The sequence below is a fragment of the Streptomyces spinosus genome, from assembly GCF_020400655.1.
GTDB classification, from domain to species: Bacteria; Actinomycetota; Actinomycetes; order Streptomycetales; family Streptomycetaceae; genus Streptomyces; species Streptomyces argyrophylli.
In genome coordinates this window covers 57,672-170,022 of sequence record NZ_JAINRC010000012.1, presented here as the reverse complement: position 1 = coordinate 170,022, position 112,351 = coordinate 57,672, and the positions used below count along the sequence as shown (strand labels likewise).

The 112,351-nt window shown below is 73.1% G+C and carries 100 protein-coding genes, 1 tRNA gene and 2 pseudogenes (1 of these 103 running past the window's edge); 49 read left to right on the top strand and 54 right to left on the bottom strand.

The window, feature by feature from the left end:
• Positions 1 to 64: 64 nt before the first annotated feature.
• On the bottom strand, positions 65 to 1,930 hold the full coding sequence (locus LG395_RS23295) for a site-2 protease family protein (RefSeq protein ID WP_225811091.1): 1,866 nt from the start codon (positions 1,928 to 1,930) through the stop codon (positions 65 to 67).
• A gap of 177 nt (positions 1,931 to 2,107) precedes the next feature.
• Here LG395_RS23295 and LG395_RS23290 point away from each other — a divergent pair, with 177 nt between their 5' ends.
• On the top strand, positions 2,108 to 3,112 hold the full coding sequence (locus tag LG395_RS23290) for a RecB family exonuclease (RefSeq protein ID WP_225811090.1): 1,005 nt from the start codon (positions 2,108 to 2,110) through the stop codon (positions 3,110 to 3,112).
• A 53-nt stretch (positions 3,113 to 3,165) separates the two neighbouring features.
• Positions 3,166 to 3,837: a response regulator gene (locus LG395_RS23285; protein ID WP_014671700.1), complete on the top strand. Its 672-nt coding sequence runs from the start codon at positions 3,166 to 3,168 to the stop codon at positions 3,835 to 3,837.
• A gap of 88 nt (positions 3,838 to 3,925) precedes the next feature.
• Here the strand turns inward: LG395_RS23285 and LG395_RS23280 are convergent, their stop codons facing one another.
• The 3 genes from LG395_RS23280 to metH form a co-directional block, all read right to left on the bottom strand.
• Complete coding sequence (locus LG395_RS23280) at positions 3,926 to 5,530, bottom strand: ABC transporter substrate-binding protein (protein ID WP_171157911.1); 1,605 nt, start codon at positions 5,528 to 5,530, stop codon at positions 3,926 to 3,928.
• Between the two features lie 433 nt (positions 5,531 to 5,963).
• A complete protein-coding gene (locus LG395_RS23275) occupies positions 5,964 to 6,665 on the bottom strand; it encodes an HAD family hydrolase (RefSeq protein ID WP_171157909.1) in 702 nt (233 codons plus the stop codon).
• Between the two features lie 112 nt (positions 6,666 to 6,777).
• Positions 6,778 to 10,290, bottom strand: coding sequence for a methionine synthase (gene metH / locus LG395_RS23270; protein ID WP_225811089.1), 3,513 nt, complete (start codon positions 10,288 to 10,290; stop codon positions 6,778 to 6,780).
• Positions 10,291 to 10,575: 285 nt separating this feature from the next.
• Here metH and LG395_RS23265 point away from each other — a divergent pair, with 285 nt between their 5' ends.
• The 6 genes from LG395_RS23265 (at position 10,576) to LG395_RS23240 (ending at position 17,698) form a co-directional block, all read left to right on the top strand.
• A complete protein-coding gene (locus LG395_RS23265) occupies positions 10,576 to 11,340 on the top strand; it encodes an IclR family transcriptional regulator (protein WP_171157905.1) in 765 nt (254 codons plus the stop codon).
• Positions 11,341 to 11,700: 360 nt separating this feature from the next.
• On the top strand, positions 11,701 to 12,495 hold the full coding sequence (locus tag LG395_RS23260; protein ID WP_171157904.1) for an MIP/aquaporin family protein: 795 nt from the start codon (positions 11,701 to 11,703) through the stop codon (positions 12,493 to 12,495).
• Between the two features lie 92 nt (positions 12,496 to 12,587).
• Positions 12,588 to 14,126 (top strand): glycerol kinase GlpK, encoded by a 1,539-nt coding sequence (gene glpK, locus LG395_RS23255; RefSeq protein WP_171157902.1) that lies wholly within the window; start codon positions 12,588 to 12,590, stop codon positions 14,124 to 14,126.
• Positions 14,127 to 14,174: 48 nt separating this feature from the next.
• A complete protein-coding gene (locus LG395_RS23250) occupies positions 14,175 to 15,791 on the top strand; it encodes a glycerol-3-phosphate dehydrogenase/oxidase (RefSeq protein ID WP_225811088.1) in 1,617 nt (538 codons plus the stop codon).
• A 150-nt stretch (positions 15,792 to 15,941) separates the two neighbouring features.
• The gene (locus tag LG395_RS23245) at positions 15,942 to 16,613 is read left to right on the top strand and encodes a FadR/GntR family transcriptional regulator (RefSeq protein WP_171157898.1); all 672 of its coding nucleotides are present in this window, start codon (positions 15,942 to 15,944) and stop codon (positions 16,611 to 16,613) included.
• 164 nt (positions 16,614 to 16,777) lie between these two features.
• Complete coding sequence (locus tag LG395_RS23240) at positions 16,778 to 17,698, top strand: PAC2 family protein (RefSeq protein ID WP_171157896.1); 921 nt, start codon at positions 16,778 to 16,780, stop codon at positions 17,696 to 17,698.
• Positions 17,699 to 17,756: 58 nt separating this feature from the next.
• Here LG395_RS23240 and mshC read toward each other — a convergent pair whose 3' ends face one another.
• The 4 genes from mshC to LG395_RS23220 all read right to left on the bottom strand — a co-directional run bounded on the left by mshC (position 17,757) and on the right by LG395_RS23220 (position 21,244).
• Entirely contained in the window at positions 17,757 to 18,986 is a 1,230-nt protein-coding gene (gene mshC / locus LG395_RS23235) for a cysteine--1-D-myo-inosityl 2-amino-2-deoxy-alpha-D-glucopyranoside ligase (RefSeq protein WP_171157894.1), read from the bottom strand.
• Between the two features lie 93 nt (positions 18,987 to 19,079).
• Entirely contained in the window at positions 19,080 to 19,904 is an 825-nt protein-coding gene (locus LG395_RS23230) for an SCO1664 family protein (protein WP_225811087.1), read from the bottom strand.
• Positions 19,868 to 20,458 (bottom strand): DUF3090 domain-containing protein, encoded by a 591-nt coding sequence (locus LG395_RS23225; RefSeq protein WP_225811086.1) that lies wholly within the window; start codon positions 20,456 to 20,458, stop codon positions 19,868 to 19,870. The genes LG395_RS23230 and LG395_RS23225 overlap by 37 nt, the downstream gene beginning before the upstream one ends.
• A gap of 99 nt (positions 20,459 to 20,557) precedes the next feature.
• The gene (locus tag LG395_RS23220) at positions 20,558 to 21,244 is read right to left on the bottom strand and encodes a histidine phosphatase family protein (protein ID WP_225811085.1); all 687 of its coding nucleotides are present in this window, start codon (positions 21,242 to 21,244) and stop codon (positions 20,558 to 20,560) included.
• A gap of 62 nt (positions 21,245 to 21,306) precedes the next feature.
• Between LG395_RS23220 and corA the strand changes: the two genes are divergently transcribed.
• Positions 21,307 to 22,302, top strand: coding sequence for a magnesium/cobalt transporter CorA (gene corA / locus LG395_RS23215; RefSeq protein ID WP_225811084.1), 996 nt, complete (start codon positions 21,307 to 21,309; stop codon positions 22,300 to 22,302).
• Between the two features lie 7 nt (positions 22,303 to 22,309).
• Here corA and LG395_RS23210 read toward each other — a convergent pair whose 3' ends face one another.
• Positions 22,310 to 23,098, bottom strand: coding sequence for a ferritin-like domain-containing protein (locus tag LG395_RS23210; RefSeq protein ID WP_225811083.1), 789 nt, complete (start codon positions 23,096 to 23,098; stop codon positions 22,310 to 22,312).
• 507 nt (positions 23,099 to 23,605) lie between these two features.
• Entirely contained in the window at positions 23,606 to 24,661 is a 1,056-nt protein-coding gene (locus LG395_RS23205; RefSeq protein WP_225811082.1) for an LLM class F420-dependent oxidoreductase, read from the bottom strand.
• Positions 24,662 to 24,915: 254 nt separating this feature from the next.
• Here LG395_RS23205 and LG395_RS23200 point away from each other — a divergent pair, with 254 nt between their 5' ends.
• Positions 24,916 to 25,899, top strand: coding sequence for an aldo/keto reductase (locus LG395_RS23200; protein ID WP_171157880.1), 984 nt, complete (start codon positions 24,916 to 24,918; stop codon positions 25,897 to 25,899).
• Positions 25,896 to 28,181, top strand: a complete 2,286-nt coding sequence (locus tag LG395_RS23195; RefSeq protein WP_225811081.1) for an ATP-dependent DNA helicase — start codon at positions 25,896 to 25,898, stop codon at positions 28,179 to 28,181. The genes LG395_RS23200 and LG395_RS23195 overlap by 4 nt, the downstream gene beginning before the upstream one ends.
• 114 nt (positions 28,182 to 28,295) lie before the next feature.
• Here the strand turns inward: LG395_RS23195 and LG395_RS23190 are convergent, their stop codons facing one another.
• Positions 28,296 to 29,009, bottom strand: a complete 714-nt coding sequence (locus tag LG395_RS23190; RefSeq protein ID WP_225811080.1) for a hypothetical protein — start codon at positions 29,007 to 29,009, stop codon at positions 28,296 to 28,298.
• Between the two features lie 47 nt (positions 29,010 to 29,056).
• Here LG395_RS23190 and LG395_RS23185 point away from each other — a divergent pair, with 47 nt between their 5' ends.
• Positions 29,057 to 29,245 (top strand): DUF5703 family protein, encoded by a 189-nt coding sequence (locus tag LG395_RS23185; RefSeq protein WP_014671721.1) that lies wholly within the window; start codon positions 29,057 to 29,059, stop codon positions 29,243 to 29,245.
• 76 nt (positions 29,246 to 29,321) lie between these two features.
• Here LG395_RS23185 and LG395_RS41465 read toward each other — a convergent pair whose 3' ends face one another.
• The 3 genes from LG395_RS41465 to LG395_RS23170 form a co-directional block, all read right to left on the bottom strand.
• Complete coding sequence (locus LG395_RS41465; protein ID WP_225811079.1) at positions 29,322 to 30,179, bottom strand: chaplin family protein; 858 nt, start codon at positions 30,177 to 30,179, stop codon at positions 29,322 to 29,324.
• A gap of 117 nt (positions 30,180 to 30,296) precedes the next feature.
• Positions 30,297 to 30,530 (bottom strand): chaplin ChpH, encoded by a 234-nt coding sequence (gene chpH, locus LG395_RS23175; RefSeq protein ID WP_014671723.1) that lies wholly within the window; start codon positions 30,528 to 30,530, stop codon positions 30,297 to 30,299.
• A gap of 161 nt (positions 30,531 to 30,691) precedes the next feature.
• The gene (locus tag LG395_RS23170; RefSeq protein ID WP_225811078.1) at positions 30,692 to 32,017 is read right to left on the bottom strand and encodes a M20/M25/M40 family metallo-hydrolase; all 1,326 of its coding nucleotides are present in this window, start codon (positions 32,015 to 32,017) and stop codon (positions 30,692 to 30,694) included.
• 211 nt (positions 32,018 to 32,228) lie between these two features.
• On the opposite strand from LG395_RS23170, the gene LG395_RS23165 reads away from it, so the two are divergent.
• Positions 32,229 to 32,316 (top strand) — tRNA-Leu (locus tag LG395_RS23165).
• Between the two features lie 62 nt (positions 32,317 to 32,378).
• On the top strand, positions 32,379 to 34,106 hold the full coding sequence (polX, locus tag LG395_RS23160) for a DNA polymerase/3'-5' exonuclease PolX (protein WP_225811077.1): 1,728 nt from the start codon (positions 32,379 to 32,381) through the stop codon (positions 34,104 to 34,106).
• Positions 34,107 to 34,109: 3 nt separating this feature from the next.
• Here polX and LG395_RS23155 read toward each other — a convergent pair whose 3' ends face one another.
• Genes LG395_RS23155 through LG395_RS23145 form a run of 3 tightly spaced genes read right to left on the bottom strand, consistent with a single transcriptional unit; the run spans position 34,110 to position 36,862 of the window.
• Positions 34,110 to 35,228 (bottom strand): CapA family protein, encoded by a 1,119-nt coding sequence (locus LG395_RS23155; RefSeq protein ID WP_225811076.1) that lies wholly within the window; start codon positions 35,226 to 35,228, stop codon positions 34,110 to 34,112.
• Between the two features lie 9 nt (positions 35,229 to 35,237).
• A complete protein-coding gene (locus tag LG395_RS23150) occupies positions 35,238 to 36,542 on the bottom strand; it encodes a phosphoribosyltransferase family protein (RefSeq protein WP_225811075.1) in 1,305 nt (434 codons plus the stop codon).
• A gap of 11 nt (positions 36,543 to 36,553) precedes the next feature.
• A complete protein-coding gene (locus LG395_RS23145) occupies positions 36,554 to 36,862 on the bottom strand; it encodes a dsRBD fold-containing protein (protein WP_171157866.1) in 309 nt (102 codons plus the stop codon).
• A 172-nt stretch (positions 36,863 to 37,034) separates the two neighbouring features.
• Between LG395_RS23145 and LG395_RS23140 the strand changes: the two genes are divergently transcribed.
• Positions 37,035 to 37,412 carry a YchJ family protein gene (locus LG395_RS23140; protein WP_225811074.1) on the top strand — a complete coding sequence of 126 codons (378 nt, stop codon included), beginning with the start codon at positions 37,035 to 37,037 and terminating at the stop codon, positions 37,410 to 37,412.
• 22 nt (positions 37,413 to 37,434) lie between these two features.
• Here LG395_RS23140 and LG395_RS23135 read toward each other — a convergent pair whose 3' ends face one another.
• The gene (locus tag LG395_RS23135; RefSeq protein WP_225811073.1) at positions 37,435 to 38,136 is read right to left on the bottom strand and encodes a FadR/GntR family transcriptional regulator; all 702 of its coding nucleotides are present in this window, start codon (positions 38,134 to 38,136) and stop codon (positions 37,435 to 37,437) included.
• Positions 38,137 to 38,275: 139 nt separating this feature from the next.
• Here LG395_RS23135 and LG395_RS23130 point away from each other — a divergent pair, with 139 nt between their 5' ends.
• Genes LG395_RS23130 through LG395_RS23115 form a run of 4 tightly spaced genes read left to right on the top strand, consistent with a single transcriptional unit; the run spans position 38,276 to position 42,046 of the window.
• Positions 38,276 to 38,803, top strand: a complete 528-nt coding sequence (locus LG395_RS23130; RefSeq protein ID WP_086696628.1) for a gluconokinase — start codon at positions 38,276 to 38,278, stop codon at positions 38,801 to 38,803.
• A gap of 39 nt (positions 38,804 to 38,842) precedes the next feature.
• Positions 38,843 to 40,240 carry a GntP family permease gene (locus LG395_RS23125; RefSeq protein ID WP_171157860.1) on the top strand — a complete coding sequence of 466 codons (1,398 nt, stop codon included), beginning with the start codon at positions 38,843 to 38,845 and terminating at the stop codon, positions 40,238 to 40,240.
• 10 nt (positions 40,241 to 40,250) lie between these two features.
• Positions 40,251 to 41,012, top strand: a complete 762-nt coding sequence (locus LG395_RS23120; protein ID WP_225811072.1) for an SDR family oxidoreductase — start codon at positions 40,251 to 40,253, stop codon at positions 41,010 to 41,012.
• Between the two features lie 14 nt (positions 41,013 to 41,026).
• Positions 41,027 to 42,046, top strand: a complete 1,020-nt coding sequence (locus LG395_RS23115; RefSeq protein WP_225811071.1) for an L-idonate 5-dehydrogenase — start codon at positions 41,027 to 41,029, stop codon at positions 42,044 to 42,046.
• A 36-nt stretch (positions 42,047 to 42,082) separates the two neighbouring features.
• On the opposite strand, the gene LG395_RS23110 is transcribed toward LG395_RS23115, so the two are convergent.
• From LG395_RS23110 to LG395_RS23100, 3 genes are all read right to left on the bottom strand, one after another.
• The gene (locus tag LG395_RS23110; RefSeq protein WP_171157855.1) at positions 42,083 to 42,709 is read right to left on the bottom strand and encodes a cytochrome b/b6 domain-containing protein; all 627 of its coding nucleotides are present in this window, start codon (positions 42,707 to 42,709) and stop codon (positions 42,083 to 42,085) included.
• A complete protein-coding gene (locus LG395_RS23105) occupies positions 42,693 to 43,433 on the bottom strand; it encodes a molybdopterin-dependent oxidoreductase (RefSeq protein ID WP_225811070.1) in 741 nt (246 codons plus the stop codon). Before LG395_RS23105 ends, LG395_RS23110 begins: the two co-directional genes overlap by 17 nt.
• Positions 43,434 to 43,592: 159 nt before the next feature.
• Positions 43,593 to 44,567 (bottom strand): amino acid adenylation domain-containing protein, encoded by a 975-nt coding sequence (locus tag LG395_RS23100; protein ID WP_171157851.1) that lies wholly within the window; start codon positions 44,565 to 44,567, stop codon positions 43,593 to 43,595.
• 396 nt (positions 44,568 to 44,963) lie between these two features.
• On the opposite strand from LG395_RS23100, the gene LG395_RS23095 reads away from it, so the two are divergent.
• The 7 genes from LG395_RS23095 (at position 44,964) to LG395_RS23065 (ending at position 50,327) form a co-directional block, all read left to right on the top strand.
• Positions 44,964 to 45,860: a DMT family transporter gene (locus tag LG395_RS23095; protein ID WP_171157850.1), complete on the top strand. Its 897-nt coding sequence runs from the start codon at positions 44,964 to 44,966 to the stop codon at positions 45,858 to 45,860.
• Between the two features lie 260 nt (positions 45,861 to 46,120).
• Positions 46,121 to 46,636, top strand: a complete 516-nt coding sequence (locus tag LG395_RS23090; protein ID WP_171157848.1) for an NUDIX domain-containing protein — start codon at positions 46,121 to 46,123, stop codon at positions 46,634 to 46,636.
• 21 nt (positions 46,637 to 46,657) lie between these two features.
• The gene (locus tag LG395_RS23085) at positions 46,658 to 47,050 is read left to right on the top strand and encodes a YidH family protein (RefSeq protein WP_171157846.1); all 393 of its coding nucleotides are present in this window, start codon (positions 46,658 to 46,660) and stop codon (positions 47,048 to 47,050) included.
• Positions 47,047 to 47,373, top strand: coding sequence for a DUF202 domain-containing protein (locus LG395_RS23080; RefSeq protein WP_225811069.1), 327 nt, complete (start codon positions 47,047 to 47,049; stop codon positions 47,371 to 47,373). The genes LG395_RS23085 and LG395_RS23080 overlap by 4 nt, the downstream gene beginning before the upstream one ends.
• Before the next feature lie 243 nt (positions 47,374 to 47,616).
• Positions 47,617 to 47,916 (top strand): hypothetical protein, encoded by a 300-nt coding sequence (locus LG395_RS23075; protein WP_225811068.1) that lies wholly within the window; start codon positions 47,617 to 47,619, stop codon positions 47,914 to 47,916.
• 168 nt (positions 47,917 to 48,084) lie between these two features.
• Entirely contained in the window at positions 48,085 to 49,107 is a 1,023-nt protein-coding gene (locus tag LG395_RS23070; protein WP_225811067.1) for a phosphotransferase family protein, read from the top strand.
• 5 nt (positions 49,108 to 49,112) lie between these two features.
• Entirely contained in the window at positions 49,113 to 50,327 is a 1,215-nt protein-coding gene (locus LG395_RS23065) for an acyl-CoA dehydrogenase family protein (protein ID WP_171157839.1), read from the top strand.
• An 80-nt stretch (positions 50,328 to 50,407) separates the two neighbouring features.
• On the opposite strand, the gene LG395_RS23060 is transcribed toward LG395_RS23065, so the two are convergent.
• The 3 genes from LG395_RS23060 to LG395_RS23050 are packed head-to-tail and all read right to left on the bottom strand — an operon-like array spanning position 50,408 to position 53,459.
• Positions 50,408 to 51,001, bottom strand: a complete 594-nt coding sequence (locus LG395_RS23060; RefSeq protein ID WP_171157838.1) for a TetR/AcrR family transcriptional regulator — start codon at positions 50,999 to 51,001, stop codon at positions 50,408 to 50,410.
• A gap of 35 nt (positions 51,002 to 51,036) precedes the next feature.
• Positions 51,037 to 52,689 (bottom strand): class I adenylate-forming enzyme family protein, encoded by a 1,653-nt coding sequence (locus LG395_RS23055; protein WP_225811066.1) that lies wholly within the window; start codon positions 52,687 to 52,689, stop codon positions 51,037 to 51,039.
• The gene (locus tag LG395_RS23050; RefSeq protein WP_225811065.1) at positions 52,686 to 53,459 is read right to left on the bottom strand and encodes an SDR family oxidoreductase; all 774 of its coding nucleotides are present in this window, start codon (positions 53,457 to 53,459) and stop codon (positions 52,686 to 52,688) included. Before LG395_RS23050 ends, LG395_RS23055 begins: the two co-directional genes overlap by 4 nt.
• 181 nt (positions 53,460 to 53,640) lie before the next feature.
• Here LG395_RS23050 and LG395_RS23045 point away from each other — a divergent pair, with 181 nt between their 5' ends.
• Both LG395_RS23045 and LG395_RS23040 read left to right on the top strand, forming a co-directional pair.
• A complete protein-coding gene (locus LG395_RS23045) occupies positions 53,641 to 54,864 on the top strand; it encodes an exo-beta-N-acetylmuramidase NamZ family protein (RefSeq protein ID WP_225811064.1) in 1,224 nt (407 codons plus the stop codon).
• Positions 54,865 to 54,895: 31 nt separating this feature from the next.
• Positions 54,896 to 56,197, top strand: a complete 1,302-nt coding sequence (locus LG395_RS23040; RefSeq protein ID WP_225811063.1) for a serine-threonine protein kinase — start codon at positions 54,896 to 54,898, stop codon at positions 56,195 to 56,197.
• An 18-nt stretch (positions 56,198 to 56,215) separates the two neighbouring features.
• Here LG395_RS23040 and LG395_RS23035 read toward each other — a convergent pair whose 3' ends face one another.
• Positions 56,216 to 59,005 carry a penicillin acylase family protein gene (locus tag LG395_RS23035; protein WP_225811062.1) on the bottom strand — a complete coding sequence of 930 codons (2,790 nt, stop codon included), beginning with the start codon at positions 59,003 to 59,005 and terminating at the stop codon, positions 56,216 to 56,218.
• Between the two features lie 207 nt (positions 59,006 to 59,212).
• On the opposite strand from LG395_RS23035, the gene LG395_RS23030 reads away from it, so the two are divergent.
• On the top strand, positions 59,213 to 59,815 hold the full coding sequence (locus tag LG395_RS23030) for a hypothetical protein (protein WP_171157826.1): 603 nt from the start codon (positions 59,213 to 59,215) through the stop codon (positions 59,813 to 59,815).
• 86 nt (positions 59,816 to 59,901) lie between these two features.
• Complete coding sequence (locus tag LG395_RS23025; RefSeq protein ID WP_225811061.1) at positions 59,902 to 60,672, top strand: 3-keto-5-aminohexanoate cleavage protein; 771 nt, start codon at positions 59,902 to 59,904, stop codon at positions 60,670 to 60,672.
• A gap of 30 nt (positions 60,673 to 60,702) precedes the next feature.
• Here the strand turns inward: LG395_RS23025 and LG395_RS23020 are convergent.
• Positions 60,703 to 60,936 (bottom strand): annotated as a pseudogene (locus LG395_RS23020) (ArsR family transcriptional regulator); the annotation flags it as partial.
• A gap of 128 nt (positions 60,937 to 61,064) precedes the next feature.
• On the opposite strand from LG395_RS23020, the gene LG395_RS23015 reads away from it, so the two are divergent.
• On the top strand, positions 61,065 to 61,751 hold the full coding sequence (locus LG395_RS23015; protein WP_225811060.1) for an alpha/beta fold hydrolase: 687 nt from the start codon (positions 61,065 to 61,067) through the stop codon (positions 61,749 to 61,751).
• A gap of 46 nt (positions 61,752 to 61,797) precedes the next feature.
• On the opposite strand, the gene soxR is transcribed toward LG395_RS23015, so the two are convergent.
• Positions 61,798 to 62,256 (bottom strand): redox-sensitive transcriptional activator SoxR, encoded by a 459-nt coding sequence (soxR, locus tag LG395_RS23010; RefSeq protein ID WP_171157821.1) that lies wholly within the window; start codon positions 62,254 to 62,256, stop codon positions 61,798 to 61,800.
• Positions 62,257 to 62,360: 104 nt separating this feature from the next.
• On the opposite strand from soxR, the gene LG395_RS23005 reads away from it, so the two are divergent.
• Positions 62,361 to 62,822 (top strand): MaoC family dehydratase, encoded by a 462-nt coding sequence (locus LG395_RS23005; protein ID WP_225811059.1) that lies wholly within the window; start codon positions 62,361 to 62,363, stop codon positions 62,820 to 62,822.
• Positions 62,823 to 62,832: 10 nt separating this feature from the next.
• Here the strand turns inward: LG395_RS23005 and LG395_RS23000 are convergent, their stop codons facing one another.
• From LG395_RS23000 to LG395_RS22990, 3 genes are all read right to left on the bottom strand, one after another.
• Positions 62,833 to 63,456 carry a TetR/AcrR family transcriptional regulator gene (locus LG395_RS23000; protein WP_171157817.1) on the bottom strand — a complete coding sequence of 208 codons (624 nt, stop codon included), beginning with the start codon at positions 63,454 to 63,456 and terminating at the stop codon, positions 62,833 to 62,835.
• A 73-nt stretch (positions 63,457 to 63,529) separates the two neighbouring features.
• Complete coding sequence (locus tag LG395_RS22995) at positions 63,530 to 63,817, bottom strand: YiaA/YiaB family inner membrane protein (protein WP_171157815.1); 288 nt, start codon at positions 63,815 to 63,817, stop codon at positions 63,530 to 63,532.
• Positions 63,818 to 63,888: 71 nt separating this feature from the next.
• Entirely contained in the window at positions 63,889 to 65,040 is a 1,152-nt protein-coding gene (locus LG395_RS22990; RefSeq protein WP_171160128.1) for an acyl-CoA dehydrogenase family protein, read from the bottom strand.
• Between the two features lie 91 nt (positions 65,041 to 65,131).
• Between LG395_RS22990 and LG395_RS22985 the strand changes: the two genes are divergently transcribed.
• Together LG395_RS22985 and LG395_RS22980 are read left to right on the top strand one after the other, a co-directional pair.
• Positions 65,132 to 65,767, top strand: coding sequence for a TetR/AcrR family transcriptional regulator (locus LG395_RS22985; RefSeq protein WP_171157813.1), 636 nt, complete (start codon positions 65,132 to 65,134; stop codon positions 65,765 to 65,767).
• Positions 65,768 to 65,827: 60 nt separating this feature from the next.
• Positions 65,828 to 66,550, top strand: a complete 723-nt coding sequence (locus LG395_RS22980) for an ArsR/SmtB family transcription factor (RefSeq protein WP_225811058.1) — start codon at positions 65,828 to 65,830, stop codon at positions 66,548 to 66,550.
• A gap of 84 nt (positions 66,551 to 66,634) precedes the next feature.
• Here LG395_RS22980 and LG395_RS22975 read toward each other — a convergent pair whose 3' ends face one another.
• From LG395_RS22975 to LG395_RS22935, 9 genes are all read right to left on the bottom strand, one after another.
• Positions 66,635 to 67,717 (bottom strand): Zn-dependent alcohol dehydrogenase, encoded by a 1,083-nt coding sequence (locus LG395_RS22975; protein WP_225811057.1) that lies wholly within the window; start codon positions 67,715 to 67,717, stop codon positions 66,635 to 66,637.
• 15 nt (positions 67,718 to 67,732) lie between these two features.
• Positions 67,733 to 69,121: an aldehyde dehydrogenase family protein gene (locus LG395_RS22970; protein ID WP_171157807.1), complete on the bottom strand. Its 1,389-nt coding sequence runs from the start codon at positions 69,119 to 69,121 to the stop codon at positions 67,733 to 67,735.
• 159 nt (positions 69,122 to 69,280) lie between these two features.
• Positions 69,281 to 69,952 carry a class F sortase gene (locus LG395_RS22965; RefSeq protein WP_225811056.1) on the bottom strand — a complete coding sequence of 224 codons (672 nt, stop codon included), beginning with the start codon at positions 69,950 to 69,952 and terminating at the stop codon, positions 69,281 to 69,283.
• Complete coding sequence (locus LG395_RS22960; protein WP_171157803.1) at positions 69,939 to 70,637, bottom strand: hypothetical protein; 699 nt, start codon at positions 70,635 to 70,637, stop codon at positions 69,939 to 69,941. The genes LG395_RS22965 and LG395_RS22960 overlap by 14 nt, the downstream gene beginning before the upstream one ends.
• A gap of 102 nt (positions 70,638 to 70,739) precedes the next feature.
• The gene (locus LG395_RS22955) at positions 70,740 to 71,978 is read right to left on the bottom strand and encodes an MFS transporter (protein WP_225811055.1); all 1,239 of its coding nucleotides are present in this window, start codon (positions 71,976 to 71,978) and stop codon (positions 70,740 to 70,742) included.
• Positions 71,979 to 71,994: 16 nt separating this feature from the next.
• Complete coding sequence (locus LG395_RS22950) at positions 71,995 to 73,446, bottom strand: CitMHS family transporter (RefSeq protein WP_225811054.1); 1,452 nt, start codon at positions 73,444 to 73,446, stop codon at positions 71,995 to 71,997.
• 124 nt (positions 73,447 to 73,570) lie between these two features.
• The gene (locus LG395_RS22945; protein ID WP_225811053.1) at positions 73,571 to 75,802 is read right to left on the bottom strand and encodes a molybdopterin oxidoreductase family protein; all 2,232 of its coding nucleotides are present in this window, start codon (positions 75,800 to 75,802) and stop codon (positions 73,571 to 73,573) included.
• A gap of 449 nt (positions 75,803 to 76,251) precedes the next feature.
• Positions 76,252 to 76,869 (bottom strand): TetR/AcrR family transcriptional regulator, encoded by a 618-nt coding sequence (locus tag LG395_RS22940; RefSeq protein ID WP_171157795.1) that lies wholly within the window; start codon positions 76,867 to 76,869, stop codon positions 76,252 to 76,254.
• Positions 76,870 to 77,110: 241 nt separating this feature from the next.
• The gene (locus LG395_RS22935; protein WP_171157793.1) at positions 77,111 to 77,632 is read right to left on the bottom strand and encodes a hypothetical protein; all 522 of its coding nucleotides are present in this window, start codon (positions 77,630 to 77,632) and stop codon (positions 77,111 to 77,113) included.
• 150 nt (positions 77,633 to 77,782) lie between these two features.
• Here LG395_RS22935 and hmgA point away from each other — a divergent pair, with 150 nt between their 5' ends.
• From hmgA to LG395_RS22910, 5 genes and pseudogenes are all read left to right on the top strand, one after another.
• Positions 77,783 to 79,129: a homogentisate 1,2-dioxygenase gene (gene hmgA, locus LG395_RS22930; RefSeq protein WP_171157791.1), complete on the top strand. Its 1,347-nt coding sequence runs from the start codon at positions 77,783 to 77,785 to the stop codon at positions 79,127 to 79,129.
• A gap of 46 nt (positions 79,130 to 79,175) precedes the next feature.
• Positions 79,176 to 79,922 carry a GntR family transcriptional regulator gene (locus LG395_RS22925; RefSeq protein ID WP_171157789.1) on the top strand — a complete coding sequence of 249 codons (747 nt, stop codon included), beginning with the start codon at positions 79,176 to 79,178 and terminating at the stop codon, positions 79,920 to 79,922.
• 108 nt (positions 79,923 to 80,030) lie between these two features.
• Positions 80,031 to 81,185, top strand: coding sequence for a type ISP restriction/modification enzyme (locus LG395_RS22920; RefSeq protein WP_225811052.1), 1,155 nt, complete (start codon positions 80,031 to 80,033; stop codon positions 81,183 to 81,185).
• 111 nt (positions 81,186 to 81,296) lie between these two features.
• Positions 81,297 to 81,689: pseudogene (locus LG395_RS22915) on the top strand (ABC transporter permease); the annotation flags it as partial.
• A 47-nt stretch (positions 81,690 to 81,736) separates the two neighbouring features.
• Positions 81,737 to 82,933 carry a CaiB/BaiF CoA transferase family protein gene (locus tag LG395_RS22910; protein ID WP_171157785.1) on the top strand — a complete coding sequence of 399 codons (1,197 nt, stop codon included), beginning with the start codon at positions 81,737 to 81,739 and terminating at the stop codon, positions 82,931 to 82,933.
• 41 nt (positions 82,934 to 82,974) lie between these two features.
• Here the strand turns inward: LG395_RS22910 and LG395_RS22905 are convergent, their stop codons facing one another.
• The 3 genes from LG395_RS22905 to LG395_RS22895 form a co-directional block, all read right to left on the bottom strand.
• The gene (locus LG395_RS22905) at positions 82,975 to 83,244 is read right to left on the bottom strand and encodes a hypothetical protein (protein ID WP_132786386.1); all 270 of its coding nucleotides are present in this window, start codon (positions 83,242 to 83,244) and stop codon (positions 82,975 to 82,977) included.
• A 126-nt stretch (positions 83,245 to 83,370) separates the two neighbouring features.
• On the bottom strand, positions 83,371 to 84,216 hold the full coding sequence (locus LG395_RS22900) for an anti-sigma factor (RefSeq protein WP_225811051.1): 846 nt from the start codon (positions 84,214 to 84,216) through the stop codon (positions 83,371 to 83,373).
• Positions 84,213 to 84,806 (bottom strand): sigma-70 family RNA polymerase sigma factor, encoded by a 594-nt coding sequence (locus LG395_RS22895; protein WP_171160126.1) that lies wholly within the window; start codon positions 84,804 to 84,806, stop codon positions 84,213 to 84,215. The genes LG395_RS22900 and LG395_RS22895 overlap by 4 nt, the downstream gene beginning before the upstream one ends.
• A gap of 158 nt (positions 84,807 to 84,964) precedes the next feature.
• On the opposite strand from LG395_RS22895, the gene LG395_RS22890 reads away from it, so the two are divergent.
• The 3 genes from LG395_RS22890 to LG395_RS22880 all read left to right on the top strand — a co-directional run bounded on the left by LG395_RS22890 (position 84,965) and on the right by LG395_RS22880 (position 89,848).
• A complete protein-coding gene (locus LG395_RS22890) occupies positions 84,965 to 86,533 on the top strand; it encodes a DUF4331 domain-containing protein (RefSeq protein WP_225811050.1) in 1,569 nt (522 codons plus the stop codon).
• A gap of 85 nt (positions 86,534 to 86,618) precedes the next feature.
• The gene (locus LG395_RS22885) at positions 86,619 to 88,226 is read left to right on the top strand and encodes a tetratricopeptide repeat protein (RefSeq protein ID WP_225811049.1); all 1,608 of its coding nucleotides are present in this window, start codon (positions 86,619 to 86,621) and stop codon (positions 88,224 to 88,226) included.
• A 38-nt stretch (positions 88,227 to 88,264) separates the two neighbouring features.
• Positions 88,265 to 89,848: a HoxN/HupN/NixA family nickel/cobalt transporter gene (locus LG395_RS22880; RefSeq protein WP_225811163.1), complete on the top strand. Its 1,584-nt coding sequence runs from the start codon at positions 88,265 to 88,267 to the stop codon at positions 89,846 to 89,848.
• A gap of 165 nt (positions 89,849 to 90,013) precedes the next feature.
• Here LG395_RS22880 and LG395_RS22875 read toward each other — a convergent pair whose 3' ends face one another.
• Positions 90,014 to 90,820, bottom strand: a complete 807-nt coding sequence (locus tag LG395_RS22875; RefSeq protein WP_171157779.1) for an SGNH/GDSL hydrolase family protein — start codon at positions 90,818 to 90,820, stop codon at positions 90,014 to 90,016.
• Positions 90,821 to 91,045: 225 nt separating this feature from the next.
• Here LG395_RS22875 and LG395_RS22870 point away from each other — a divergent pair, with 225 nt between their 5' ends.
• Positions 91,046 to 92,140, top strand: a complete 1,095-nt coding sequence (locus tag LG395_RS22870) for a DUF5925 domain-containing protein (protein ID WP_171157777.1) — start codon at positions 91,046 to 91,048, stop codon at positions 92,138 to 92,140.
• Positions 92,141 to 92,155: 15 nt separating this feature from the next.
• Positions 92,156 to 92,926, top strand: coding sequence for a DUF72 domain-containing protein (locus LG395_RS22865; RefSeq protein ID WP_225811048.1), 771 nt, complete (start codon positions 92,156 to 92,158; stop codon positions 92,924 to 92,926).
• Between the two features lie 63 nt (positions 92,927 to 92,989).
• On the opposite strand, the gene LG395_RS22860 is transcribed toward LG395_RS22865, so the two are convergent.
• Positions 92,990 to 93,361, bottom strand: a complete 372-nt coding sequence (locus LG395_RS22860; protein ID WP_171157774.1) for a GntR family transcriptional regulator — start codon at positions 93,359 to 93,361, stop codon at positions 92,990 to 92,992.
• A 72-nt stretch (positions 93,362 to 93,433) separates the two neighbouring features.
• On the opposite strand from LG395_RS22860, the gene LG395_RS22855 reads away from it, so the two are divergent.
• Both LG395_RS22855 and LG395_RS22850 read left to right on the top strand, forming a co-directional pair.
• Positions 93,434 to 94,363, top strand: a complete 930-nt coding sequence (locus tag LG395_RS22855) for a GNAT family N-acetyltransferase (RefSeq protein ID WP_225811047.1) — start codon at positions 93,434 to 93,436, stop codon at positions 94,361 to 94,363.
• Positions 94,344 to 94,844 (top strand): ribonuclease FAU-1 family protein, encoded by a 501-nt coding sequence (locus LG395_RS22850; RefSeq protein WP_225811046.1) that lies wholly within the window; start codon positions 94,344 to 94,346, stop codon positions 94,842 to 94,844. Before LG395_RS22855 ends, LG395_RS22850 begins: the two co-directional genes overlap by 20 nt.
• 22 nt (positions 94,845 to 94,866) lie before the next feature.
• Here LG395_RS22850 and LG395_RS22845 read toward each other — a convergent pair whose 3' ends face one another.
• Entirely contained in the window at positions 94,867 to 95,487 is a 621-nt protein-coding gene (locus LG395_RS22845; RefSeq protein ID WP_225811045.1) for a class I SAM-dependent methyltransferase, read from the bottom strand.
• Positions 95,488 to 95,625: 138 nt separating this feature from the next.
• Between LG395_RS22845 and LG395_RS41225 the strand changes: the two genes are divergently transcribed.
• Positions 95,626 to 95,760, top strand: a complete 135-nt coding sequence (locus LG395_RS41225) for a hypothetical protein (RefSeq protein ID WP_263982901.1) — start codon at positions 95,626 to 95,628, stop codon at positions 95,758 to 95,760.
• 290 nt (positions 95,761 to 96,050) lie between these two features.
• Here LG395_RS41225 and LG395_RS22840 read toward each other — a convergent pair whose 3' ends face one another.
• The 8 genes from LG395_RS22840 to LG395_RS22805 form a co-directional block, all read right to left on the bottom strand.
• A complete protein-coding gene (locus LG395_RS22840) occupies positions 96,051 to 96,911 on the bottom strand; it encodes an esterase/lipase family protein (protein ID WP_171157768.1) in 861 nt (286 codons plus the stop codon).
• 300 nt (positions 96,912 to 97,211) lie between these two features.
• On the bottom strand, positions 97,212 to 98,210 hold the full coding sequence (locus tag LG395_RS22835; protein WP_225811044.1) for a DNA polymerase Y family protein: 999 nt from the start codon (positions 98,208 to 98,210) through the stop codon (positions 97,212 to 97,214).
• Positions 98,207 to 101,728, bottom strand: coding sequence for a DNA polymerase III subunit alpha (locus LG395_RS22830; RefSeq protein WP_225811043.1), 3,522 nt, complete (start codon positions 101,726 to 101,728; stop codon positions 98,207 to 98,209). Before LG395_RS22830 ends, LG395_RS22835 begins: the two co-directional genes overlap by 4 nt.
• 201 nt (positions 101,729 to 101,929) lie before the next feature.
• Positions 101,930 to 102,832 (bottom strand): S1 family peptidase, encoded by a 903-nt coding sequence (locus tag LG395_RS22825; protein ID WP_171157762.1) that lies wholly within the window; start codon positions 102,830 to 102,832, stop codon positions 101,930 to 101,932.
• Between the two features lie 192 nt (positions 102,833 to 103,024).
• Complete coding sequence (locus LG395_RS22820; RefSeq protein ID WP_225811042.1) at positions 103,025 to 103,822, bottom strand: DUF1684 domain-containing protein; 798 nt, start codon at positions 103,820 to 103,822, stop codon at positions 103,025 to 103,027.
• 315 nt (positions 103,823 to 104,137) lie between these two features.
• Positions 104,138 to 104,899 carry an amino acid ABC transporter ATP-binding protein gene (locus tag LG395_RS22815; RefSeq protein ID WP_308071303.1) on the bottom strand — a complete coding sequence of 254 codons (762 nt, stop codon included), beginning with the start codon at positions 104,897 to 104,899 and terminating at the stop codon, positions 104,138 to 104,140.
• Positions 104,896 to 106,656 carry an FAD/NAD(P)-binding protein gene (locus LG395_RS22810; RefSeq protein ID WP_225811041.1) on the bottom strand — a complete coding sequence of 587 codons (1,761 nt, stop codon included), beginning with the start codon at positions 106,654 to 106,656 and terminating at the stop codon, positions 104,896 to 104,898. The genes LG395_RS22815 and LG395_RS22810 overlap by 4 nt, the downstream gene beginning before the upstream one ends.
• Positions 106,653 to 107,510 (bottom strand): amino acid ABC transporter permease, encoded by an 858-nt coding sequence (locus LG395_RS22805; protein WP_171157757.1) that lies wholly within the window; start codon positions 107,508 to 107,510, stop codon positions 106,653 to 106,655. The genes LG395_RS22810 and LG395_RS22805 overlap by 4 nt, the downstream gene beginning before the upstream one ends.
• Positions 107,511 to 107,971: 461 nt before the next feature.
• Here LG395_RS22805 and LG395_RS22800 point away from each other — a divergent pair, with 461 nt between their 5' ends.
• On the top strand, positions 107,972 to 108,892 hold the full coding sequence (locus LG395_RS22800) for an ABC transporter substrate-binding protein (RefSeq protein WP_225811040.1): 921 nt from the start codon (positions 107,972 to 107,974) through the stop codon (positions 108,890 to 108,892).
• A gap of 19 nt (positions 108,893 to 108,911) precedes the next feature.
• Here LG395_RS22800 and LG395_RS22795 read toward each other — a convergent pair whose 3' ends face one another.
• Positions 108,912 to 109,979 carry a phage baseplate protein gene (locus tag LG395_RS22795; protein ID WP_225811039.1) on the bottom strand — a complete coding sequence of 356 codons (1,068 nt, stop codon included), beginning with the start codon at positions 109,977 to 109,979 and terminating at the stop codon, positions 108,912 to 108,914.
• Between the two features lie 413 nt (positions 109,980 to 110,392).
• Between LG395_RS22795 and LG395_RS22790 the strand changes: the two genes are divergently transcribed.
• On the top strand, positions 110,393 to 112,351 hold the beginning of the coding sequence (locus LG395_RS22790) for a polymorphic toxin-type HINT domain-containing protein (protein WP_225811038.1). Its footprint extends 4,866 nt past the window's final position; the window shows 1,959 of its 6,825 coding nt (coding positions 1-1,959); it begins with the start codon at positions 110,393 to 110,395; the stop codon falls past the right edge of the window.

Genomic DNA, 112,351 nt, shown 5'->3' with positions numbered 1-112,351 from the left:
TTCCCTGCCGGGGGCTTGACCGGCGGAGGGGGTGGGGGGCGCGTGGGCGGGGACGGCGGCGGCGTCAGGCCGGCCGCGCCATGGCCCGCACGAAGGCCCGCTCGACGTCGGCGGCGGACAGGACTCCGTAGATCTCGCCGGTCTCCTCGATCACCAGGTACTCGGTGGCCGGGGTGGCGCGCAGCACGTCCAGCAGTTCCTCGCCGGCCAGCTCGGCGGAGACCCGCATGCCGTCGGTCAGCTCCTGGGCGAGACCGCTGACGGAGACCCAGGGTCGGCGGTGCTCGGGCACGCCGACGATGGCGGCCTCGCGGACCAGCGAGAGCGGGTTGCCGTCGGCGTCGACCACGACCAGGGCGCGGGCCCCGGCGGCGTTGGCGCGGCGCAGCGCCTCGGAGAGGGGGGTGTCGTTCTCCACCGGGACGGCCCGCCGGGTGAGGGTGCGGGCGCGCAGCTCGGGGAGGTGCTCGCGCAGCCGGGCCATGCGCAGGCTGTTGCCGGCGCCGGTCCAGATGATCGCGGCGAGGATGGCGGCGAGCAGGGCGTCGGTGACGGTGTCCATGCCGCCCACGTCCTCGCCGCCACCGCCGAAGGCGCCGGACTGGTTGAGCAGGGGCAGGCCGATCAGGACGGAGACGGCGAGGGCGCGGCCGACCCAGGCGGCGGCGACCGTGCCGGTCATCGGCCTGCCGCTGATCTTCCAGACGACGGCGCGGAGCATGCGGCCGCCGTCGAGCGGGAGGCCGGGGAGGAGGTTGAAGATCGCAACGATCAGGTTGGAGACCATGAGCCCGGCCAGCAGGACGCCGGGCACGGTGCCGGGCTCCACGGGCTTCATGGCGAGGTAGAACAGGCCGGCCAGGGCCAGGGAGAGCAGCGGGCCGACGAAGGCCAGCACGAACTCCCGGCCCGGGGTCTCGGCCTCCTTCTCGATCTCCGAGACGCCCCCGAAGAACTGGAGCTGGATGCGGCGGACGGGGAGCCTGAAGCGGATCGCGGCGACCGTGTGGGCCAGCTCGTGGACCAGGACGGAGGCGTAGAAGGCGACGGCGAAGAAGAGGGAGACCAGGTAGCGGGCGGCGCCGAGCTCGGGCAGCACCCGGTCGAGCTGTCCGCCGAAGACCCAGGTGATCAGCGCGGCGACGAGGAACCAGCTCGGCGCGACGTAGACCGGGACGCCGAAGGGGCGCCCCATGAGAATGCCGCCGCCGGGCTCCTTCGGCCGCGGCTCGGGCGGCTCGCCCTTGGCGATGCCGGAGTGGGCGAGGGAACGGTGCTCGGGGGCGGTGGAGTGATGCGCGGGGGCGGGGTCCTGCCGGGGGGGCTCGGCGGGGGTTCGGTGCTCCGGGGCGCGGTGGTCCGGCTCGGCGGGAGCGGGGCCCTGCCGGGAAGGCTCGGCCGGGGCCTGGTGGTCCGCCGGGGCCTGGTGGTCCGCCGGGGCCTGGTGGTCCGCCGGGGCCTGGTGGTCCGCCGGGGCCTGGTGGTCCGCCGGGGTCTGGTGGTCCGGCTCGGCGGTGGCGGGGCCCTGTCGGGGGGTCCCGGCCGGGGCCCGGTCGTCCGGCTCGGCGGGGGCGGGGCCCTGACGGGGAGTCTCGGCCGGGGCGGCGCCGGGGGCGCCGGCCGGGTCGGGTGTGCCGGCCGGGTCGGGTGTGCCGGCCGGGTCGGGCTCGGGGGCGCCGGCCGGGTCGGTGGTGCCGCCGCTCGTCCGGGGCTTCGCGCCGTCTTCGCCGCCCGTTCCGGTCCCGTCGGCCGTGGCCTTGCCCGCCGGATCCTCGGGGCCGCTCTCGGCCCGGTCGGCGGGGCGCGGGGGTCCGGGCTCCGGGCCTGGGTGGCCGGTGGGTCCGGTCGCCGGGGCCGTAGGGTCAGCGGAGTGCTCGGCCGGCTCGTCGTTGCCGGACCGCGGCTTGCCGCTCCCGCCGCTCACGTCCACGGTGTCCCCTCGTTCGAAGCGTCCTTCCGCACCTGCCGGACGGAAGGGTCTGAAGTCGATGGTATGCGGCAGTGGTGGCACGTTTCGCCCCGGCACCCTGTGTTCGTCCCGGCGACGCACGGCCGGCGCGGGCGGCGGCTGGGTCACTGTCAGTGGTGGGCCGTAAGGTCTGTGGACATGGACAGCAGCATCGACGAGGCGGCGGCCCAGCCGGGCGGCGCCGGACGGACACCCCCGGCCACCCCGCTCCCGACGCCGGACCCCGCGATGCCTGCGGCCACGGAACCGGCAGGGAAAGCGGCGCCGGGGACGGTCCCGGCCCCGGCCACAGGCGACGCGGGCGAGGAGCGGAGCGCCGTCGCGCCGACCTCCTTGTCGCCCTCCCGCGCCAGTGACTTCATGCAGTGCCCGTTGCTGTACCGGTTCCGGGTGATCGACCGGCTGCCGGAGAAGCCGAGCGAGGCGGCGACGCGCGGCACGCTGGTGCACGCGGTGCTGGAGCGGCTGTTCGACGCGCCCGCCGGGGAGCGGACGGCGCCGCGCGCCAAGGCGCTGATCCCGGGCCAGTGGGACCGGCTGCGCGAGAGCCGTCCCGAGGTGACCGAGCTGTTCGCCGACGACCCCGAGGGTGAGCGGCTGGCCGGATGGCTGGCCGAGGCCGAGCGGCTCGTGGAGCGCTGGTTCTCGCTGGAGGACCCCACGCGGCTGGAGCCGGCCGAGCGTGAGCTGTTCGTGGAGGCCGAGCTGGAGTCGGGGCTGCGGCTGCGCGGCATCATCGACCGGGTGGACGTGGCGCCGACGGGCGAGGTCCGGATCGTCGACTACAAGACGGGCAAGGCCCCCCGGCCCGAGTACGCCGAGGGCGCGCTGTTCCAGATGAAGTTCTACGCCCTGGTGGTGTGGCGGCTGAAGCGGGTCGTCCCGCGCCGGCTCCAGCTCGTCTACCTGGGCAGCGGGGACGTGCTGACGTACGACCCCGTCCTCGCCGACCTGGAGCGGGTGGAGCGCAAGCTGCACGCGCTGTGGGAGGCCATCGAGCAGGCCACCCGGAGCGGCGACTGGCGGCCCCGGCCCACCAAGTTGTGCGGCTGGTGCGACCACCAGGCGCACTGCCCGGAGTTCGGCGGCACTCCCCCGCCCTACCCGCTGCCGGTCACGGCGCCGGGGGCCGGGACCGTGTGAACCCGCGAAGGCCGGCAGGGCAGAATGGGCCCGGACTAGCGAAGGAGTGTCACGTGGCCATCCGCGTCCTACTGGTCGACGACCAGCCCCTGCTGCGCACCGGTTTCCGGATGATCCTGGAGGCCGAGCAGGACATCGCGGTCGTCGGCGAGGCCGGTGACGGCCTGCAGGCCCTCGACCAGGTGCGCGCGCTGCAGCCGGATGTCGTGCTGATGGACATCCGGATGCCGCGGATGGACGGTGTGGAGGCCACCCGGCAGATCACCGGGCCCGGCCGGGACGGTCCGGCCAAGGTGCTGGTGCTGACCACGTTCGACCTGGACGAGTACGTGGTGGAGGCGCTGCGTGCCGGGGCCAGCGGCTTCCTGCTCAAGGACGCGCCCGCCAACGAGCTGGTGCAGGCGATCCGGGTGGTCGCGGCCGGCGAGGCCATGCTCGCGCCGAGCATCACCCGGCGGCTGCTCGACAAGTACGCCACGCACCTGCCGTCCGGCGAGGAGCCGGTGCCGGACACCCTGCACACCCTCACCGACCGCGAGGTGGAGGTGCTGAAGCTGGTGGCGCGCGGGCTGTCCAACGCCGAGATCGCGGCCGACCTGTTCGTCAGCGAGACGACCGTGAAGACGCATGTGGGCCATGTGCTCACCAAGCTGGGGCTCAGGGACCGGGTGCAGGCCGCGGTGTACGCCTACGAGAGCGGCCTGGTGCGTCCCGGCGCGCAGTAGGGCCGGAAGGAACAGCGGTACGACGACGCGAGGCGCCCTCCCCCGGTGGGGAAGGGCGCCTCTGCCGTAGTGGGTGTCAGCCCTCGCGTCAGCCGCTCACACCGCGGCTGAGCTCCCAGAGCTGGAGCGTCGAGGAGGAGTTGAGGGCGTAGGCCACGCCCGTGACGTCGTCCCGCGCGGCGACGTACTGCTTGCCCTGCCACAGCGGCAGCACCGGGACGTCGTCGGCGACGATGTCCTGGATCTCGTTCAGGCTCTTGGAGGCGCTGAGCCGGTCGGCCTCGCGGCGGGACTGCGGGATCAGCGTGCGCTGGATGGTGCTGTTGTTGTACGGCGAGCCGAGGGTGTTGTCCTTGTCGAGGAAGGGCGCGATGAAGCTGTCGGCGTCCGGGAAGTCGGGGAACCAGCCCATGCCGTAGACGTCGTAGCGGCCCTTCTGCTCGGCGGGCCGGAAGATCTTCCAGGGGTGGCCCTGGATGGAGGCGTCGAACAGGCCGCTGTCGTTGAGCTGCTTCTGCAGCACCTCGAACTCCTGCTTGGTGGCCGAGCCGTAGTGGTCGGTGGTGTAGTGCAGGGTCAGCTTCACCGGGGTGGTGATGCCGGCCTTGGTGAGCAGCGACTTGGCCTTGTCGACGCTGGGGTTGCCGTACTTGTTGAAGAACGAGTTGGAGTGGCCGGTGACGGTGGCCGGGACGAGCGAGTACAGCGGCTCGGCCTGGGTGCCGTAGACCTTGGAGACCAGCTCGCCGCGGTTGATGAGCTGGGCCATGGCCTGGCGCACGGCCTTGGACTTGACGCTGTCGGCGTCGGTGTTGAAGGCCAGGTAGCGGATCTCCAGGCCCGGCATGTCGACCAGGTCGACGTTCTCGTCGGTGCCGGCGTCCAGCTTCTGGATCTGGGCGGGCGACATGGTGCGGGTCATGACGTCGATGTCACCCTTGTCGATCGCGGCGCCCATGGCGTCGGCGTCGGTGAAGGAGCGCAGCTCGACCTTGTCGTTGTTGACCGTCACGCCGCCCTTGTAGTTGGGGTTCTTGGTGAAGGTCGCGTCGACGATCGCGTTGTCCTTGACGTCGGCCTTGAAGGTGTACGGGCCGGAGCCGTCGATCTCGAAGCCGTCCCGCAGCTTGTCCTTCGCGTACTCCTTGGGGTTGACGATGCCCGCGACCGGAGTGGACAGCTTGTACGGGAAGGTGGCGTCGGCCGTCTTGAGGTGGAAGATGACCTCGCGCTCGCCCTGCGTCTCGACGGTGTCGATGGTGTTCAGCAGGGCGGCCGGGCCGCCGGCCACGTTGATGCGCAGCGCACGCTCGATGGAGTACTTGACGTCCGCGGCGGTCACCGGGTCGCCGTTCGCGAACTTCAGGCCCTCCCGCAGCTTGCAGGCGTAGCGCTCGCTGCCGCTGTCGGTGAAGGAGCAGCTCTCGGCGGCGTCCGGGACGGGGTCGCCCTCGCCCTTGGGCTGGGCCATCAGGGTCTGCACGGACTGGCGCAGGATGTTCCAGGTGCCGACGTCGTAGGCGAAGGCCGGGTCGAGCGGCGCCGGGGCTTCCTTGGTGGCCGTGAACTGGTCCGTGGTACCGACGACGATGGCGTCACCGCTCTTGCTCCCGCTGTCGGATCCGCCGCACGCGGCGAGAACCGGGGTGAGCAGGCCGGCCAGCGCCGGCAGCACCAAAGTCTTGCGGTTCATGCGGGAGTTTCTCCAGAGCTGTTCGGGTCCGTGTATCCGGCATGCAGGGGTGACGCGGCGGATCACGGGGGTTCTCGGCGATGTTCTCGCGATGAGATTAGTCCGCGCCCGCAGCCGGGTTCGCAGCCGCGTGAGTTGACCCCCCATCACGCAGTGGAACCGGTCGCGGACACACCGAAAACCCGACAGCGGCAGGATTAGTGCAGCTTCCCATCAATCGGGACACAAGGTCGCGCGGAAACACCCCCGATGGGCCCGATCAGCACACTTGGGCAGCGTTGTCGAGCCCCGCGGACGTGGGGAACGTCACACGGTCAACTGTGCGGCCGGTCAGCGGAATTCGGCCGCCCCGCTCCCGGCGAATTCCCCTCGGGTGTACTTCCCCGGAAATGTGTCCACAGTCGCCAACGGACTTAACACGCTGGGTGAACGGCTAGCGCATTTCCGTCATCAGGCCCCGCAGAAATGCCAGGTCGACCTCTTCCAGGGAGGAGACGACGGTGCGTCCCTCGGCCGGGCCGATGGGGGCCACGGAGGGGACGGCGACCACCCGGCAGCCCGCGGCCTCGGCGGCGGCGACGCCGGTGGCGGTGTCCTCGACCACCGCGCATCTGGCCGGATCGGCACCGAGTCCGGCGGCGGCGAGCAGATACGGGTCCGGGAAGGGCTTGGTGCGGGAGACCTCGTCGCCGGCGATGGAGAGGGCGAAGTGGTGCGGTCCGAGCACGGTGAGCACCCGGTCGATGATGCGCCGGTGGGAGGCGGAGACCAGGGCCGTGGGGATGCCGTGCAGGTGCAGTTCGGCGAGCAGCCGGGAGGCGCCCGGCATGAGCGGCAGCGTGCGGCCGATGCGGTCCTCGAAGCCCTCGTTGAGCAGCACGCTGAGTTCCGCGAGGGTGATGTCGGCGCCGGTCGCCTCGATGAGGAAGCCGGCGCTGCGGGTCATGGGGCCGCCGACCACGACGTGCCGCCAGGACTCGTCCAGCGGGTGGCCGAGGGCGGCGAAGACCTCCACCTCGACGTCCCACCAGAAGCCCTCTGTGTCCACCAGGGTGCCGTCCATGTCGAGCAGCACCGCCTCCAGGGCGGAGCCTTCGGCTGTACGGGTTCCGAGCGCGGGGACCGTACTGGTCATCCGGGCGCACCTCCTTGAGGGACGACCAGGCCGGTTCCCGGGCGGGGAACCGGCCTGCAGTGGACCGACCAGTTTACGACGTGTCCGAACAGTCTGCTGGGTGAGACACGCCTCACCGTGCGTTGAAGTACTTCGCCTCCGGGTGGTGGATCACGATCGCGTCCGTGGACTGCTCGGGGTGGAGCTGGAACTCCTCGGACAGGTGGACGCCGATCCGCTCCGGCCGGAGCAGCTCCGCGATCTTGGCGCGGTCCTCCAGGTCGGGGCAGGCGCCGTAACCGAGGGAGAAGCGGGCGCCTCGGTACTTCAGGTCGAACATGTCCTCGATGGCGGCCGGGTCCTCGCCGCCGAAGCCGAGTTCGGCGCGCACGCGGGCGTGCCAGTACTCGGCGAGGGCCTCGGCCAGCTGGACGGACAGTCCGTGCAGTTCCAGGTAGTCGCGGTAGGCGTTGGCCTCGAAGAGCTTGGCCGTCTCCGCGCCGATGCGCGAGCCCACGGTGACGACCTGGAGGCCGACGACGTCCGTCTCGCCGGACTCCTCCGGGCGGAAGAAGTCGGCCAGGCACAGGCGCCGGCCGCGCCGCTGGCGCGGGAAGGTGAAGCGGGTGCGCTCGTTGCCCTCCTCGTCCAGGATGATCAGGTCGTCGTCCTTGGACACGCAGGGGAAGTAGCCGTGGACGACGGCCGCCTCCAGGAGGTTCTCGGTCTGGAGGCGGTCGAGCAGGCCGCGCAGCCGGGGCCGGCCCTCGGTCTCGACCAGTTCCTCGTACGTCGGCCCCTCGCCGGTGCGGGCCTGCTTCAGACCCCACTGGCCCTTGAACAGCGCACCCTCGTCCAGCCAGCTCGCGTACTCCTTGAGCTGGATTCCCTTGACGACCCGGGTGCCCCAGAAGGGCGGCTCGGGGACCGGGTTGTCGGTGGCGACGTCGGAGCGTACGTGGCCCTCCTGCGGGCGCTCCTCGATCTCCACGGCGGCGGCCCGCACCCGGCGCTGCCTGAGTTCGGGCAGCTTCGCCCCGGGCACGCCCCGCTTGACGCCGATGAGGGCGTCCATCAGGCGCAGGCCCTCGAAGGCGTCGCGGGCGTAGCGGACCTCGCCCTCGTAGATCTCGTGCAGGTCCTGTTCGACGTAGGCCCGGGTGAGGGCGGCGCCGCCGAGGATGACCGGGAAGCGGGCGGCGAGGCCGCGCTGGTTCAGCTCCTCCAGGTTCTCCTTCATGATCACCGTGGACTTCACCAGGAGCCCGGACATGCCGATCACGTCGGCCCGGTGTTCCTCGGCCGCCTCCAGGATCGCGGAGACCGGCTGCTTGATGCCGAGGTTGACGACGTTGTAGCCGTTGTTGGACAGGATGATGTCGACGAGGTTCTTGCCGATGTCGTGCACGTCGCCGCGCACGGTCGCGAGCACGATCGTGCCCTTGCCCTCGGCGTCCGACTTCTCCATGTGCGGTTCGAGGTAGGCGACGGCGGCCTTCATGACCTCGGCGGACTGCAGGACGAAGGGCAGCTGCATCTGGCCGGAGCCGAACAGCTCGCCGACGACCTTCATGCCGTCCAGCAGGGTCTCGTTGACGATGTCGAGCGCCGGGCGGTCCTGGAGCGCCTGGTCGAGGTCGGCTTCCAGGCCGTTGCGCTCGCCGTCGATGATGCGGCGCTTGAGCCGCTCCTCCAGGGGCAGCGCGGCCAGTTCCTCGGCCTTGCCGGCCTTCAGGGACTTCGCCGTGGCGCCCTCGAAGAGCCGCATGAGCTTCTGGAGGGGGTCGTAGCCCTCGGCGCGGCGGTCGTAGATCAGGTCGAGGGCGGTCCGGACCTCTTCCTCGCTGAACCGGGCGATCGGCAGGATCTTGGAGGCGTGCACGATCGCCGAGTCCAGCCCGGCCTTGACGCACTCGTCCAGGAAGACGGAGTTCAGCAGGATGCGGGCGGCCGGGTTGAGGCCGAAGGAGATGTTCGACAGGCCCAGTGTGGTCTGCACCGCCGGGTGGCGCCGCTTCAGCTCGCGGATGGCCTCGATGGTGGCGATGCCGTCCTTGCGGGACTCCTCCTGACCGGTGCAGATGGTGAAGGTCAGGGTGTCGATGAGGATGTCCTCCTCGCGGATGCCCCAGTTCCCGGTCAGGTCGTCGATCAGCCGCTCGGCGATCTCCACCTTCTTCTCGGGGGTACGGGCCTGGCCCTCCTCGTCGATGGTGAGCGCGATCAGCGCGGCGCCGTGCTCCCGCGCCAGCCGCGTGACCCTGGCGAACCGGGAGTCGGGGCCGTCGCCGTCCTCGTAGTTCACGGAGTTGATCACCGCACGGCCGCCGAGCTTCTCCAGGCCGGCCTCGATGACGTCGACCTCGGTGGAGTCCAGGACGATCGGCAGGGTCGAGGCGGTGGCGAAGCGGCCGGCCAGTTCCTCCATGTCGGCCACGCCGTCCCGGCCGACGTAGTCCACGCACAGGTCGAGCATGTGGGCGCCCTCGCGGATCTGCTCCCGGGCCATCTCCACGCAGTCGTCCCAGCGGCCCTCCAGCATGGCCTCGCGGAACTTCCTGGAGCCGTTGGCGTTGGTGCGTTCGCCGATGGCCAGGTAGGAGGTGTCCTGCCGGAACGGCACCGACTGGTAGAGGGAGGCGGCGCCCGGCTCGGGGTGCGGCGCGCGCTCGGGCGGGGTGAGGTCCCGCACCCGCTCCACGACCTGGCGCAGGTGCTCGGGGGTGGTGCCGCAGCAGCCGCCGATGAGGGAGAGGCCGTAGTCGCGTACGAAGTTCTCCTGGGCGTCCGCCAGGCCCTCGGCGTCGAGGGGGAAGTGGGCACCGTCCTTGGTGAGGATGGGCAGGCCGGCGTTGGGCATGCACAGCAGCGGGATGCGGGAGTGCCGGGTGAGGTAGCGCAGGTGCTCGCTCATCTCGGCCGGGCCGGTCGAGCAGTTCAGGCCGATCATGTCGATGCCGAGCGGCTCCAGCGCGGTGAGCGCGGCGCCGATCTCGGAGCCGAGCAGCATGGTGCCGGTCGTCTCGAAGGCCATCGAGCAGAGCAGGGGGACCTCGGTACCGAGGCGCTCCATGGCGCGCCGGGCGCCCAGGACGGACGCCTTGGTCTGGAGCAGGTCCTGGGTGGTCTCGACGATCAGGGCGTCCGCGCCGCCGGTGAGCAGGCCCTCGGCGTTGGCCTGGAAGCCGTCCCGGAGGGTGGTGAACCCGACGTGGCCGAGGGTGGGCAGCTTGGTGCCGGGGCCGATGGAACCGAGGACCCAGCGGGTGCGGCCGTCGCGGGCGGAGAACTCCTCCGCGGTCTCCCGGGCGATGCGGGCGCCCGCCTCGGACAGTTCGTGGACCCGGTCGGCGATGTCGTACTCCGCCATGGCCGCGTGGTTGGCCCCGAAGGTGTTGGTCTCGACGCAGTCGACGCCCACGGCGAAGTACGCCTCGTGGACGGAGCGGACGATGTCGGGGCGGGTGAGGTTGAGGATCTCGTTGCAGCCTTCGAGGTTCTGGAAGTCCTCGAGGGTGGGCTCCTGGGCCTGGAGCATCGTGCCCATGGCTCCGTCGGCGACCACCACTCGGGTGGCGAGCGCCTCGCGGAGCGCGGACACACGGGTCCGGCTGTCGGCGGAAGGGGACGTTGGCGACGAGGCCATGTAAGGGCTCCCTGGAGTGCGACGGCTGTCGGCTATGCGGCTGGCCCGGACCGGCCGGGTTGCCGCACGGCGCCAGAGTAGCCGGGAGTCGGCTTGGATGGGCAGCGGCGTCCACGAGGCGGACGCGGGTGGCCCGCGTGCCACGCGCGGATCACGTGTGATGTAACAGGTGCCGTCCGACCGTTAGCGGGAGGTCGGCATGGACCGGTAGTGTTCGACATTGCCGAACGGTGATTTTCACATGGGCACCGCGGCGAGGTCGAAGGGGACGGAGGCAGGACGGCGATGGCACGGAACATCCAGTCGCTCGAACGGGCGGCGGCGATGCTGCGGCTGCTCGCGGGCGGCGAGCGGCGGCTCGGCCTCTCGGACATCGCCTCGTCGCTGGGCCTCGCCAAGGGCACCGCCCACGGCATCCTGCGCACCCTCCAGCAGGAGGGGTTCGTGGAGCAGGACGACGCCTCCGGTCGCTACCAGCTGGGCGCGGAGCTGCTGCGCCTCGGCACCACCTATCTCGACGTGCACGAACTGCGCGCGCGGGCGCTGGTGTGGACGGACGACCTGGCCAGGTCCAGCGGGGAGAGCGTGTACCTGGGCGTCCTGCACCAGCAGGGCGTCCTGATCGTGCACCACGTCTTCAGGCCCGACGACAGCCGGCAGGTGCTGGAGATCGGGGCGATGCAGCCGCTGCACTCCACGGCCCTCGGCAAGGTGCTCTCCGCGTACGACCCGGTCGCGCACAGCGAGGCGCTGGACACCGAGCGGAAGGCCTTCACGGACCGCACGGTGTGCGACCCGGGCGCTTTCGAGCACCTGTTGGACGTCACGCGCGCGCGTGGGTACGCGGCCGACGTGGAGGAGACCTGGGAGGGCGTGGCGTCGATCGCCGCGCCCATCCACGACCGGCGCCGGATGCCCGTGGGCGCGGTCGGCATCACCGGCGCCGTGGAGCGGCTGTGCCGGGAGGGCGAGCTGCGCCCGGAGCTGATCGCGGCGGTGCGCGACTGCGCCCGCGCGGTCTCCCGGGATCTGGGCGCCGGGCGGTTCTGACCGCGGGCGCGGGCGGGGAACGGACGGAAGAACCGGTACGACCGGGACGTCAGGCGGCGTCCCGGTCGTCGATCTACCCTGAAATCGGCAAAAACGGCTAGATCGTATGTCCGGGCACGAACGTTGATAACGCGTAGCGATCAATAACGATCCTGTTTTCGATAACAGAACCCTTGACTCACGTGTAACGCCGAAGCGAGACTCCCGTCCATCGGTCGGCATTGTCGAACACCTTCCGGCAATACGCGCTAGAGTGTGACAACGCCAAGGGCCGGCATCGCTCTCACCCCCGAGGGCGCCAGAACCCCCGCTGGGACCGGGGTTCGGCTTACCCCTGGACGAAGGACAAAGGAGTCGCGGGTGTCCAGCTCCGACATCTTCATCGGCGAGACCATCGGTACCGCCATACTCATCCTGCTCGGCGGCGGTGTCTGCGCCGCCGTGACGCTGAAGGCCTCAAAGGCCCGTAACGCCGGTTGGCTCGCCATCGCCTTCGGGTGGGGCTTCGCCGTCATGACGGCCGTGTACATCTCCGGACCGCTGTCCGGCGCCCACCTCAACCCGGCCGTCACCGTCGCCCTCGCCATCAAGGACGGCGACTGGGGCAACGTTCCGACCTACTTCGCCGGCCAGCTGCTCGGCGCGATGATCGGCGCGGCTCTGGTGTGGGTCGCCTACTACGGGCAGTTCTACGCCCACCTGACCGACAAGGAGATCGTCGGCGGTCCGGGCGCGCAGGCCACGGCGGCCAAGGCGGTCGAGGCCGAGGAGCAGGCCGCCGGCCCCGTCCTCGGCATCTTCTCCACCGGTCCGGAGATCCGGAACGCGGTGCAGAACCTCGCCACGGAGATCATCGGCACCGTGGTGCTGATCCTCGCGGTCCTCACCCAGGGTCTGAACGACAAGGGCAACGGCCTGGGCATCCTCGGCGGTCTGATCACCGCGCTCGTGGTGGTGTCGATCGGTCTGTCGCTCGGCGGCCCGACGGGCTACGCGATCAACCCGGCCCGCGACCTGGGCCCGCGCATCGTGCACGCGCTGCTGCCGCTGCCCAACAAGGGCGGTTCCGACTGGAGCTACGCCTGGATCCCGGTGGTCGGTCCGCTGATCGGCGGCGCCATCGCCGCAGGCATCTACAACGTCGCCTTCGCCTGAGAAGCCTCTCGAGAAGCCTGACCGAGTACCGAGGCTTCGAGCACGCGCCGTACGCACAGCCCCCCTCACCACGGACCTTCCAGGAGCACACAGTGACCGACGCCCACACCGCAGGCCCCTTCATCGCGGCGATCGACCAGGGCACGACCTCCTCGCGCTGCATCGTCTTCGACCGGGACGGCCGCATCGTCTCCGTCGACCAGAAGGAGCACGAGCAGATCTTCCCGAAGCCGGGCTGGGTCGAGCACAACGCCAACGAGATCTGGACCAACGTCCAGGAGGTCGTCGCCGGCGCCGTCGCCAAGGCCGGCATCACCCGGGACGACATCAAGGCCATCGGCATCACCAACCAGCGCGAGACCACCGTGCTGTGGGACAAGAACACCGGCGAGCCCGTCCACAACGCCATCGTCTGGCAGGACACCCGCACCGACGCGCTCTGCAAGGAGCTGGCCCGCAACGTCGGCCAGGACCGCTTCCGCCGCGAGACCGGCCTGCCGCTTGCCTCCTACTTCGCCGGGCCCAAGGCCCGCTGGCTGCTCGACCACGTCGACGGCCTCCAGGAGCGCGCCGAGGCCGGCGACATCCTCTTCGGCACCATGGACAGCTGGGTCATCTGGAACCTGACCGGCGGTGTCAACGGCGGCAAGCACGTCACCGACGTCACCAACGCCTCCCGCACCCTCCTGATGAACCTGCACACGATGCAGTGGGACGAGAGGATCTGCGAGTCCATCGGCGTGCCGATGCAGATCCTGCCCGAGATCCGCTCCTCCGCCGAGGTCTACGGCGAGATCACGGGCGGCAAGCTCGGCGAGCTGCTCGGCGGCATCCCGGTCGCCTCCGCGCTCGGCGACCAGCAGGCGGCCCTGTTCGGCCAGACCTGCTTCTCCGAGGGCGAGACCAAGTCGACCTACGGCACCGGCACCTTCATGGTGATGAACACCGGCAGCAAGATCATCAACTCCTACGCCGGTCTGCTGACCACCGTCGGCTACAAGATCGGCGACGAGCCGACGGTCTACGCCCTGGAGGGCTCGATCGCCGTCACCGGCTCGCTGGTGCAGTGGATGCGCGACCAGATGGGCCTGATCTCCACCGCGGCCGAGATCGAGACGCTCGCGCTCTCGGTCGAGGACAACGGCGGCGCCTACTTCGTGCCGGCCTTCTCCGGCCTGTTCGCCCCGCACTGGCGCTCCGACGCCCGCGGTGTGATCGCCGGCCTGACCCGGTACGTCACCAAGGCGCACCTCGCGCGCGCCGTCCTGGAGGCCACCGCCTGGCAGACCCGGGAGATCGCCGACGCCATGGTCAAGGACTCCGGCGACGAGCTGGTGACCCTGAAGGTCGACGGCGGCATGACCGCCAACAACCTGCTGATGCAGACCCTCGCCGACGTACTCGACGCACCGGTGGTGCGCCCGATGGTCGCCGAGACCACCTGCCTCGGCGCCGCCTACGCCGCCGGTCTCGCCGTCGGCTTCTGGAACAGCACCGACGACCTGCGCGCCAACTGGCGCCGGGCCGCCGAGTGGACCCCCCGCATGGACGCGGAGACCCGCGACCGTGAGTACAAGAACTGGCTCAAGGCCGTCGACCGGACCATGGGCTGGCTCGAAGACGAGAGCTGAGCGGCCCTTCCCGGCTCAGCCATCTCTGACGAGGAGTAAGTACCCGACATGACCAGTCAGTCCACCCTGCAGACCGTGCCCGCCCTGGGGACGCACCCGGCCTCCGGCTCCAACCCGAGCCGGGCCGAGACCAGGGAGCAGCTCGCCAAGGCGTCGTACGACCTTCTTGTGATCGGCGGCGGCATCCTGGGCATCTCCACCGCCTGGCACGCCGCGCAGTCCGGGCTCAGGGTGGCGCTGGTCGACGCCGGCGACTTCGCCGGTGCCACCTCCTCCGCCTCCTCCAAGCTGCTCCACGGCGGTCTGCGCTACCTGCAGACCGGCGCGGTGAAGCTGGTGGCGGAGAACCACTTCGAGCGCCGTGCGGTCTCCCGCCAGGTGGCCCCCCACCTGGCGAACCCGCTCACCTTCTACCTCCCCGTGTACAAGGGCGGGCCGCACGGCGCGGCGAAGCTCGGCGCGGGCGTCTTCGCCTACTCCGCGCTCTCCGCGTTCGGCGACGGCGTCGGCCACCTGCTCTCCCCCGCCAAGGCGGCGCAGGACGTGCCCGAACTGCGCACCGAGAACCTCAAGGCCGTGGCCGTCTACGGCGACGACCAGATGAACGACGCCCGCATGGCGCTGATGACGGTCCGCGCGGCCGTCGAGGCGGGGGCGGTCGTCCTCAACCACGCCGAGGTCACCGGGCTGCGCTTCACCAGGGGCCGGGTCACCGGCGCCGACCTCAGGGACCGGCTGTCCGGTGAGGAGTTCGGCGTCAACGCCCGCCTGGTGCTGAACGCGACCGGCCCCTGGGTCGACCACCTGCGCCGGATGGAGGACCCGCACGCGGCCCCGTCCATCCGGCTGTCCAAGGGCGCGCACCTGGTGCTGAAGCGGACGTCTCCGTGGAAGGCCGCGCTCGCGACCCCCATCGACAAGTACCGCATCACCTTCGCCCTCCCCTGGGAGGACATGCTGCTGCTCGGCACCACCGACGAGGAGTACGAGGGCGACCCCGCGGACGTCGCGGTCAACGACAAGGACATAACCCAGATCCTGGACGAGGCCGCGTTCTCCGTCCGGGACCAGCAGCTGCGGCGCGACCTCATCACCTACGCGTTCGCCGGTCTGCGGGTGCTGCCCGGCGGCCCCGGCGACACCGCCAAGGCCAAGCGCGAGACCGTGGTGACCGAGGGCAAGGGCGGCATGCTGTCCGTCGCGGGCGGCAAGTGGACGACGTTCCGCCACATCGGCCGGACGATCATGAAGAAGCTGGAGGCGCTGCCGGGTCACCCGCTCGGCGACGACTTCGAGCCGATCTCCTCGCTGCCGAAGAAGCTGCCGCTGCCCGGTGTCGCCAACCCGCGCGCGGTCGCCCACCGGCTGCTGGTCGACGGCCCGGCCCCGGGTCCCCGCATGGCCGCCGACACCGCAAGGCACCTGGCCACCCACTACGGCTCCCTGGCCTTCGACATCGCCCGCCTGGCGAACGAGAGTCCGGAACTGGCCGAGCGCGTCCACCCCGACGCCCCGGAGATCTGGGCACAGGTCGTCTGGGCCCGTGACCACGAGTGGGCCGAGACGCCGGACGACGTGCTGCGCCGCCGCACCACGCTGACCATCCGGGGCCTGGCCACGGACGAGGTCCGCGCCAAGGTCCAGGACCTGCTGGACGAGAAGTAGCGGACGGACGCGCACGACGCCCGAGGGGCGGCCCCCTGCCGACGGGGCCGCCCCTTCCGCTTCCCCGCGCCCCGGAACGCGCTCCACGGCCCGGCGGCACCGCCGCATAATGTGCTGACATCCGATGTCTGGGGCGACAGGAGGCCGGCCGTGGCAGTCACCGACGAGGCGATCGAGAAGATCAAGGGCATGATCGTCTCCGGTGCGCTGCGCCCGGGCGACCGGCTGCCGAAGGAGAGCGAGCTCGCCGCCGAGCTGGGCCTGTCCCGCAACTCCCTGCGGGAGGCCGTACGCGCGCTGTCGCTGATCCGGATCCTCGACGTACGGCAGGGCGACGGCACCTACGTCACCAGCCTCGACCCCCAGCTCCTGCTGGAGGCGATGAGCTTCGTCGTGGACTTCCACCGCGACGACACGGTGCTGGAGTTCCTGGCGGTGCGCCGCATCCTGGAGCCGGCCGCGACCGCGCTGGCGGCCCCCCGGATCGACCCGGGGCGACTGGACGCGCTGGAGGCCCAGTTGGACGCGCTGGGCGCGGAGCCGTCGGTGGAGCAGCTGGTCGCGGCCGACCTGGAGTTCCACCGGAGCATCGTGCAGGGCGCCGGGAACTCGGTGCTGTGCTCGCTGCTGGACGGGCTGTCGGGGCCCACCACGCGCGCCCGGATCTGGCGGGGGCTCACCCAGGAGGACGCCGTCGGCCGCACCCTGCGCGAGCACCGGGCGATCCTGGGCGCGCTGCGCGACCGGGACGCGGAGGCGGCGCGCTCCTGGGCGACCGTGCACATCGCGAGCGTGGAGCAGTGGCTGCGGTCCACGCTGTGAGTCTCCCGGCGGCCGGCCCCGTGAGTTGGCTGCTCGCGCGTGTCCCGCGGTGGCGAACGGGGCAGTGATCCGTTCACTCCCCCACGCAAGGGGGCTGCGGGCGCCCCCGCCGGACGCCGTAAGGTTGGTGGGTCAAGCGAGGGCACGTCGGAAGGAGGCACTGGGTGATCGAGCTGGAGGGGGTTCCCGAGCTGATCGACCCAGTCATGGTGGCCGCGTTCGAGGGCTGGAACGATGCCGGCGACGCCGCCTCCACGGCGGTCGCGCATCTGGAACGCGAATGGAAGGGCGAGGTGTTCGCGGCGCTGGACGCCGAGGACTACTACGACTTCCAGGTGAACCGCCCCACGGTGTTCATGGACGGCGGTGTGCGCAAGATCACGTGGCCGACGACGAGGTTGTCGGTGGTCCGCGTCGGCGGTGACAAGCCGCGCGACCTGGTGCTGGTCCGGGGCATCGAACCGTCCATGCGCTGGCGTTCGTTCTGCAACGAGCTGCTGGGCTTCGCGCACGAGCTGGGCGTGGAGCTGGTGGTCATCCTGGGCGCCCTGCTCGGGGACACCCCGCACACGCGTCCGGTGCCGGTCAGCGGGGTCACGTCCGACCCGGACCTGGCCCGCCGGATGGACCTGGAGGAGACCAAGTACGAGGGGCCGACGGGCATCGTCGGCGTGCTGCAGGAGGCGTGCACGCACGCGGGCGTCCCGGCGGTGTCGCTGTGGGCGGCCGTACCGCACTACGTCTCCCAGCCGCCCAACCCCAAGGCGACGCTGGCGCTGCTCAACCGCCTGGAGGACCTGCTCGACCTGCGCATCCCGCAGGGCGAGCTGCCCGAGGACGCGCGGGCCTGGCAGGTGGGCGTGGACCAGCTCGCCGCCGAGGACAGCGAGGTCGCGGAGTACGTGCAGACGCTGGAGGAGGCCCGGGACACCGCGGAGCTGCCGGAGGCGTCCGGTGAGGCGATCGCCCGCGAGTTCGAGCGGTACCTGCGCCGCCGGGACGTGGGCCCTCCGGGCGGCAAGCCGAGACCCCCGGCGGCCGGGGGCCTGCCCAAGGACGAGGACGAGGACAACCCGGACGACTGAGGGCACGGCGAAGGGGCGCTTCCCGCGGGAAGCGCCCCTTCGCCGTGCCCGGGGGTTCTTAGAGGGCCACTCCGAGCAGCGCGTCCACCGTGCGCGTCACCAGGCCGGGGGCGCCGGTGTCGGCGCCGCCCTCCTGCTCCTGGCGGGCCGCCCAGCGGTCGACGGCGGCAAGGGCGGCGGGGGCGTCCAGGTCGTTCGCCAGGGCCTCGCGGACCTCTTCCACCAGCGCGTCGGCGGAGGGGCCGTCGGGGCGGGAGACGGCCGCACGCCAGCGGCCGAGGCGGGCGACGGCGTCCTGGAGGACCTGGTCGGTCCACTCCCAGTCGGCGCGGTAGTGGTGGGAGAGCAGCGCCAGGCGGATCGCGGCGGGGTCGACACCGTCACGGCGCAGCGCCGAGACGAAGACCAGGTTGCCCCTGGACTTGGACATCTTCTCGCCGTCCAGGGCGACCATGCCGGCGTGCACGTACGCCTTGGCCATCGGGAACTCGCCGGTGAGCACCTGGGCGTGCGAGGCGCCCATCTCGTGGTGCGGGAAGGCGAGGTCGGAGCCGCCGCCCTGGACGTCGAAGCCCATGCCGAGGTGGTCGAGGGCGATGGCGACGCACTCGATGTGCCAGCCGGGCCGGCCCCGGCCGAGGGAGCCGCCGTCCCAGCTGGGCTCGTCCGGCCGGGCCGCCATCCACAGCAGCGGGTCGAGCGGGTTCTTCTTGCCCGGGCGGTCCGGGTCGCCGCCGCGCTCGGCGGACAGCAGCCGCATGGCGGCGGCGTCCAGGTTCGAGACCTTGCCGAAGTTCGGGTCGGACTCGACGGAGAAGTAGACGTCACCCTCCAGCTCGTAGGCCGCGCCGAGGTCGCGCAGCCGCTCCACGAGCGGGACGATGCCGGGTATCGCCTCGACGGCGCCCGTGTAGTGCCGCGGCGGGAGCATCCGCAGGGCGGTCATGTCCTCGCGGAAGAGGGCGGTCTCCTTCTCGGCGAGGGCGACCCAGTCGACGCCGTCCCGGTCCGCCCGCTCCAGCAGCGGATCGTCGACGTCGGTGACGTTCTGGACGTAGTGGACCTGCCGCTTGGTGTCGAGCCACACGCGCTGAACCAGGTCGAACGCGTTGTAGGTCGCCGCGTGACCCATGTGGGTCGCGTCGTACGGCGTGATGCCGCAGACGTAGATGCGGGCGACGGGACCGGGGGCGAGGGTGACCAGGCCGCCGGTCGCGGTGTCGTGGATCCTCAGGTCGCGGCCCTGACCAGGCAGGGCGGGGACCTCGGAAGCGGGCCAGGCATGCATGTACATGAGCCTAACCGGCGCCGAGCTGCGGATACGAACGGGATCCGGCTGGATGGCCGGTTCCGCGGTCTTGTGCCTCGGCGCCGGATGTGCTCACACAGGCGGCCAGGGGATGGCGGGCCACTCCCCGCTCGGCTCCGGATGCACGCCCGAGGTGAGCAGCGCGTCGACACGCGCGCGCGTGGCGTCGATCTCGGCCGCCGTGATGAGTGCGGCCAGCCGGCGGCCCAGCTCACCCTCCAGGCCGTCCCGCAGCCCCTTGAGGACGTCGACGGCCTCCGGGGTGAGGGGCTCGCCGGCCCATCCCCACAGCAGGGTGCGCAGCTTGTTCTCGACGTTGAAGGTGACCCCGTGGTCGATGCCGTAGAGGTCGCCCCCGGCGGTGGGCAGCAGATGGCCGCCCTTGCGGTCGGCGTTGTTGATCACCGCGTCCAGGACGGCGAGCCGGCGCAGCCGCTCGTCGTCGGCGTGCACCAGCAGGGCGGTGCGCCCCTCGCCGACCTCGGCGAACCCGATCGCCTTCCAGCCCGGCTCCGGCTCCTCGCCGTCGACCAGGGCGAGCAGCTCGGCCTCGGGCCGGACGTCGATCCACAGCTGGCACATGCCCTCGCCGTACGGCCCGTCGCGCAGCACGGTCGGCGGTACGAGTCCCCAGCCGGTGGCCTCGGAGACCTCGTAGGCGGCCACCTCGCGGCCCGCGAGGGTGCCGTCGGGGAAGTCCCACAGGGGGCGCTCGCCGGCCACCGGCTTGTACACGCAGGAGGCTTCGCGGCCGTCCAGGGCGACCGTGCAGAACAGCGCCGCGTTGGACGCCTCGCGGATCCGGCCGCGCACGGTCAGCTCACCCCGCGCGAGCAGGTCGGCGGGGTTCGGATCGGCCGTCACGCTCCGCGGCGGTATCCGTTCTGGCGCGGACATACGTGTCCTTCCGGATCGAGCGGGAGGCTGCACAGCGGGCACGGTGGCCGCCCGGCGTTGACGATGTCGAGGGCGCGCTTGGCGAAGGCCCGGGCCTGCGCGCCGGTCAGCCGGACCCGCAGCATCGGGGGCCCGTTCTCCTCGTCCTGGAGCAGTCGCTCCTCGGCCTCGGCCAGGTCCTCCTCGGTGTCGGCCTCGAGCTCCACGAGGGCCTGTGCCTCGACGATCATGCGCTGGTCCTCGCCGTCCCAGGCCAGGGCCATGGTGCCGACGCGGAACTCCTCCTCGACGGGGGTCTGAAGCGGCGCCGTGTCGGCGATCTCGGAGGGGGCCACGGCGGGGACCGCGGCGCTGCCGCCACTACGGCGTACGACCTCGTCGAGCAGTTCGTCCATGCGCTCGGCGAGCGCGGCGACCTGGGTCTTCTCCAGGACCACGCTGGTCACCCGGGGGCCTGCGGTGGCCTGGAGGAAGAAGGTACGGCGCCCGGGCAGTCCGACCGTGCCGGCCACGAAGCGGTCCGGCTGGTCGTAGAGGAACACCTGACGGGACACGTCCTGTCTCCATTGATGTCGTGGTTTCGAGCGGTTCAGCGGTGCGGGCCGTGCGGACACGCGGCGGGGTGGATCGCTTCACCCTACTGCGGCCGACGATCACGGTGCGCCCGCACCACCCCCGACCGGTGCGTCGCCCTCTCCGGGTTCCTCGCGCGGGGCGAGCGAAGCGAAGTCCCCGGTGTCGCCGAGGCGGACGAGGAAGGGCCGCAGGCGGGTGTAGCGGATGGCGGTGACGGAACAGGGCTCCACGGAGATCCGCTGGAAGAGGTCCAGGTGAAGACCGAGGGCGTCGGCGACGAGCGACTTGATGATGTCGCCGTGGGAGCACATCAGGTAGACGGCGTCGGCGCCGTGCTCGCGCTCCACGCGCGCGTTCCACTCGCGTACGGCCTCGGCGGCCCGGGTCTGCATGGCCCGCATGGACTCCCCGCCGGGGAAGGCGGCGGCGGTCGGGTGGGCCTGGACGACCTCCATCAGCGGCTCGTCCTTCAGCTCGGCGAGCTTGCGGCCCGACCAGTCGCCGTAGTCGCACTCCCCGATCCGCTCCTCGGTGTGGACGGGCAGGCCGGGGCGGGCCTCCAGCAGGGGCTGTACGGTCTCCTGGCAGCGCTGGAGCGGGCTGGTGACGACCTCGGTGAGCGGCAGGCCTGCGAGGCGTGCGGGCAGCGCGGCCGCCTGTGCGGCGCCGCGCTCGTCCAGGGCGACGCCGGGCGTCCGCCCGGCGAGCACACCCGAGGTGTTGGCTGTGGAACGTCCGTGCCTGACGAGGATCAGCGTGGGCATGCGGACCAGGGTAGGCGCACGGAGGTGTGCGCCGGCGGCTGGGCGAAGGGAGAATGTGCGGCGTGATCGTTGACTGCGCCATCTACCGGCACGGGCACCGGACCGAGGGGCCGGAGGACCTGTCCGACGCGCTCGCCGAGGCGCGCGCCGCCGGCGGTTTCGTGTGGATCGGGCTGCACGAGCCCTCCGAGCGGGAGTTCGACCTGGTCACCCGGGAGTTCGGGCTGCACCCGCTGGCCGTGGAGGACGCTCTCAAGGCACATCAGCGGCCCAAGCTGGAGGTGTACGACGACTCGCTGTTCATGGTGCTGAAGCCGGTCGTGTACGAGCCCGAGAGCGACGCGGTCTCCGCCGGCGAGGTGATGGTGTTCATCGGCGACTGCTTCGTGGTGACCGTCCGGCACGGCGAGTGCTCGCCGCTGGCGGCGGTGCGGCACCGGCTGGAGGAGGAGCCGGAGATGCTCGACAAGGGCCCCACCGCCGTGCTGTACGCCATCGCGGACGCCACCGTCGACCACTACCTGGAGGTGGCGACGGAGCTGCAGACCGACCTGGACGAGCTGGAGGCGGAGGTGTTCCAGCCGGAGACCGGCGGTTCCCGCACCACCGCGTCCCGGATCTACACCTTCAAGCGGCAGGTCCTGGAGTTCCGCCGGGCCACCGGGCCGCTGACGCTGCCGCTGGCCCGACTGGCCGGCAACGGGCCGATGGGCGGCACGGTGCCCTTCGTGCACGACAAGGCGCGGCCGTTCTTCCGGGACGTCGGCGACCACCTCATGCGCGTGAACGAGTCCGTGGAGGCCCTGGACCGGCTGGTGTCGGACATCCTCTCCGCCCATCTGGCGCAGATGAGCGTGCGGCAGAACGACGACATGCGGAAGATCTCCGCGTGGGCGGCGATGGCCGCGGTCCCGACGATGATCGCGGGCATCTACGGCATGAACTTCGACCACATGCCCGAGCTGCACTGGCTGTGGTCGTATCCGGCCGTGATCCTGGTGATGGCGCTGCTGGAGGTGCTGCTGTACCGCCAGTTCAAGCGGCGCGGCTGGCTGTGAGCACCGCTCAGGCGAACTCGGGGGCGGGTGCCGCCGGCCCGCCGAGGGCGTCACGGCGCTCGGGCGCGGCGAGGGTGACCATGCGGTGCCAGCCGACGAGGCGTTCGTAGGCGTAGACGGCGTGGATGGAGGCCGCGAGCAGCGCGGACCTGGCCCTCGGCCAGCGCAGTATGCGGCCCATGCGGGCCATGACGGCGAGGCTGACGTCCCGGTGGACGCGGATCTCGGCGAGCGCGCACGCGCGCAGGGTGCGCTGGATCAGCCGGCCGTGTCCGGCGGCGGCCAGGCGCAGCAGCTCCTCGTGGGTGTAGGCGAGGTGGTTGACCTCGTCGTCGGAGATGATGCGGACGGCCTTGCCGATCTCCGGGTGGCCGGCGAAGTGCCTCCGGAGCAGTCCCAGCTGTTCGGCGGCGCGCTGTTCGGTGACCCGGCTGTGCGCGAGGTAGACGACGACGTCCCGCACGGTCAGCGGCTCGTCCCTGCGGAGCCTGTCGTGGGCGAGGCCGATGCCCTGCCGCTCCAGGAGCATGGTGTAGTCGGTCTCGGGCGGGACGGGGACGGGGGCGAGGCCGCGCTTGTTCAGCAGGGCGGCGAAGATGCGCCCGTGCTTGTCCTCGTCGGCGCCGTGCCGGGCGATCTTCGGGGCCAGCGCGCGTTCGGCGTCCGGCACGAGCGCGGCGATCCGCCCGTTCTCCCAGCCGCCCTGGGCCTCCCCGCCGGCGGCGATGGAGCAGAAGAGCCGGAAGGACTCGTCGTTGTCGAGGATCTCCTGGAACAGGCTCTTGGCCGACAGCATGGCAGGCCCCTCTCCGCAGCTCCGCCGGACTCCGCGGGAAACGGACCCCGCGGACAACGAGTCAAATGCGGCGGGAAGGGGGCCGCAACAGGGCTGGGGGACACACTGACCCGAACGAAGGACGGGGCCCGCCGGTGGGCGCCGGGGGGCGGACTGCGAGATGCCGGGGGCGGGGCGGGGTGAGGGCCGGCCGGCCCGGGTGGGGCGGCTCGTTCGTGCGGGGCGGCCGGGGCGCGGCGGGGCGTCCGGCGCAGGTCGCGGGGCCGCACCGGCGGAGGCCGGCGTCACCGGGGGTGCGTGCCGGTGGAGGTGTGACGGCATTGCGCTGCCGGCGCGTGTTTCCGGGGGCCGCAGGCACCTGCGCGCGGGCTCCTGACGGGACGAGTGCCGCGGGGAGGCGGGGAAGTGCGGGGCTCGGTCGTAACCGGGCGGCGCCGGGCGCGTTGTTCTCGGTGACGGCCGTGGCGGGGAAGACCCCCGAGCCCCCACCACGGCCGCTGACACCCCCTACGCGAGCCCGGCGCGCTCCAGGGCCTCGCTGCCGGCCCGCAGGGAGGCGATCCGCTCCTCCAGCGTGAAGCCGGCCGGGGCCAGGCTGAGGGTGGTGACCCCGGCGGCGGCGTAGGCCTTCATCCGGTCGGCGATGCGGTCGACCGAGCCGAGCAGCGTGGTCTGGTCGATGAGGTCGTGCGGGATCGCCGCCGCGGCGCCCTGCTTGTCCCCGGACAGGTACTTCCGCTGGATCTCGGCGGCCTCCTTCTCGTACCCCATGCGCTGCGCGAGCTTGTTGTAGAAGTTCTGCTTGGCGCTGCCCATGCCGCCGACGTACAGCGCGGTGTACGGCCGGAAGGTGTCCGCGAGCCGGGCCACGTCCTTGTCGTCGCCGACCGCGAGCGGCAGGGTCGGGCACACGTCGAAGCCGTCGAGGGTCAGGCCCGCCTTCTCGCGGCCGGCGCGCAGGTGGGTGATCGTGGTCTCCTCCAGGTGCTCGGCGGAGGGGAAGATCAGCAGCGCGCCGTCGGCGATCTCGCCGGTCTGCTCCAGGTTCTTCGGGCCGATCGCGGCGATGTAGAGCGGGATGTGCTCGCGCTGCGGGTGCACGGTCAGCTTGATCGGCTTGCCCGGGCCGCCCGGCAGCGGCAGCGTCCAGTGCTCGCCCTCGTACGTCAGCCGCTCCCGGCTCATCGCCCTGCGGACGATCTCCACGTACTCCCGCGTGCGGGCGAGCGGCTTGTCGAACTTGACGCCGTACCAGCCCTCGGAGACCTGCGGGCCGGAGACGCCTAGGCCGAGCCGGAACCGGCCGCCGGAGAGCGAGTCGAGCGTGGCCGCGGTCATCGCGGTCATCGCGGGCTGCCGGGCCGGGATCTGGAAGATCGCGGAGCCGACGTCGATGCGCTCGGTCTGGGCGGCGACCCAGCTGAGCACGGTCGCGGCGTCGGAGCCGTAGGCCTCGGCGGCCCAGCACACCGCGTAGCCCAGCCGGTCGGCCTCCTGCGCCACGGCCAGGTTGTCGCCGTCCATTCCGGCACCCCAGTAGCCGAGGTTGATCCCGAGCTGCATGGCCGAATCCCCTTACCCATGAGTAACGTCCCTGTGCGGCAGACCTTAGCGCGGGGGCGGGTGCCGGGGGCAGGGTGCCCGGCTCCGGCGATTCCCGGGTCATGCGCCGGTGGTTCCCCGGCGGGCTCCTCTCCGGCGTGTGCGCCGCGGGCCGGTGGGGGCCGGTCGTGCGGGTTCCCGGGCCCCTCGGAGCACTCCGAACGGGTTGTCCACAGGAACCCACCGCACCGGTTCTGGCCAGTAATCTCGCGGTCATGGAGCAGAGGCATCTCGGCCGGACCGGCCTGCGCGTGTCCCGGATCGGACTCGGCACCCTCACCTGGGGCCGGGACACCGACGAGCACGACGCCGCGGACATGCTGAAGGCGTTCTGGGAGGCCGGCGGCACCCTGGTCGACACCGCGGACGTGTACGGCGACGGGGCGGCGGAGTACCTGCTGGGCCGGCTCATGGACGGTCTGGTGCCGCGCCGTGACCTGGTCGTCTCCACCAAGGCGGGCAGCGTGCCCGACCCCGACCGCCGCTTCGACGGCTCCCGCGGCCATCTGCTCGCCGCGCTCGACGCCTCCCTGGCCCGCCTGGGCACCGACTACGTCGACGTGTGGCACATCCACGCCTACGACCCCGACACCCCGCTGGAGGAGACGCTCCACGCGCTCGACCTCGCGGTCGGCAGCGGCCGGGCCCGGTACGCGGGAGTGTCCAATTTCTGCGGCTGGCAGCTGGCCAAGGCGGCCACCTGGCAGCTCGCCGCGCCGGGCGTCCGGACCCGGCTGGCCAGCACGCAGATGGAGTACTCGCTGCTCCAGCGGGGCGTGGAGCGGGAGGTGCTGCCCGCCGCGCTCGACCTCGGGGTGGGCCTGCTGCCCTCCTCACCGCTCGGCCGGGGCGTGCTGACCGGCAAGTACCGGCACACCACTCCCCCGGACTCGCGCGGCGCCTCCGAGCATCTGGCGCCGTTCGTGGAGCCGTACCTGGACGACACGGCGACCCGCATCGTGGACGCGGTGACGACGGCGGCCGACGGGCTCGCGGTCACCCCGCTCCAGGTGGCCCTCGCCTGGGTGCGCGACCGGCCCGGAGTGGCCGCGCCGATCGTCGGCGCGCGCAACGCACAGCAGCTCACGGCGGCGTTGTCAGTGGAGGCCCTTAGTCTTCCTGACGAGATCTGCCGGGCGCTGGACGATGTGTCGGCGCCCGTGCACCGCTATCCCGATCACGACTGGAGCACGCTGTGAGCACGGAGCCGGAGACCACGGAGGAAGCCGGGCCGGGGACGCCGGACACACCGGGGACCACGGAGCACGGCACCGACGGGGCCGTCACGGCCGGGGGCGCGACCGGCACGGGTGCCGCCGGCGACCCGGGCGGGGCGGACGCGGCCGGCGCGCCGGACGCGGAGGATGCCGGCGACGGTGCTCAGGGGGCGCGCGGGGCCCAGGGGGCAGACGGTATCGAGGGTGCCGGCGGTGGCGCCGAGGGTGTCGAGGGTGGTGCCGCCGCTGCCGGGGTGTCCGAGGCGGAGGCCGAGTTGGCCGCGCAGCGGGTCGAGCGGGAGCGGATCGAGCGGCGCAAGGCCGAGAAGAGCGCCCCGATCGACAGCGGCGCCAAACTCAGCGGCAAGGCCGCCGACCTGCTCGCGGCGGTCCGGGCCGTGGAGAGCGGCGAGAAGCCGGCGGCCACGGTGTTCGCGGAGCCCGCACCGGCACCGCGCCGCCCCGCCCCGGAACCGGTGCGCAGGCCCCAGCCGGCCCCCGCCCCGGTCGCGCCCGGCGGCCCCGCTCCGGAGACCGTCGACGCCGTGCGCCGCGTGCTGACCGAGGGCGGCGCGCCCGACACGCTGGCCCCCCAGGTCGCCGCGGCCCTCGGCGACGGCGCCGGCACCGCGCTGCGCGAGGACCCCTGGCAGCTGCTCCGGGTCGCCGGCGTGCGCCCCGACCAGGCCGACGGTTTCGCCCGGGCGCTGCTCGGCGCGGCCTGCGGCCCGGACGACGAGCGGCGCGGCCGCGCGCTGACCGTCTGGCTGCTGGAGCAGGCGGCCGTGGCCGGGCACACCGCCCTGGAGCTGGCCACGCTCGTCGCGGCGCTCGGCAAGCAGGGCGTGCCTGACCCGGACGCGGCGGTGCAGGGCGCGCTCGCCGAGGGCGAGGCGCTGGTGTTCCAGGACGCCTTGGAGGAGCCCGGCGCCGCCGCGCCCCAGGCAGGCGACGAGGACACCGACGAGGAGCGGGAGCGGCCGGTCCGGGTCCTCGTCGGCCTGGAGCGGTACGCGCTGGCCGAGGAGAGCCTCGCGGACGGCCTGGCCCGGCTGGTCAACTCCCTGGCGAAGGAGCCGGGGCAGGCCTGGGAGGCCACCGCGGCCGGGTTGTCCGGCGGTGCGGCCGAGCTGGCCCGCGCGGTCGCCGGGCACGGCCTGGTGCTGCACACCGGCGGGGAGGCGGCCCGCGCCGAACCGGCCGCGCTGCTCGGTGCCGCCCGCGCGGCGGGCCTGCGGGCCTTCGCCGCCTGCCACACCCCGGACGGGCGCCGGCGCCTGGCCGAGCGGCTGGGCGGGGAGGCGGCGGAGCACGGCGTGGGCACGGTCGCGGGGCTGCTGTCCGGTGCCGAGGGTCCGGGCCGCGACGCGGACGGCGCCCTGGAACTCGATCTGCTGATCGTGCCGGACGGGCCCCAGCTCGACGTGGAGAGCGCCGCGATGCTGGTGGAGTCGCTGCCCGACGGGGCGCGGCTGCTGCTCGGCGGTGACCCCGGGGTGCTGTGGTCGGCCGGTCCGGGCCGGGTCTTCGCCGATCTGCTCGCGGCCCGTGCCTGCCCGCAGATCGCGTCCCGCGTGCCCGACCCCGGCCCGCTCGGCGAACTGGTCTCCGGCATCGGCGTCGGTGAGCTGAACCAGGTCGCCGCGCCGGGCAAGGAGATCGTCATCGTGCCGGTGCGGGACGCGGGCGAGGCCGTGCACCGGACGGTGCAGCTGGTCGCGGACTCGGTGCCGCGGGCGATCGGGGTCCCGGCCGACGAGACCGTGGTGATCACCCCGGGCCACGGCGGCGCCGCGGGCACCCGCGCCCTGAACTCGGTCCTGAAGGAGCGCCTCAACCCCGGCCCCGGCCGGTTCGGTGGCTTCGACCCCGGCGACCGGATCGCCTACGCCCCCGCGCCGGGACGCACGGTGCCGGGTGTGGTGACGGGGGCCGACGCCGACGGGCTGCACCTGTCGTGCGCCGGCGCCCCCGTCGTCGTGCCGCGCGAGCGGGTGGAGGGCAGTGTCCGGCACGGCTGGGCGCTGACCGCGCACCAGGCGGTGGGCACCCGCTGGCCGGCGGTGGTGGCCGTCCTGCCCGGGGACGCCGCGCAGGCCCTCAGCCGCCCGTGGGTGTACACGGCGTTCGGCCGGGCGGAACGGCACCTGTCCGTCGTGCACGGCGTGGAACAGGCCCTGCCGAAGGCGGTGGCGGAGGTTCCGCCCAAGCCGCGCACGACCCGCCTTCAGACGCTGCTGCGCACGCAGGTCCCGGCGACCTGAGTCCTCGCCCGCGCGCCTTCCTCAGCGGGCCCGCCGTTCACAGGTCCTCTCACTGCGGCGGTGCCGTACCGGCCCCAGGCCCACGGCACCGCCGCCCCGGTCACGTCCGCCCTGTCACTTCTCGGCGTTGATCGGCTCCAGCTCCCCGTCCCCGTCCTCTTCTTCCTCGTCCTCGTCCTCGTCCTCGTCGACGAAGTCGATGTCGTCCTCCTCGTCGGAGACCTCGTCGTCGAACACCGCGCTCACGTCGAAGCGGCACACCACCTGCTGCGGATCGATGTGTTCGAACGGCGTCTCCAGCCACTCCCCGGCCTCGGGCGGCTCCTCCGCGGCGGTGACCCAGAGGGTGGAGTCGCCCTCCTCCAGGCCGAACTCCTTGTGCCGGGAGGCGATCTCGTCCGGTTCGAACTCGCCGAAGAGGACGCCCAGCGCCCCCGGGACCGTCCCGGCGGCATCGTCTTCGTCCACGGCGTCGTACTCCGCCGCCTCGACCCGCTGGGCCTGCGCCAGCAGCCGCTGGGGTTCCGCCACGGTGTAGTCGCGGCGGATCAGCACACTGATCGCGTTCGGCTCCTCCGGGCCGGCATACGGCGGCAGCGCTTCGTCCGCGCTGGGGATCTCGAAGGGGGTGACCTCGTCGTAGCGGTCGTAGAGCAGTTCGTCGTACGCCTCGGCGGCAGCGGCCAGCTGGTTGAACGCCTCGGACACGGCCGGGTCGTCCTCCCCCGACCTGCGTTCGACCGCGGCGAGATGACGGTCGAGCGCGGTCTTGACGGCCTCGGCGGCGGCGCGTACCTCGGCAGCGGTGGGCTGCGCAGCATCAGACATAGTGCAGACGCTATCCGTACCGGGCCCCAGCCCGCACAATAGATGCGATGCCGGAATACGAATTTGTCGACGTGTACGTGCCTCGCGGGGTCTCCCGCAAGGAGGCCACGCGTCTGCTGACGGACCATGCCGAGTACGGACACTGGGAGTTGGACCGACTGAGCCTGTTGCGCGACGGCAGCCGCAGAGTGCGGTTGCGCCGGCGGATCATCCGCCAGGTGCGCGCGACATGGTGAGCGTGATCACAGGATGAGGGTGGACGGGTGAACGGAGCGGACCCCGCCGGCACGGCAGGGCCCGCTCCGTTGCGCGTCACGCCCCGGCGCGCGCCCTGCGGTAGAGCACCGCGCCCGCGAGCAGCGCGCCCGCGCCGGCCGGCAGGGCGATGCCGAGCGGCACGTCACTGCCCGTGTGGGCGAGCTGGGCGGTGCCCAGGGGCCGGCCGGAGCGGCCCACCTGGGTCGTGACCTGGGACGTACCGTGCGCCCCGGAGCCGCCCGCGCCGTTCTGGGTGCCGGTGCCGGGGTGACCCGGCCGCCCCGGATGGCCGGGCTTACCGGGGTGACCCGGCTCACCGGGCTTTCCCGGATGACCCGGCTTCCCCGGATGGCCGGGCTGCCCGGGGTGACCCGGCTCACCGGGCTGCCCCGGATGACCTGGCTGCCCCGGATGACCCGGCTGGCCAGGGTGCCCCGGGTGGCCGGGGTGACCCGGCTTCCCGGGCGGATTGCCGTGTCCGCCGTCGTCGGCGCAGTCGTTCCCCACCGCGGCGTTCCCCGCCCCGATGACGTCGACGCTGTTGCCGCACACGTTCACCGGGACGTCGATCGGCACCTGCACGGTGTTGCCCGAACCGACTCCCGGCGAGCCGCCGGTGTGACCGCCCGCGTGGGAGCCGCCGGAGCCGCTGTGGTGACTCCCCGGCGCGCCGTGGTCGGCGCACCTGTTGCCCACCGACGGGTTCAGGAGCCCGACGACGTTCACCGTGTTGCCGCAGATGTTCACCGGCGCGTGCACGGGCGCCTGCACCGTGTTGCCGGACAGTACGCCGGGTGAGCCACCGGCGGAGCCCGCCGCGCCCGAGTCGGCGTGTGCGTAGCCGCCCGCGGCGGCGATGACACCGGTCGCGGCGGCCATGGTCATCAGGCTCTTGCGCGTGCCCTGTCGCATGCTGGATTCCCCCCTGCCTTCCCTGTCTTCGATCCTCAAAGACCGGTCGGCCCCGGAGCGCATGGCGCGCGCTCCGAGGCCGACGGCTCGTAAAAGACGCCCCTCAGGGAGCCGGCGTCACTTGTTGACGCAGGCGTTGCCGAAGGCGGGGTTCAGGAGCCCGATCACGTTGATCGTGTTGCCGCACACGTTCACCGGGACGTGCACGGGCACCTGGATGACGTTGCCGGAGACGACGCCCGGGGAGTGCACGGCGGCACCCTGGGCACCGGAGTCGGCGACGGCCAGGCCCGCGCCCGCGAGAACCAGCCCACCGGTGGCAGCCGCAGCAGCGACGACCTTCTTGATCATTGTTCCTCCTAGTTGGCAATGCGACCCCAAGGCGCGAGGTCACATCAGATGCAACGAGGAGGGGCAGATGAAGCTACGAGCCTATCGTCGCATTCACCCTTCTCAGTCGATCTCGTACGGCTGCCCGATTCCCGCCGTACGTGCCCCGGGCGGGGTGCGGCTCAGGACGCGTCGATGAACCGGTCGAGCACGCGCACGCCGAACCGCAGGCCGTCCACCGGCACCCGCTCGTCCACGCCGTGGAACATGCCGGCGAAGTCGAGCTCCGGGGGCAGCTTAAGCGGTGCGAAGCCGAAGCCGCGGATGCCGAGGTCGTCGAAGGACTTGGCGTCGGTGCCGCCGGAGAGCATGTACGGGATCGCCTTGGCGGTCGGGTCCTCGGCGAGCAGCGCGGCCTGCATGGCCTCGACCAGGGCGCCGTCGAAGGTGGTCTCGACGGCCTTGTCCGCGTGCACGTCCTCCCGGCGGACCCTCGGGCCGAGCAGCCGGTCGAGGTCGGCGAGGAACTCCTCCTCGTGGCCGGGCAGGAACCGTCCGTCGATGTGCGCGGTGGCCTCGCCCGGGATGACGTTGACCTTGTAGCCGGCGGTCAGCTGGGTGGGGTTGGCCGTGTTGCTCAGGGTCGCGCCGATGAGCTTGGCGATGCCGCCGAGCTTGGCGAGCGTGGACTCCATGTCCTCGGGGTCCAGCTCGGTGCCGAGCGCGTCGCCCAGCTCGTCGAGGAAGGCCCGGGTGGTCTTGGTGACCCGCACCGGGAACTTGTGCCGGCCGACCCGGGCGACGGCCTCGGACAGTTCGGTGATGGCGTTGTCGCGGTGGATCATCGAGCCGTGCCCGGCGGTACCGGCCACGGTCAGCTTCATCCAGTGCATGCCCTTCTCGGCCGTCTGGATCAGGTAGAGCCGACGCTGGTCGTCGACGGTGAAGGAGAAGCCGCCGACCTCGCTGATCGCCTCGGTCACGCCCTCGAACAGCTCGGGGTGGTGGTCGACCAGGTACCGGGCGCCGTAGGTGCCGCCGGCCTCCTCGTCGGCGAGGAACGCCACGACGACGTCCCGCGGGGGCCGGCGCCCGCTGCGCAGCCGGTCGCGGACGACCGCCAGCGTCATGGCGTCCATGTCCTTCATGTCGACGGCCCCGCGTCCCCACACGCAGCCGTCGGCGATCTCGCCGGAGAACGGGTGGTGCGTCCAGTCGGCCGCGTTGGCCGGTACGACGTCCAGGTGGCCGTGGATGAGCAGCGCGGGCCGGGACGGGTCCTCGCCCTCGATGCGGGCCACCGTCGAGGCGCGGCCGGGGTGTGACTCGTAGATCTTCGGCTCCAGCCCGACCTCGGCGAGCTTCTCGGCGACCCACTCGGCGGCCTCGCGCTCGCCGGGGCCGGAGTGGTCGCCGTAGTTGCTGGTGTCGAACCGGATCAGCTCGCGGCAGAGGTCCACGACCTCGTCCTCGCCGGTGACGGTCCTGGTCGTGTCCGTCTCGCTCACGCTGCTTCCTCCCACTGTCACTGCTGGTGGTCCCTGTCATCCTCTCTCCGGTGCCGCCCCGGGCCCAAGACCGGTCCCGGCCCGTCACACGCCGTTCACGCGCGACCGGCCCCGGAACCGGGGGTGATCAGGCACCCGGGAAAGCCTGGTAATGTTTCCTTCGTCGCCGCGAGGAGGACCCCACCGGGGAGCCTCGCACGACAGACACCTTGTCCGGGTGGCGGAATGGCAGACGCGCTAGCTTGAGGTGCTAGTGCCCTTTATCGGGCGTGGGGGTTCAAGTCCCCCCTCGGACACCAGTGAGGCCCCTGCTCGTCAGGGGCCTTTCGCGTGCCCCGGCGCCGCTTCCTAGACTTGAGGGGTGGCCCGCCGCAACGACGAGGTCGAGGCCCTCCTCCAGGAGTACGCCGATCTCATCGCGATCACCGGAGGCGACGCGTTCAAGGCGCGTGCCTACGAGAAGGCGGCGCGGGCGATCGGCGGGTATCCGGTGGACGTCTCGACGCTGGACGCGGACGGGCTGCGGGAGATCCCGAACGTGGGCCGGTCGATCGCCGAGAAGGTGGCCGAGTACCTGCGCACGGGCGCGATGGCCGTGGTGGAGGAGCGCCGGGCGAGGATCCCGGCGGGGGTGCGGGAGCTGATCACGATCCCGACCCTGGGGCCGAAGAAGGCGCTGCGGCTCTACGAGGACCTGCACATCTCCTCGGTGAGCGAGCTGGCCGCGGCCATCGAGGCGGACGCGCTGGCCGGTCTGAAGGGCTTCGGCGAGAAGACGCAGGAGAACATCCGGCACGGGATCGAGCTGCTCCGGCGGGCGGGCGGTCGGGTGCCGCTTTCGCCGGCGCTGGACACCGCCGAGCGGATCGTCGCCGAGCTGTCCGCCGTGACGGGCTGCGAGCGCTGCGGGTACGCCGGTTCGCTGCGCCGGATGCGGGAGACCGTCGGCGACCTGGACGTGCTGGTCTCGGCGCGGCGGTCGGCGCCGTTCATGGACGCGCTGTGCGAGCTGCCGGTCACCGCGGAGGTGATCGCGCGGGGCGCCAAGAAGACGTCGGTGCGCACCGGCAACGGACTGCAGCTGGATCTTCGGGTGGTGCCGCCGGAGTCGTGGGGCGCCGCGCTGCAGTACTTCACCGGGTCCAAGGCGCACAACATCCGCACCCGGACCATCGCCGTGCACCAGGGGCTGAAGCTCTCCGAGTACGGCGTGTTCGACACCGGGAGCGGGGAGTCGGTGGCGTCGCGCACGGAGGAGGAGGTGTACGCGCGGCTCGGCCTGCCGTGGATCCCGCCGACGCTGCGCGAGGACCGCGGGGAGATCGAGGCGGCGCTGGGCGACGGCCTGCCCGAGGTGGTGACCGAGCGGGACATCCGCGGCGACCTGCACACGCACACCGACCTCACGGACGGCCTGGCCCCGCTGGAGGCGATGGTGGAGGCCGCCGCCGAGCGCGGTCACGCGTACTACGCGGTCACCGACCACGCGCCCCGCCTGTACATGCAGCGCATGACGGACGAGAAGATCCTCGCCCAGCGGGAGCGGGTGCGGGAGCTGGACGGCACCCGGCGCCGCATGCGGCTGCTGCACGGCACCGAGCTGAACATCGGTCCGGACGGGGAGGTGGACTGGCCGGAGGAGTTCCTGGCCGGTTTCGATCTGTGCGTGGCCTCGCTGCACTCCCACTTCGACCTGGACCGGGCGGCGATGACGCGGCGGCTGGTGCGGGCCTGCGAGCATCCGTACGTCAACATCATCGGGCATCCCACGACCCGTCTGATCGGCAGGCGGCCGGGTGTCGACGCCGACTGGGACGAGGTGTTCGCGGCCTGCGCGCGCACCGGCACCGCGCTGGAGGTCAACGCCCAGCCGGACCGGCTGGACCTGCGGGACGAGGACATCCTGCGGGCCAGGGGGCACGGGGTCAGGTTCGCCGTGAACACCGACGCGCACTCCGTCCCGCACCTCGGTCAGCTGCGCTACGGGGTGGCGACCGCGCAGCGCGGCTGGCTCACCAAGGAGGACGTGATCAACACCTGGACGCTGGCCCGGCTGCGGAGGTTCCTGCGCAAGGGCGGGCGTGCCTGAGGCTCACCGCGACGCCCGTACCGTGAGCGTGCCGTCCTCGCCGTGCTCGACGCGGGTGCCGAGGGCGCGGGCGTGGTCGTCGAGGACCGTGCGCAGCCAGGCGGTGTCCTCGGCGCGGGCGTGCGCCAGACGCAGCCGGCGTGCCTGGAAGGGCACCATGCGCAGACCGGTGAGCCGGCCGGTACCGGGCTCGACCGAGACGAGGTGCAGCAGGCGCAGGTCGTCGCGGTAGCGCTCGTTGCCGCCGATGCCCTCGTAGTCGTCGACGAGGTCGCCGCAGCCGTACAGGACGAGCCGGTCCCGGTAGACCTCCGGTGGGCGCGGGTGGTGGGAGGAGTGTCCGTGGACGACGTCGACGCCGGCGTCGATCAGCGCGTGGGCGAAGCGGACCTCGTCGCGGGAGGCGCGGTAGCCCCAGTTGGGGCCCCAGTGGACGGAGGCGACGACGAGGTCGCCGGGGCGCCGGCCGGTGCGCCGCAGGCGGTCGGCGAAGTCCCTCGCGGCGGCGGGGGCCGGCGCGGTGACGAGGGCCACGCCGGGGCGTTCGGCGGTGGCGGCCCAGCTGTGCGGAATGCCGCTGGACGGCATGCCGAAGGCGAAGACCAGGACGCGTCCGCCCGGCCGCAGCGGGACGGTCGCCGGGCGCCAGGCGGCGTCCGCGTCCGGGCCCGCCCCGGCGGTGCGCAGTCCGGCGGCGGCGAGGGAGCGGAGGGTCTCCGCGAGGCCGCGGGGCCCGAAGTCGAGCACGTGGTTGTTGGCGAGGACGCAGACGTCGGGCCGGACCGCGGTGAGGCAGGGCAGGTTGGCCGGGTGCATCCGGTAGTGGACGGCCTTGCCGGGCGCGAAGTCGCCGTCCCGGGTGACGGCGGTCTCCAGGTTGACCACGCGTACGTCCGGGGCGGCACGTTCCAGGAAGGGCAGCGCCTCGCCCCAGGGCCATGCGGGGTCCACGGGCCGGGGTACGGGGCCGTTCGCGGCCTCCGCCAGGGCGACGTAGTCGCGGGCGTCGCGCAGGTAGTCCTCGCGCAGGGCCGGGTCGCCGGGGTGCGGGAGGATCTGGTCGACGCCCCGGCCGAGCATGACGTCGCCGGCGAGGAACAGGGTGACGGCCTTCTCGCCCATGGCACGGCGCTACACGTGCGCGGGTGCCATGTGGTCCGTGAACCAGTCACGTGCCAGCTCGGTCACCCGTTCCAGTGTGCCGGGCTCCTCGAAGAGGTGGGTGGCGCCGGGGACCACCTCCAGCCGGTTCTCGCACCTGAGCTGTTCCCGCGCGTCCCGGTTGAGGGCGAGGACCTGCTGGTCGGCGCCGCCGACGACGAGCAGAGTGGGTGCGGTCACCGCGGCCAGCCGGGGTCCGGCGAGGTCGGGCCGGCCGCCCCGGGAGACGACGGCGGCGGGCCGCGCGTCGGGGTCGGCGGCGGCCCACAGGGCGGCGGCGGCGCCGGTGCTGGCGCCGAAGAAGCCGACGGCGAGGCCCTCGGTGCCGGGTTCCTCGCGCAGCCAGCGGGTGGCGTCCAGCAGCCGTCCGGCCAGCAGGGCGATGTCGAACACGTTGCCCCGGTCGGCCTCCTCGGCGTCGGTGAGCAGGTCGAACAGCAGGGTGCCGAGGCCGGCCCGGTGCAGTCCCTCGGCCACGAACCGGTTGCGCGGGCTGTGCCGGCTGCTGCCGCTGCCGTGCGCGAAGGCCACGACCCCGGTGACGTCCTCGGGCACGGTGAGCCGTCCGCCCAGCCGGACGCCGCCGGCGGTCACCGTCACCTCCCGGTCGGTGGAGGCGGCGCCCGCGGTGTGCCGGTGGCGGTCGGCGGCCCGGCGCAGACAGGCGGTGACCTCCTCGTCGCCGACCTGGGCGAAGTCGGCGTAGAACTGGCCGACCGCGGCGAAGTGCCACGGGGTGTCGAGGCAGACCAGTTCGTCGGCGTCCCCGCCGAGGCGCCGGGCGAAGTCCCGCGGGGCCACGGGGACGGCCAGCACGATGCGTGCGGCGCCCCGGGCGCGGACGGTCCGGCAGGCGGCCCGCGCGGTGGAGCCGGTGGCCACGCCGTCGTCCACCACGACGGCGGTCCGGCCGGCGACGGAGACGGCGGGTGCGGCGCCGCGGTAGCGCGCGGCCCGTTGCCCCAGCACCCGGCGCTCGCGTTCCTCGACCCGGGCGAGGTCCTCGGCGGAGACACCGGTGCCGCGCAGCACCTCCTGGTTGATCACGCGGACGCCGTCCTCGCCGATCGCCCCCATGCCCAGCTCGGGCTGGTACGGCACGCCCAGTTTCCGCACCAGGCAGACGTCCAGGGGCGCGTCGAGCGCCGCGGCGACCTCGGCGGCGACCGGCACCCCTCCCCGTGGCAGTCCGAGCACCACGACGTCCTGGCCCCTGAGGTACTCCAGGCGTGCGCCCAGTCTGCGTCCCGCTTCGAGACGGTTCGTGAAGTGCACGGCGGGCTCCTTCACTCCCGTGGCTGCCACAGCGGCGCCGGGGCCTCGGTGTCGGCGGCTCCGGTCGCCTTCATGTCGCCGTCGGCGGCGCGCAGCAGCAGGCGGCCCATGGCGATGAGCGCACGCCCGGCGGCGAGTTCGTCGCCGATCTCCGGCATCGCCCGGTCGTAGGGGTTGCGGCGGGCCTCCGCGTGGCTCTCCAGGACGTTGTCGCCGGTGTCGAGGATGATCCGGGCCGTGGTGTCCGGATCGTGCTCGGACAGGTACAGGTTCAGCCGCCATTCCTTGACGGCGGGACGGCTGTTCATGGCTCCGGTCATCGTCCGCCACCTCGCTCCGCGGACCGTGCCGCTACGGGCCGCCGGCCGTGCGCCGGTCCATCGTGGCTGGTCGCGCTGGTTCCCGCGCCCGTGAGGGCGCTCCAGTCCGGCACTTCCACTGTGCACCCGACCCGCTGCGGACGCCTCCCCTGCCGGGGGCAGAATGTGGGCCATGACCTCGCGCACCTGCCCCTGCGGGCTCCCCCGGTCCTACGACGCCTGCTGTGGCCGCTTCCACACCGGCGCGGCGGCCGCGCCGACGGCCGAGCTGCTGATGCGCTCGCGGTACAGCGCGTTCGTGAAGGGGGACGCGGGGTATCTGCTGCGGACCTGGCATCCGCGGACCCGGCCCGCGCGGCTCGACCTCGACCCGCGGGTGCGGTGGACGGGGCTGGAGGTCCTGGACACCGCCGACGGGTCCGCCTTCCACGGCACCGGCACGGTGACGTTCCGGGCCTCCTACCGGGGCGGGTCGCTGCACGAGCGGAGCCGGTTCGAGCGGGTGGACGGGGCGTGGGTGTACGTGGACGGGGACTTCCCGGGCCAGTAGCCCGGCCGGGGCCCGTCGGACCCTAGGGCGCGAGGATGTCCAGTTCCTGCAGGGCGCCCACGGTGATCTGCCGGGTCAGCTCCTGCGCGCGGGGGGCGTCACCCGCGCGGACCGCCTCGGCCACCTGGACGTGCAGGGTGACGGCCGCCGGGTCGGGGTCCTCGAACATGACCTCGTGATGGGTGCGGCCGGCCAGCACCTCGGCGACGACGTCACCGAGGCGGGCGAACATCTCGTTGCCCGAGGCGGTCAGCACGACCCGGTGGAAGGCGATGTCGTGGACCAGGTACTTCTCCAGCTTGTGACCGCGTGAGTTGGCCACCATGCCGAGCGCGCACTCGGTGAGTTCGGCGCACTGCTCGGCCGTGGCGTGCTGCGCGGCGAGGCCGGCAGCGACGGGTTCGACCGCGGAGCGCAGCACGGTGAGGGAGCGCAGCTGGTGCGGCCGGTCGGCGCCCGCCAGACGCCAGCGGATGACCTGCGGGTCGTAGACGTTCCACTCGGCCCTGGGGCGGACGGTGACGCCCACCCGGCGGCGGGACTCGACCAGGTGCATGGACTCGAGCACGCGGACCGCCTCGCGCATCACGGAGCGCGACACCTCGAAGTGCTGGGCCAGCTCGTCGGTGCGCAGCACGCTGCCCGGCGGGTACTCGCCCGCTGTGATCGCGGGGCCGAGGGTGTCCAGTACATGGCCGTGCAGCCCCCGGCCCGGTGTGCTCATGCACTCAGCGTACGGCGTGGATCACAGCGACAAAAAGTCAGACTTATACGTCACAGACTCTTGAATTCGTCGTACCTAATGGGTTTCAGTGTGGCGACGCCGCAGTGGCGTCGATGTCGAGGAAGACAGCGAGGCAGTGATGCGAACCCCCCAGGTCGTCGTCGTGATGGGCGTCGCGGGGACGGGCAAGACCACGATCGGTCCCTTGCTCGCCGCGCGACTGGGCGTGCCGTACGCCGAGGGCGACGACTTCCACCCCCAGGCCAACATCGACAAGATGTCGGCCGGGATCCCGCTCGACGACGCCGACCGGTGGCCGTGGCTGGAGGCCATCGGGCACTGGGCGCACGGCCGGGCCGGACTGGGCGGGGTGGTCAGCAGCTCGGCGCTGAAGCGGTCGTACCGCGACCGGCTCCGGGCCGTGGCCCCCGGGGTCGTGTTCCTGCACCTGACGGGTGACCGGCAGCTGATCGAGGAGCGGATGTCGCAGCGTCAGGGGCACTTCATGCCCACCGCGCTGCTGGACTCCCAGTTCGCGACGCTCCAGCCGCTGGAGCCGGACGAGGCGGGAGTCGCCGTGGACGTCAGCGGCAGCCCCCAGGAGATCACCGAGCGCGCCGTACAGGCACTCGGCCTGCTTCCCGACACCGCGGGCAGCGCTCAGTAGCGCCCGTCAGAACACCCCCGTAACCGCAAGGGAACCCCCGTGACCAGACTCAGCGTCGAGATGCTGGCAGCGGACGCGCCTCCGCCGATCACCTCCGCAGGACACGCCCAGTTGGGCATAGCCGTCCTGGTGGGCATCGCCGTCATCGTCCTGCTCATCACCAAGTTCAAGCTCCATGCCTTCCTGGCGCTGACCATCGGGTCGCTGACGCTCGGGGCGGTCGCCGGGGCGCCCCTCGACAAGGCCATCACCAGTTTCACCACCGGACTCGGCTCCACCGTGGCCGGCGTCGGCGTCCTGATCGCGCTCGGGGCGATCCTGGGCAAGCTGCTCGCCGACTCCGGCGGCGCCGACGAGATCGTGGACACGATCCTCGCCAAGGCCGGCGGGCGCGCCATGCCCTGGGCGATGGTGCTGATCGCGTCCGTGATCGGCCTGCCCCTGTTCTTCGAGGTCGGCATCGTGCTGCTGATCCCGGTCGTGCTGATGGTCGCCAGGCGCGGCAACTACTCGCTGATGCGCATCGGCATCCCGGCGCTCGCCGGTCTGTCCGTGATGCACGGCCTGATCCCGCCGCACCCCGGCCCGCTGGTCGCCATCGACGCGGTCAAGGCCAACCTGGGCGTGACCCTGGCTCTCGGCATCGTGGTCGCCATCCCGACGGTGATCATCGCCGGTCCGCTGTTCTCGAAGGTCGCGGCCCGCTGGGTGGACGTGCCGGCGCCGGACCGGATGCTGCCGCAGCGCGCCTCGGAGGAGCTGGAGCGCCGTCCGGGCTTCGGCGCCACGCTCGCCACCGTGCTGCTGCCGGTGGTGCTGATGCTGGCCAAGGCGCTGGTGGACATCGTCGTCGACGACGCCACGGACACGACCCAGCGCGTCTTCGACGTCGTCGGCTCCCCGCTGATCGCGCTGCTCGCCGCCGTGATCGTCGGCTTCTTCACGCTGGGCCGGCCCGCCGGGTTCACCAGGGACCGGCTCCAGCAGACCGTCGAGAAGGGCCTGATGCCCATCGCCGGCATCCTGCTGATCGTGGGCGCGGGCGGCGGCTTCAAGCAGACGCTGATCGACTCGGGCGTGGGCCAGATGATCCTGGACATCTCCAAGGACTGGTCGATCCCGGCGCTGCTGCTGGCCTGGCTGATCGCGGTGGCGATCCGGCTGGCGACCGGTTCGGCGACGGTGGCGACGGTCTCGGCGGCCGGCCTGGTCGCGCCGCTCGCGGCCGACATGTCGACCACGCACGCGGCCCTGCTCGTCCTGGCCGTCGGCGCGGGCTCGCTGTTCTTCAGCCATGTCAACGACGCCGGTTTCTGGCTGGTGAAGGAGTACTTCGGGCTGAGCGTCGGGCAGACCGTGAAGACCTGGTCGGTGATGGAGACGATCATCTCGGTGGTCGCCGGCGGCCTGGTCCTGCTCCTCTCCCTGATCGTCTAGGGGCACGGCGATGACGGCTCACCCCCTCTTCGACATCAGCGGCCGTACGGCCCTGGTCACCGGGTCCAGCCGGGGCATCGGTCTCGCGCTGGCCCGGGGCCTGGCCGAGGCCGGGTGCACGGTGGTCCTCAACGGGCGCGACGCCGGCCGGCTGGCCGAAGCCGCCGCGGACCTCCCCGGCGAGGTGCGCACGGCGGTGTTCGACGTGACGGACGGTCCGGCCGTTGCCGCCGGGATCGCGGACGTCGAGGAGCGGGTGGGCCCGCTCGACATCCTGGTCAACAACGCGGGCATGCAACTGCGCGCCCCGCTGCTGGAGTTCGCGGACGCCGACTGGCACCGCATCCTGGACACCAACCTCACCAGCGCCTTCCTCGTCGGCCGGGAGGCCGCCCGGCGGATGACGGCCCGCGGCCACGGCAAGATCGTCAACATCTGCTCGCTGCAGAGCGAGGTCGTCCGGCCGGGCATCGCGCCGTACGCGGCGACCAAGGGAGCGCTGAAGATGCTCACCAAGGGCATGTGCGCCGACTGGGGGCCGTACGGCGTCCAGGTCAACGGCCTCGGCCCCGGCTACATCGAGACCGAGCTGACCCGGCCCCTGGTCCAGGACGAGGAGTTCGGCGCGTGGGTGCGCCGCCGCACCCCGGCCGGGCGCTGGGGCCGTACCGAGGACCTGGTGGGCGGGCTGCTCTTCCTGGCCTCGCCCGCGGCGGACTTCGTCGGCGGTCAGGTGCTGTACGTCGACGGCGGCATGACGAGCGTGCTGTGAAAGGGGCGGCGGGCGTGCTGGGGTGTGTGATCCACGGGGCGGGTGAGCTGCGGGTGGAGGAGCTGCCGCCCCCTCGGCCCGCGCCCGGCGAGGCGCTGGTGGCGGTCCGGTACGGCGGAGTGTGCGGGTCCGACCTGCACTACTGGCGGCACGGCGGGGTCGGGGACTTCCTGCTCCGCGAGCCCATGGTGCTCGGGCACGAGGTGGCCGGCACGGTCGTGTCCTACGGCCCCGGGGCCACCGGCCCCGCCCCGGGTACGGCCGTCGCCGTGCACCCGGCCACGCCGTGCGGGACGTGCCCGGAGTGCGCCGACGGGCGGGCGAACGTGTGCCGCGACACGCGCTATCTGGGCAGTGCGGCGCGCTTTCCGCACGTGCAGGGCGGGTTCGCGCAGCAAGTGGCCGTCCCGGCGGGCCAGTTGAGGGCGCTGCCGGACGGGCTCGGGCTGCGCCGGGCCGTGCTGGCCGAGCCGCTGTCGGTGGCGCTGCACGCGGTGCGGCGGGCCGGGGAGGTGACCGGACGGCACGTCCTGGTCACCGGGGCCGGGCCGATCGGGTGCCTGGTCGTCGCGGCGGCGAAGGCGGCGGGCGCGGCACGGGTGACGGTGACCGACCTGGTGCCCGAGGCGCTGGGGTACGCGGCCGTCGCCGGAGCCGACACGCTGGTGCGGGCCGACGATCCGGACGATCCCGGGTGGCCGGCGGAGGTGGACGTGGCCGTGGAGGCGTCCGGGGTGGGCGCCGGTCTGGACACCTGTCTGCGGCGGGTGCGGCGCGGAGGCGTGGTCGTCCAGCTCGGGATGCTGCCGACCGGGCGGACGCCGTTCGCCGGGAACCTGGTGGTGAGCCGCGAGATCGAACTGCGGGGCGCGTTCCGGTTCGACGCCGAGTTCGACGTCGCGCTCGAACTACTGGCGGCCCGTGGGGAGTTCGACGGCCTGGTCAGCGCTGTGGTTCCGGTGCGGGAGGCCGGGTCCGCGTTCGCGCTGGCCGCTGACCGGGAGCGGTCCTGCAAGGTGCTGCTGGAGTTCTGAGGGCGCTCGGGGAAACGAGCGGCCGGTGTCGCGGCGTCACGGGCGCCACAGGGAGTGCTCCCTGCGCGCCCACTCCCCCGTCACCGTTCCCGTCCGCAGTCCCCGCCTGGCCTCCGGGTCCCCCAGGGCCATGCCGATGTGGCCGGCCAGGACGACGCCGATCGTCAGGGCCAGCCAGTCGTGGACGAAGGTCGCCGAGGTCCGCCACATCAGCGGCGTGAGACGGGTGAACCACATCATCAGACCGGTGCCGAGCATGACCAGCGTCGCGCCGGCGATCCAGGCGGCGTAGACCTTCTGGCCGGCGTTGAACTTTCCCGCGGGACGCGATGCGGGGCGTCGGTCGCGGCGCAGCGCGGCGCGCAGCCAGACCCGGTCGTGCGGGCCGAAGCGGTTGAGGAAGCGCAGGTCGGCGCGGAAGGCGCGGGAAGCCAGGCCCAGCAGGACCGGCGCCGGCAGCGCGAGCCCCGCGCACTCGTGCACCCGGACGACCAGTTCCCGGCGGCCGACCAGGACCGCCAGCTGGGGGACGTAGAGGAAGGCCGCGGTCACCACGCACACGCCCATCAGCGCGGCCGTCGCGCGGTGCACCCAGCGTTCGGCGCGGGTGAAGCGGTGGACGCGGGCGCTCGGCGGGGCCGGGGTCTCAGCTCGTAGGCTCATCGTCGCGTCCGTTCGAGCGGCCGACCCAGGCGTCGACGTCGTAGCCGAGGTTCTCCCAGTAGCCCGGCTTCACCCGGTCGGTGACGGTGATGCCGGAGAGCCACTTGGCGGACTTGTAGAAGTACATGGGGGCGACGTAGAGCCGGACCGGGCCGCCGTGGTCGTGGCCGATGTCCTTGTCCAGCATGCGCAGGGCGACCAGCACGTCCGCACGGCGCGCCTGGGCGAGGGTGAGGCTCTCGGTGTAGGTGCCGTCGAAGCAGGTGAAGCGGAGGGCCTTGGCGGAGGAGCGGACGCCCGCCGCGTCGAGCAGGTGGGACAGGCGTACGCCCTCGAAGGGGGTGCCGGGGACCCGCCAGCCGGTGACGCACTGGACGTCCTTGACCAGCCGGGTCTGTGGCAGGGCGCGCAGATCGTCGAGGGTGTAGCCGCGCGGGTGGTCGACCAGGCCGTCGATGGTGAGGCGGTAGTCCGCGGCGGTCCTGGGCGGCACGGAGGCGGCGACGGAGTAGTAGCGGAAGCCGCCGCCGTTGGGCAGCAGACCGGTCAGGCCGGTGGGGTCCTTGCCGGCGACGCCGCCGAGGAAGCCCTCGACGCCGCGTTGCAGCGCGGGTGCCGCGACCACGCCGAGCGCGCCCAGGCCGAGGGTGCCGAGGAAGACGCGGCGGCCGATGGGCCTGCCGTCCCGCTCGTGCGCCTGTTCCTCGGATCGTTCAGCGTTCACGTGTTCATTCGAGCACTCGGGGCCGCGCGGGGCCAGGCGTTCGGACCACTGGTCAGATTTCCGTAATCACTTCTTACGTGTCGTGCGTGCAGCGCTTCCCGTGCGCACCGGTTCTGGCGCGCGTCGCTTCTCGCGCCCGCGCGCCCGGGCCCCGGTGTCTCAGTGCCCGAGCGCGCGGGCGCGGGCCGTCCGGAAGGCCGCCAGGGGGTCGGGGTGCGCGTACGACCAGGGCGCCGGGGTGGCGTGTGCGCCGATGCGCTGGAAGAGGGCCGCCGCCTCGGCCGGGCGGCCTGCACAGGACAGGGCGAACGCGAGGTGGTTCAGGTCGACGTGGCGGCGCGGGTGCTCGTCGTGCTCCCACTCCAGCCACCAGTCGAAGCAGGCGCGCAGGATGCGCCGGGCGCGCGGGCCGGACCAGTGCCCGCGGGCGGCGGTGTCGGTGGCGGCGAGGCCGGTGGCGGCGAGGACCCGGTGGCGTTCGGCGTAGGCGACGACCGGCAGGACGGCCAGCGGGGAGTCGGCGGGGGCCTCGGCGGCGGCCAGTTCGGCGACGTCGTACACCTCGTGGGCCTCGGCACGGCCGCTCGCGGGGCGTTCGGCGAGGCGGGCGACCAGCAGGTGGTGGGCGTGGTGGTGCTCGGGGTGGCGGCGGCGCAGCCCGGCGAAGGCGGCGAGCACCTCGCGCTCAGGGCCCAGGGCGCGGGCGAGCAGCAGCCGGCCGAGCCAGGGGGTGGGGTCGTCGGGTGCCAGCGCGGCGGCCGTGTCGCACGCCTCGCGGGCCCGGCCGGGCGCCTCCCTGCCGCACACGGCGCGGTGCACCAGGGCCAGGGCGAGCAGGGTGGTGGCGTCGGCGGAGCCGGGTTCGGCGGTCAGCCAGTCGGTCGCCCAGGCGGCGGAACGGGCGTCCTGGGCGAGCACGGTGAGGCGGTGGCCGCGGCGGTCCCAGTCGTCGCCGGTGTGCACCAGCAGGGAGCGGGCGGCCTGCCGCCGGCCCTGGGCCAAGGAGGCCCGCGCGGTGCGCAGTTCCTCGTCGTCGAGGGCGGCGTCGAAGGCCACGGAAGCGTCCTCGGCGGTTTCGCCGGACGGTTCCGTGGGGGCCCGGCGAGCGCCGAGCAGGGGCGGGAGAGGGGGCACCGCGGGACTTCCTGTTTCTCGGGCTGCCATCGACCGATCACGCACAGCAAACCCCCAGGCAGGGGTTGCGTCAAGCGGAACGGCGATGATGCGAGCTTCAACTTCCTTGGGTGAAGCGGAACTTGATCGTCCCGGCGCAGGTGGGCCGGGTCGCGGCCACCCGGGTCCGGGAACGTTCCTGTGGCGTATGCCATCTCGTTTTCCGGGGCGTGCGCCCCGGCTTCTGTGGCGTAGGCCATGGCGCCGCGCGTCCCGCCCCCGGACCATGGCGAGTCAGACCCGGACCACGACGAGTCAATCGCCCGGTTCCGGGTACTTCCGGGGCAATGTCGTCCCGGGAGCGCTACAGTCGGCCACTACCGCCCGTGGTACGGCCGGATGATCGAGGTACACAGCGTGTCGGTTCTGGTTCTCCTTCTCGCCGTGAGCGCGGCCTGCTGCCTGGGCTTCGGGTTCGTGCTCCAGCAGAACGCGGCGCAGAAGGCACCGCTCAGCGACTTCCTCTCCTTCCGCCTGCTGATCGACCTCATGCGGATACCGCGCTGGCTGGGCGGCCTCGGGTTGATGGTGGCCGGCATGGTGCTGGGTGCGATCGCCCTCGGCAAGGGTGAGATCTCCCTGGTCGAGCCGCTGCTCGCGACCAACCTGCTGTTCGCCCTCGCCCTCTCCCGGCACCAGACCGGGCAACCCCTCGGGCGTCAGGGCTGGGCCGGGCTGCTGCTGCTCGCGGGCGGGGTGAGCGCGTTCATCGTCGCGGGCGAGCCGCGCGGCGGCACGGCGGTCACCGATCCGCTGCGGCACTGGCTGATCATCGGAGCGGTGGTGGGCGTGGCCCTGGTCCTGACGACGTACGCCAAGCGGTCCCGGCTGAGCTGGGGTCCGGTGCTGCTGGCCCTGGCGGCCGGACTGCTCTACGGCGTCCAGGACGCGCTGACCCGGGTGAGCGGGACCCGCTTCTCCGCCGGCGGCCTCACCGAGCTGTTCTCCGGCTGGCAGCCGTACGGGGTGGTGGCCTGCGGGGTCACCGGTCTCGTCCTGGTGCAGAGCGCGTTCGAGACCGCCCCGCTGCGCATGTCGCTGCCGGCGCTCACGGCGGCCGAGCCGCTGGCCGGCATCCTGTGCGGGGTGGGTTTCATGGGCGACCGGCTGCGCACCGACGTCGGCGCGCTGGCCGGGGAGGCGGCCGGACTCGCGGCGGTGGTGGCGGGCATCGTGCTGCTCGGCCTGCACCCGGCGATGCCGTGCGGCACGACGGAACAGGAACCGGACCCCCGAGACCTCCAACGCCGCTGAACCGACCCCGCCGGCCCCTGCCGCCTCCCGGGACCGGGGGCCCTGGCCGACCGGGGCAGCCGTCACGCCCGACCGGGGCGACCCCGCCCACGGCCGGGGGCGGCCCCACCCACGGCCGGGGGCAGCCCCACCCGGCCCCGTGACGGCCCGGCCCTCATCCAGACGGCCCCGCCCGCACAAGAGGCCCGCCAGATCGAGACGCCTCCGGCCAAGGCGACCCCGGCCGGTCGTGCCGGGCCCTTCCGTCGAGAATGACCGGCATGAATCCTGCTGACGAGATTCTCGACATCGTCGACGAGCACGACCGGGTCGTCGGTCGGTATCCGCGCGGCGAGGCCTATGCCCGCGGGCTGCGCCACCGTTGTGTCTTCATCGAGGCCCGGGACGCGGCCGGCCGGCTCTTCGTGCACCGGCGCACGGCGACCAAGCTGGTGTTCCCCTCCCTGTACGACCTGTTCGTCGGCGGGGTCGTCGGCGCGGGCGAGACCTACGACGAGGCGGCGCTGCGGGAGGCGGAGGAGGAACTGGGCGTGACCGGGCTGCCCCGGCCGGAGTTCCTCTTCAAGTTCCTCTACGACGACGGTGCCGGGAACAGCTGGTGGTCGGCGGTGTACGAGGTCCGCTGCGAGCTGCCGGTGCGGCCGCAGGCGGAGGAGGTCCAGTGGCACGCCTTCCTGCCCGAGGAGGAGGTCGCGCGGCGGCTCGGCGAGTGGGAGTGGGTGCCGGACGGGCTGGCGGCCTACGAGCGGCTGCGGGCGTTCCGGGCGGCCCGGTGACCGCCGGGTAGGGTCGGCCACGTGAGCGAATTCGTACGGAACATCCGGCTGTGGTTCGCGCCGGAGCGGTTGCGGGACGAGGGCGGGACCCCCGACTACCGGTTCTCGCTGGCCAACGAGCGCACGTTCCTCGCCTGGCTGCGCACCGCGCTGGCGCTGATCGGCGGCGGATTCGCGGTGGACCAGTTCCTCCCGGACCTGCGCCGGGCCTGGCGGGTCGGTCTCGCGCTGGCCCTGCTCGCGGCCGGCGTCCTGTGCGCCCTGCGCGCGGTGAACCACTGGGTGCGCTGCGAGCGTGCGATGCGCCGCGGCGAGGACCTGCCCGCGTCCCGCTTCCCCGTGCTGCTGAGCCTGGTCGTGGCGGTGGTGGCCGTCGCGATGGTGCTGGTGGTCCTGGTGGGGTGGGAAGGGTGAGTGCCGGGGAGGCGGGCGCCGGGCGGGATCCCGGGCTCCAGCCGGAGCGCACCCGGCTGGCCTGGCGGCGTACGACCCTGTCGGCCGCCGTGGCAGCCGTACTGGCCGTGCGGGCGGCGCTGCACGGCGGCGCCTCGGCCGGCGCGGTCGTCCTCGGCGCGCTGTGCTGCGGGCTGTTCCTGGCCTTCCTCCGGGTCGCCCACCTCCGCATCCACGCCCTGGCGGCCGGCACCCCACCGCCCGCCCTCGCCCCGCGCCGGGCGACGGCGGCGGTGCTGTGCGCGGTGGCGATGGCGGTGTGCGCGGCCGCACTGGTGCTCTAGGGCCCGGTCCGACGGGTGCTCCAGGGCCCGGTCCGACGCGACCGGTGGCGGCGGCCGGCGCACCCTCGGTGCCGCAGTGCCGCAGTGCCGCAGTGCCTCGGTGATCCGCGGTACGCCGGTCCCGAGGGGTACGCGGGCCCTACGGGGTACTCCGACGCCACATGACCGCAATGTCCCGGTACGCGGCTTTCGCGTGGCAGTCTTCCGGCGTCAGACACCCCGCACCCCTCGAAGGTGAGCACCATGACCACCGTCCACCAGGAACACGCCGAGCACGCGACGCACCATCACGGACCGGACTGCGGGCACGACGCCGTGCCGCACGGCGACCATGTCGACTACGTCCACGACGGCCATCTGCACCGGGAGCACCAGGGCCACTGGGACGAGTGCGAGCCGGCCGGACACGCCGTCCACGCGGGCCATGAGCACGTGCACCACGACGAGTGCGGGCACGCCCAGGTGCGGCACGGCGACCACGTGGACTACCTGCACGACGGGCACCGGCACGCCGAGCACGGGGACCACTGGGACGACCACTGACCCACCGGGGAGGAACGGCGACGGCTTCCGGGCGGCACGCCCGGGGGCCGTCGGCCTATCGTGGCTCCGGTCACGTTCCGCCCGATCTTCACCACGCGCACTGGACGGCATACCGACCGGTCGGCATCATGAGTCCAGGACTTGTTCGCCCGTTCGTAGGAGTGACGTATGAGCGCCGACCACCCGCCCGGTCTCGACCTGGACCGGCTGCGCGCCCTGCTCGACCGCGAGCGCCCCGGTCTGGTGAACGGCCACCTGACCGGACGGCTGATCGAGGGCGGACGCTCGAACCTCACCTACGCGCTCTCGGACGGCACCTCCGAGTGGGTCGTCCGCCGGCCGCCGCTCGGCCACGTGCTGGCCACCGCGCACGACATGAAGCGCGAGCACCGCGTGATCAGCGCGCTGCACCCGACCCGGGTGCCGGTCCCCCGCCCGCTGCTGCTGTGCGAGGACGAGGAGGTGCTCGGGGCGCCCTTCTACGTCATGGAGTTCGTGGCGGGCACGCCGTACCGCACCGCCGACCAGCTCGCCCCGCTCGGCGCGGAGCGCACCCGCAACGCGGTGCTGTCCCTGGTGGACACGCTGGTCGAACTGCACGCCGTGGACCCCGCCGAGGTGGGCCTCGCCGACTTCGGCCGCCCCGAGGGCTTCCTGGACCGCCAGCTGCGCCGCTGGGGCAAGCAGCTGGACGCCTCCCGCAACCGCGAGCTGGCGGGCATCGACGAGCTACACGCGGCTCTCGGCCGCCGGCTGCCCGCCTCCCCCGCCCCGGCGGTCGTCCACGGCGACTACCGCCTGGACAACGTCCTGATCGGGGAGGACGACACCATCAAGGCGATCCTCGACTGGGAGATGTCCACGCTCGGCGACCCGCTCACGGACCTGGGCCTGCTGGTGATGTACAGCCTGCCGCTCGGCATGCCCGACTCGCCCGTGTCCACGACCGCCGAGGCGCCGGGGCACCCCGACCCGCGGGAGCTGGTCGAGCGGTACGCCGCCCGCTCCGGCCGGGACGTCTCGGCCGTCTCCTGGTACACGGCGTTCGCCTGGTTCAAGCTCGCCGTGATCCTGGAGGGCATCCACTACCGGTACACGCTCGGCCAGACGGTCGGCCGCGGCTTCGACCGCATCGGCGACCTGGTGCCCGTCTTCATCGACCACGGACTCACGACCCTTCAGGAAGGCTGACCGGCATGGACTTCGCGTTCGACGCGCGCACCGAGGAGCTGCGCGGCAGGCTCCTCGCCTTCATGGACGAGCACGTGTACCCGGCCGAGGCGGTCGCCGAGGAGCAGCGGGCGCGGCTGGCCTCCCCCTGGGACACGCCGGCCGTGGTCGAGGAGCTGAAGGCCGAGGCCCGCAGGCAGGGTCTGTGGAACCTCTTCCTCCCGGACGCCGAGTACGGCGCCGGACTGACCAACCTCCAGTACGCGCCGCTCGCCGAGATCACCGGCCGTTCCCCGCACCTGGCGCCGACCGCGACCAACTGCGCCGCGCCCGACACCGGGAACATGGAGGTGCTGGCCCAGTTCGGCACCGAGGAGCAGCGGAAGCAGTGGCTGGAGCCGCTGCTGGCCGGTGAGATCCGCTCGGCGTTCGCGATGACCGAGCCGGAGGTGGCGTCCTCGGACGCCACCAACATCACCACGCACATCGAGCGGGACGGCGACGAGTACGTCGTCACGGGCCGCAAGTGGTACATCTCCGGGGCGATGAACCCGGACTGCGCGATCTTCATCGTGATGGGCAAGACGGACCCGGACGGGGCGGACATCCGCCGCCAGCAGTCCATGGTCCTGGTCCCGCGCGACACGCCGGGTGTCACCGTGAAGCGCGCGATGCGGGTCTTCGGCTACGAGGACCACTCGCACGGCGGCCACGCCGAGGTCGTCTTCGACCACGCGCGCGTGCCCGTGGCGAACCTCGTCGGCGAGGAGGGCGGCGGCTTCGCCATCGCGCAGGCCCGGCTCGGTCCCGGCCGCATCCACCACTGCATGCGGCTGATCGGGATGGCCGAGCGGGCGATCGAGCTGATGTGCCGGCGGGCCGTGACCCGTACGGCGTTCGGCAAGGCGCTGGCCCAGCAGGGGGTGGTCCAGAACTGGATCGCCGACGCCCGGGTCACCGTCGAGCAGCTGCGGCTGCTGGTGCTGAAGACGGCCTGGCTGATGGACACCGTCGGCAACAAGGGCGCCCACACGGAGATCCAGGCCATCAAGATCGCCACCCCGCGCGCGGTGGTCGGCATCCTGGACCGGGCGATCCAGCTGCACGGCGCGGGCGGGGTGAGCCAGGACTTCCCGCTGGCCGAGCTGTACGCGAGCGCCCGCACGCTGATGCTCGCCGACGGCCCGGACGAGGTCCACCAGCGGTCGCTGGCCCGCCGGGAGCTGAAGAAGTACCTCTGAGGCCGCCGGTGCCTCGCAGGCCCCCCGGCCCGCGAGGTCTCCGCTCCGGCCGCAGGGCCCCTCAGCCCCTGCGAGGTCCGCTACGGCCGCAGGGCCCGCAGCAGCAGGTCGGCCAGGTGGTCGGCCACCTCCTGCGGGCCCATCGGGCCGTCCGGCCGGTACCACGTCGACAGGTGGTGGACCGAGCCGAAGTGGTAGTCCACGACCAGGTCGGCCGGGGTCGCCGTGGAGAAGACGCCCGCCTTCTGGCCCTCCTCCACGAGCGCGCGGAAGCGCTCGTGGTAGCGCCGGCGCTCGGCGCGGACCTGCTTGTTCTTCTCCGGACTCAGGTGGTGCATGGACCGGAAGAAGATCATCGCGTCGTCGAGGTTGTCGATCGTGGTGACGACGACGTCCGCCGCCGCGTCCCTGAGCCGCTTCTCCACCGGCTCGTCGGCGTTCGCGAAGGTGTCCAGCCGCTCCTGCTGGAGACGCAGCACGCGCGCGTACACCTCGTGCAGCAGGTCGTCCTTGGAGCCGAAGTAGTGGTACAGCGCCCCCTTGGTGACACCGGCCGCCTCCACGATCTCCTGCACGGAGGTGCGGTCGTAGCCCTGCTCCGCGAAGAGCCGGGTGGCGGCGGCCAGCAGCCGCTGCGGGACGGGCGTCCCGTCTCCGTCCGTCGTCCTGGGCACTGCCGCCACCTGCCTTTCCGTGAGGTCACTCGCTGCTAGCGGGAACGCAGTTCCCGCCTGAGGATCTTCCCACTCGCCGTCTTGGGCAGGTCGGGCAGGATCTCCACCTGTCGCGGGTACTTGTAGGCGGCCAGTCTCTCCTTGCAGTACGCCGCGAGTTCGCCCGGGTCCGTCTCGGCCCCCGGACGGAGGCTGATATAGGCCTTGACGGTCTCGCCACGGTACCCGTCGGGGACGCCGACGACGGCCGCCTCACGCACCGCCGGGTGGGTGTAGAGGACGTCCTCCACCTCGCGCGGCCACACCTTGAAGCCGGACGCGTTGATCATGTCCTTCTTGCGGTCCACGACGTACAGCCAGCCCCGCTCGTCCATGAACCCGATGTCGCCGGTGCGCAGCTCGCCGTCCGGGAAGGTTTCGGCGGTGGCGTCCGGCCGCCGCCAGTAGCCGGGCACCACCTGCGGCCCGCGCACGACGATCTCGCCGTGCTGCCCGAAGGGCACCTCCGCGCCCTGCTCGTCCAGGATGCGCACGACCGTGTCGGCGCCGGGCAGGCCCACGGAGAGCGTCCCGGAGACCGGGTCCACGGGCGCCTGAAGGTGCGGTGGGACGGAGGCGCAGGGGGCGGTGCACTCGGTGAGGCCGTAGCCGACGCGGATGTACGGCCCGAAGCGCTCCCGGAACGCCTCCACCAGGGCCGGCGGCACGGGGGCGCCGCCCGACGACAGGTTCACGAACGAGGCGAAGTGCTCGCGGGTGGCGTCGGGGCGGGCGGCGAGCGCCATGTAGGCGGTGGAGGGGCCGACGGTGTAGTGCGGGCGGTGCTCGGCGAAGGCGTCCAGGACGACGCCGGGCTCGAAGCGGTAGGTGAGCACGAGGGTCCCGGCGCCGACCAGGCAGGCGCCGAACTGGCAGACCATGCCGGTGATGTGGAACAGCGGGGCGAGCGCGTAGTACACGGGTGCCTCGGGCAGGCCGAGCCCGGCGGCCTGCCGCTCGGCGTTGTGCATCACGTTCGCGTGCGTGTTGGTGGCGCCCTTCGGCGTGCCGCTGGTGCCCGAGGTGTAGCTGATCAGCGCGATGTCCTGCGGGCGCGGCGAGCGGCCCTCGGGGGCCCGGCCGCCCTGCCGGGCGACGGCCACCAGGTCGTCGGCGTCCTGGGCCCGGGGCAGTCGCTCGAAGCCCAGCACGCGCGGGTCGTCGCGGGTCTGGAAGTCCCGTTCGCAGGCGGTGAGCACGATCCGCACGGGCGAACCGGCGGCCGTCTGCCTCAGATACGCCTCCCAGGCCCGGTCGGAGCAGATCAGCGCGGCCACCTCGCCGTCCCGCAGGACGTGTGCCACCTCCCCGGACTTGTACATGGGGTTGACCGGGACGACGGTCGCGCCGGCCTTCCAGGCGCCGAGCACGGCGAGCACGAAGTGCGGGGAGTTCTGCAGCAGGACGGCCACCCGGTCGCCGCGCTCCAGGCCGCGCGCGGCGAGGTGGGCGGCGACGGCGTCGCTCAGCTCGTCGGCCTCCCGGTAGCTGATCCGGCCGTCGAAGTAGGCGAGGAAGGTGCGGTCGGGGGCCTGGGCGACGGCGTCGCGCAGGGCGTGCACGAGCGAGTCGGCGGGGTCCACCGGGGCGCGCTGGGCCTCGGTCAGCAGCGCCAGCCAGGGGCGGGCCGCGTACGGGGAGGCGGTCACCGGGCGGCCTCCCACTTCTGCTGGAGGTGGTTCATGTTCGTCAGCCAGCGGTCGGGCTCGCCGGCCCGCGCCTGGTAGAAACCGGCGACCTCGGGGTGCGGCAGGATCAGGAAGCGGTCCTCCGCGATGCCCTCGAACAGGGCGTCGGCGACGGCCTCCGGCGCGATCGCGGTCGGCTGGAGCACCAGGTCGCCCGCGCTGCCGGTGGCGGCGAGCATGTCGGTGCGGACGCCCTGCGGGCAGATGGCGTGGACCTTGATCCCCCGGTGCCGGTACGTCAGCGACAGCCACTCGGCGAAGGCGTAGGCGCCGTGCTTGGTGACGCTGTAGGAGGGCGCGCCGATCATGGTGAGCAGGCCGGCGGCGGAGACGGTGGAGACGAACCGCCCGCCGCCCCGCTCCAGCCAGTCGGGCAGCAGCGCGTGCGCGGCCCGGACGTGGGCCATCAGGTTCACGTCCCAGGAGGTGGCCCAGGTCTTCTCGTCCAGGGTGCCCGCGAGGTCGCCGTCCTCGAAGGCGACGCCCGCGTTGGCGCAGTAGACGTCCACCGTGCCGCCGAGCGCGTCGCGGGCGTCGGCGACGATCGCGGAGGCGTCACCGGGCACGGCGGTCCCGCCGATCTCCTCGGCCACCGCCTTCGCCCTCCCGGCGTCCAGGTCGTTCACCACGACCCGCGCCCCTTCCGCGGCGAACCGCCGGGCAAGCGCCGCCCCGATCCCGCCACCGGCTCCGGTGACGACCACTCCCGCATCCTGCACGGCTTCCACCATCGGTCTCCTTCGACACGGTGCGACTCGGCTCAGCGATCGCCAGACTAACCGGTCGGTATGTGTAAAAGAAAGGGTGACTGCACCAACCTCTAGGGGCGCGGGGCGTTGCCGGCATGCGGCTCCGCCGCGTGTGCGCGAGCAACCCGGACGGCCCGCACGTGCCCACTCACCGGAGGTCCCCATGCCCCTGTCCCGACGGACCCTTCTCGCCTCGGCGACGACAACGGCCCTGCCCGCCCCCGCGCCCGGACACCGTGCGCGTCTGCACACCGGCTTCGAGAGACTCGTAGCCGACGGCTACTCGGTCCTGGACGGCCGGCGCGTCGGCGTCGTCACCAATCCCACCGGCATCACCAGGGACGCCGAGCACATCGTCGACGTCGTGCACCGGGACCCGCGCGTCCGGCTGACGGCGGTCTTCGGCCCCGAGCACGGCTTCCGGGGCACCGCGCAGGCGGGCGGCTCCGAGGGCCGCTACGACGACCCGGCGACCGGCCTGCCGGTGTACGACACGTACCTGAAGAGCGGCCGTCCGCTCGCCGACGTCTTCACCGCCTCCGGCGTCGACACCGTCGTCTTCGACATCCAGGACGTGGGCGCCCGCTTCTACACGTACATCTGGACGCTCTACGACTGCATGGAGGCGGCCCAGCTCGCCGGCAAGCGGTTCGTCGTGCTGGACCGCCCGAACCCGGTGACCGGACGCGAGGCGCTGGGCCCGGTGCTGCACAAGGAGTTCGCCACCTTCGTCGGCCGGCAGCCGATCGCGCAGGCGCACGGGATGACCGTCGCGGAACTGGCCCGCCTGTTCAACGGCGAGTTCCTGGCCACGCCCGTCCCGCTGGAGACCGTCCGCATGTCGGGCTGGAAGCGCTCCGGCTTCTACGACACCTCCGGGCTGCCCTGGGTGCCGCCGAGCCCCAACATGCCCACGCCGGACACCGCGTTGGTGTACTCCGGGACCTGTCTGTTCGAGGGCACCAACCTCTCGGAGGGGCGCGGCACGACCCGGCCCTTCGAACTCCTCGGCGCCGAGGGCCTCGACGGCCGCTGGGCCGCCGCCGCGAACGAGGAGGGCCTGCCGGGTGTGCGGTTCCGGGAGGCGTACTTCGCGCCCACGTTCTCCAAGTTCCAGGGCAGGACGGTCGGCGGGGTGCAGGTCCACGTCACCGACCGGGCCGCCTACGACCCCGTACGCACCGGGATCGCGCTGCTGGTCACCGCCAGGAAGGCGTGGAGCGGCTTCGCCTGGCGGCCCGACGACTGGATCGACAAGCTCACCGGTTCCGCCCGGGTCCGCACGATGATCGACGCGGGCGCCGGCACCGACGAGGTGACGGGCGCCTGGCAGGAGGAGCTGACCGCGTTCCGGCGGGTCCGGAAGGGGTATCTCCTGTACACGTAGCGCTCCTCCTCCGGGAGCTAGGGGGTCTGGCATGGCGGAGCCCGGGATGAGTGTGAGTCCCTACTGGGAGCTGACCTTCGACGCGGACGGGGACGTGGACGGCCCCGAACGCGACCGCCTGCTGACGCAGGTCACGGACCTCGGCGTCCGTGACCTGGTCGTCTTCTCGCACGGCTGGAACAACGACCGCTCGGGCGCGACGGCGTTGTACCGCCGTTTCCTCGCGCCGTTCCCGGCGCTGGCCCCGGGGGCCCGGCTGGGGTACGTCGGCGTGATCTGGCCGTCGATGCGGTTCAGCGACGAGCCGATCCCGGACCTCCCGAGGTCCGTGGCGGCCGAAGAGGCGGAGGCGGCGCCGCGCCCGGCGCTGGACAAGGACACCCGGCGTGCCCTGCTTCAGGCGTTCCCGAACCGGACGACCGTGCTGGACCGGCTGGCCCGGATGCTGGACGAACGGCCGGGCGGCGCCCGGGGGCTGGCCGAGTTCGGCGGGCTGGTGCGGCTGCTGCTGGACGACGACGGGCAGGGGGTGGCGGCCGACACGGACGAGGACGGCGAACCGGCCGTGTCCGGCGACGATCCGGTGACCGTGTGCCGGCGGTTCGCCGAGGCCCTGGCCGCGCTCGACGCGTCCGGCGACGCGCCCCGGTTCGCCCTTCCGAACCCCTGGGACGGCGCGAAGGAACTGCTGCGGCAGGCGACCTACCTCCAGATGAAACGGCGGGCCGGGACGGTCGGCGAGCGGGGACTCGGCCCGCTGCTGGGGCGGTTGGCAAAGGCGGCGCCCGGGGTGCGCGTGCATCTGGTCGGGCACAGCTTCGGCGGCCGGCTGGTGGCGTTCGCGCTGCGCGGGCTGCCCGCGGAAGTCACCGCGGTGAAGTCGGTGACCCTGCTCCAGGGCGCCTTCTCGCACTACGCGTTCGCGGCCCGGCTGCCGCACGCCCCGGACCGGTCGGGCGCGCTCAAGGACCTCCAGCGGCGCGTCGACGGCCCGCTGGTGTGCTGCCACTCGCGCTTCGACGCGGCCCTCGGCACGTTCTACCCGCTGGCCTCGCGGCTGACCGGGGACGACCGGGCCTGCGCGGGCAGCGAGATCGCGGCGGTGCTCGGGCCCCGGTGGGGTGCCATGGGCCACGACGGGACGCAGGCGGTGCCGGGCACCGTGCGGCTGGACCTGGCGGCGGCTCTCGGCGGCCGGCTGCCCGCGTCGGGGTGCGTGAACGTGGACGCGGCGGCCGTGGTCCGGCGCGGGGGCGCGCCGTCCGGGGCGCACAGCGACATCGTGCACCCCGAACTGGCGCGGGTGGTGCTGGCGGCGGGCCGTATCGCCTGACCCGCCGCCCGTGGCGGCTCAGCGGTGCGAGGTGTACTCCACGACCTGCTGGAAGGTCGGCCGGTTCTGCCAGCTGATCCTGCCGTGCTTGATGCCGCCCAGCGTGCGCTGGACGATCGAGTCGGCGCACCACTGGTCGCCCGCCGAGCACTGGTCGTCGCCCGGGTAGACCTGGGCGGCGGTCAGGCCGGCGGCCTGCTTCAGGGTGCTGATCAGGGTGTCCCGGCAGGCGGTGAGGCTGCCGCCGCCGCAGTACGTCCGGGCCAGACCGCCCCGCACGGGCTCCCCGAGCACCGCCCGGATGTCCTTGTCGACGTAGGACCACCAGCCGTACTGGAAGGAGCTGCCGGCGTGCGAGCCGGTCGGGCCGTGACCGGCCGACGGTGCCTCGTCGACCGGCAGGTTGGCGGTGACCGCGGTGTAGAGGTCGCTGCCGAGGCCGGGTTCGAACTCGGCCTTGACCAGCAGCGGCCACCAGGCGTCCAGGACGCGGATCGCGTCGGCGTCGGCGTACTTCCTGGAACCGGCCGACGTCTCGGTGCGCTTGGCGCCGGCGGTCACCCACGCCTGGAGCTTGCTCACCGCCGCGGCGGCCGTGGAGTCGGTCACCGGCGAGGAGGTGACCACCTTGAGCAGCTTGGGCAGCACGTCCTCGGCGCGCAGGTCGGCGAGGCCCGCGTCCGCCATGGCCTGCACCAGCTTGGCCCGCGTGACCCCGCCGGCCGCGACCAGCTTCTTCACCCGGTCGTCCAGCAGGTTGCCGCGGTGCACGGAGCCCTCGCCCCAGGGCGCGGCCGTGTACTCCTCGGCCTGCTTGTTGTTCCAGGAGACGTAGTAGTCCTGGTCGACGGAGTTGGGGTGCGCGGAGGGCGGGGTGTAGTCGGCGGTGTTGGTGGCCGGGTCCCAGTTCCGCCACTCGTAGGCCGGCTGCGCCCACACCGGGAACTCGCTGTCGACACCGCTCGCGCGGACGGGGTTGTCACCGCTGTTGTAGTAGGCGGTGTGCTGGGAGTCGGCGTAGAACCAGTTGAAGGTGAAGTTGATGTGCTGCGCCGCGCTCTGGAAGTCCTGCGGCCCCTTGACGTAGTCGGGGTCGTTGAGCATCTGGAAGCCGATGATGGAGTCGGCCTCGTGCAGGTAGGAGGAGCGCAGGGCGGTGTAGGCGACCTTCTTGCCGCCGACGGTGGCGCGGTACTCCACGGGACCGTACGCGGTCCGCCAGGCGCGCATGGTGTACGACCCGGCGGCGGTGCCGTCGGCGGTGGTCGGCTTCCAGGCGTTCTTCTGCTCGATCTTCTCCATGGCCGTGCAGGTGCCGTGGTACAGGTAGTGGTAGTCGTCCTGGCACAGCTCGACCGCGTAGGTGTCGATGATGTCCTGGCCGGAGGTGGTGGCGCTCCAGGAGTAGTCCTGGCCGCGGCCGAGTTCGACGTACATGCTCAGGCCCGCGAAGGAGGCCCCGCGGGCGCTGATGCCGGGGCCCTGGATCTCCTGGAGCATGAGCAGCTGCGGGGCGAAGTAGCCGGTCTGCGGTCCGAAGACGGCGATGGGGTGTCCGCTGGCGGTGTACTTGCCGCTGACCACGAGCGCGTTGGACATGCCGCGCCGGGCGGAGCCGAGGACGGTCTTCGCCGCAGAGGCCGAGGTGCCGGTGGCGGCGGCGGTGGCCGCGCTGCCGGTACGGTCGTAGACCAGCGGTTCCCGGGTCACCGAGCCGGCGTCCGGCAGGGCCTCGCCCCGGGCGTCGGCGGGCTTGGCGCCGTAGGGGAAGCTCTGGCCGTCGTGGAGGGTGAGGACGGCCTCGGGGTCGTTGCGTTCGCGGAAGGACTCCCAGACCCTGGTGCCCTCCTCGACGCCGTACTTGGCCTGGGCGGCCAGCAGGGAGAGCGCGTTGTCGACCTCGCCGCCGCCGCCGGAGCCGAACAGCGAGCCGATGACGGAGGCGAGCGCCACGAGGTCGGTGACCTTGAAGTGCTCTATGGTGCCGGCGTTGGTGATCGAGTCCTTGTGGCCGGTCAGGACGTACTCGCCGGGGAAGTAACGGCCGCTGTCCGAGGCGTCGATGTAGGCGTTGATGCCGTCGAGGTAGGCCTTGACGTCGGCGAGGGCCTGCTGGCCGCGGGCGCCGTTCTTGGCGACCGCGTTGTCGATCTGCGCCTGGAGGTCGGCCTCGGTGTAGGGCGCGTTGCGGTAGAACTGCTGCTCCAGGCCCTGGTTGGCGGGTGCGCCGCCGGCGAAGGAGGTCAGCTGGCCGCGGCCCACGTGCCGGAAGACGTCCATGAGCCACAGCCGGTCCTGGGCCGCCGCGTACCCGGCGCCGAACTCGGTGCCGTAGCGGGTGGTGCCCGTGATGTGCGGCACACCGGTCTTCTTGTCGCGGACGATGGTCACGTCACCGCGGCCGGCCGGCTTCTCGGTGGAGGCGACCTGGTCGGCGGGGACGCCGAACGAGGCGTCGTTGAAGAAGGTGTTGACCGTGGTGTCGGTCAGGCTCTTGTAGCCGGTGGCCAGGTTGGCGTACGGGCCGAGCTGGTCCTCGGCGTGTGCGGGCTGGGTGCCGAAGGCCTGGTTGAGCAGGATCTGGGCGAGCGTCGCGTTGCCGTTCTCACCGGGCGGCAGGATGTCCGAACACCGGCCGCCGCAGTAGTCGTTGGCGGCCGTGGCGTCGGTCGCCGCCACCGCCGTCCGGGTGAGGGGGGACAGAAGACCGGCGACGAGGACGCATACGGACGCGGTCTTCAGGAACCCGGGAAGTCGGCGGGACGTTCTCAGTCTGTCAAGGGCGGTACGTGGGGTTCGCCGTGGCATGGCAGCTCCTAGCGACAGAGGTGGCCGAACGTTACCGCCGGTATCCCCAGCTTTAAAGATGAACATGCGTCACTTTCTGGAGTCTGGAGACAGATCCCGAGAAGAGATGGAGCCGAATCGCCTGTCGATACGTCTATTCGACGACGTCCGTGCGACGACGCCGAAGTGACCGGAGTACAGGTGCAGGTGTGACGGAGGTGCAGGGCGATGGCAGGTTTCCGGAGTCTGGCGAGACAGGTACGCGATCCGGGCTGTGATCTGGCGCTGCGGCGGTACTCGCTGCGCAAGTGCCTGGAGAAGTTCGCCCCTTACGGGCATCGGGCGACCTGGGACCATCTGTGCTCCCGGGCGGGGTTCGGTCCCGAGGACCGCTCCCCCGATCCGGCGCGGCTCGTGGCCGCGCTGGAGGAGCTGGAGGAGGCCCGGGACGTCTGGCTGGCCTACGAGACCGACTTCACCGAGCGACGCAGGAAGGAGAAGCACGACGGGCTGCGCCGGCCGGGCAGCGTGGACGACTGGCACCGGCTGACCTGGGGCGGCTTCGGGGTCGCCTGGTGCGACGACCCGCGGGTGCACCCCGGCGAGCCGCTGGCGGTGGTGCTGCGCCGGCTGATCGCCGCGCTGGAGCGGGAACCGGGCTCGTCGTGCCCGGTGTGCGGCGGTGAGCGCCTGGTGTGGAAGTACGGCCTGGACCACGAGCCGTCGTCCGGCCCGGTGTGCGCGGACTGCGGCATCCTGGTGCCGCGTCCGGTCCTCAGCCCGCGGGCCCTTGAGTACGCCCGTCGGGGACGCCTGCTGGTGTCGGCCTGAGCCGGCGGCGTTCCCAGGGGCGTGCTGACGGGGGGCGCGCAGGGGATGCCGCGCCCTCTGCCGCGGGTGTGCGGCACCATCGGGTCATGGTGCAGGTGTGTCTCAACGGGCGTCGTACGGCCGCCGACGGTGCCGCCGTGCCGATGTCCCCACAGGAGCTGGCGCGTTCCGCGGCCGAGGCGGTGGCGGCCGGCGCCACCTCGGTCCACGTCCACCCGAAGACGCCGTGCGGCCACGACAGTCTCTCCCCACGCGTCCTGGCCCCGGTCCTGGAGGCGATCCGGGCGCGGGTGCGGGTACCGGTCGGGGTGACCACCGGTGCCTGGGCGGAACCGGATCCCTCCGCCCGGCTCGCCCGGGTGCGCTCCTGGTCGGTGCTGCCCGACTTCGCCTCGGTCAACTGGCACGAGCCGGGCGCCGAGGAGGTGGCCGGGCGCCTGCTGTCGATGGGTGTGGCCGTGGAGGCGGGCATCTGGTCCGGCACCGAGGGCGCGCGCCGGTTCGCGGCCTCGCCGCTCGGGCCGGGCGTGCTGCGGGTGCTGGCCGAGGTGACCGACCCGGACCCGGCGACCGCCGAGGCGTCGGCGCGTGCGCTGCTGGCCGAGCTGGGCGCGGCGCACGGCCGGCCGGTGCTGCTGCACGGCGAGGAGGGCGGGACCTGGCCGGTGCTCCGGCTGGCGGGCCGGCTGGGCCTGGCCACGCGGATCGGCCTGGAGGACACCCTGCTCCTCCCGGACGGCCGACGGGCCGGGTCCAACGCCTGCCTGGTGACGGAGGCACGGGCCCGGTACGGCGCCGGTGCGCGTGCGGGCGACGGCGACAGCGGTGAGTGGAACGGGGGTTCGGCCCTGTCGTGAGCCCCGGCGCGGGACACCGCCCCGGTCCGGTCAGGGCTGGTCCGAGGCCGCCGCGGTGAAGCGCGCCCCCAGCTCCGCGACCGCGGCGCGCAGCTCCTGTCCGCCCTCGACGCGGAAGGCGAACGGCACGCGCGCCAGCCACTCCTGCGCGTACATGGCCGGGTTACGCGTGCTGCCGACCAGCACGCAGTGCTCCCCCGACGGTTCGAGCCGTCCCATGGGCGGCTGGATCCAGGGGGCCACCTCGGCGAGGGGGGCGGCGAAGCCCGGCATGATCCGGACGAGAGGTCCTATCCTGCACGGGTGCCGGTGGTCGCGCGACGAACCGGCAGTGGATCGTCCGGAACCCCTCCTACGGTGCTCCCCACGACCTGGAAGAAGGGGAACCGACCATGGACATCCTGCTCGTCGGCGGACTGTGGCTGGACGGATCGGTGTGGGGCCGCGTGGCCCGCGTGCTGGAGTCGCTCGGCCACCGCCCGGTGCCGCTCACCCTGCCGGGCCAGGGCGACGGCTCCGCGTCGGCCACCCTGGAGGACCAGGTGGCGGCGGTGCTGGCCGCGGTGGACGCGACGCCGGGCAGGCCCATGGTGGTGGGGCACTCCGCCGCCTGCACCCTGGCCTGGCTGGCCGCCGACCGGCGGCCGGAGCGGCTGGCAGCGGTCGCCTTCGTCGGAGGCTTCCCGTTCTCCGACGGCCACACGTACGCCGACTTCTTCGAGGTGCGCGACGGGGTCATGCCCTTCCCGGGCTGGGCCCCCTTCGAGGGGCCGGAGACCGCCGACCTCGGCGACGAGGCCAGGCGGCGGCTGGCGGCCGCCGCGGTCCCCGTACCCGCCGGCGTGGCCAGGGGCGTGGTGCGACTGACGGACGAACGGCGCTTCGACGTCCCGGTCGTGGTGGTGTGCCCGGAGTTCACGCCGGCGCAGGCGCGCACGTGGATCGACGGCGGTGACGTACCGGAGCTGGCCCGGGCCGGGCGCGTCCACTTCGCCGACATCGACGCGGGCCACTGGCCGATGGTCTCCCGGCCCGCCGAGCTGGCCCGCGTCCTGGCCGCGGCGGCCGGCACGGTCTGACGCACGCGCCGCCGGGCACGCGCGGGGCGCCGGCCCGCCCGCTCCGTCAGCGCCGCTCCGCCATCAGCCGTGATCCGGTCAGCCGTGCGCCGAACACGTCGTCGGGGTTGGACAGGACGCACGTCTCCATCGACAGGCAGCCGCATCCGATGCAGTCGGTGAGGTGGTCGCGCAGGCGGTTCAGCTGCTGGATGCGCTCGTCCAGTTCCGAGCGCCACTTCTCGGACAGGCGGGCCCAGTCCTCCCTGGTCGGTGTCCGTTCCTCCGGCAGTTCGGCCAGGGCCTCCCGGATCGTGGCGAGCGGGATGCCCACCCGCTGGGCCGCGCGGACGAAGGCGACCCGGCGCAGTGTGTCCCGGCTGTAGCGGCGCTGGTTTCCGGAGGTCCGCCGGCTGGTGATCAGTCCCTTGGACTCGTAGAAGTGCAGGGCGGACACCGCGGCTCCGCTGCGGGCGGACAACTGGCCGACGGTCAGCTCGTGGATCTTCTCGGGAATCTGGGGCACTCCCCAGAGATTACCCACCCGGCCGGTCCGCGGTCCGTTGACATCGACCCGCCACCCGACCATGCTAAGCAGTTGCTTAGAGACGCGAGCGAGAGGCCGGGAACATGGCAGAACCGAGGACCTTCACCTCCCCCGACGAGCTGAGGGCGGCCGTGGGCGAGGAGCTGGGCCCCACCGACTGGGTGGAGATCGACCAGAAGCGGATCGACCTGTTCGCCGAGGCGACCGGGGACCACCAGTGGATCCACGTGGACCCCGAGAAGGCCGCCACCGGGCCGTTCGGGACGACCATCGCCCACGGCTACCTCACCCTGTCCCTGCTGCCGCTGTTCGGACCCCGGCTCATCCGGGTCGAGGGCGTGAAGATGGGCGTCAACTACGGCACGAACAAGGTCCGCTTCCCCGCCCCGGTCCCCGTCGGCTCCCGGCTGCGCGCCACCGGGAGGATCACCGGGGTCGAGGACGTCACCGGCGGGGTGCAGGTGACGGTCGCCTTCACCCTGGAGCGCGAGGGCGGCGACAAGCCGGTGTGCGTGGCGGAGTCGGTGTCGCGCTACTACCTGTAGACCCCGGCGGCTACCCGGCCCCGACCATGCGCAGCACGAGGTCGGCGTAGAGCGCGCCGACCTCCTCGGGGGTGCGCGGGCCGTTCACGTTGAACCAGCGGGCCACGTCGATGCACAGCGACAGCACGGCGAGCGTGGTGCCCTGGACGTCCGGCACGTCGAACTCGCCCGAGGCGACGCCGTCCTCGATGATCCCGCGCACCTCGGCGTCCACCTGGCGGCGCAGCGCGACGATCTCCGCGCGGGCCTCGGGGCCGAGGGCGTCGAGTTCGTACTGCACGACCCGCGCGGTGGTGCGCCGGCCCGCGTGCCAGCGGACGAAGGAGCCGACCGCGTCGGCCAGCCGCTCGGCCGCGGTGCCCTCGCGCCGGGCCGCCGTGCGCAGGATGTCGAGGGCCTTGTCGTGACCGATGCGGCTGATCCGGTGGAGCAGCTCTTCCTTGGTCTTGTAGTGGATGTAGAGCGCGGCCGGGCTCATGCCGGCGCGGCCCGCGATGTCACGGGTCGTCGTCGCGTGGTAGCCACGCTCGGCGAAGGCCTCCACGGCCGCGACGAGCAGCCGCCGGGCCGCGTCAGGGGTGACCTCTTCCCACGGCTCCACGTCGCCGCCGGTCGTCTCCTGCGCCGTACTCATCGCTCGCTCGCCCCTCTCGGTGACAGGAGCACCACCATACCGCCGACGGTGAGCGGGCGCTTAGCCGAGCCGCTCAGAGCTTTTCGAAGGGGTCGTGCTCGGCGAGCAGCTTCTCCAGCCGGGCCTGGTCGACGCGGCTGACGATCTGGCCGGCCTCCTGCCGGTCCCGGATCACCTTGGCGAGGGTGAAGGCGGAGGTGACGAGGTACAGGACGGCGATCGCCAGGAAGCCGCGGACCCAGGCGCTGGCCTGGAGCCGGGCGATGCCGATGGCGGTGGCCGCCATGGCGACCGCGAAGGAGGCGACGGCCTGGCCGTAGAACGCGGCCGTGCTCTGCTGTTTGACCGGTGTGTCACTCATGGCGCCCAGCATCGGCGTACGGGGCCCGCGCCACATCCGCCGGAGTACTCAGACCCGGGTGCGGCACGTACTCAGAAGGCCGAGACCCCGGTCAGGGCGCGGCCGATGAGCAGCTTCTGGATCTGGCTGGTGCCCTCGTAGAGGGTCATCACGCGGGCGTCGCGCAGGAGCTTGCCGGCGGGGTACTCGTCGATGTAGCCGTAGCCGCCGAAGACCTGCAGGGCGTTGTTGGCGGCGCGCACCGCGGCCTCGGAGGCGAACAGCTTGGCCTTGGAGGACTCGACGGCGAACGGCTCGCCGCGGTCGATGAGGTCGGCGACCCGCCAGGTCAGCAGCCGGGCCGCGTCCACGTCGACGGCGATGTCGCTGATCAGCTCCTGCACCAGCTGGTGACGGGCGATCGGCTTGCCGAACTGCTCGCGCTCACCGGCGTACCGCACGGCCGCGTCGAGCGCGGCCTGGGCTATCCCGACACAGCCGGCGGCCACCGACATCCGCCCCTTGGCGAGCGCGGACATGGCGACGGAGAAACCCTTGCCCTCCGCGCCGAGCATCGCGGAGGCGGGTACGCGCACGTCCTCCAGGACGAGTTCGGCGGTGGCCTGGCCGCGCAGGCCGAGCTTGCCGTGGACGGTACGGCGGGTCAGGCCGGGGGTGCCGGCGGGCACGAGGAAGGCGGACACGCCCTTGTGGCCGGGGGCGTCGGTGGAGCGGGCGAAGAGCAGGACGACGTCGGCCCAGGTGCCGTTGGTGATGAACATCTTGGTGCCGTTCACGACGTAGTCGTCGCCGTCGCGCACCGCCCGGGTGGTGAGGTTGCCCGCGTCGGAGCCGGTGCCGGGTTCGGTGAGGCCGAAGCAGCCGACCAACTCGCCCGCGGTGAGCCCCGGCAGCCAGCGCCGCTTCTGCTCCTCGCTGCCCCAGGCGGCGATCGTCTTGGCGACGAGGCCCAGGGAGACGGAGACGATCCCGCGGACCGAGGAGTCGCCGCGCCCCAGCTCCTCGGTGACCAGGCAGTAGGAGAGGTGGTCGCCGCCGGAGCCGCCGTACTCCTCGGGCACGGTCAGGCCGAGGAAGCCGACCTCGCCCAGCTTCTTCACGATGCCCCGGTCGACTTCCTCGGCGCGGTCCCAGGCGATCACGTGCGGGGCGATCTCGCGCTCCACGAAGTCCCGGGCGAGCCGCCGTACGGCCGTCTGCTCCTCGCCGAGCCCCAGGTTCACCACGAGATCACCTCTATCACCGATGGATCTTGAAAGCCGTACATTTAAATTAGCACTGCTAGTTTCTGTTCGCAGCCCTACTATGTGCGCCATGGCCCGACCGCGCAAGCCCCTCCTCAGCACCGACCGGATCGTCGAGACGGCCCGGGACCTCGTGGACCGGGAGGGCCTGGCGGCCGTCTCCACGCGCCGGCTCGCCGCGGAGCTGGGCGTGAGCGGGCCCTCGCTCTACAACCACTTCCGCACCAAGGACGAGATCCTGGAGGCGGTCGCGGACTCGGTGAGCGCCCTGGTCGACCTGTCGATGTTCGAGGACGGCCGGGACTGGCGGACCGCGCTGCACGACTGGGCCGTCTCCTACCGGGCCGCCCTGCGCGACCACCCGAACATCGTCCCCGTCCTCGCCCGGGGCCCCGGCCGCCGCCCGGCCGCGCTGCGGCTGGCCGACGCTGTCTACGGCGCGATGGTCGACGCCGGCTGGCCGCCCGCGCAGGCGACCTCCATCGGCGCGCTGATGCGGTACTTCATCATGGGCTCGGCGCTCGGCTCCTTCGCCGGCGGCTTCGTGGACGACGCGAGCGCCTACGACCCCGCCGACTACCCCCACCTCGGCCAGGCCCATCTGCTCGCCGAGCAGCAGGAGAAGATCGACGAGCGGGCCTTCGAGACGGGGCTCGCCGCGCTGCTGGACGGGCTGGCGCAGCAGTACCGGCAGACGCGGGTCTGAGGACGCGCGGACGCTGACGCTTCGGCCGGCGCCGAAGCGTCCCTGCCGCATGCTGGGGGCATGAGCACCGAGAACCCACAGGCGGCCGGGCTGGCGGCGCTGGCCGGGCTGATCGCCGACCGGACCCGGGCCGCGTGCCTGCTGGCGCTGCTGGACGGGCGGGCGTGGACGGCCGGTGAGCTGGCCCGGCACGCCGGGGTCGCGCCCTCCACGCTGAGCGAGCACCTCGGCAGGCTGGTGGCCGGCGGACTGCTCGCGGAGGAACGGCAGGGGCGGCACCGGTATGTGCGGCTGGCCGACGCCCGGGTGGCACAGCTGGTCGAGGACCTCGCCGCGCAGGTGCCCGCGGCGGTGGTGCGGCGCCCTCCGCGCAGCCTGCGCGAGGCGAGCGCCGGCGCCGCCCTGGCCCGGGGGCGGACCTGTTACGACCATCTGGCCGGACGGCTCGGGACCGTGCTCACCGACGCGCTGACCCGGCGGGGGCTGCTGCGGCAGGACACCGGGTTCGCGCTGACGGACGCGGGGGTGGAGTGGTTCGGTACGGCGGGTGTGCCCCTGGACCCCGGCGGCCGGCGGCCACTGGCCCGCGGGTGCCTCGACTGGACGGAGCGGCGACCGCATCTGGCCGGGGCGGCGGGGGCGGCCCTGTGCCGGCGGGCGCTGGAGGCGGGGTGGTGCGTGCGGGTGGGATCGGGCCGGGCCGTCGCGGTGACTCCGTCCGGGGAACGGGTCTTCTCTGACCTGCTCGGCATCTCCGGGCGGCCTTGGCTGGAGACCGGGTGAGGGGCCGGGGCTCCGGCACCGGGCCGGACGCCGGTGCGTCATGGCCGGTCGCACGGCCCCCCGCGCTCCTCGGGGCGCTCACCCTCAGAAGACGACCACCGCCCGTCCCCCCTTGCCCGCCAGCATGTTCCCGAAGGCCGTCGGAATCTCCTCCAGGGTGATCCGGTCCGTGACCAGCAGGGAGAGGTCCAGGCGGCCCTCGCGCACGTGCTCGGCGAGGAGCGGCACGTCACGGGCCGGGTCGCTGTTGCCGTAGACGCAGCCGGACAGGGTGCGGCCCCAGTGGAAGAGCTCCAGGGCGTTGAAGGTGACCTGCTGGTCCTTGCCGCCGATGCCGACGACCGTCGTACGGCCGCCCCGGCGCGTGGACTCCCAGGCCGCGCGGATGGAGACCGCGCGGCCCACGCACTCCACGGCGACGTCGACGCCCTGCTTGCCGGTCAGGCCGCGGATCTCGCGCGGAGTGTGGTCGGAGGCGAGGACGAAGTCCGTGGCGCCGGCGGCGCGGGCCAGTTCCTCCTTCCCGGGGGAGACGTCGACGGCGATGATCCGGGACGCCCCCGCGATGCGGGCCGACTGGAGCGTGGCGAGACCGACTCCGCCGACGCCGAACACGGCCACCGTCTCGCCGGACCGGACCCGCGCCGAGTGGTGCACCGCGCCGTAGCCGGTGAGGACGGCGCAGCCCAGCAGGGCGGCGTCCACCAGCGGCACCCCGTCCGGCAGCGGCAGCACACAGGACGCGGCGACCACCGTCTCCTCGGCGAACGCGGCCACGTTCAGCCCGGGGTGCAGGTCGGTGCCGTCGGCCGTGCGGGCGTGGACGTCGGCCGCGCCGTTCAGCGCGTTGGCGCACAGCCAGACCTCGCCCAGTGCGCAGGCGTGGCAACCACCGCAGGAAGGCGCCCAGTTGAGGACGACCGGGGACCCGGGCGAGACATGGGTGACGCCCTCCCCGACGGCGACGACCGTGCCCGCGCCCTCGTGGCCGAGGACGGCCGGGACCGGCACCCGCATGGTGCCGTCGGACAGGGAGAGGTCGGAGTGGCAGACGCCGGCGGCGGCGAGGCGGACCCGGACCCGGCCGGGCCCCGGGTCGGGCAGCTCGATCCCGGTGATCTCCAGCGGGGCGCCGATGGCGGGCAGGACGGCGGCTCGTACGGCCATGGGGGACGCGACTCCTCAGAACTGGAGGGACTTGGTCTGGAGGTACTCGGCGAGTCCGTGCGCGCCGAGTTCCCGGCCGACGCCGGACTGCTTGTAACCCCCGAAGGGCGCGAGCGGGTTGAACCGGCCGCCGTTGATGTCGACCTGGCCGGTGTCCATGCGGCGCGCGAAGGCCACCGCCTCGGCCTCCTCGGCGGCCCAGACGGCGCCCGCGAGGCCGTACACCGTGCCGTTGGCGATGCGCAGGGCGTCGTCCTCGTCGTCGTACCGCAGGATCGACAGGACCGGGCCGAAGATCTCCTCCTGGGCGATGGTCATGTCCGGGGTGACGTCGGCGAAGACCGTCGGGCTGACGAACCAGCCGCGCTCGCGCGGGGATTCCGGGCCGCCCGTGACGAGGCGGGCGCCCTCGGCGACGCCCTTCTCGATGTAACCGCGCACCCGCTCCTGCTGCCTGGCGCTGACCAGCGGCCCGATGCGCTCGCCGTACTTGGCGGCGGCGGTGGCGGCGAGTTCGACGGCCTCGGCGTAGCGGTCGCGGTGGACGAGCATGCGGGTCCAGGCGCTGCACGTCTGACCGGAGTTGGACATCACGTTGGCGACACCGACGTTCACCGCCCTGGCGAGGTCGGCGCTCGGCAGGATCACGTTGGCGGACTTGCCGCCGAGTTCCAGGGCGACCTTCTTCACGGCCGCGCCGGCCAGCGCGCCGATCCGCCGGCCGACCGCCGTGGAGCCGGTGAAGGAGACCAGGTCCACGCCCGGGTGCTCGGCGAGGGCCTGTCCGGCGACCGGGCCGAGACCGGTGACCAGGTTGAACACACCGGCCGGCACGCCCGCCTCGTGCACCGCCTCGGCGAACAGCTGGGCGGTGAGCGGGGTGTCCTCTGCCGGTTTGACGACGATCGCGCAGCCGGCGGCGAGGGCCGGGGCGACCTTGGCGACGATCTGGTGGAGGGGGTAGTTCCAGGGGGTGATGGCGCCGACCACGCCGATCGGCTCGTGCAGCACCGTGGAGTTGCCGACCTTCTCCTCGAAGGAGTGGGCGGCGGCCAGCTCGGCGTAGGAGCCCGCGACCGCGATCGGCACGGCGGCGTGCACCGCCTGGGAGAACGGCAGGGGTGAGCCGAGCTCCGCGGTGACCGTCTCGGCGATCTCGTCCTTGCGGGCCACCAGGGCGTCCCGGAGGGCGGCCAGGCGCGCGGCGCGTTCGGCCGGGGGCGTGGCGGCCCAGGCGGGGAGCGCGGCCCGCGCGGCGCGTACGGCGGTGTCGACGTCCAGGGCCGACGCGGCCGGGACCCGGGCGATGACCCGCTCGTCGGCCGGGTTGACGACCTCGATCTCGTCCCTGCTCTCGGCGGGGCGCCAGGCGCCGTCGATGTACAGGCCGTCGTGTGCCTTCATTGCTGTGTCCTCCCGGCGGGTCCGCACGTCGTCCGGCACACAAACTAGCGATGATAGTTTTCTGGCGCCAGACATTCCCGGTCGGCGGACGTCCGGGGACATCATCACGGAAGGGACCGGCCGGCGGGGGAACGGCGCCCGCACCGGCCGGTCCACCGGTCACCTGGTCGCCGTCAGATGGGCGAAGACCACCACGTTGCTGGTGTAGCCGATCCGCCGGCTGAACAGGCCGCCGCAGGTGAGCACCCGCAGCTCGGGGCGCCCGGTCGGGCCGTAGACCTCCTCGTCGGGGAAACCGGCCTTGTCGTAGACCTTCACCCGGTCGACGGAGTAGACGGCGACGCGGCCGTCCGCCCGCCGGACCTCGACGGTCCTGCCGGGCTTGACCTGGGCGAGGCCGGCGAAGACGGCGGGGCCGGTGCGGGTGTCGCGGTGGCCGACGGCGACGGCGGTGCCGGCCTCGCCGGGCGTGGGGCCGCCCTGGTACCAGCCGACCAGCCGCGGTCTGTCGACGGGAGGAGTCTCCAGCTCCCGGTTCCGTTCGAGGCGGAGCGGGGTGACCGGGGCGTCGATGCCGAGGGAGGGGACGCGGAAGGACGTCGGCCGTGACCGGGGCAGCGGACGGGGCGGCGGCGGAGGAGGGGCGGCCGGATCGGCGTGGGCGGAGTCCGTGCCGGCCGCCACGGCGTGCGGACCCGGGCCTGCCGCCGCGCCGCCCGGTCCGCAGCGCGACCCCACCGTCACCAGGACGGTCACCAGCAGGGCCGTCCTGGCGAGGCGGTAGGCGCGGGTGCGGTACCAGGGCCTGCGCCGGTGCCTACGCGGCGCCATGGGGCCGCCGGCGGACCAGCCGGACGTACACGACACCACAGACGGCGATCAGGCCCACGGCAGCCGCGGCGGCCACCGGGGAGTAGGCGGCGGCCGTGTCGATGAGGCCGCCGCCGCCCGCGTGCACCCCGCCCCTGGGGCCGTTCTCGTCGCCCCTGCCCCAGGACGCGTCGTTGCCGTGCTGATCGCCGGAGTCGTGCCGGCCGTCGGAGATCTGCCCGCCCGGCCCGTGCTCCCCCTCGTGGCGCCCGTCCTTGCAGTTGACCCGGAAGACCTTCTCCTTCAGGGCGGCGGGGGTGCCCACGATCCAGCTGATCTTGTACTGGCCGTCCGCGAGGCCGAGCGGGTCGGTGTGCCCGGCGCCCCCGGCGAGCTGGATGGTGCCGGCGACGGTGGCGGCGGTGGGCAGCGGGGGCTGCGGGGTGATGGTGTAGGCGATGCTGGTGAGCGTGTCGAAGTTGACGGCCTCCAGATAGAACCGGCAGACCACGGGATCGTCCTTGGCCGACCCCACGAGCGGCGTTCCGTGGAGGTGGCGCTCGTCGTGGATCCTGATGTCGCCGTTCTCCCCCTGGGCCACCGCGCTCGGCGCCGCCACCCATGACGCGCCCGCCGCGGCGAGGGCGGTGAGGACGACTGCGGCGCCCGCGCGGGGGCCGACGGCACGTGGGGTCATGGTGGGCATGCGCGCTCCTCCGAGTTCAGACGATTTTCATATAAATCGCTCGTTCGCCTGGACTCTCCTTCATGGGCCGCGCGGCCCATGGCACCGACGCCCGACGCGCCGTCAGAGATCGCTCGTGCGGCGCAATCCCGGGCGCTTCGGCCGCTTCCCGGTCACCCGGCCGGGCGACCCCTCGGGCCGTCCCGGCGAGCGCGGCGCCACGGCCGACGACACCAGCAGCAACGCCCCCAGCATCACGAACGGCGCAGCCACGCCCGCGACACCGGCGACCAGACCGGCGGCGGCCGGGGCGGCGACCTGGCCCAGCCGGTTGCCGGTCAGCCGCAGCGCGAGCGCGGTGGAGCGGGCCTCGGCCGGCGCGGCCTGCACCACCGTCGTCATCGACAGCGGCTGGCCCACGCCGAGGCAGAAGCCGAGCACCGTCAGCATCACGCCGAGCGCCCACACCGGCACCGGCAGCGCCACCCCCGCGCACAGCAGGGCCGCCAGCAGGCAGGTCACGGTGAGCAGCGCGGGCCTGCCGAGCAACCGCAGCAGCGGGGTGAGGACGAGCCGGCAGGCGATGGTGGCGCCCGCCCGGAGACTGAGCAGGACACCGATCACCGAGGGCGCGATCCCCCGCTGTTCGCCGACCACCGGCAGATAGGCGGTGAGGACGTCGGTCGCGGACAGCACCGACAGGCTGATCAGCATGCCCGCGGGCACACCCCGGGCGCGCAGGATGCCGCCGACCGGCACCCGGCCGCCGCCGCGCGCGGCGGAGCCCCCGGCCGTACGGTCCTCGACGCGCCACAGCGAGGTGAACGCCACCGCCGCGCCGGCTCCCGCCACGACGAGGGCGAGGGCGCTGCTGCGGGCCATGTCGGGGCCGCCGACGAGGGCGCCCGCGGCGACGGGTCCGATGAGCTGGCCGAGGGAGGCACCGATGGTGAAGTGGCCGAAGTTGCGGTCCTGTTCGTGTGGCGCGGACTGCCGGGCCACCAGCGACTGGGCGCCGATCACGAAACACAGGTGGCCGAGTCCCATCACCCCGCTCCACAGGGCCATCGCCCACAGCGAGCCGGCGAGCCCGCTGAGCGCGCAGCCGGCCGCGATGAGGACGACACCGGCCGGCAGCAGGGGCGCGCAGCGGCCGTGGTCGGTACGGCGGCCGAGCGGTACGGCGGCGAACAGCGGCAGCAGCGCGTAGACACCGGCGATGACGCCGACCGCCCGTTCGTCCGCACCGAGCGCGAGGGCCCGGTAGGAGACGGCGGGCCGGGCCATCGACACCGCCCCCTGCGCGCAGCCGAAGGCGATGACGAGGCGGAGCAGCCAGCCGCGGTTCCCACCGGGCCCCATGACGACCTCCAGGGGGTCAGACGATGCCGAACAGGACACCCGCGCCGAGGACGACGAGCGAGGTGAGCGCGGCCCACTTGACCACGAACCGGGTGTGGTCGCCGAACTCCACCTTGGCCATGCCGACCAGGACGTACACGGCCGGGACGAGCGGGCTGGACATGTGCAGGGGCTGGCCGACGATCGAGGCGCGGGCGATCTCCACCGCGGAGACGCCGTGCGCCTGGCCCGCCTCGGCCAGCACCGGCAGGATGCCGAAGTAGAAGCCGTCGTTGGACATGAAGTACGTCAGCGGGATGCTCAGCACGCCGGTGACGAGGGCCATGTGCGGGCCCATGCCGTCGGGGACGTTGTCGACCAGCCACGTCGCCATGTGGTCGACCATGCCGGTGCCCTGGAGGACGCCCGTGAAGACGGCGGCGGCGAAGACCATGCCGGAGACGTTGAGGACGTTCTCGGCGTGGGCGGCGATCCGGGCCTTCTGGTCCGGCATGTGCGGGAAGTTGACGGTCAGGGCGAGGGCGGCGCCGAGCAGGAACAGTACCGGGATCGGCAGCCACTCCATGATCATGGCGGTGAGCAGGGCGACCGTGAGCAGCGCGTTGAACCAGTAGAGCCTGGGGCGCAGGGTGGGGCGGTCCGGGTCCAGGCCCTGGAAAGCCTCGTCCTCGGGCTCGCCTGGCACGTCCACGCCCGGGCCGGAACCGCCGGCCCTCCTCACCTCTCCGCCGGCCCTCTGCGCAACCCCGCCGGCCGCCTTCGCGTCCCCGCCGGCCCTCTGCGCGTCCCCGCCGGCACCGGAGCCGACCAGCACCGTCCCGGTCTCCTCCACCAGCACCTCGTCCAGCGTCAGCACACCGAGCCGCCTGCGCTCGCGGCGGCCGAGGACGCAGGCGAGGGCGAAGACGAACAGCAGGCCCACGGCGAGGGCCGGGATCATCGGCACGAAGATGTCGCCGGCGTCGAGCTTCAGCGCGGTGGCGGCGCGGGCGGTGGGGCCGCCCCACGGCAGCGTGTTCATCACGCCGTTGGCCATGGCGGCGACGCCGGTCATCACGACCAGGGACATCTTCAGGCGCTTGTACAGCGGGTACATCGCCGAGACGGTGATCATGAAGGTGGTGGAGCCGTCGCCGTCCAGGGAGACGATCGCGGCGAGGACCGCCGTGCCGACCACGATCCGCAGCGGATCGGCCTTGCAGAACCTGAGGATGCCCCGCACGACCGGGTCGAAGAGGCCGACGTCGATCATCACACCGAAGTAGACGATCGCGAACATGAGCATCGCCGCGGTGGGGGCGAGGCCGGTGACGCCGTCGATGACGTAGTCGCCGAGCCGCGCGCCCTTGCCCACGAACACGCAGAACAGCGCGGGTATGAGCACGAGCGCCGCGATCGGCGACATCTTCTTCAGCATGATCAGGACCAGGAAGGTCGCGATCATGGCGAAGCCGAGGATGGTCAGCATGAATGGATACCTAACGTTCGCCCTTGAACATCCCACCTGGGGGCCGGCGGTGCGTTGACGTTAGGTCCGCGCGAACGGCGTTAACAAGATGTTGACGTGCGAGCAATAAGCGCGAAAGTCCAGGTCACGGCAGTGCGACGAGCTCGACGGGTACGCCGTTGAGGACCGCGTTGCCCGACAGGGGGTCGAGCAGGCTGCCGTCGAGCAGCTGGTTGACGTTGACGCCGGGGTCGGTGGAGGCGTGGCCCAGCCGGGTGCCGGGCCGGTCGTGGCCCCAGCCGTGCGGCAGGCTCACCACACCGGGCCGGACCCCGTCGGTGACCTCGGCGGGGGCCACCACCTCTCCCCCGGCGCCCTTGACGCGGACGTCCGCGCCGTCCCGGACGCCGAGGCGGGCCGCGTCGTCGGGGTGGATGTGCACGGTGCAGCGGTTGCTGCCGCCGGTGAGCGCGGGCACGTTGTGCATCCAGCTGTTGTTGGAGCGCAGGTGGCGGCGGCCGACGAGGACGAGGCCAGCGGGCCGCTCGCGCAGGGCCGCGCGGAGCCGGGGCAGGTCGCCGGCGAGGGGTCCGGGCAGCAGTTCGACCTTGCCGCTGCGGGTCCTCAGCGGCTGCGGCAGGCGCGGGCGCAGCGGGCCGAGGTCGATGCCGTGCGGGTGGGCGAGCAGCTTCTCGAGGGTCAGCCCGTCGGGGCGGGCACCGAAGCCGTCGCCGTAGGGGCCGAGGCGCAGCATCAGGTCGAGCCGCCGCTCGGGGCCGCTGTCACCGGTCAGCAGGGCGGCGAGTTCGCGCGGGTCACGCCCGTGCACCGGCCCGTGCGCGTCCTGGACGGCCTTGCCGAGGGTCTGGTCGATCACCATCGCGTCGACGGCGGCGGGGTCGGCGCCGTGCATCCCGGTGGCGGCCAGGACCAGCCGGGCGAGGATCTCGGTCTCCGCCATGCGGCCGGGCTCCAGCGGGACGGCGGGGCGGGTGTAGCGGACCTGGTTGCGCACGGCCAGGGTGTTGAAGGCGAAGTCGTGGTGCGGGCTCTGGGAGGGCGGAGGCGGGGGCAGCACGACGTGCGCGTGCCGCGAGGTCTCGTTGAGGTACGGGTCGACGCTGACCATGAAGTCCAGACAGTCCAGGGCCTTGTCGAGCCGGTCGCCGTCGGGCGCGGAGAGCACGGGGTTCGCGGCGACGGCGATCAGCGCGCGCACGGGCGTCCCCTCGTCGGTCGCGGTGTCGATCTCCTCGGCGAGCGCGGCGAGCGGCAACTCCCCCTTCGCCTCCGGGTGTCCGCTCACCCGGGAGTGCCAGCGGCCGAGCGCGAAGCCGCGTCCGGGGCCCGCCGGGCGGGGCGTCCTGTCGGTGGCGGCCTGCGGGAAGAGCGCGCCGCCGGGCCGGTCCAGGTTGCCGGTGAGGATGTTGAGGACGTCGACCAGCCAGCTGGCCAGGGTGCCGTGCGGGACGGTGCAGCTGCCGATGCGGGCGTAGACGGCGGCGGCCGGGGCGGCGGCCAGCTCGCGGGCGAGGGTGCGGATGACGCCGGCGTCCAGGTCGCAGGCGGGGGCTACGGCCTCGGGGGTGAAGTCGGCCAGCGCGTCGCGGAGTTCGCCGAGCCCGTGGACGTGCGGGGCCAGGTGCCGCAGGTCGACGAGGTCCTCCGTGAAGAGGGTGTGGGCCATCGCGGCGAGCAGCAGGGCGTCGGTGCCGGGGCGTATCGCCAGGTGGCGGTCGGCGAGCTTCGCGGTGCGGGTGCGGCGCGGGTCCACGACGGTGAGCCGGCCGCCGCGCGCCCGGAGGGCCTTGAGCCGGCCGGGGAAGTCGGGCGCGGTGCACAGACTGCCGTTGGACTCCAGGGGGTTGGCCCCGATGAGCAGCAGGTGGTCGGTGTGGTCGAGGTCCGGCACCGGGATGGCGTTGGCATCGCCGAACAGCAGTCCGCTGGAGACGTGCTTGGGCATCTGGTCGACCGTGGAGGCGGTGAACAGGCTGCGAGTGCGCAGGGCGCCGAGCAGGACGGTCGGGTAGAGGGCGCCGGCCATGGTGTGCACGTTGGGGTTGCCGAGGACCACGCCCACGGCGTCGGGGCCGTACCGCTCCACCACCGGGCGCAGGCCCGCGGCCACCGCGTCGAAGGCCTCCTCCCAGGTGGCCTCGCGCAGGCTGCCGTTCTCGCGGACGAGCGGGGTGCGCAGCCGGTCGGGGTCGCCGTCGACGGCGCCGAAGGCGGCGCCCTTGGGGCAGATGAACCCCTTGCTGAACACGTCGTCCCGGTCACCGCGGGCACCGGTGACGCGGGTGCCCTCGACGGTGAGGGTCAGCCCGCAGGTGGCCTCGCACAGGGGGCAGATTCGCAGGGCGGTGCGGGACACGTGTCCTCCCGGAGGGGTCGGCGACGGGGTCGCCCGCGCACGAGCGGGCGGACCGGCTGGGCCGAGCATACCGACCGGTATGCACGGAGGGGAGGCCCCACGCGTCCCTTGTGGGTCCAGGGGGTGTCTTCCCATGGCGGGCGGGGGTCGGCCGACGTGGCATCCGGCCGCCGCTGCCGGAGCCGGGAGCGGCACCGCTGCCTGGCCGCGGCGCCACGTGGCATCCGACCGCCGGATGACACTCGGCCCCGCCCGCGCCGGCCGCCGACGCCCCTTCGCCCCGCCCACGTCGGCCGCCGATGCCCCTTCGCCCCGCCCAGGTCGGCCCGGGGCGCCGACACGACGGTCGGTCCGCCTCGGCCCCGCGGGCCCCGGTCCGGTCCACGCCGGCCTCGGGGGTCTCCGGGCGGCCCGCGCGGGCCGCCGGACGGCACCGCGGTCGGCCCGTCTCAGTCCAGCACGCGTCCCAGGTACGACCGGAGCAGTTCCCGGGTCTCCGTGATGATCGCCTCGTCGCCCTGCGGATCCACCCGGAAGGCCAGCTGGACCAGGGTGTCGGCGCTCTCCACGGCGACCAGGAACACCCGCCGCAGGTCCGCGTCCGGGGTGCGGCCGAGATAGCCGGCGAGCAGGTCGGTGAGCCGGTCGGCGACCCGGGTGTTGGGCTCGGTGTGGCGGGAGCCGACCGGGATCTGGTTGCCGAAGTCGACCAGGGAGAAACCGGGCGCCGTGCGCTTCATGCCCAGGTACTCGTCCAGGACGGCGTCCATGGCGGCCCGCCAGTCCCCCTTGCCCGCCTTCCTCAGCCGCTCGGTGACCCGTTCGACGTACCGCTCCAGGTTGCGCTGGGCGAGGGCGTCGGCCATCTGCCGCTTGTTGCCGAAGAAGCGGTAGACCGAGCCGATGGGCACGCCGGCGCGCTGGGCGACCGCGCGTGTGCTCAGGGCGTCGTAGCCGACCTCGTCGAGGAGTTCGGCGCAGGCGTCCAGGATCCTGGTCAGCCGTTCGGCGCTGCGCCGCTGGACGGGCGCGCGGCGGAGCGATGTCGCGTGGGGCACGGGCTTCATGATGCCTTTCCGCCGGGGTCCGGTGAACCTCCCCCCACAGTACGGAGACAGGTGGCCCTTGCACTCATTCACCGGCGGGGGCGGGGGCGGTGCTTCTGCGCCGGCGGGAGGAGGATGCCGGTGCTTCTCGTCCGCCGACGGCAGCGGGGTGCCGGTGGCGCCGGGCGCGATGACCGAGGTCCGCCGGCGGCGCGGGGTGCCGTGACCGCCGTCCGCCGGTGAGGGCGGCGCCGGCCGGTGCTCACCCCGTGCCCGTCTCCGCGCCGGACACCGTGATGTCGGCCGTGCTCTGGACCGGTTTGCCGCGGACGGCCCACACCGTGCCGTCGTCGGCGTACAGGCGGACGGTGATCTGGTGGGTGCCGTGCGGGACGCGGCCGGCGGCCAGGTGGTACGTGGGTGTGCGCAGCCGCGCGACCCGGTGGCCGTCGACGAACAGGTGGGCGAGCCCGCGGCCGATGGCCGCCGCCGGCCGGGTGCCGGGCGGGGAGAGCCGGAAGTGACGCAGGGTCAGCCGTACGTCCCAGCCGCCGGCCGAGTCCGGGGTGATCTCGAAGGCGACCTGGGGGGCGTTGCGCTGGGCCACCTCGCGCAGGTTCCGGCCGGTCTCGTCGGTGTCGTCCAGCACCTTCCCCACGGGCGACGGCGAGACGGTCGTCCCGCCGCGCGCCTCACCGCTGGTGCAGGCCGCCGCTCCGAGCGGCAGCAGGACGCCCGCCGCGAGCGCGGCGAGGGTTCCACGCGTCCACTTCGTCCACGACATGACCGGGAGCGTAGAACAGCACGGCGGCGCTCCGGATCCCCCTGAAGTCTGGTTCCGGCCCTACCCCGCGGGGAGGACGGCGACCCTCTTGCGCGGACCCCCGCCCATTCCTACGGTGATGCATAGGAATCGGGAGCACAAGGAGTGGTCATGAGCGATGGGGGCACCTCCCGCGCGAGCGTGTTCGAGCGTGGAGGAGGACGGAAGACCGCCGAGGGGCTGTCGTATCTGACCGGGTTCGGCAACGAACACGCCTCGGAGGCGGTGCCGGGCGCCCTGCCCGAGGGCCGCAACTCGCCGCAGCGCGCGCCGCTGGGCCTGTACGCCGAGCAGCTGAGCGGTACGGCGTTCACCGAGCCTCGGGCGCACAACCGGCGCTCCTGGCTCTACCGCGTCCGCCCCTCGGCCGCGCATCCGCAGTTCACCCGCACCGGCAACGGCGCGATCCGCACGGCGCCCTTCACCGAGGCGGTGCCCGACCCCAACCGGCTGCGCTGGAACCCGCTGCCGGAGCCCCCGGCCGGCACCGACTTCCTGGCCGGACTCTGGACGCTGGGCGGCAACGGTGACGCGACCCAGCGCACCGGCATGGCCGTGCACCTGTACCACGCCAACGCCTCGATGGAACGGGTCTTCTCGGACGCCGACGGCGAGCTGCTGGTCGTGCCCGAGCGGGGCGGGCTGCTGCTGCACACCGAGTTCGGCCGCCTCCATGTGGAGCCGGGCCATGTGGCGCTGATCCCCCGTGGGGTGCGCTTCCGTGTGGATCTCCTCGACGAGTCGGCCCGGGGCTATGTGTGCGAGAACTATGGGGCGCCCTTCCGGCTGCCCGACCTCGGCCCGATCGGCGCCAACGGGCTCGCCAACCCCCGCGACTTCCGGGCGCCGGTGGCGGCGTACGAGGACGTCGAGGGGCCGGTGGAGGTGGTGAACAAGTTCTGCGGCAACCTCTGGACGGCGACCTACGACCACAGCCCCCTGGACGTGGTCGCCTGGCACGGCAACCATGTGCCGTACACCTACGACCTGCGCCGCTTCAATGTGATCGGCACCATCTCCTACGACCACCCGGACCCGTCCGTCTTCACCGTGCTGACCTCACCGTCGGACACCCCGGGCCTGGCCGGCGTGGACTTCGTGGTCTTCGCGCCGCGCTGGCTGGTGGGCGAGGACACCTTCCGGCCGCCGTACTTCCACCGGAACGTGATGAGCGAGTACATGGGCCTGATCGAGGGCGCCTACGACGCCAAGGCGGAGGGCTTCGTACCCGGCGGCGGATCGCTGCACAACATGATGTCGGCGCACGGGCCGGACCAGGAGACGTTCGACCGGGCGAGCGCGGCCGAGCTGAAGCCGCAGAAGCTCGACGACGGACTGGCGTTCATGTTCGAGACCCGCTGGCCGGTGACCCTCACCCCGCAGGCGGCGGGCGCCGACCACCTCCAGCAGCGCTACGACGACGTGTGGCGGGGACTGGAACGGCATTTCCGGGGGTGACCGCCGCCGTTGCGCCGAACGTTCTCCGCCAGGTACGGATAGCCGCGTGACCTCCTTCGCCCCGGATTCGATCGTCCTGAACCGCAAGCTGCCGCTGTGGTACCAGGTGTCGCAGTCGCTGCGCGCCTCGATACTGGGCCGCTCCCCCGAGGACCCGCTGCGCCTGCCCACCGAGGAGCGGCTGGCCGAGCACTACGGGGTGAGCGTGCTGACCATGCGGCAGGCGCTGAAGGAACTGGAGGACGAGGGCCTGATCAGCCGGCACCGGCGGCGCGGCACGTTCATCGAGCCCGCGGCGCGGCGCGGCGCCCCGGTCCGGCTGCTGGGCTCGGTGGACGCGATCGTGGCCCAGCAGTCCGGGATGACGACGCAACTGCTCGGCCACGGCCGCGTGCCGGTGCCCTCCGGGCTCGCCGAGCACTTCCCGGACCTCGCGGAGGTGGCCGCGTACCACCGGCTGCGCAGCGACGAGAAGACCGGTGAGCCGACCAACCACGCCGTCAACCACATCCGCCCCGAACTGGCCGAGGGCATCGACCCGGACGACCTGGTCCGCTGGCCGATGACCAAGGTGCTGCGGGACGTGGTGAAGGCGGACATCAGCCGGATCACGGACACCGTGGAGGCCCGGCTCGCCGACCCGGAGACGGCCCGGCTGCTCGAAGTCCCGCTGCTCAGCCCGATCCTGCACTACACCGGGGTGACCTACGACAGCGAGGGCCGGGTGCTGGACGTGGCGGTCATCCACTACCGGGGCGACCGTTTCTCGTTCACGGTCACGCTCGACGCGTGAGCGCTCGGCCGGTCCGGCCGGGTGCGGCCGTCCGTCGTCCGCGGGGCCCGTGGTGGTGGGCCGCGCGGTTCCCCGCGCCCCTCCGGGGGCGCCACCCGCTGTCGTAGCATGCCGTGCGTGACGCACGACGACGCTCCGCTGCTGGCGGACCTCATGCCGTGGTCCGTCGCACCGCTGCGGCCGGGCCGCTCCTGGCCGACGGCACCGGACCCGGCCTCGCTCAGGGCCCGCTGGGACGCGTTGCTGAAGGCGCAAGGCCCGGACCGGGAGGCGCTGTTCGAGCCCACCCGCGCCCGTACGCTCCAGTCGGCGGTGGGCCAGTTGCCCGGTTCCCCCGCCGGCACCGAGCGGCTCGCGCGCGCCGCGGGGCCCTGCCCGGAACCGGTGCGGGTGCTGGCCGCGCCCTTCGACGAGCAGTGGCTGATCCCGGACCACCGGCTGATCGACACGGCCCGCCCCGAGCTGTGGCGGGTGGCGGACGCGCACCAGGTGTTCACGGTCGAGACGGGCGACGCCGGCGCCCCGCTGCTGGCGACCACGCTCCTGCCCACCCTGCGCCCGGGCCGGGTCCGCCCCCTCTACCGCCGCCCCGGCGGCACGGAACCGAACCTCGCCCCCGGCCTGCTGGACCACCTGGCGGCCCGGCTGGGCACGCGGCCCTCGGCACCGGACGTGCTGGCCTGGATCCTGGTGACGGCCGGCCCCGGCCTCGCCGTCCCGCTCACCGACGACCCCGGCCTGTGGGCGTCCGGGGTGGAGGGGGGCCGCCGGGCCCTGTGGCTGATGCGCCGGGACGGTGAGCGCCCCAAGCTGCCGGGCGGACGGCGCCCGTACGTCCGCGCGCCCCTGCCGAGCCGCCCGCTCACCCTGCACTACGACCGCGACGAGGAGACCCTGCACCTGGACGAGGGCCGTATCTCGCCCGTCCCGCCCGAGGCCTGGGACTACGAGGTGGCCGGCGTGCGGGTCCTGGAGAGCTGGTTCGCGGCGCGCACCTCGCTCGCGGAGCCGGGCACGCTCGCCGCGATCCGTCCCGCGGTCTGGCCGCAGACCTGGACGTCGGAGCTGCTGGAGCTGATCACGGTCCTCGCCCTGCTGGCGGAAGTGCGCGCGACGCGGGACCAGCTGAAGGTGACGTCACCGGTCACGGCGGCCGAGCTGCGCGAGGCGGGCGTCCTGCCGGTGCCGGAGTCCTCCCGCCGCCCCGCCTCGGTCCTCGACCACCGCGAGGAGGGCCCGGACGGACAGTTCGCCCTGCTCTAGCTAGCTAGGGCCTCTCGTTCGGATCATGCCGGGCTCGCGGGCCGGCCACCCGCGCTCCGTAGCCCGCCGCGCCCCCGGGCTAGCGCGGCGTGAAGGCGTCCAGGACCCGGGCGGATCGAAGGGTCCGCGGCCGGGGCGGCCGGTGCCGTGGGGCTGCTGCTGCTCTTCCGGTTCGCCTGCACCTGCGCCGGTATCCTCCTGGGCCTGCTGTCCCGCAGCGAGGAAGCCGCCGGGCAGCTCGGCGCCGCGTCCTTCGTGCTGCCGCTGCTGTCGAACGCGTACATCCCGACCGGCAACCTGCCGGGCCGGCTGCGTACGCTCGCCGAGTGGAACCCGATCAGCGCGGTGACCACCGCCCTGCGTGACCTCTTCGGCAACGCGCCCGTCCCGGAGGGCGCCGCCTGGCCGGTGGCCCATCCGGTCGCCGGGTCGCCGGCCTGGAGCCTCGCACTGACCGCGGTGTTCCTGCCGCTCGCCGTGCGCAGGTACGCACGGCCCGAGTGAGTCCGCACTGCTGACAGGGCCGCCGGCCAGGGGAGATCATCCACCCCATGGATCATCTCCCGCTGCCGCTGGACGGCATCACCGTCGTCGCCGTCGAACAGGCCGTGTCCGCGCCCTTCGCGACCCGGCAGCTCGCCGACCTGGGGGCCAGGGTCGTCAAGGTCGAGCGGGTCGACGGCGGCGACTTCGCGCGCGGGTACGACACCGCGGCCCGCGGTCTCGCCTCGCACTTCGTGTGGTGCAACCGCGGCAAGGAGTCCATCGCGCTCGACCTGAAGGACCCGCGCGGTCTGGACGTCGTACGGCGGCTGGTCGCGGACGCGGACGTGTTCGTGCAGAACCTCGCGCACGGCGCGGCGGCCCGGCTCGGCCTGGACGCGGCCACGCTGTGCGCCGCGCACCCGCGGCTGATCGCCGTGGACATCTCGGGCTACGGCGGCTCGGGGCCGTACACGGACAAGCGGGCGTACGACATGCTGGTGCAGTGCGAGGCGGGGCTGGTGTCGGTGACCGGGACGCCCGGGCAGCCGGTGAAGGCGGGCATCCCGGCGGCGGACATCGCGGCGGCCATGTACGCCTTCTCCGGGGTGCTGGCCGCGCTCGTGCGGCGCGGGACGACCGGGCGGGGCGGGCCGGTGGAGGTGTCCATGCTGGAGGCGCTCGCCGAGTGGATGGGCCATCCGCTGCACCACGCGCTGCACGGCGGTGAGCCGCCGGCCCGTACCGGACTCGCGCACGCCGTGATCGCGCCGTACGACGCCTATCCGACGGCGGACGGCGGGCGGGTGCTGCTGTCGGTGCAGAACGACCGGGAGTGGCGGCGGCTGGCCGAACAGGTCATGGGGCGCCCGGAACTGGCCACCGACGCGGCGTACGCGACCAACGCCGCGCGGGTGGCACACCGCGAGGAGACCGACGCCCTGGTGGCGGAGGCGCTGGCGGTACTGGACGCCGAGGAGGCGCTGGCCCGGCTGGAGCAGGCGGGCATCGCCTGCGCCCGGCTGCGGGATCTGCACGAGCTGGCGGAGCATCCGCAGCTGGCGGCCCGGGATCGGTGGCGTCAGGTGGGGTCGCCGGCCGGGCCGCTGAAGGCGCTGCTGCCCCCCATCACGCTGCCGGGCGGGGACGAGGCGCGGATGGGTGACGTGCCCGCTCTCGGACAGCACACCGGAGCGCTGCTGCGTGCCGTGGGGATGACGGACGACGAGATCGCAGCGCTGCGCCGGGACGGTGTGGCGGCCTGAGCGCGGGCACCCCTGCTCGGGTCAGGGGCCCTGCGGTGCGGTCAGTGACCGCCGAACAGCGAGCGGCGCAGCCGGCGCAGCGGCGCGAAGAGGGAGACGCGGCCGATCCGTGTGCCCCGGTCGCTGCGCTGGCGCACGGAGTCACGCGCGGTCAGCTCCCGCATCAGGGACGTCGCCTCGACCGTCTCCCGCTGCGGTATGGCGGGACCCGCCAGCACCGACAGATGGCGGTCGAGCCGCGAACTGGTCGCACTGCTCCCGCAGGTGATCGCAGGGACCCTGGCCCTGCTGCGCACTGTTATCTGCTCCATGTCACTCCCCACCCGTACGAGTCCACCCGGCCCGGGCAGGGTAACCCTATCGCCCCGGTGAGGCACGCGTGTATCTCGGCCACAGGATTCACCTTCCCCGTAAGGTGGTTGATCATCCACCTTTGACTACTCTCCGAATCCGACCGATTTCAGGGTGAGTTGGACAATGGGCTGACCAGTGGGTTGAGCTGACCCACCGTCAGGCTCGACGGTCACGGCGAGTGACGTCGAAGCGGCGTCGAGACCCTTGGCGACCAAGGGCGTGTCGCCCGCCAGGAGCCCCAGGGAGCGCGGTCGCACGCGGGGACGCATGAGCCACAGCTGGTGCACGCGCCCGCCGGACGGGGTGCCGTATCCGCTGAGGGTGACGACGGCTTCCCGCTCGGAGACGGAAGCGATTACTCCGATACTGCGGCCGCCCGCGTCCCCGCTGCCGGCCGCGCGGGCGTCCGGAGCGGCCAGAACGTGGGCGATCTCACGTGCCCGGTCCCGCTCGGCGGCCAGCCGGTGCTCGGTGCGGCGGGCCTGGACGGCGAACAGGGAGGCGACGACGAGCGCCGCGGCGGCCGTGACCGTGGCGAACGGGACGAGGAGGGGGCGGCGCGTCCGGGACGCACGGGCGCGGCCCGGCGGGGGCTGGGTGCCCCAGACGTGCGGCGGGAGCTGGGGCGCGCGCTCCCGGGCCGGCGTCCGGTCGCGTGTGCCCGCGCGGCCGCGCGCCGGCTCCTGCGGGGTGGTACGGACGGCGGCCAGGACCCGGTCGCGCAGGGCGGGGGGCGCCGGGGCCGCCGCCGACCAGGCGAGGCGGACGGCGTCCTCGGCCAGTTCCCGCACCTCGGCGGCGCACCGGTCGCAGCCCGCCAGGTGCTTCTCGAAGCGGCGGCGCTCGCCCGGTTCCAGCGCGTCGAGGGCGTAGGGCGCGGCCAGGGAGTGCGGGTCCTCGTGGCGCAGCAGTCTGCCGAGGATGCTCATGCGGCGCCTCCCAGGCACTGGCGCAGCCGGGTGAGTCCGTCGCGCATCCGCGTCTTGACCGTGCCGAGCGGCAGCGAGAGCCGCTCGGCCACCTCACGGTAGGTGTACCCGTCGTAGTAGGCCAGGGTCACCGACTGGCGTTGCAGGGCCGTGAGCCGGTTCAGGCAGCGGCGCACCCACTCGCGTTCCAGACCGGCCTCGACCTCCTCGGCGACCTGGTCGAACGCGGGCTCCCCGGCGCGCAGGGCCTCGCGCTGCTCGCGTTCGCCGGCCGCGCGGGCACTGCGCACCCGGTCGACGGCGCGGCGGTGGGCGAGGGTGAGGATCCAGGACAGGGCGCTGCCCCGGCCGGGGTCGAACCGGGCGGCGGAGCGCCACAGTTCGAGCAGCACCTCCTGGGCGACCTCCTCGGACTGGGCGGGGTCGCGCACCACCCGTCGCACCAGGCCGAACACCGGCCCGGAGACCAGCCCGTACAGGTCCTCGAACGCCCTGTGGTCGCCGCCGGCCACGAGCAGCAGCAGCTCGTCCGCCTGCGTGCGGCCCCCCTCTCCGTGGCCGCAGCCGGCTCTTCCTCGCGCACCGCGCATCCGCACCGTGACACACCTCCCCGAGGGGGTACGGATCAGCGGGCCGAAAACGCGGGTCCGGGAGCGGTGAAAAGTTTTTCCCGTCCGACCAATCCGATCGGCGCCGCCGCTCCGTATACCCGTCCGTCAAAGGCAAGTCGGCACTGAGGACGGACGGCATGACACCTCTCTTCTCCAGGGGCGCCCTCGCCAGGAGGACGCACTCCGGGCGCGGCACCGGACGCACGGGCCTGGTCACGCTCATCTGCGGGGCGCTGGCCGCCGGAGGGCTCACGGCCGCCGGCGTCGCGGCGCTGGGACCCGGGACGGCCGCCGCCTCCTCCCACCGGGAGGCCCCGCTGATCTCGGGCACCCCGCAGTACGACAACACGGACCTGTACGCGTTCGTCAGCCCGGACAAGCCCGACACCACGACGATCGTGGCCAACTGGATCCCCTTCGAGGAGCCGGCCGGCGGGCCGAACTTCTACACGTTCGCCGACGACGCGCAGTACGACCTGCACATCGACAACAACGGTGACGCGCAGGGCGACCTGGTCTTCCGCTACACCTTCAGGACCCGCACGAAGAAAGGGAACACGTTCCTGTACAACACCGGTCCGGTCACCAGCCTGGACGACCCCGACCTCAACGTCACACAGACCTACGACATCGACCTCATCAGGCTCCGGGGCGGGCACGAGGTGTCGAAGACCAAGCTGGCCGACGACGTGCCGGTGGCGCCGTCGAACGTCGGCAAGGCGTCCATGCCGGACTACGGCAGACTGCGCGCGCAGGCGGTGTACAGGACGGCGGGCGGCGCGGCGACCTTCGCCGGTCAGGCGGACGACCCGTTCTTCCTGGACCTGCGCGTCTTCGACCTGCTGTACGGCGGGAACCTCACCGAGGTCGGCCGGGACACCCTCAAGGGCTACAACGTCAACACCATCGCCCTCCAGGTGCCGAACGAGCTGATCCGCGAGTCCGCCCACCAGCCGGTCGTCGGCCTGTGGTCGACCACCCAGCGCCGTAACGCGCAGGGCTACTACAGCCAGGTCTCGCGCCTGGGGAACCCGCTGGTCAACGAGGTCGTCAACCCGCAGAAGGACAAGGACAGGTTCAACGCGTCCCAGCCCTCGTACGACGCGCAGTTCCTGAGGAACGTCACCAACCCGGAGCTGCCGAAGCTCATCGAGTCGATCTACAAGATCAAGGCACCCGCCGAGCCGCGCAACGACCTGGTCGACGTCTTCCTCAAGGGCGTCAAGGGCCTCAACCGGCCGCCGAACGTGCGGCCCGCGGAGGAGCTGCGGCTGAACACCTCCGTCAAGCCGAGCATGCACCCGAAGCGGCTGGGGGTGCTGGACGGCGACAACACGGGCTTCCCGAACGGCCGCCGGCTCACCGACGACGTCGTCGACGCGGCCCTTCAGGTGGTGGAGGGCGAACTGGTCGGCTCCAAGAACGACCTGGGTGACGCGGTCGACAAGAACGACAAGAAGTTCGAGAACTACTTCCCCTACGTCGCCCAGCCCACGTCCGGCTCGCGCGGCGCGCTCGCCAAGGGCACGACGGCGGGGACGGACGTGCGCAGCCGGCTCGGGGACGCCCTGCGGCCGGCGGGGGCCTCCGGCGCCTCCGGCGACACCGTGCTGATCGCCGCGTCGGCGGCCTCCGGCGCGGCCGGGATCCTGCTGATCGGCAGCGCCGTCGCCTGGTGGCGCCGGCGCGTGCAGCGCCCGTACTGACCCGCACCCACCAAGACCGGCGCGGCCCGTGTTCCTCTCCCCCACGGCGGGCCGCGCCTCCCACACGACCGACGGAGGAGAAGGCATGGGCCCGCGCGGGCAGGACGACGAGCAGGACGGGCAGCGGGTGGTGGAGCAGGACCACGAGCAGGACGGGCGGAAGGCGGAAGGTGCCGAGGAGCACGGTCCGGGTGCCGAGGAGCACGGTCCGGGCACGGGTACGGCCGGGGCCGAGTCGCCCACGCCGTCCGCACCGGCGCCCTCGCCTTCCGGGGCGGCGCCTTCGGGTGCGGCGCCCTCGTCCCGCGGTGCGGCCCTCCCGGGGGGCGACGAGCGGGTCGCCGCCGTGCGGCGGGCCGGTGCCGCCGGGCGGCTGTGGCGGGGCAGGGTTCAGCTCACGCTCAGCGCCGCCCTGCTGGCGGTCGCGCTGACCGGTGGTGCGCTCGCGCTCGGTGCGGACCGGGAGCCGGCACCGGCGCCGGTCTCCGCCGGCGCCGTCGACCCCGGTGCCCTAGGCGGCGGAGACCTGGACGCGAGCGTCACCGCGCTCCAGACGCACCTGCGGTCCCAGCCGAAGGACGCGGGCGGCTGGGCCACCCTCGCTCTGGCCTACGTCGAGCAGGCACGGACCAAGGGCGACCCGTCCCGCTACCCCCGGGCGGAACAGGCGCTGCGGCGGTCCCTGTCGCTGGCGCCGGGCGGCGACCAGGCCCTGGCCGGCCGCGCCGCCCTCGCCGCCGCCCGGCACGACTTCGAGGACGCCCTGGCCTTCGCGGACGCGGCCCTGCGCCGCAACCCGTACAGCGAACGCGCGCTGTCCTCCCGGATCGACGCCCTGGTCGAGCTCGGCCGGTACACCGACGCCGCCGGGGCGGCGAAGACCGCCGACGCGCGCAGGCCGGGCGTACCGGTCTTCACCCGGTACGCGTACGTGCACGAGCTGCGCGGGGACGTGACCACGGCACGCCGGGTCCTGCGACAGGCGCTGTCCGCAGCCGGTTCGCCGGGCGACACCGCGTACGTGGCCACGCAGCTCGGCCAACTCGCCTGGAACCAGGGGGACTACGCGGCGGCACTCAGTTTCTGCGCCCGCGCCCTGGCCGCCGACGACGGCTACCTGCCGGCGCTGGAGGGCCGGGCCCGCGCGCGGGCGGCGAGCGGTGACCGTGCCGGGGCGATCACGGACATGGAGACGGTGGTCGCCCGCTCCCCGCTGCCCGGCCCGCTGGTCGAACTCGGCGAGCTGTACGAGGCGCGCGGCGCGGCAGGCGACCGGGCGCGGGCCCGGCGGCAGTACGCGCTGGTCGACGCCTGGATCGCGCTGGCCCGCGCCAACGGCGTCAACGCCGACCTGGACACCGCGCTGGCCGCGGCCGACCACGGCGACAAGCGGGCCGCCCTGCGCGCGGCCCGCGCCGAATGGGCGCGCCGGCACACCGTGCACACCGCCGACGCCCTCGCCTGGGCGCTGCACGTCAACGGCCGCGACACCGAGGCCCTGCCCTACGCCCGCCGGGCCACCGCCACCGGCTACCGCAGCGCCGCCTTCCGCTACCACCGGGGCGTGATCGAGCTGGCCACCGGCCACCGGGCCGCCGGCCGGGCCTCGCTCGCCTCGGCCCTGGAACTGAACCCCGGCTTCTCCCCGCTGGGTGCGGCTCGGGCCCGCGCCGCTCTGGAGGGAGCCGAGTGACACCACGTCCGCGCCCCGCCGCACCGCGTCCGCGCCGGGTGGCACCGCGTCTGCTGTGCGTCCTGGTCGCCGTGTGCGCCCTGGCACTCCTCCCGGCCGGCGCCGCGAACGCGCACCCCCTCGGCAACTTCACCGTCAATCGCTACGACGGCCTGGTCGCCGCTCCCGGACGGCTGCGCGTCGACCATGTGGAGGACCTCGCCGAGATCCCGGCGACCCAGGCCAGGGCCGACATCGAGCGGCTGGGGCTGAGCGCGTGGGCCCGGCAGCGGTGCGCACGGGCCGCCGCCGACAGCGGACTGCGGGTCGACGGGCGTGCGAGCGCCCTCACGGCCGTCGGCGGCAGCGCGCGCACGCGTCCCGGCCAGGCCGGCCTGGACACCCTGCGCGTGGAGTGCCGGCTGACCGCCCCGCTGCCGCGCGCGAGCGCCTTCACCCTCGATTTCCGGGGCGCGGGCGCCGCCGGCGGGCCCGGCTGGCGGGAGATCACGGCGCGGGGCGACCGCATGACGCTCACCTCGGCCGACGTGCCGAAGGAGTCGGTGTCCCGGGAACTGACCTCCTACCCCGAGGACCTGCTGTCCTCCCCTGCCGACACCGGGACGGCCTCGCTGCGGGTACGGCCCGGCGGCCCGGCGCTCGTGGCGGACACGCGGCGGCAGGCGGCCCCGGGTGCCGGTGTGCTGCCCCGCGGCGCCGACCGCTGGACCCGGGCCCTGGACGACCTCGTGGCCCGGCAGGACCTCACCGTCGGCTTCGCCGGTCTGGCCCTGCTCATCGCCGTCGTCCTGGGCGCGCTGCACGCGCTCGCGCCGGGCCACGGCAAGACCCTGATGGCCGCGACGGCGGCGGCGCGCGGAGGCCGGGCCCGGCCACGGGACGTACTGCCGTTGGCCGCCTCGGTCACCGTGACCCACACCCTCGGCGTGGTCGCCCTGGGCCTGCTGGTCACGGCCGGTTCGGCGGCCACACCGGCGGTGATCTCCTGGCTGGGCCTCGCCGGTGGCGTGCTGGTGCTGGCGGCGGGCGTCACCCTCGTCCGCCGTGCCTGGCGCGACCGGGTACGGGCGACCACTGCCGCCCAGGAGACGGTGGAGCACCGGGAGTTGGCGACCGTGGGAGGCGGACGCAGTGCCCCCCACCACCATCACCACCACGACGGTGTGGAACACGCCCATGGGGACCACGCGCACTCTCACTCACACAGCCATGGAGCGCACAGCCACGTCGGGCACACGCACACCCACGGCGGCCACACCCACACCCACCCCACCGCGCCCACACTCCGCGGCACGATCCTGCTCGGGTTCGCCGGCGGGCTGGTGCCCAGTCCGTCCGCCGTGGTCGTGCTGGTCGGTGCCGCCGCGCTCGGCAAGGCCTGGTTCGGCCTGCTGCTCGTCGTGGCGTACGGGGCCGGTCTCGCGCTGACGCTCACCGCCGCCGGGTTCGCCGTCGTACGGCTGGGCGCGGGGGCGGTGCGGGTGCTGGAGCGGCGCCCGCGCTGGGGCGCCCACCCGGTGGCGGTCCTGGCGCGCCGGGCCCTGCCGCTCGGATCGGCCCTGGTCGTGCTGGCGCTGGGCGTGGGGCTGGTGCTCAAGGGGGCCGCGTCCGCGCTGGGCTGAGCCACGTTCCCGGGCGGACGCACACGTCACGTCACCGTCGCCCGCTGCGACGGCGGCGGAGACCCCGTCGTCCGGGACCCCCGCCTCACCTTCGGGCTCACCCTGGGAACACCACCCCGAGGACGTCACTCTCGGGACTCGACCCCGCGGGTGAGCCCCGACGGGTCATGCCGCGTTGTTCAGCACCGGCAGGTAGCCGCCGGACTGGCCGGACGCGGTCGGGTGGTACGACTCGCCGATGTCGAGCCAGTTGACGCTGTGCAGCCAGGAGTCGCCGGAGCATATCTCGTGGCCGGAGAACGTGGTGCGGACGTCGCCGAAGACGAAGTTGTGGGCGGTGGCGCGGGCCTTGATGGCGTTGTCCATGTAGTCGGCGGCGTCGTTGATCGCGGAGCGCTTGGTCTCGGAGAGGCCGAGGCAGGTCTGGCCGAGCAGGTAGAAGCGGGGGTAGCCGATGACGACCACCCGGGCGGAGGGGGCTTTGGCGCTGATCGCGTTGTAGACGGTGTCCAGCTTGCCGGGGAGCGTGTTGGCGACGTACGCCCTGGCGGTGTTGATGCGGGACAGGCACGTGCTGTCCGAGCTGGTCACGCAGGTGGTCATCACGTCGGCGAAACCGGCGTCGTTGCCGCCAATGGTGATGGAGACCAGTGAGGTGGAGGAGTTCAGCGAGCCGAGCTGGCCCGCGAGCACGTCGTCCGTCTTCGCGCCGGAACAGGCGTTGAAGGCGAACGAGGAGGGGCTGTGGGCGGCGTTCCACAGGTAGGGGTAGGCCTTCGTGCTGCGGTCGCAGTCGCCGCTGGAGCTGATGTAACTGCCGGCGCCCACCCCGGAGGAGTAGGAGTCGCCGAGTGCGACGTAGCCGCCGGTCGCGGCGGTCGAGGACGCCTGCGCCGAAGCGGCCCCGGTGAGACCGAGGCCGGCGGCGAGGAGGAGCGAGGTCACGAATCCGGTAAGTCGGGAACGTCTCATGGAACCTCCCTTTAGCAGGATGTCTGCCAGCAACTGTGGTAGCAGCTACGCGTGTTGACAGGAAGTGTCCATGCCAAAACTTCCGTCATCTCGACAGAATCGGCCCAGGACGTTCACCGCTCATCTATTGCGCATGCATGCCCTGTCTGTTGACCGGTCGTCACCGCCGGGAGAAGGGAGGGGAAATACCGTGCGCGGGCCCCATCCGTGGCGGATCATGGCGGCATGTCTGCCAACCCACACGACGCTCTGCCGATCCGGCTCCACGTCGACGACTCCGACTCGCCGTCCGACGTCGTCGACGCGCTGTTCCTCGGCCGCTTCGCGACGGGCGAGCAGCCGTACTCGCACGCCGCGAACATCGACCGGGTGCGCTCGGGCGCGACCCTGCTGCCGGAGGGCGCCCGCGTGCTGCGGACGGCCCGCGACGACGACCGCAGCGCGACCCTCGCCGAGGGGGACGGCTGGACGCTGCTGGTCTCCCGCTGGAACCGGGGCGCGGACGTCACCGTCACCGCGACCAGCGCCGAACTGGCCGAGCGGATCCTCGGACAGGCCACGGACGGCGCGGCCGACGAGCCGGAACCGCAGCCGGAGAACGTCACGATGGGGTTCTGGTACGTCTCCCCCCGGCGCGGCCCGCACCGCACCACCCGGCAGATCTCCGCGGGCACCTGGGACGAGGTCCGGCCCAACTACACGGCACCGGTGGCGGACGCGATGGACCACCTGATGAAGACGACCCCGGAGGACATCGCGGGGCGGCTGCTGCTGCTCCACGGCCCGCCCGGCACCGGCAAGACCTCGGCCCTGCGCACCCTTGCCCGCTCCTGGCGCGACTGGTGCCAGGTCGACTGCGTCCTGGACCCGGAGCGGCTCTTCTCCGACGTCGGCTATCTGATGGACATCGCCATCGGGGAGGACGACGGCGCGGGCAAGGGCCGCTGGCGCCTGCTGCTGCTGGAGGACTGCGACGAGCTGATCCGGGGCGAGGCCCGGCACACGGCGGGCCAGGCCCTGTCCCGGCTGCTGAACCTCACCGACGGCCTGCTCGGCCAGGGCCGCAACGTCCTGGTCGGCGTCACCACCAACGAGGACCTGGAGCGGCTGCACCCGGCCGTGGTCCGCCCCGGCCGCTGCCTGGCCCGCATCGAGGTCGGCCCGCTGACCCGTCCGGAGGCGGTGAAGTGGCTCGGCACCGAGGAGGGCGTCGGCCGGGACGGCGCGACCCTGGCCGAGCTGTACGCGCTGCGCCGGGGCACCGCGCCGACCTCGGTGCCGGGGGCCCGGGAGGGCGCGGACGCGGGCCTGTACCTGTAGTGCTTTGATGAGGGTATGACCCTGTTCGTCGGCACGTCGGGGTGGCAGTACAAGGACTGGCGGGACCGGGTGTACCCGGCCGGGGTGCCGGCGCGGCTGTGGCTGGAGGAGTACACCCGGCTGTTCTCCACCGTGGAGATCAACAACGCGTTCTACCGGCTGCCGTCGTACGACACCTTCGCCGCCTGGCGCGTCCGGGTCCCGCCGGACTTCGTGGTCGCGGTCAAGGCCAGCCGGTTCCTCACCCACATCAAGCGGCTCAGGGACCCCGGGGAACCCGTGCACCGCCTGATGACCCACGCGGCGGGCCTCGGCGACCGCCTGGGCCCGGTCCTCCTCCAGCTGCCGCCCACCCTGCGCGCCGATCCGCCGCTGCTGGACGCCTGCCTGGCCTGTTTCCCGGCCGGTACGAGGGTCGCGGTGGAGCCCCGCCACGACTCCTGGTGGACGGGCGAGGTGCGCGAGGTGCTGGCGTCCCGTGGCGCGGCCCTGTGCTGGGCGGACGTCCTCGCCCGCCCGGTCACCCCGCTGTGGCGCACCGCCGGCTGGGGCTACGTCCGCTTCCACCAGGGCCGCGCCCGGCCCTGGCCGCGCTACGGCCGCCGCTCGCTGGAGACCTGGGTGGACCGTGTCGCGACGACCTGGTCCGGCACCGAGGACGTGTACGCGTACTTCAACAACGACCCCGGGGGCGCGGCGGTCCAGGACGCGGTGGCGTTCGCCCGGGCGGCGCGCCGGGCGGGCCTGACGGTGACGAGGACACCGGAGCCGGCGGGGCTGGGCTGATCCCCCGTCCGGCCGGGACGTCCGCGCCGCTCACCCTTCCCGTCGCCCGTGTCCCGCTTCGCCTCAGCCCTGTCCGTAGGCGGCCCGCAGGGCATCCCGCACGGCGCCCAGCGCCTCGTCCTCGGCGAGCCCGAGCCGCCGCACACGCTCGACGTACGCCTGGGCGGCCAGGGCGGCCTCCCGTACCGCGGCCGAGCCGGCGGCGGCCACGAACGTGCCGTTGCGCCCCCGCGTCTCGATCACCCCGTCGCCCTCCAGCGCCCGGTACGCCTTCGCCACCGTGTTCACCGCGAGCCCGAGGGACTCGGCCAGCCCCCGCACGGTCGGCAGCCGGTACCCCACCGGGAGCGCGCCGGACCGCGCCTGCTCGGAGATCTGCGCCCGCACCTGCTCGTACGGGGGCGCGCTGTCATCGATGCGGATCTTCAGGCTCACACGGGCGATTGTCCCGCACCCGCCGGAAAATGAGAGGCACCCCGGTCCTCCCGGCCCGTACGGTGCCTCCTCATGACCGTCCTCGTGCGCCCCCTGCGCCCCGACGTCCCCGCGGACGCCGAGGGCTTCGCCCGCGTCCGCCGCCTCGCCCTGCCGTACATCCTGTTCACACCGGACTCGGTCAGGCACACGGTGGCCCATACGCACCCGGACGCCCGCTTCCGGCCGCTCGTCGCGGAGGAGGACGGCGAGATCACCGGCACGGCACAGGTGCACCTGATCCCGGACAGCCCGGAGCCCGGCCTGGGCGCCCTCAACGTCTACGTCCGCCCGGACCGGACCCGCCGCGGTGCCGGCCGGCTTCTGGTCCGGGCCGCCGAGGAGTACCTCGCGGAGGTGGGCGCGACCAAGCTGTTCGCCTGGGCGCTGGACGAGCCGGCCAACCAGGCCTTCGCCGAGCGGCGCGGCTACCGGCGGGGCCGTACCGCGCACTTCCTCCGGCTGGACGTGGCGCACGGCACGCTGCCGCCGCTGCCGGAGGTGCCGCCCGGCGTCGAACTGCGCACGGCCGCCGACTTCGCGGACGATCCCCGGCCGCTGTTCGAACTGGACGCGGAGACGGTGCTCGACGAACCGGGCGACGTGGACTACGAGTTCACGGACTACGACGCCTGGCTCGCGCAGAGCTGGCACCACCCGCTGCTGGACCGGGAGCTGACCACGGCCGCCTGTGTCGAGGGCCGTCCGGTCGCCTTCACCGTGGCCTACACCGACGGCGACGGCCGCTACTCCACGGCGATGACCGGCACCGCCCGCGCCCACCGCGGCCGCGGTCTGGCCAAGCTCACCAAGGCCCACTCGCTGCACCGGGCCCGCGCCGCCGGGGTCACCGAGGCCTTCACGGGCAACGACACCGGCAACGCTCCCATGATCGCGGTCAACGAGTGGCTCGGGTACCAGGTCTGCGCTACGGAGGTGCGCTATGTCCGCGAACTCGGCTGAGCCGGCCCGGCTGGAGGTCGTCCTGGTCAAGGCGGGCCGTACGAAGATCCGTTACCCGGCGGAACTGCTCGGCGACGACGGCGACCGGATCGCCGTGCGCGCGCCCTGGGCGGGTACGGGGGTGCGGGACTTCGGGTTCGTGCGGTTCGAGCCCGGTGACGTGTTCACCGAGTACTACTGGCGGGACCGGTGGTACTCGGTGAAGGAGGTCCGCGCGGCGGACGGCTCGGTCAAGGGCTGGTACTGCGACGTCACGCGTCCCGCGGTCCGCACCGGCACGGAGCTGGTCGTGGAGGATCTCGACCTGGACCTGTGGCGCTCCGCGGACGGGCGGGACGTACGGCGTCTGGACGAGGACGAGTTCGCCGGGAGCGGTCTCGCTGAGGCGGACCCGCGGGCCGCGGCCGCCGCGGTGGCGGCCCTCGACGCGCTGGAGGCGATGGCGGTCCGCCCCGACGGCTTCGCGGAGCTGCTGGCCTGACCGCCGGCCCGGCCGCCCGGGGTCACACGGTGGCCACCACGGCGTACCGCTCGTCGTCCACGTCCTTGCCCCACAGCAGGGAGTCGCCGGACAGTGGCTCCACGCGCACGTCCCGGCTCAGCGGCTCCAGCAGGGCGGTGAGCCGGGCGGCCGGTACACCGACCGGGCTGAGAGTCCCCCACACGCCCTCGACCAGCACGAACCGGCCTTGGGGAAGCAGCAGCTCCCGCCAGTGCCGCAACGCCCCGGCCGGGTCCGGCAGCGCCCACAGCACATGCCGTACGAGGACCACGTCGAAGCGCCGCTCCCCCACCGGCGGGGCCGTGGCGTCCCCGCACAGGATCGTCGCGGGGTGCCCGGCGAGCTTGGCCCGGGCCCGCCCGGCCATCGCCGGGGACCGGTCGACACCGGTCACCCGGTGCCCCTGTTCGCAGGCGAGGAGTGACAGGCTGCCGGTGCCGCAGCCGAGGTCGAGGACGTCCGCGCCGTGCCCGGGCAGCCAGCTCCGCAGCCGGTCGGCCCAGGCCGCGCGCACCTCGGGGTCGCGCAGGCCGTGGTCGGGTTCGTCGTCGAAGGCGGCGGCCCGCGCATCCCAGTCCGCTTCCGGGGCAGCCGCATCCCTGTGCGTGTTCTCGCTCGTCATGCCCAGAGGGTGACACAGGCCACTGACAGCGCGGACGTGACAGCCGCCACTGACAAACCGGCACGGATGAGGAACTCTCGCCGAAAGCGTCTACCTCCGTGACAACGCGGAACCCGGTAGGCACTGAAGGAGGCAGCCATGCGCCGTACGACCGTGCAGAAGCCCCTGAAGAGGACGGACAGCCGCCGGATCCGCGACCGGGCGGAGGAGCTCCCCGCGGGGCGCCCCGAGGTGCGCAAGGACATCGCCCGCACCTGGTGGCCCGAGGGCTGACACGGCGCCGCCCCGGCACAGCCGCTCCCGCGATCACGTCGGCCGTGTCGGCACGCCCTGCACCTGAGCGCAGTCTGAGCGCTTCCTTAAGCGGACCATAAAGATCTTCTCCGCCCGTCCCCAGCCGGTTCCCCGGGGTTAGTTTCGGATCACCCCACGGGACCCGAGCCCGTCCCACGGACCGTTCGGAAAGGTTCCGCGTGCCCGCGCGCCGTGTGTCCGGCGGTCAGCGCCGACGAGGGTTTCGGGGTCTGTCCGGCGGCTCAGGCCGGACAGACCCCGGCGGGCCCTCAGCTGAAGACGGACGCGCAGGTGGTGGCGGTGGCGTGGGCCGGGTCGAGCGCGTTGGCCACCTCGTGGAAGGCGATCCGGTCGGTCAGGCCGATCGCGAGGTGCTCGGAGAGGTCGAGCGGGCACAGGTCCTGGAGCAGGACGTTGCGGACGCCGGAACCGTTCAGGTACTGGGTGCGCCAGGGGGTGACCACCTCGTCGTACTGGCTGGCGATGACCGTGTAGCGCACTCCGGGGACGGTGTCGCCGCCCGCGTTGAGCTTGGTGAGGAAGGCGGAGCCGGTGATCTGGTCGGCGAGGCCGGGGGTGGTGGCCTTGAGCAGGTCCTCGGCGCCGGGGAAGTACGGCAGCAGGTGGGTGAGGCCGTCCAGGTCGGTGCCGTGGTTGTCGGGGGCGATGCCGACGAGGGCGTTCACCTTGGCGGCTCCGCCGAGGAACTTCAGGTAGTAGCGGGGCATCATGCCGCCCTGGGAGTGGCCGACCAGGTCGGCCTTGGCGGCGCCGGTCGCGGCGAGCACCTTGTCGACGAAGGCGGCCAGTTGCCCGGCCGACGCGTCGATGGGGCCGAGGCCGTGGAAGAGGGGGACGCCGGGCAGTTGGCCGTAGTCGAGGGAGTAGACGCAGTATCCGCGGCTCTGCAGATAGGGGGCGAGGCCGAGCCAGTTGTCGACCGAGTTGCCCAGGGTGCCGTGGACGAGGACGACGGGGCGGGGGTGGGCGGCGGAGGGCCGGCAGGAGTAGTCGTTCCAGCCGGAGTGGGGAGCGTCCGAGGCGCTGGCGGTGGCGGCCGGCACGACGGCGACGGCGGCGGTGAGGAGCAGGGCGGCGAGGGGTCTGAGCGCGCGTTTCCAGGGCAGCATCGTGTGATCTCCTTGCGGCTCACGGGAGGTGCACGGCCTAACCCTGTGATCCGGATCACGGGATGCTGTTCACTCGTCAAGTTACGGGCGAGTAGCGCACGTGTGAAGTTACGCGTCAGTAAAAACTCCCGGCGACGACCGGGGGCGCTCGCCGCCCGCTTGGTCACCCGGGGTGCGCGGCCGGCTCGGTGACGGCGGCCGGGGCGAGCCGGTGACGGTGGCGCCGGCCGGGACGTCGGAGGTGCGCACCCGGGCCTTCGCCGTTCGGCCTGGCGGCACGGCCGGCCGACGGCGCTCGCCTCACGCGGCCGTGGGCCGGCTGGGGGCGCACGCCAGGGCCAGCGTCCCCGGCACCACCGCCCGCGGCCCGAACTTCGCCCGTACCCGGTCCGCGACCTCCTCGACACGGCGGACCTTCTCGTCCACGGGGTCGAAGGTGAGCTGGTGGGAGGCCTGTTCGGCGGAGGTCAGCCCCTCGGCGCGCAGGGCGAGCGCGCGGACCCGGGCGCGTTGCAGGCCGAGCGCCTCGTACATGCCGTAGGCCGCCCTGGTCAGGTCCGCGGAGTGCGCGGTCGGCTCCCGCAGGGTGCGGCTGCGGGTGGTCGAGGAGCGGTCGGCGTAGCGCACGGTGAGGGTCAGGGTGCGGCAGACCTTCTCCACCGCGCGCAGCCGGGAGCCGATCTCCTCGGCGGCCGAGAGCAGCGCCCGGCGGTGCCGGCCGGGATCCAACTCGTCGATGCCGAAGGCCCGTTCCGTCACCAGCGACCGTGAGACGGCGTTCGGGACGACCCGGCCGCGGTCGATGCCGCTCGCCTTCTCCCGCAGCTCCCGGCCCGCCTTGGCGCCGATCAGCCGCTGGAGCGTGGACAGCGGCGCGGCGGCGACCCGGCCCAGGGTGTCCAGGCCGTACTCGTCCAGGGTGCGGGCGGTCGCCGCGCCGACGCCGGGCAGCGCGGCGACGGGCTTGCCGGCGAGGAAATCGGCGACCGCGTCCTCGGGCACCGCGCAGGTCACCCCGGGCCGGGCGTGGCGCAGCGCCACGCGGGCCAGCATCGGGCCCGGCCCGGCGCCGATCGCGCAGTCGACGCCGTAGCGCGCGAGGGCCCGCACCCGGATCACCGAGGCCAGCTCCACCGCGTCGCGCCCGAAGTACCGCTCGGCGCCGCGCAGATCGGCCAGCGCCCCGTCCGGCGGCAGCGCCTCCACGACCGGTGTGAACTCCTCCAGCAGCCCGAGCAGTTCCGGCAGGGCGGCCTCGCGCACCGGCGGCAGCTGGAAACGTACGCAGAGGATGGTCATCCCGCACTCCCCGGGCTCTGGTGCCACAACTTCCTTATCGACGCCGGCCCTTGCGCGGCGTCCTGGCCCGCGGGCCGCAGATCGGCCCAGGGGTGCATCTCGTACCCCGTGGGCATGCGGATCGTCCGGTCCGCCATCCGGTCACGGGCCGCGGAGCCGGCCGGCGCGGGCAGCCCCTCGGAACCGGCGAGCCGGGCCCGCAGCGCACCGTCGTCGTCCCCGTCCGGCGAGCCGTCCGCGCCGGACGGTCCGGCCAGCCGGGCCGCGACCCCGTCGAGTCCCTCCTCCCGGCGCACCTCCACCAGTTCGGCGAGGTTCCAGGCGGCGGAGCCCACCACGCTCAGGCTGCGCGGACCGCGCCGCTGCACCACTCCGCGCACCAGCAGCAGCCAGGAGTGGAAGACGGTGTGGGCGCAGGCGTCGTGCGAGTCGTCGAAGAAGGCCAGGTCCACCAGTCCCGTCCCGTCGTCCAGGGTGGAGAAGATGACCCGCTTGCCGGAGCGGATCGGCGGGGTCTGGGTGGCCGCCTTGGCGCCCGCGACCAGCACGGTCTCGCCGTGCCGGGCCTCGCGCAGCCGGCGCGCGGAGACCACGCCCAGTTCCTGGAGGAACTCGCGGTGGTCGTCCATCAGATTGCGCGAGGCGTCCATCGACAGCACGCCCAGTTCGGCGCTGAGCCGCTCCGCCGAGGTCAGGTCGGGCAGCCCGGCCGGCGCGGTCTTGCGTCCGCCGGCCAGCGGGAGCTGACCACCGCCGCCGCCCCGGGCGCCACGGTGCAGCTCGGTCAGGTGCAGTTGCAGATCGCGCCGGTTGGCGCCGAAGGCGTCCAGCGCGCCCACCTGCGCCAGCCGCCCGGCGAGCGGCCGGCTGGGCCGGGCCCGCTCCCAGAAGTCCACGAGCGAGGAGTACGGCTGCCCGTCCGCGATCCGCTCCGCCTCGGCCTCGCTGATGCCGTGGACGTCGCAGAGCGCGAGCCGCAGCCCCCACACCGCCGGTGATTCAGACACCAGTTCGATCCTGTGTGCGACCCCGGAGACGTTCACGTCCAGCGGCAGGACCGGCACCCCGCGCCGCCGCGCGTCGGCCAGCAGCAGCCGCTTCGGGTACATCCCGGGGTCGTGCGTGAGCAGCCCGGCGTAGAAGGCGGCCGGGTGATGGGCCTTCAGCCACGCCGACTGGTAGGTGGGTACGGCGAAGGCGACGGCGTGCGCCTTGCAGAAGCCGTACGACCCGAAGGCCTCCACGATCTCCCAGGTCCGCCGGATCGTCTCCGCGTCGTACCCCTTGGCCGCCGCCCGCTGGGCGAACCACACCCCGATCCGCCCCTGCGACTCGGGATCGGACAGCCCGCGCCGCACCCGGTCGGCCTCGCCGCGCCCGCAGCCGGTCATGATGGAGACGATGTCGATGATCTGCTCGTGGAAGACGACGACCCCGTACGTCCCCTTCAGCGGCTCCTCCAGGTCCGGGTGCGGGTAGCGCACCGGCGCCCGCCCGTGCCGCGCCTCGATGAACGGCCGCACCATGTCGGCGGCGACCGGGCCGGGCCGGAACAGCGAGATGTCGACGACCAGGTCGTGGAAGCCGGCGGGCTGGAGCCGCCCCACCAGGTCCCGCTGCCCCGGCGACTCGATCTGGAAGCACCCGAGGGTCTCGGCGGACCGGATCAGCCGGTACGTCTCCGGGTCCCCCGGCTCCACCGCGTCCAGGTCGATCCGCTCCCCGCTCACCCGCTCCACCTCGGCGACCGCGTGCGCCATCGCCGACTGCATCCGCACGCCCAGCACGTCCAGCTTGAGCAGCCCGAGGTCCTCCACGTCCTCCTTGTCGAACTGCGACATGGGCAGGCCCTCACCGCTGGTCGGCACCACCGGCGTACGGGCGAGCAGGGAGGCGTCCGACAGCAGCACCCCGCACGGGTGCATGGCGGTCCCGCGCGGCAGGGCGTCCAGCGCCTCGACCAGCTCCCACAGCCTGCCGTACTTCTCCCCTTCCCGCTGGAGCTCCCCCGCCAGCCGCTTCAGCTCGGGCAGTTCCTCCAGCGCCGCGCGGGCGTCACGCGCCCGGATGTGCGGGAAGGACTTGGCGATCCGGTCGATCTCGGCCGGGTCCATGGACAGCGCGGCGCCCACGTCCCGGATCGCGTGCCGGACCCGGTAGGTCTCCGGCATGGAGACGGTGGCGACCCGCTCGGTGCCGAACCGGCCGATGATCGCCCGGTAGACCTCCAGCCGGCGCGCGGACTCCACGTCGATGTCGATGTCCGGCAGCACCACGCGCTCCTTGGACAGGAAGCGCTCCATCAGCAGCCCGTGCTCGACCGGGTCGGCGTGCGCGATGCCGAGCAGGTGGTTGACGAGCGACCCGGCCCCGGAGCCGCGGGCGGCCACCCGGATCCCCATGTCCCGGACGTCGTCGACCACCTGGGCGACGGTCAGGAAGTAGGAGGCGAAGCCGTGGTGGGCGATGATGTCCAGCTCCTGGTGCATCCGCTCCCAGTACGCGCGCCGCCCGCCGTACCCGAGCCGCAGCATCCCCTCCGCCGCCCGCGAGGCGAGCGCGCGCTGCGCGGTGCGCCGGCCGGCGCCGACGAGGTGTGCCTCGGGGAAGTGGACGGTGCCGATGCCGAGGTCGTCCTCGGGGTCGACGCGGCACTCGGCGGCCGTCGCCAGGGTCTGTTCCAGCAGCCGGTGGGCCGTCTCCCGCCGGAACCCGGCGGCCTCCACGACCCGCTCGGCGACGCCCAGCATGGTCTGCGGGTCCTTCAGCCACGCCTCGCCGGAGTCCAGCTCCCCCCGGGGGTCGACCGGCACCAGCCGCCGCGCGGCGTCCAGCACATCGGCGACCGGCCCCGTCCCGGGATCGGCGTACCGGACGGCGTTGCTGAGCACCGGCCGCACCCCCTGCTCGGCGGCGAACCCGACGGTGCGGGCCGCCAGCCGCAGGGAACCGGCCCCCGTGCCGGTACGGCCGTGCCAGACGGCCTCCAGGCGCAGCGCGTCGCCGTGGATCTCGCGCCAGGGTGCGAGCAGTTCGGCCGCCCGGTCGGGTCGCCCGGCGGCGAGCGCGCGCCCCACGTCCGACCCCGGCCCGAGCAGCACCACCAGGCCGTCGCCGTGCTGGCCGGCCCAGGGCAGCAGCGGAGTGCCCCCGCCCTCGTGCGCCGCCGTGACGAGCCGGCACAGGCCGGCCCACCCGCGGGCGCCGTCCCGGGCGAGGAAGGTCACGCGGGGGGCCGACTCGTCCACGAAGGCGCCTCCGCGCACCGGCGTCCGCCGCCGGTCACGGCGTACGGACTCCGCCGTCGCCACGGCCAGGTCCACTCCGAACAGCGGACGGACGCCCGCGCCCGCGCAGGCCTTGGCGAAGCGCACCGCCCCGGCGAGGGTGTCGCGATCGGTCAGGGCGAGGGCGTCCATCCCCCGCTCGGAGGCACGCTCGGCCAGCCGCTCCGGGTGGGACGCCCCGTACCGCAGGGAGAACCCGGAGACGGTGCGCAGATGCGCGAAGCCCGGCACGCACACCTCCCGCACTCGTGAGCCCGGAACGGCTCTCGAACATCAGTTCCCAGTTTCCCCACTCCCACCATACCCCCATTCCCGAACATGTGTACGACACTCGTTCGAGCGTCCCTCACCTGCGCAAACGCACCAGGAAGCCCCCGTGCGCCGTGCGCGCGCGAGGGCTTCCCGGTGTCGTCCGTCAGCGGAGGCGGGCCGTCAGTAGACGTGCACCCCGTAGGCGCTCAGCGCCTCGGTGACCGGCTGGAAGAAGGTCGTACCGCCGGAGGTGCAGTCACCGCTGCCGCCCGACGTCAGACCGTAGGCCGTGGTGCCGCCGTACAGCGGGCCGCCGGAGTCGCCGGGCTCCGCGCAGACGGTGGTCTGGATCAGGCCGGAGACGATGTCGCCGCCGCCGTAGTTGACCGTGGCGTTGAGCGCGGTGACGCGGCCGCTGTGCGTGCCGGTCGTGGACCCGCGGCGGTAGACGGTCGTGCCCACGGAGGGCGTGGCCGCGCTGGTGATGTCCTGGCTGCCCACGGCGCCGGACTTGGTCACCGAGCTGTTGGTGTACCGCACGATGCCGTAGTCGTTGCCGGGGAAGCTGGAACCGGCCGTGGTGCCGAGCGTGGTGCTGTGGGAGGAGTTCGACCACCAGGTGCCCGCGCCGTCGGTGCAGTGCCCGGCGGTCAGGAAGTAGTAGTTGCCGCTGGAGTCCTGGACGTTGAAGCCCAGCGAGCAGCGCCAGCTGCTCGCGTAGATGGCGTCGCCGCCGGAGATCAGCTTGTTGAACTTGCCCGGCGTGTGCTTGACGACCAGGGCGTCGGCGTTGGCGCCGGCCTGCTTCTTGATCTTGGCGATCTCGGCCTGGGACACCGTGCTGTCGACGGTGACCACCACGCGGCCGGTCTTGCTGTCCACCGCCCAGGCGGTGCCGGGGACGTCGGCCTGGCGGACGGAGTCGCTCGCCTTGGTGAGCTGGGTGGCGCTGAAGGTGTGGACGTCGCTGGCGTTCGCGGTGGGGGCGGCGAACGCGGCGGCGGCCAGGAAGCCGGTGGCCACGGCGGTCAGCCGGACCCGTCTCGCCGTACCGCCACGGGGAGTGGTGCGCTTGATCCTCACTTGTCGTTCCCTCCAAGGGAAGTCGGGGGCCCGCGTGGGGTCGGGGCCCGTGAGGCGCAGCCAGGGGCTCGACCGGATTCGAATATGCATGCCCCTGACAAGCGCTGAGGGGGAGTATTCGGCCGAACGGCCGGTCGGCACAAGGGTGCCTTTCGGCCGTCGGCCCCCTCCCACGCGTCCGGCCGAGGCCAACTACACGGGTCGGGACCGGATCACCTGCCGCTCCCCCGTCTCGACCGGCACGTCCAGCGTGTTGCCGGGGGGCGGGAAGGGGCAGATGAAGTGGTCGGCGAAGGCGCACGGCGGGAGCTGGGCGCGGTTGAGGTCGACGGTCGTGCGCCCCTCGGCGTCCGGGGCCGGCGAGAAGAGGAAGCGGAACCGGAAGCTCGTGTCGCCGCTGGTGGCGTCGGCGAACACCGCCCACAGCAGTCCGTCCCCCTGCCGCGCGACCTTCAGCGTCCGTTCCTGTCCGGCCAGGGTGAAGGCGAGTTCCCCGGCGAGGTCGAAGCCGCGCTCGCGGCCGTCCGCGTTGCCGAGCCGGACGGTCCGCGTGCCCTCGTAGGGCGTGAACCGCCCCGGCACCGACCAGCGGGGGTCGTAGGGCCCGGCCTCGATGCCCCGGAAGGCCTGCCGGGCGGCCGAGCCGGGGTCGTACACCCGCACTCCCCAGACGCCCTCGCGCACCAGCACGACCAGCCGCTTCTCGCCGAGCGCGACCCGTGCCCGCGCCTCCGGGCCGCGGTCGGCGGCCAGCCTGGCCTCACCCGCGAGGGGCCGGCCGTCCACGGTCAGGCCGTCGGTCCCGGTGGCAGTGAGCACCACCCCGTCCTCGTCCGCCACCCAGTTCCCGGGAATGTCCGGAATTCGACCATCCGGATAGTCCTCGATCCAGTGCGTCGCGGTCAGCGCGAGCGGCCCGTAGGGCGCCGAGACCCGCTCCACGCGCTGCTCGTGCCACTGCTTCCAGGCGTCGGACGCGTCCGTCGTCATGCCGTCGGTTCCTTTCGTCGATGATCGGTGTTTCCCCTGCCGGAGGCACCGGCGAGGACAGCCCGGGTGTCGGAGCGGAGGGTGCCGCCCCGCTGTTCCGCGCGGACGCACCGCGCCCCTGGAGCAGCCGCAGCACCCCGGGTCGCGACGGCCCCGAGCGCCCCCGCACCCCCGGCGCCGCCACGGCCTCGAAGGCCGCGGCGCGCCATGTCGCCGGCACAGCCCCGGTCCCGCCGCTCCGGCGGGCCGGTACGACGGCGCGGGGCGGCGCCGCCGGATCACCGCGCCCCGCCGCCACGAGGCCGGCCCCCGCCCTCACAGCACCTTCGCCAGGAACGCCCGGGTCCGCTCCTCCCGCGGAGCGTCCAGCACCTCCTTGGGCGCACCCCGCTCCACGATCCGGCCGTCGGCCATGAACACCACCGTGTCGGCGACCTCCCGGGCGAACGCGATCTCGTGCGTGACGACGATCATCGTCGTCCCCCGCGCCGCCAGGTCCCGGATGACGTCCAGCACCTCCCCCACCAGCTCGGGATCGAGCGCGGACGTCGGCTCGTCGAACAACAGCAGCTTCGGCTCCAGCGCGAGCGCCCGCGCGATGGCCACCCGCTGCTGCTGCCCGCCGGACAGCTGCCGCGGATAGGCGTCGGCCTTGTCACCGAGCCCGACCCGCTCCAGCAGCCGGTGCGCGCTCTCCACCGCCGCCTTCCGGGGCCGCTTCAGCGCGGACACCGGTGCCTCGACGACGTTGTCCAGGACCGTGAGGTGCGGGAAGAGGTTGAAGTTCTGGAAGACGAACCCGATCCGGGTGCGCTGACGCAGCACCTCGCGCTCGGGCAGCTCGTACAGCCTGTCCCCGGCCCGCCGGTACCCCACCAGCGCGCCGTCCACGCTGATCTCGCCCCGGTCCACCTTCTCCAGGTGGTTGATGGCGCGCAGCAGTGTGGACTTGCCGGAGCCGGAGGGGCCGAGCACGACGGTGACCTCGCCGGCGCGCACCTGGAGGTCGATGCCCCGGAGCACGTCGAGCGGGCCGAAGCTCTTGTGCACCGACCTGATGTCGACCATGACGCTCATCGCGCGAGTTCCTTTACGAGTGAGCCGCTGAGGAAGGCCAGCACCGCCCGGGCGGTCGCGTCGTTCTGCCGGAACGCGGGCCCGCCGGTGCGGGGGCGGGTGAAGGCGCCGGGGGCGCGGGTGTCGGTGTACGGCCCGAGCGCGAAGCGCCGGGGGTGCGGGCGCCCGGCGCGGTCGAGGACGCGGCCGTCGCCGGGGTCGACCCTGAGCAGGCCGTCGGGTGTCTCGGCCGCGCCGTCGGCGTGCAGTTCGCGCAGCAGGCTGTCGCGGGCGCGCCGGACGGTGGGCTCGGGCAGCCGGGCCTCCACCAGCGCCCGGGCCTCGACGGAGAAGCCCGGCACGGTGGGGCTGGTGGCGCGGAACACCCCGTCCTCGGCGGTGACGGTCATGCCGGCCCCGACGAACCGGAGCAGTCCGGCCCGGGACAGCGCGAGCATCTGCCGCAGCCGGGGCCCGGGCGGCCCGGACGCGAGGTAGCTGAAGAACCCGTGCCACCAGGAGCCGATGTCCCCGAGCCGCACCAGCTGCCCGTAGACGGAGAGCAGCCCGAGGAACACCCCGAGGTCCGGGCTGTGGGCGGGATCGTGGCGGCGCCGCAGGTCGTCCTCGATGTAACCCCGCAGCCCTTCCTGGAAGTCCTCGTGCGAGGCGTAGCGCACACCCTCCAGGGGGTGGTCGAGCGCGGTCAGGTCGAGCCGGTCGGCCGGGTCCGGTACGGCGGCGGCGACGAGCGCCCGGGTCTCGGCGGGGTCCCCGGCCGCCGCGTACTTCTCCTCGAAGTCGGCCCAGGCCATCGCCGTACGCCCGGGGTGGGCGGTGAACAGCCGGTGGTAGTGGGCGAAGCCCAGCTCCTTCTCGACCAGGGGCCACACATCGCGCCGGAAGTCGAAGCCCGCCGGCCGGGCCAGCAGCTCCGCGACCTCGGCGGGGCCGAGGAAGCGGGGCAGCGGGGGCCGGTCGCCGGTCCAGTCGTAGCCGATCTTCGAGTGGTACGGCACTCCGCGCCGCGAGCCGACGTACAGCACCGGCTCCCGCCCCGAGGGACGGTACGTCTCCCCCTCGTACTGTCCGCCGCGCCCCTCGGTGAGCAGCACCATCAGGTCGACGAAGGCCAGCCCGAAGCCGCGGACGAGGACGGGTTCGCCGGGCGCCAGCGCGGTCAGGTCGCTGTCGGCGGTGAAGTCGGGCGGCAGGTGCACCAGGCCGTGCTCACGGGCGTATGCGGACAACTCGGCCTGCTCGGCGTCGGGTTCGCCGTCCAGGTGGCCCAGGGTGAGGATCACCAGGTCGGCGCGGAGCGGGTCCGGGCGGCCTTCCAGCCACACCCGCTGGCGGCCCTCGCGGGGTCCGTCGACCCGGACCGCGCGGCGGGGGTGGTGGTGGACGGTGACGTTCGGGGGCAGGTCGGCGACGGCCCGTTCGTACACCCAGCGCAGATAGCGGCCCTGGGTGCGGCGGTCGGGGAAGGTACGGCCGTCCAGCCGGGCCCACTCGTGCAGGGTGGGGCCCTCGCGCACCGGGCCGGCCATGGCCACCGTGTCGTCGGTGAACATGGTGACGTCCTCGGCCTGCGAGTTCATCCACAGCAGCGGCGACTGCGCCTGCCGCCATATGCGCCCGCCGCCGGGCGGATGGGGGTCGACCAGGTGGATGTCGAGGCCCGGACCGGCGTACAGCTCAGGCGCGTTGGCGGCGAGGCGTTCGAGGAGGCCGGTCCCCCGCGGCCCGGCTCCGACGATGACCAGTTGCTGCCTCATCGGGCGCTCTCCATGCCGCGCGCGTAGTGCTTCTCGACGAACGTCTGGGCGATGCCCAGCAGGGTGGTGACGAGGGCGTACCAGAGGGTGGCGACCATCAGCAGCGGGATCACCTGATAGGTGCGGTGGTAGATCAACTGGGCGGAGAAGAGCAGGTCGTTGACGGCGATGACGCTGACGATCGAGGTGCCCTTGAGGGTGCCGATCAGCATGTTGCCGGCGGGCGGCACGATCGCGCGCATCGCCTGCGGCAGCACGATCCGCCGCCAGCGCCGCCACCGGCTCAGGCCGAGTGCCTGGGCGGCCTCGATCTGCCCGCGGTCGACCGAGAGGATGCCGCCGCGCACGACCTCGGCGGCGTAGGCGGCCTCGTGCAGGGTGAGGCCGATGATCGCGACGGCGACCGGGCTGAGCAGGTCGACCGTCCTCACGCCGAACACCCGCGGGTACAGCGCGCCGATGTTGAACCACAGCAGCAGCTGCACCAGGATCGGGATGGACCGGAACAGCCACACGTACCCCCAGCTGACCGCCCGCAGCACGGGGTTGGCGGAGAGCCGGAACGCGGCGAGCAGGGTGCCGAGGGCGAAGCCGAGGACCATCACGACCGCGGTCAGCCACAGCGTGAGCCACAGCCCGCGCAGGACGGAGTCGGAGGTGAAGTAGTCGCCGACCACGTCCCATTGGAACGCCTTGTTGCGCACGACGGAGTCGACGGCGAACCCGAGCAGCGCGAGGACGACGACGGCCGCCGCCCACTGGCCGTACCGGCGCTGCGGGACGATCCGCGGGGCGTCCGCGGGCCCGGGCGTGTCCGGGACGGTGGGGATTTTGGCGAGGGTGTCCGATGACATGAAGGCTCCGTGACGCGCGTCGTCGAGGACGCGCCGAGTCGTCAGAACGGGTGGTGCCTTCACACGGGGGCGCGCCACGCGGCGCGGACACGGCCGAGCCCCTCAGCAGGGCCGTACCCCGAGAGTACGCGGGCGTTTCCGTACGCTGTCAAGGTTGTCCGTACTGTGAGCAGTACGTCTCAGGTCGGTTGACGCGGAACCGGATGCCTGTTCCACTTGGCCCATGCATCCGCAGCAGTGGCTGGTCACCCGCTCCCACATCGACTTCGGTCGCGTGTGGTCCTCTTCCTGTTGAGCTGACCCCCTGCTCCCGCCCGTCCTCCGGGCGGGCCCGCTCGCGTTCTCCCGCCGGTTCCCGGCCTGTTCTCCGCCTTCACACGCGCACCCCTCCCCTCGCGTTCCGCACACCTTCCGCCTCAGGAGACCGCTACCCGATGCGCACGCCCGCTTATCGCCATTTCATGCCCTTTGTCGCCATCACTTCGGCCGCGCTGCTCCTCACCGCCTGCGGATCCGGCTCCGGTGACCCGGGCGGCACGGACGCCTCCGGGGTGGCGGCCAAGTCCGACGAGGTGCCCACCACGGACGTCGTCTCCGCCGTGCGGAAGGACGACGCCGCGGCGAAGCTGCTGCCCGCCGGAACCACGCACCTCACCGTCGCGGTCAGCGTCGGCGGCACCCCGCCCGGCACCACGTACCTCGCCGACGGCGCGACCCTGACCGGTCAGGACGTCGACTTCACCAAGGCGGTCGCCCGGGTGCTCGGCATCAGGCTGAAGATCGAGCAGGCGAGCTTCGAGGCGATCCTGCCCGCCCTGGACAGCGGCAAGTACGACTTCGGCGCGAGCAACTTCGGCGTCACGGACGAGCGCCGCAAGACCATCGACTTCGTCACCTACGTCAACGACGGCCAGGGCTTCGCCACCCGCAAGGACAGCAAGCTCGCGAAGATCACCGATCTGAAACAGCTGTGCGGTCTGAACGTCGCGACCGGCGCGGGCACGACGTTCGAGGCCACGCTGGAGGCCGGCAAGCACGTGTGCTCCGACGCGGGCAAGAAGGCGTACCGGGTGCAGACGTACGCCGAGCCGAGCGCGGTCTGGTCCTCGCTCCAGCAGGGCCGCAGCGACATCGTGATGTCCACGATCAACGGCCTGCGGTACGCCGTGGCGCACCAGCAGGGCCTGAAGTTCCTCAACGAGTACCACCGCCTGGACGTCGGTTTCGCCTTCAAGAAGGGCACGAAACTGGCGCCGGCGTTCCAGGCGGCGGTGAACAGGCTGCTGTCCGACGGCAGCTACGACAGGATCCTCAGGAAGTGGGGCACGACGGGTTCCGCGATCAAGGAGTCCCGTATCAGCCCGCCGGAGCTGAAGGACTGACGCGCTCCCCTCCCGGGCGTCAGACGAGGAGGTCCTTGTAGTAGAAGCTGGCCTTCTTGTCGGTCTGGGTGAGGGACTGCTCGGAACCGAAGCCGAGGTGCAGGCGGGCGACGGTCGGGGTGCTCATGTCGGGGATCTGGACGGCCAGTCCTTCCGGCTCCCGGTAGAACAGGCTCTCGCCCGCCTTGCTGAGGCGGCGCTCGAAGACGGTGCCGGTGTTCCAGTCGATCGACGTGACGTAGGTGTTGCTGGTGCTGGTCCGGTTGCCGTCCGCGTCGTAGGTGTAGGCGGTGCCGTCGATGGTGTACAGGTACTGGCCCATGCTGGTGTAGCCCTGGAAGGTGGGGCCGGTGAGCACGGCGGGCTGGGTGAGGGTGGCCAGCGGGGTGAACGTGCCCGCCTTGAACGTGGCCAGGTCGTACAGGCTGTACTTCCAGGTGCCGTTGAGGCGGTGGCGGTGGGCGATGCGGTTGGTGACCGGGTCGACGGCGACGGTGTTGTGGTCGGAACCGGGGACCGGGGTGAACCGGGTGACCTGCGCGGAGTCGGGCCGCAGGACGGCGCCGTTGGCGAACTTGAACCGGGCGATCTTCGTGCCGTAGCCGTTGTTCTCGCTGTCGGGCACGGAGTCGCACTCGGTCCACAGGTAGGCGCTGTTGCCGGAGGGCTCGACACCGATGGACACGCCGTGTCCGAAGCCCTTGAGGTACATCCGGCCGATGACGTACCCCTGCCAGTCGAGGCGGGTGATGCACAGGTCGCCGTTCTTGGACCGGTCGGTGCCGCTGTAGGCCTGTGTCTCCCCGGGCAGGATGCGGCCGCCCTGGACCAACTGGGCCGTGTACAGGTGCTTGTTGGTGTTGTCGAACGCGAACGACTGAAGGATCCGGGTCTCGTTGAGCGGGATCTCGCGGAACCATTCGTCGGATCCGTCGGTGAGGTCGAAGCGCTTGGAGGTGCCGACGGCCGCGGAGGCGGTGCCGGCCTGGTCCAGGACGACGGCTCCGACGGCGGCTGCCGCGGTCAGACCGCCGATCCGCCGCAGTATCTGGCGCCGGCTCGGACCGCCGGACGTCTCGCGCTTCATGTGATCTCCGGGACGTTGCGTCGGCCCGCGACCGGGGCCTTGATGTGTGCACGATGTGTGCGACGCAGGATTGAATCATGCCGTCAGGGCTCGCGCCAGCCTCGTCCGCCCAGCTCGGACACCTCGTCAGGTCCGCGAGAGCAAACGTGATCGAGAACACAACTGTAAACGTGACGTGAAGAGACGGTTGTGGCTCATCGGTCCGATTTGAGGGACTGTTCGCCGGTGCCACGTCCTGCTTAACGTGCAGCGACGGCCTGGCCTCATGCGGCTTTCACTTCACCGACAGCCCGATGCCACGCGGCCTTTGCTTTGCACACGTGCCGGGGCCAGGGTCCCGGCCTTCTTCGGGTTGGGGATGGTCCGTGCGACGCGCGCACAGACAAGCAAGAGGCGCCTCCTGGGCGTTGGCCATGGCGCTGGCGGCATCGTTGCTGGCCGCGCCGGCGGCCCAGGCCGCGGGTACGGCCAAGGCGGTCGCGGCCGGGCGCAAGCAGCCGGTCGACGTGCCCGCGCGGGCGGCCGGGGGTGTGCCCCGTGACGGCGCGGAGCCGACGCAGACCAAGCCGGTCCGGCCGGTGTGGCCCAAGGCGGCGCACGCCCGCCTCGCCCTGTCGGGTCTGAAGCCGGGCAGGACCCTGCCGGTGGCACCGGCCGGCGACGCCCCGGACACTGCCGCCGTGCAGGTGGGACCGGCTCCCGCCGCGGCCGTGGCCAGGCAGCGGTCCGCCATCGCGGTCCCCGCCCCCACGGACGTGGACGTCAAGGTCCTGGACCGGACCGGGCTGAAGCGGACGAACGGCATCGGCATGGGCGTCCAGCTCACCCGGCGCGACGGCCGCGGCACACCCGGCCCGGTGAACGTCACCTTCGACTACTCGAAGTTCAGGTACGCCTACGGCGGCAACTTCGCCGCCCGTCTGCGTCTGGTCGCCCTGCCCGCCTGCGCGCTGACCACGCCGGAGGCGAAGGGCTGCTCGACGGCCGACCCGCGGCCCGTGCCGGTCCACAACGACCTGGCCAAGGGCACCCTCACCGCGACCGTCCAGGCCGACGCCGACCCCACGCCGTCCATCTCCGTCATCCAGCCGGACCGGACGGCGAAGTCCGCGCTCTCCTCCTCGGCGCTGAGCGCCGCCACCGCGTCGGGCGCGACGGTGTACACGCTGGCGTCCACGTCGTCCTCCGACGCCGGTGACTACCGGGCGTCCTCGCTGAAGCCGTCCGGCTCCTGGAACGTCTCGACCGGTTCGGGCGCCTTCTCGTACAGCCTGCCCTTCGACGTGCCCAAGCCGCCCGCCGGTCAGGCGCCGTCGCTGGCGCTGTCGTACAACTCCCAGTCGGTGGACGCCCTCACCTCCGCCCAGAACACCCAGGCGAACTGGGCAGGACTGGGCTGGGACCTGAGCGGCATCGGCTTCATCGAGCGCCGCTACCGGGGCTGCCAGGACGACGGCACGGGCACCGGCTGGGTCGGCGACCTGTGCTGGGACTCGCCCAACTCCGCCAAGGAGCCCGACGGGGCCGTCTACGTCATCAACTTCAACGGCGTCAGCTCCACTTTGGTCCAGGACGACAACGGCACCGGCTCCTACCACGTGCAGGACGACCCGGGCTGGCGCGTGCAGCACCTGACCGGTGGTCACGGCTCGGACGACGAGTACTGGGTGGTCTCGACCCAGGACGGCACGCGCTACTACTTCGGCTGGGGCCGCTCCGAGCGCACCGACGCCGCCACGGACTCGGTGCTGACCGTGCCCGTCTTCGGCAACAATCCCGGAGAGCCCGGCTACAACGGCGGTGTCGGCGTCAGCACGCAGGCCTACCGCTGGGGCCTGGACCGCGTCGTGGACCCCGACGAGGTGGAGACCGCCTACTTCTACGACAAGGAGCAGAACCACTACCGCTCGGTGCTGCTCGCCGACCAGGCGCGCGTGTACGACTCCGCCGCCTACCCGGTGCGCATCGAGTACGGCTGGGCCTCCCAGATTCCGGGCGCGCAGCTGCCCGCGAAGGTGGACCTGCGCTACGTGGGCCGCTGTGTGGAGCGGATGGCCGACAAGGACCCGTTGGCGAGCGAGCCGGCGGACTGCCCGGGCATCTCCGACCACCCGGACTCCTACCCGGACGTGCCCACGGACCTGATGTGCGACGGTACGAGCGCGGACAACGGGTGCCGGACGATCAAGGGTGAGACGTACTCGCCGACGTTCTTCGCCACGAAGATGCTGTGGGACGTCAAGACCTACGTGCGGGACGACGACGCCTCCGCGTGGAACCCGGCGATGCAGTACCAGATGAAGTACGGGCTGCCCAACCCCGAAGGCACCGTCGACAACACCCTGTGGCTGGACTACATCCAGCGCAAGGGC

Excerpts from the sequence above, each read along its gene's own strand:
- LG395_RS23290 (WP_225811090.1), top strand. The coding sequence starts at position 2,108 with ATGGACAGCAGCATCGACGAGGCGGCGGCCCAGCCGGGCGGCGCCGGA.
- LG395_RS23280 (WP_171157911.1), bottom strand. The coding sequence starts at position 5,530 with ATGAACCGCAAGACTTTGGTGCTGCCGGCGCTGGCCGGCCTGCTCACC.
- LG395_RS23275 (WP_171157909.1), bottom strand. The coding sequence starts at position 6,665 with ATGACCAGTACGGTCCCCGCGCTCGGAACCCGTACAGCCGAAGGCTCC.
- metH (WP_225811089.1), bottom strand. The coding sequence starts at position 10,290 with ATGGCCTCGTCGCCAACGTCCCCTTCCGCCGACAGCCGGACCCGTGTG.
- LG395_RS23265 (WP_171157905.1), top strand. The coding sequence starts at position 10,576 with ATGGCACGGAACATCCAGTCGCTCGAACGGGCGGCGGCGATGCTGCGG.
- LG395_RS23250 (WP_225811088.1), top strand. The coding sequence starts at position 14,175 with ATGACCAGTCAGTCCACCCTGCAGACCGTGCCCGCCCTGGGGACGCAC.
- mshC (WP_171157894.1), bottom strand. The coding sequence starts at position 18,986 with ATGCATGCCTGGCCCGCTTCCGAGGTCCCCGCCCTGCCTGGTCAGGGC.
- LG395_RS23230 (WP_225811087.1), bottom strand. The coding sequence starts at position 19,904 with ATGTCCGCGCCAGAACGGATACCGCCGCGGAGCGTGACGGCCGATCCG.
- LG395_RS23220 (WP_225811085.1), bottom strand. The coding sequence starts at position 21,244 with ATGCCCACGCTGATCCTCGTCAGGCACGGACGTTCCACAGCCAACACC.
- LG395_RS23210 (WP_225811083.1), bottom strand. The coding sequence starts at position 23,098 with ATGCTGTCGGCCAAGAGCCTGTTCCAGGAGATCCTCGACAACGACGAG.
- LG395_RS23205 (WP_225811082.1), bottom strand. The coding sequence starts at position 24,661 with ATGCAGCTCGGGATCAACCTCGGCTACTGGGGTGCCGGAATGGACGGC.
- LG395_RS23200 (WP_171157880.1), top strand. The coding sequence starts at position 24,916 with ATGGAGCAGAGGCATCTCGGCCGGACCGGCCTGCGCGTGTCCCGGATC.
- LG395_RS23190 (WP_225811080.1), bottom strand. The coding sequence starts at position 29,009 with ATGTCTGATGCTGCGCAGCCCACCGCTGCCGAGGTACGCGCCGCCGCC.
- LG395_RS23185 (WP_014671721.1), top strand. The coding sequence starts at position 29,057 with ATGCCGGAATACGAATTTGTCGACGTGTACGTGCCTCGCGGGGTCTCC.
- LG395_RS41465 (WP_225811079.1), bottom strand. The coding sequence starts at position 30,179 with ATGCGACAGGGCACGCGCAAGAGCCTGATGACCATGGCCGCCGCGACC.
- chpH (WP_014671723.1), bottom strand. The coding sequence starts at position 30,530 with ATGATCAAGAAGGTCGTCGCTGCTGCGGCTGCCACCGGTGGGCTGGTT.
- LG395_RS23155 (WP_225811076.1), bottom strand. The coding sequence starts at position 35,228 with ATGGGCGAGAAGGCCGTCACCCTGTTCCTCGCCGGCGACGTCATGCTC.
- LG395_RS23145 (WP_171157866.1), bottom strand. The coding sequence starts at position 36,862 with ATGACCGGAGCCATGAACAGCCGTCCCGCCGTCAAGGAATGGCGGCTG.
- LG395_RS23140 (WP_225811074.1), top strand. The coding sequence starts at position 37,035 with ATGACCTCGCGCACCTGCCCCTGCGGGCTCCCCCGGTCCTACGACGCC.
- LG395_RS23135 (WP_225811073.1), bottom strand. The coding sequence starts at position 38,136 with ATGAGCACACCGGGCCGGGGGCTGCACGGCCATGTACTGGACACCCTC.
- LG395_RS23130 (WP_086696628.1), top strand. The coding sequence starts at position 38,276 with ATGCGAACCCCCCAGGTCGTCGTCGTGATGGGCGTCGCGGGGACGGGC.
- LG395_RS23120 (WP_225811072.1), top strand. The coding sequence starts at position 40,251 with ATGACGGCTCACCCCCTCTTCGACATCAGCGGCCGTACGGCCCTGGTC.
- LG395_RS23110 (WP_171157855.1), bottom strand. The coding sequence starts at position 42,709 with ATGAGCCTACGAGCTGAGACCCCGGCCCCGCCGAGCGCCCGCGTCCAC.
- LG395_RS23090 (WP_171157848.1), top strand. The coding sequence starts at position 46,121 with ATGAATCCTGCTGACGAGATTCTCGACATCGTCGACGAGCACGACCGG.
- LG395_RS23075 (WP_225811068.1), top strand. The coding sequence starts at position 47,617 with ATGACCACCGTCCACCAGGAACACGCCGAGCACGCGACGCACCATCAC.
- LG395_RS23070 (WP_225811067.1), top strand. The coding sequence starts at position 48,085 with ATGAGCGCCGACCACCCGCCCGGTCTCGACCTGGACCGGCTGCGCGCC.
- LG395_RS23065 (WP_171157839.1), top strand. The coding sequence starts at position 49,113 with ATGGACTTCGCGTTCGACGCGCGCACCGAGGAGCTGCGCGGCAGGCTC.
- LG395_RS23050 (WP_225811065.1), bottom strand. The coding sequence starts at position 53,459 with ATGGTGGAAGCCGTGCAGGATGCGGGAGTGGTCGTCACCGGAGCCGGT.
- LG395_RS23045 (WP_225811064.1), top strand. The coding sequence starts at position 53,641 with ATGCCCCTGTCCCGACGGACCCTTCTCGCCTCGGCGACGACAACGGCC.
- LG395_RS23040 (WP_225811063.1), top strand. The coding sequence starts at position 54,896 with ATGGCGGAGCCCGGGATGAGTGTGAGTCCCTACTGGGAGCTGACCTTC.
- LG395_RS23035 (WP_225811062.1), bottom strand. The coding sequence starts at position 59,005 with ATGCCACGGCGAACCCCACGTACCGCCCTTGACAGACTGAGAACGTCC.
- LG395_RS23030 (WP_171157826.1), top strand. The coding sequence starts at position 59,213 with ATGGCAGGTTTCCGGAGTCTGGCGAGACAGGTACGCGATCCGGGCTGT.
- LG395_RS23025 (WP_225811061.1), top strand. The coding sequence starts at position 59,902 with ATGGTGCAGGTGTGTCTCAACGGGCGTCGTACGGCCGCCGACGGTGCC.
- LG395_RS23015 (WP_225811060.1), top strand. The coding sequence starts at position 61,065 with ATGGACATCCTGCTCGTCGGCGGACTGTGGCTGGACGGATCGGTGTGG.
- LG395_RS23005 (WP_225811059.1), top strand. The coding sequence starts at position 62,361 with ATGGCAGAACCGAGGACCTTCACCTCCCCCGACGAGCTGAGGGCGGCC.
- LG395_RS23000 (WP_171157817.1), bottom strand. The coding sequence starts at position 63,456 with ATGAGTACGGCGCAGGAGACGACCGGCGGCGACGTGGAGCCGTGGGAA.
- LG395_RS22995 (WP_171157815.1), bottom strand. The coding sequence starts at position 63,817 with ATGAGTGACACACCGGTCAAACAGCAGAGCACGGCCGCGTTCTACGGC.
- LG395_RS22985 (WP_171157813.1), top strand. The coding sequence starts at position 65,132 with ATGGCCCGACCGCGCAAGCCCCTCCTCAGCACCGACCGGATCGTCGAG.
- LG395_RS22980 (WP_225811058.1), top strand. The coding sequence starts at position 65,828 with ATGAGCACCGAGAACCCACAGGCGGCCGGGCTGGCGGCGCTGGCCGGG.
- LG395_RS22975 (WP_225811057.1), bottom strand. The coding sequence starts at position 67,717 with ATGGCCGTACGAGCCGCCGTCCTGCCCGCCATCGGCGCCCCGCTGGAG.
- LG395_RS22970 (WP_171157807.1), bottom strand. The coding sequence starts at position 69,121 with ATGAAGGCACACGACGGCCTGTACATCGACGGCGCCTGGCGCCCCGCC.
- LG395_RS22965 (WP_225811056.1), bottom strand. The coding sequence starts at position 69,952 with ATGGCGCCGCGTAGGCACCGGCGCAGGCCCTGGTACCGCACCCGCGCC.
- LG395_RS22960 (WP_171157803.1), bottom strand. The coding sequence starts at position 70,637 with ATGCCCACCATGACCCCACGTGCCGTCGGCCCCCGCGCGGGCGCCGCA.
- LG395_RS22955 (WP_225811055.1), bottom strand. The coding sequence starts at position 71,978 with ATGGGGCCCGGTGGGAACCGCGGCTGGCTGCTCCGCCTCGTCATCGCC.
- LG395_RS22950 (WP_225811054.1), bottom strand. The coding sequence starts at position 73,446 with ATGCTGACCATCCTCGGCTTCGCCATGATCGCGACCTTCCTGGTCCTG.
- LG395_RS22940 (WP_171157795.1), bottom strand. The coding sequence starts at position 76,869 with ATGAAGCCCGTGCCCCACGCGACATCGCTCCGCCGCGCGCCCGTCCAG.
- LG395_RS22935 (WP_171157793.1), bottom strand. The coding sequence starts at position 77,632 with ATGTCGTGGACGAAGTGGACGCGTGGAACCCTCGCCGCGCTCGCGGCG.
- hmgA (WP_171157791.1), top strand. The coding sequence starts at position 77,783 with ATGAGCGATGGGGGCACCTCCCGCGCGAGCGTGTTCGAGCGTGGAGGA.
- LG395_RS22920 (WP_225811052.1), top strand. The coding sequence starts at position 80,031 with ATGCCGTGCGTGACGCACGACGACGCTCCGCTGCTGGCGGACCTCATG.
- LG395_RS22910 (WP_171157785.1), top strand. The coding sequence starts at position 81,737 with ATGGATCATCTCCCGCTGCCGCTGGACGGCATCACCGTCGTCGCCGTC.
- LG395_RS22905 (WP_132786386.1), bottom strand. The coding sequence starts at position 83,244 with ATGGAGCAGATAACAGTGCGCAGCAGGGCCAGGGTCCCTGCGATCACC.
- LG395_RS22900 (WP_225811051.1), bottom strand. The coding sequence starts at position 84,216 with ATGAGCATCCTCGGCAGACTGCTGCGCCACGAGGACCCGCACTCCCTG.
- LG395_RS22895 (WP_171160126.1), bottom strand. The coding sequence starts at position 84,806 with ATGCGCGGTGCGCGAGGAAGAGCCGGCTGCGGCCACGGAGAGGGGGGC.
- LG395_RS22890 (WP_225811050.1), top strand. The coding sequence starts at position 84,965 with ATGACACCTCTCTTCTCCAGGGGCGCCCTCGCCAGGAGGACGCACTCC.
- LG395_RS22885 (WP_225811049.1), top strand. The coding sequence starts at position 86,619 with ATGGGCCCGCGCGGGCAGGACGACGAGCAGGACGGGCAGCGGGTGGTG.
- LG395_RS22875 (WP_171157779.1), bottom strand. The coding sequence starts at position 90,820 with ATGAGACGTTCCCGACTTACCGGATTCGTGACCTCGCTCCTCCTCGCC.
- LG395_RS22870 (WP_171157777.1), top strand. The coding sequence starts at position 91,046 with ATGTCTGCCAACCCACACGACGCTCTGCCGATCCGGCTCCACGTCGAC.
- LG395_RS22865 (WP_225811048.1), top strand. The coding sequence starts at position 92,156 with ATGACCCTGTTCGTCGGCACGTCGGGGTGGCAGTACAAGGACTGGCGG.
- LG395_RS22855 (WP_225811047.1), top strand. The coding sequence starts at position 93,434 with ATGACCGTCCTCGTGCGCCCCCTGCGCCCCGACGTCCCCGCGGACGCC.
- LG395_RS22850 (WP_225811046.1), top strand. The coding sequence starts at position 94,344 with ATGTCCGCGAACTCGGCTGAGCCGGCCCGGCTGGAGGTCGTCCTGGTC.
- LG395_RS22845 (WP_225811045.1), bottom strand. The coding sequence starts at position 95,487 with ATGACGAGCGAGAACACGCACAGGGATGCGGCTGCCCCGGAAGCGGAC.
- LG395_RS41225 (WP_263982901.1), top strand. The coding sequence starts at position 95,626 with ATGCGCCGTACGACCGTGCAGAAGCCCCTGAAGAGGACGGACAGCCGC.
- LG395_RS22840 (WP_171157768.1), bottom strand. The coding sequence starts at position 96,911 with ATGCTGCCCTGGAAACGCGCGCTCAGACCCCTCGCCGCCCTGCTCCTC.
- LG395_RS22835 (WP_225811044.1), bottom strand. The coding sequence starts at position 98,210 with ATGACCATCCTCTGCGTACGTTTCCAGCTGCCGCCGGTGCGCGAGGCC.
- LG395_RS22820 (WP_225811042.1), bottom strand. The coding sequence starts at position 103,822 with ATGACGACGGACGCGTCCGACGCCTGGAAGCAGTGGCACGAGCAGCGC.
- LG395_RS22815 (WP_308071303.1), bottom strand. The coding sequence starts at position 104,899 with ATGAGCGTCATGGTCGACATCAGGTCGGTGCACAAGAGCTTCGGCCCG.
- LG395_RS22810 (WP_225811041.1), bottom strand. The coding sequence starts at position 106,656 with ATGAGGCAGCAACTGGTCATCGTCGGAGCCGGGCCGCGGGGGACCGGC.
- LG395_RS22805 (WP_171157757.1), bottom strand. The coding sequence starts at position 107,510 with ATGTCATCGGACACCCTCGCCAAAATCCCCACCGTCCCGGACACGCCC.
- LG395_RS22800 (WP_225811040.1), top strand. The coding sequence starts at position 107,972 with ATGCCCTTTGTCGCCATCACTTCGGCCGCGCTGCTCCTCACCGCCTGC.
- LG395_RS22795 (WP_225811039.1), bottom strand. The coding sequence starts at position 109,979 with ATGAAGCGCGAGACGTCCGGCGGTCCGAGCCGGCGCCAGATACTGCGG.